We start from the raw sequence: 115343 nt of genomic DNA on the forward strand, positions 1-115343 counted from the left end.
ACAATAATTACAGGCCGCACTTATCTTTGAAAATGAAAACACCGCAAAGTGTTTATAAACAAAAATCCCAGCTACTCTTGTAACTGGGACTATCGTAAAATCTGTCAACTTATATCAGGACGATTCATATTTTGAATTATACCTTAGATATTTTCAACCTCATGCCGGGCTGCAGAGCATTCTTTTTAAGGCCATTCAGTTGTTTGATGCTATCTGTAGTAGATTCAAACTTTTCAGCGAGGGCACCCAGGGTATCGCCTTTTTTAACTTTGTAGGTCAGGTATCTTGGCGTTTCCTTTTCGGCGACCACCTTTTTAGTGGCCACTATATTCTGGCTAAGCTTAAGTTTTTTACCGGCCAATACTTTGGCGGTCTTCAAACCATTCCAGGCGCGTAGGTCCTGTACCTCTACGCCGTAGCGGTCGGCTATATCTTCAAGCGTCTCTTTCTTTTTAACGATGTGGAAGGCCGGGCGCTCAGCCGGGCGATGATCGGCGGCATTCACGGCCATGTAAGTTGCAGACGGTAACGCTGCCGGGGCAACAACACCATCGGTATTTAAAAAGTCGTACAGGGCGCTGTATTTAGCGGCGGGTAACTGCGGGATGATCAGCCTGCGCGGAACGGTCGGTGTGCCATGCACCACGCCGCGTTTGTAAGCCGGGTTAAGTATGGCCAGCTCTTTAATATCTACCTGCAATTGCGTAGCCAGGCTATTCAGCGATACCATTTTGTTCACCATCACCGTATCGGTATTAATGCCAAAGGCACAAGCCTGCTCTACAATGTTGTGGTTATTAAAATAGGTCATCACGTATGATGCTGCTATAAATTTAGGTACGTAGCCACGGGTCTCGGCCGGAAGGAAGCCACGGATCGCCCAAAAATCGGCCGCGCCTCCGGCTTTGTCTATAGCGCGTTCTACACTGCTGGTGCCGCAATTGTAAGCGGCAATGGCCAGTAGCCAGTCGCCAAATTCCTGATAAGCATTTTTAATGTAGGCGGCAGCGGCATAGCTGGCCTGTATCGGGTCTTTACGCTCGTCTATATAATCGTCAACATGCAGTCCGTAGCCTTTACCGGTAGCATACATAAACTGCCACGGGCCGGTGGCGCCAACGCGCGATACGGCATGCGGATTAAGTTCTGATTCTACGATCGACAAAAACTTGATCTCTTCAGGGATACCGGCCTCGCGGAAGGCTTTCTCGTAAATTGGGAAGTAGTATTTTGACAGACCCAACAGGCGACCGATATCAGCCTTGCGGTTCGTATAGCTGTCGATGTAGGCTTGCACATACTCATTATAATCCAGCGGGATATCTTTTTGGATAGAGTCCAAACGTACTTTAAACATGCGCTGGTAAGCGGTAAAAGCCAGATCTACCTGTTCTTTTACAATGGTGTCCTTAGCAAAACTAAAGTTGAAGGTGCGGGCGGCGAGGAGGGTGTGTGATAATGTAAGGAAAGTTACAAGCGTAAGTAGTCTCTTCATTACAAGTAATTTTGTTTACACGATGTTATAATGTGCTGTTTACGAAGCTACTAAGGTAGCTTAATTTGTAGTTAAGTTCAAAAAATATTCAGAAAATTCCAGCAGCTCTTTCTCGGCGTACTGTTTGGTCAGCAGTTGTAACCCTAACGGCAGGCCCTGGCTATTATTGCCCGCCGGTAACGAAATAGCCGGCACACCCGCCAAAGATGCCTGTACGGTAAAAATATCGTGCAGGTAACTTACCACCGGGTCCTTTTCTTCTTTGCCTATGGCAAAAGCCGGTTCGGGCGCGGTCGGCACCATGATCAAGTCGTATTGCTGCAATATTTCGTTGGTTTTATCGCGGATCAGTCGGCGTACTTTTTGGGCTTTGGCGTAGTAGGCATCGTAATAACCCGCGCTTAACACGAAAGTGCCCAGCATAATGCGGCGCTTAACCTCCTTACCAAAACCTTCGGACCGCGACAGTTTGTAAGTGCTTTGCAGGTCGGTAGCGTTGGGGCTGCGGTAACCGTAGTGCACACCATCGTAACGCTGCAGGTTGCTTGATGCTTCGGCTGTGGCTAATACGTAGTAAGTAGGCACCAGATAGTCCAGATATTCAAAAGACACCGGCTCTACGGTGTGGCCTTCGGCTTTTAGTTTGGCTATGTTGTCGGTCAGCATTTGCTTCACTTCGGGGTCGGTACCCTCACTATCCAATGCTTCTTGCAGATAAGCTATTTTTTTTGCCCCTGTAGATGGCTTTAGTTCGCCCTGGGGTTGATATGGTTGTTGGATAGCGGTCCCATCATAATTATCCGGACCGGCCATTACATCTAATAACAAAGCCGCATCGCTCACCGAATTGGTGATCGGCCCTACCTGATCGAACGATGACGCGTAAGCGATAATGCCATGGCGAGATATGCGCCCGTAAGTTGGCTTAAGACCGATAGCCCCGCAAAATGCAGCAGGCTGACGAACAGAACCACCGGTATCGGTACCGATAGCCGCGTGGCACATACCTGCCTGTACAGCGACCGCCGAACCACCTGATGAGCCACCCGAAACACGGGTCTCGTCAGCAAAGTTCTTCACAGGACCGAAATACGAATTTTCGTTAGCGCCGCCCATGGCAAACTCGTCGCAATTGCAACGGCCTATGATCACGGCGTCCTCGGCCAGTAAACGTTCTACAATAGTTGAGGAGAAGATGGCGGTAAAGCCATCGAGTATTTTGGATGAGGCGGATACTTTGTGCCCCTTATAGCTGATGTTATCTTTAATGCCAATAACCATGCCCGCCAGTTTACCGGCGGTGCCGGCATGCAGTTTAGCATCTACGGCTTTGGCTTGCTCCAAGGCTTCGGCTGCAAATACCTCGTTAAAGGCATTCAGGTGGGCAAACTGATCTATACGGTTAAGGTAACCGTTAACTAAACTTTCAACCGTAACATCGCCGTTGGTGATCGCGGCGCGAATATCGACCAAAGAGGTATAGTTTTTTACCATAGCCGCTAAAATAAAAAAACTTATCCGTTGACAAAGGAAATTATCAACGGATAAGTCAAAATACGTTCACAGCACCATGTAAATGCTGCGTAAATATCAATGTCGCCTAAAGCAACAACGCGCTACTTAATTACTCGGCTTTGTTAGAGCTTGATGTAGTAGTAGTGTTGTCGGTACTTTGCGCGTCTTTAAATTCTTTTACGCCTTTGCCCAGGCCACGCATTAATTCAGGAATTTTTTTACCGCCGAACAGTAATAAAATTACAATGATGATCAAAATGATCTCTTGTGCGCCAAATCCACCCATGGTTTCTACTTTTTATGTTTAATTAATATTTTATTACTCTTTTGCGAGGTTTATCTTCTGCGGCTCTGCCTCTTCGGTCTCTTCTGCCCTGCCTTCGCCGGTCTTTTCTTCCATCATCGCTACCAGGTGCCCGTTCTCGTCATAATGCATGGGCGTACCATCGCTATCATAAGTAAGCGGGGTCTCGCTAAAGGTCATGGCACCCGCTACAGGCGAGGTATCTATTAACGGTTTACTTTCGTCGTTATTATCTGCCTTATGTTCGGGCAATTCGGCCGGTTTTTCGGCTACGGTCTCTTTCTTTTCGTCGTAGTTGTTGATCTGGTTATTGATCTCGCGCTTCACATCGTCTGATGCATCTTTAAAATCGCGGATACCCTTACCCAGGGTCTTAGCTAAACCGGGCAATTTATCGCCGCCAAAAAGCAGCAGCGCAACAAACATGATCAATACCAGTTCACCACCACCCATATTCAAAAATCCGAAGATCGCGCCTAACATATTGATCAGAATTAATTTACAAATATAAACATTTTAAAAGCACCGCGGCTAATTTTTAATTCGCCAGCCAAGGTGCCGGGTTAATAGGCGTACCGCCTTTCCAAATACCAAAGTTGATGATGGCTAAACCTGTAGAGTTATCGGTATCTACAGTACCTATCGATTGCTTGGTGGTCACCTTTTGCCCCACCGACACACTTACCGATCTTAAGTTTTGGTAACAGCTAAAATACTCACCATGCTTAATGATCACCAGGAAACTGCTCCCGATCGGTGATACGGTGCGCACTTCGCCATTGAAAACAGCCCGCACCCCGGCACCCGGACTGGTCTTTATTTCTAAGCCGCTATTTTCGCTATGGATACCAGCCTCTACATACGGGCCAAATCCGCGGATGATACCACCGCTGTTGGCTATCGGCCATGGCAAGTTACCTTTACTACCTAAAAAGTCGCTTGATAAACGGGCCGATTCTGGTGTGGCATTCAATACCTCGGACGTGCTCGACGACTTGGTGATCTTTTTCACAGTAGACGGTTCTACCGCACGGCCTTCGGCTTTAGCTTTAGCAGCCTCGGCAGCGGCACGGCGGCGCTCTTCCTCTTCGGCTTTGCGGCGGGCCTCTTCTATCTCGCGCCTGATGGTACGCTCTATCAGGGCGTTCATGGCGCGTAGGTTACGTTGTTTTTCTTGTTGCTGTTGTTTTAACTGGCCTTGTTGTTTGGACAGTTGGGATATCACCTGCACCTCGTTATTACGATCCTTATTCAGGGTGGTGCGTTCTTTCTCCTGGTCTTTCAGCAGATCGCTTTTATCTTTTTTAGTGCGGTCAAGCTCGTTTATCTTCACATGCAATTCATCCTGCGTACCACGGATCGATGCCGCCTGGCGTTCGCGATAGGTGCCGAACTGCTGCAAATAGGTCATGCGCTTATAGGCCTGATTAAAATTCTCGGCCGAGAAGATGAATGATAGCTTGTTATAGGAACTTTGGTTGTGGTACGCGAACAAAATCATCGAAGCATACTCCTTCTTCAGCTGATCCAGCTGGCCCTGCAAAGTTTTTACCGAATGGTTGTTCTGCTGTATCTGGTTATCCAGCGCGCCTATCTCCGAACTGATGGTCTTGATCTTGCTCTCACGCAAACTGATCTGCGCCTTGATCAGGCTTAATTGCTTTAGGTTGGCCTTTTTATTGGCCATGGTCTCTTCCAGTTCGCGATTCAATTTTTCCAGTTCCTGGTTCAATTGATCGCGCTTGCGCTTTAGCTCCCCGCTCGATTGGCCGAACGCCGTAGCTGCCGCTATCAAAAAGCAAATTGTAAAAAGGCCTGTTTTAAAAAACTTCATTAAGTCAAATATTTTCAGTTGGCAGCTTTGTAGCTGTCGGGTATGCTAAATGGTGTATCGATCGGTTTATCAAATTCGGCGTTGGTGTAACGCATGTTGATCTTGATATTCTTTTTATCCGCCGTCGATGTGATATCTATCTGCGACGGGATCACCCGGCCATCAGCCTGAATGAACGCACCGTTAATCACCTGCAAAGTTAAGGCAGCTAAGTTATTGGTCAAATTACTTTGGCTCACTTTATAATCGGCCCCGATATTTAATTTGTAGCCGATATCTCCCAACTGACCGTTGAGTAAAGTATTAGCGCCATCTTCGCTCATAGATACGCCATCATGCAAAAGCTCTGGCATAGCATTTCCTATCAGTAAGGCCTGTAACGTTTTAAAGTTCACCTGCTTGCCGCCGTATTGATGCACATAGCTGAATGGCTTTTTCATGTACAGGCCTTGCAGTTTATTCAGCACAATAATGCTATCCGGGGTGATCAGCGCGCGGGCAACCTCAATGTTCACCAGGATCTGCGTCACTACCGATACCCATATCTTTTTGTCCCTGTCTATACGGATGGTGAGCGTAACATCGTTATCGTCGCCGTCAATATCTAAACGGGCTTTAGCCTTGCCGTTAAACGTATTAAAGTTTACCTGCCGCTCGCGTATGGCTATCAATTTGGCATTGGTGCTTGGCGCGGCTTTCACCGTCACCGGTTCTTTTACCGCTTCGCGGTTCACCAATACTTGTTTTTTGGCTTTACAACCCGCAAGGGCTACAAAGCTGCAAAATATGATCGTTGTTATCTTATTCAATGTACTTCCTCTCGTTGATCTTGCGGTCCAAAACCGGCGATGTTGCGCCACCTTGTTTCGCTTTTTTCCAATTATCCACCGCGGCATTGGTATCGCCCAGATGGAACATGATGTCGCCAAAGTGCTCTACCTGGGTAGCGCTATCCTTGTTGTGCGATATAGCCTTCAATATCCAAACCTTTGCCTCAGCATACTTTTTTTGCTTGAACAAGATCCAGGCATAAGTATCCTCGAACGATGCCGTGTTGGGCTGTAACTCGGTCGATCGTTTCGACATGGTCGCTGCCTTATCCAAACGCTCGCCGCGCAGGCTTAAATAATAAGCGTAGTTATTTAACGTATAAGAGTTGTCGGGATTGTGCAGTAGAGACTTATCATACGACTCATCCGACTTAGCATGGTCGCCTTGAGCATGGTAGGCATCGCCCAAAGCCGAAAAAGCTTGCGACAGCAATTCCTTATCCTGAAACTCTAACGTAGTGGCATTTTTAGCATAGCTGATGGCCTTGGGGTAGTTCTTTTTTTGCAGATAGGCTACGCCAACCAAATAGTTCATCCAGGCTTGATTAGGGAATAGGGACAAAGCATTCTGCCCGTCTTTAATGGCTGCGTCAAGATCATTCTCGCCAAGGTCTAATCTTACTAACTGTTCCTGTACGGCGTACGACTGGTCATCTAACTGGATAGATTTTTGGAAAGATGCCCTCGCCTCTTTCAGCTTGTTGCTTTGCGCCAGCATATCGCCATAAATGGCAAATGACTTTGGGTTGCTTGGGTGAGCGATGGTCAGCAAGCGGCTTAATTCCAATGCACTCGCCTTAGCATCCGGATCTGGGAACTTGGGCAGATAACCCATAATGATCCTCAGCTTTTGATCGATATCCAGGTCCTGAACAGCGAATGCTTTTTCCAGGTGCTGATAACTTAGTTCGGCATTCTTTTTATCACGGTAGACATCCGCCAAGGCTAAATGGACCATCCCGTTGTTAGGATCCACTTTTTCGGCCTTTTGTAATATGGCCAAGCCTTTATCTTTATAATTGTTAGTGTTGTAAATCTCGCCCAGCAACAGGTAATATTTGATCTGGCCGGGGTTAGCGGCTATCATCGCCTCTATCTCCTCGGCCGACTTATCTACCTTGTTTTGCTTCAGGTATATCTTAGAACGTTGGCCTAACAGGTCATCAGTAGGGCCGGTAATGCTCTCTATTTTTTTGTAGACGGCCAAAGCTTCGTCATACCTTTTTTGAATAAAGTAGGCGTTGGCTTTATCAAAGTAATAATCGGGTTTATCGGGCGCGATACGTATCAGCTGGTTAAAAACATTTTCCAGTTTTACCAGGTCATTGGTCTTTTCGTAGCTGTCGGCCAGCGCTATCCAGTACCACTCGTTGTCTTTATTAATGGCAGTGGCACGTTCCAGCAGGCGGGTGGCCTCGGCATTATCCTTCTGCATCTTTTTAAGATTGGCCAGCTCGTACATGGCCGCATCGTTATTGGCATCGGTCTCTAAAACCTTACTGAACAACTGGGTAGCCAGCGGGAAATTCTCTACCACTTTCTCGTGCAGGGCCGAGTAAAAGATGCTCTTCACCATCACGCTGTCTAACGACTTCATGGGTTTGCCGGTCGCAGCGGCATCTTTAGCCGGCTTTTGTGCCAGGGCCAGTGCCGGTGATAATACCAAACCAAAAAGTACAGCGCGTTTAAACATTATTATTAGTTTATTATCCGGTAACGTGACGGGAGCCATTAAAGACTATCGTTTAAGAAAGATAGCCTTTAATTGTTTGCCTTCCAGCCACAAAGTGCCGCCCGCAAATAGTATCAGCAGGGCATTACCCACAAATATATTACGATCGAACACATAGAACGATAAAATAACGAGGATAATTGATGTAACAATATAAGCGAGGTTCGTTTTTACATTATATGGGATAGGGTAATTTTTTTGCCCCCAGATGTAGGATAAGATCATCATGGTGGAATAGGCCAACAGAGATACGTAAGCTGATGCCATGTAGCTGTATTCGGGGATGAAGATATAGTTAAGGACCACCGTTAAAACAGCGCCGATGCCGGATATGTAAAGGCCATATTTTGTCTGATCTGAAAGTTTATACCAAACTGAAAGATTCATGTAAATACCGAGGCTTAGATAACCGAACAGCAGCGGTGGCACCACTCCTAAACCGGCCCAATAGGGATTAGCGACCATGACGCCGGCTTTATTTCGGATCATCTCTTTATCGACAATGATAGTTGCCAGGATATCGATATTAGCCACAAGACCTACGCAGATCACCGATATCATGATGACAAAGTAGGTCATGATGCGGGAGTAAGTATCGCCGGCATTTTTATTTTTTGCCTGACTGAAAAAGAAAGGCTCGGCACCCAAACGAAACGCCTGTACAAAAATACTTAGGAACAACGCTATCTTGGCGCACATTCCGTAAACTCCCGCCTGCTGATCACTGATTCCGGGCGGAAGGAGTTGTTTCAGCATGGCCTTATCTAAAGTCTCGTTAATGATGAAAGATATGTTGGCGATCAATACCGGCCAGCTATATAAGAACATCTCCTTAAATAGCTTATTGTCGAAACGGATCGTAATCTTCAGGATCTCTGGCAGCAGCAGCAAAACAGTGAACACGCTGGCGATTGCGTTAGACAGAAAAGCGTAACCTACCCACATAGGCGTGTACCAGTCTTTGAACCAATCGGCACCGATCCATTGATGCGCGATGATACGCGGGATAACGAACAGGAAAAAAACGTTGCATAAAACAACAATACCGATGTTAAGACATTTGATCACACTATACTTCATCGGTCGCCCGTCTGCACGGAGCTTGGCAAATGGGATGACACAGATCGCATCGGCTATCAATATCACCAGCAAGCATTTAAAATAGAATTTGTAATTGACGATGTCGCTTTCTACCCCGGCCGTCATCGCCCTCACTAATTCATCGAAAAACAAGGTCGCGAAGGTCAAAAAAACAACGGACATGGCTATCACCGCGCCAAACGTATTGTTGTAAACTATTTGCTTATCATCTTCACGTTTTTGCAGATACCTAAAGAAGGTGGTCTCCATACCAAATGCCAGCACCGCGTTAATGATGGCTGCGTAGCTATACACTACGGTGAAAACCCCGTTGGCCGTGGCAGGTAACACCCGTGCATAGAACGGTGTCATTACAAAACCGATCATACGGGATATGATGGTAGTAAGCCCGTAGATGGCCGTTTGCCCGGCAAATTTTTTAGCGGTAGACAATGCTGATAATATTGATGTGGAACTCGATACTCCTCCCTTTAGGGAGGCCGGGAGGGTTTTTACAAACCTCTCCTCAATATCTCAAAATTACGATAGTTTTTTACTTCGCCCTCATGGCTTTCCAACGATTCGATTTGGGCATAGTCTGGGCCTTCATTAAAAAAGTCAAGGAAAAGTTCCAATATCGCCCCGTCGGCTTCGGCCTCAATGGCTACGCTGCCGTCTTTTTGGTTTTTGACAGTACCCATCACGCTGAGTTGGTTGGCCACCATTTTAGTGGCTTGCCTGAAGCCAACGCCTTGCACCTTGCCGGTTATGACGATATCAAGATGTTTGATCATATGGCAAATGTAGGGATTAATGTGGCTACGGTGAGCTATCTTTTTGCTTTTGCAGGGTACATCATGCTATACAGATAGTCGGCCGTGAACTGTGCCGATTCCAGCCAGCGTTTTTTAGCATGCGGACCTTCAAAAAGTGGATTGAAACTCTTCTGTAACTCGTGCGAGTAGCCCTCGTACACCTTTAGGGTGTTAGGGATCTTCAGCTTCTCGGCACGGTCATAAATATCCAGGCTGCCGTGCAGAGGCGCATCTTTATGACGGATAGGCACCAAACCATCTTCGCTACCATGGACGGCTATGATGGGTGTTTTAGCATTGCTAAGCCAATCTAAATTAAATATGGCACCCCAATAATTGATCACTGCAAAGATCGGTTGGTTGGGCATCCCTACGCGCTGGATCTCTTGGTCGGACAGATGCGCCATCCTGCCCAACTCGTTGTTTTTAGTGTAGGCAGCGTGCAAAGCCATCATCCCACCAGCAGAGTTGCCGCCGAGGACGATCTTATCAGGATCGATACCGTACTTAGCAGCGTTGTTACGGAAGTAGGCTATAGCCCGCTTGGCATCTTGCGTTGCGTAAAAGGTAGCTTTCATCAACGTATCAAAGTTAAAGAGCGGATTATGCTTGCTTAAGCGATAATTGATGGATACACAAACATAGCCGCGCTTAGCAAAGTCATCGGCCCAAACTTTTACACCTTTTGATGTTTTTGACCCAAACTTAAACCCGCCACCATGCATCCAGATCATCAGCGGGCGTTTTTTGGCAGTATCAACATTCGGTGTGTACAGATCGAACAGGTACGACTTTTTGTCGGCTTTCGGCGCACCTACAAAATACGTCAGGTCCTTTGTTACCGAGATATCGTTAAATATATGGTCCTTGTAACGATGCGTCACCTGAGCCGTTGCCGTATGTGCTATCGATATCGCAAAAAAGATCAGAAAAAGCTGTTTTAACATAACTGATATACGGTACAAGCGAGGGGGTGAGATGTTTGGTTTTTGGGTTATTCTTGTTATAGCCTTCGCAGTGGTTCAAGTCTTGCTTTCCCGATCGAGCGCAATGTCATTAAGTTAAGAAATAAAAGCTATCCGCCCCGTCGCCTGTGTCCCCACAGGCGACTATAGCTACCATCACGATCGGTCGTTTTTGGGGACACAAACGACGGGGCGAAAGTTTACAAAGGTTTACATTTTTCAAAATTCTCTTTTTTCAAATATCTGACTGTTAGGTATTTGCAAAAAGAGGAATATTTACATACGACGTTCTTAGTTACTGATCATTTTGCTCGTAAAATAATTAAATGACAACAAAAAAAGGCGCTCGATCTGAGCGCCTTAAAATTTATATCATCGGGTAAAAACCTTTCGCCTTTTACCTTTCAGCTTTAACCTGAATAATTACAACTTGCGTTTAACTTCTACGTTCTCGTAAGCTTCTACAATGTCGCCTACTTCAATGTTGTTGAAGTTCTGTATGTTCAGACCGCACTCGTAACCTGCGTTAACTTCTTTCACGTCGTCTTTATAACGTTTTAACGAAGCCAGTTCGCCGGTGTAAACAACTACACCATCACGTACGATACGGATCTTGCTGTTACGGGTGATCTTACCATCTAACACCATACAACCTGCAATGGTACCAACCTTAGTGATCTTGAAGGTCTCGCGGATCTCCACGTTAGCCACGATCTTCTCTTCGAACGTTGGTGCAAGCATGCCTTCCATCGCGTCGCGGATCTCGTTGATCGCGTCGTAAATGATCGAGTACAAGCGGATATCGATCTGCTCTTGCTCGGCCAGTTTACGCGCACCTCCCGAAGGACGTACCTGGAAACCGATGATGATCGCGTCTGATGCCGAAGCTAACAATACGTCCGACTCCGAGATCTGACCTACCGCTTTGGATATTACATTCACCTGGATCTGATCTGTTGACAGCTTCAGTAACGAATCTGACAAGGCCTCAATAGAACCATCCACGTCGCCCTTAACAATAATGTTAAGCTCCTTAAAGTTACCGATAGCCAAACGACGACCGATCTCATCCAGCGTAATGTGTTTCTGTGTACGTAAGCCCTGCTCGCGTTGTAATTGCAAACGCTTATTGGCTATCTCACGTGCTTCGACCTCATTCTCCAACGAGTTAAATTTATCACCTGCAGTTGGCGCACCCTGCATACCCAATACCTGTACCGGTATTGATGGGCCAACAGAGTTAACACGTTGTCCGCGGGCATCGGTAAGGGCCTTAACACGGCCGCTGTAACAACCTGCCAATATCGGGTCACCTACACTTAATGTACCTGCCTGTACCAGGATAGTAGTAACGATACCACGGCCTTTATCTAAAGCAGCCTCTATAACTGTACCAACGGCACGTTTATCAGGGTTAGCTTTAAGGTCAAGTATCTCGGCTTCAAGCAATACTTTTTCTAACAACAGATCGATATTCAAACCTTGTTTGGCTGATATCTCTTGTGTTTGGTATTTACCACCCCACTCTTCAACCAAAATATTCATGGCTGATAATTGCTCACGGATCTTATCCGCATTAGCACCCGGGCGATCCATTTTGTTAAAGGCGAAGATGATAGGGGCACCTGCAGCCTGCGCGTGGTTTATAGCCTCGCGGGTTTGCGGCATCACGCTGTCGTCAGCAGCGATAACGATAATAACAACGTCGGTAACCTGCGCACCACGTGCACGCATAGCTGTGAACGCCTCGTGACCCGGTGTATCCAGGAAGGTGATCTTACGATTTCCTGATACGGTCACGTCATAAGCACCAATGTGCTGGGTGATACCACCCGCCTCACCGGCAGTTACGTTGGTTTTACGGATAAAGTCCAACAATGAGGTTTTACCGTGATCGACGTGACCCATGATCGTAACGATCGGTGCACGAGCGACCAAAGATTCCGGAGCATCCGGCTCATCTAAGCTGGCTTCCTCATCTTGTGGTTTAACAAACTCTATTTCGTAACCGAACTCGTCGGCCACAATGGTCAGGGTCTCTGCATCCAAACGTTGATTGATGGATACGAACATGCCCAAACTCATACAAGTTGAGATAACCTGGGTAACCTGTACGTCCATCATCGACGCTAACTCGTTAGCGGTAACAAACTCGGTCACTTTCAGTACCCTCGACTGTAATTCTCTTTCTAATGCATCCTCTTCGGCCGATGCAGCTACGTCATCACGTTTTTGACGACGGAACTTGGCACGCTGAGCAAATTTACCCGACTTACCGGCACCGCTCAGGCGGGCCAATGTAGCCTTAATTTGATCTTGGATGTCTTTTTCTGTAGGTTCTTCCCTTGGCCCACCGCTTGGCGCGTTGGTTATCGGGGTACGGGTCCTAAAGTCAGGACGGCCCGGTGTATTAGTAGTTGGCCTGATGCCACCACCACCTTGACGGTTGCCTTGTCCGCCACCTTGGGGCCCACCTCCCTGGTTCCCGCCTTGCCCACCGCCACCTTGTTGGCCTGGTTGATTAGGGCCACCGCCTTCCTTACGCTTGCGTTTGCGTTTAGCATCCGCGCTGTTAGGGTTTGATGATGACGCTACCGGGTTGTTGCCACGGCGTTGCGGATCTACAGGTAATTGTATCTTACCAATAATGGTCGGTCCGCTCAGGCGTTGTGCCTGCGCGCGGATTACTTCATTGTCTTCTGCCGGTGCTTCCTCTACCGGTGCAGATGGTGCAGGAGCGGCTGGCGCAACTACAGCCTCAGGGGCTTTTGGTGCTTCAACAACCGGTGCAGGAGCCGGCTCAGGCGCTTTTGGCGCTTCAGCAACGGGCTCGGGTGCTTTTGGTGCTTCAACAACCGGTGCAGGAGTTGGCTCAGGCGCTTTTGGCGTTTCGGCTACAGGCTCCGATGCTTTTGGTGCCTCCACAACAGGCTCGGGCACTTTTGGCGCTATCGGCTCTGGTTTTGGTGTTTCAACAACAGCAGGTTTTTCTTCGACAGGTTTTTTACCAAGGTTATCCAGATCTATCTTACCTACAACGGTAACACCCGGTAAAGAAGCTTCTACCTTTGGCTCGGGCGCTTTAGGGCGCGGCGGCGGAGGTGTGCTTAAGCTTGCATTTTTGATCAGGATCTCGTCGTTATCATGATCACGGCCACGGTCGTTACCGAACGTTTTTGCCGGAGCAGGTTCAGCAGGAGCGTCCTCACGACGGATCTTGCCAATAACGATTTGCTTAGCTTCTTCCTTAATAATTTTGTCGGCAGCAAACTCCTTTAACAGGGCGGTGTACATGTCACTATCCAGCTTAGCCATCGGTTGCTTCTCAACCTTATAGCCTTTTCCAGCCAGAAAATCGACAATGGTACCCATACCAATGTTCAATTCCTTTACTGCTTTAATTAATTTTATTGACTTGTCTTCTGACATTTAATAGTTTTTGTCGTCTGTATTTTTGCAAAAATACGAAATTTTAGGCGCAACGGTTATTATTATTCAAACTCGGCCTGAAGTACAGATAACACATCCTTGATGGTCTCTTCTTCCAGGTCGGTCCGTTTAACTAATTCGCCAACGCTAAGGGCCAATACAGACTTAGCTGTATCCAAACCAATGCGTTTGAATTCGTCGATAACCCATCCTTCGATCTCGTCTGAAAACTCTTCGATATCCACGTCTTCCTCGTTCTCATCAGCCTCGCGGTAAACATCTATCTCATAACCGGTCAACTTACCGGCCAGTTTGATATTGTGACCACCACGACCTATGGCCAGTGATACCTGGTCAGGCTTTAGATAAACCGCCGCGGTCTTTTTGTCATCATCTAATTTAATAGAGGTGATCTTGGCCGGCGACAGGGCACGCTGGATATATAACTGAATATTGTTAGTAAAGTTTATCACATCGATATTCTCGTTCTTCAACTCGCGAACGATACCGTGGATACGTGAACCTTTCATACCTACGCAGGCACCTACCGGATCGATACGATCATCGTATGATTCTACGGCAACCTTTGCACGCTCGCCCGGCTCGCGAACGATCTTTTTAATGGTGATCAAACCATCAAATATCTCCGGAACTTCCTGCTCGAATAAACGCTGTAAGAACTCAGGCGCGGTACGCGAAATGATGATCTTAGGGTTGGTATTCATCATATCAACCTTGTGTACCACTGCTTTAACGTGATCGCCTTTTTTAAAGTAATCGGCCGGGATCTGCTCGGTCTTAGGTAAAAGCAACTCGTTACCTTCATCGTCAAGGATCAGGGTCTCTTTTTTCCAAACCTGATAAACCTCGCCGCTAACAACCTCGCCAACACGGTCTTTATATTTTTTAAATATCTCGTCTTTCTCTAATTCTAAAATTTTAGATACCAGGGTTTGGCGGGCAGCCAAAATAGCACGACGGCCAAAACTTTCTAAAGTGATCAGCTCTACATACTCGTCACCAACTTCCAGATCAGCATCCAGTGTTTTAGCTTCTGCTAATTCTATCTCCAGGTCATCGTCCTCGCTAAAGCCATCTTCCATAACAACGCGTGTGCGCCAGATCTCTAAGTCACCATTGTCGGTGTTCACGATCACGTCGCAATTTTCGTCGGTACCATATTTCTTTTTGATCATGCTCCTGAAAACGTCTTCAAGCACGCTCATCATGGTCGGGCGGTCGATGTTCTTAAAGTCTTTAAACTCCTGAAAAGACTCTATCAGATTGATACTGCTCATTTTATTTGAATGATATTAAAACTTTTATTTCACTTATCTGGTCCATCGGGATGGCTGTTTCTATCTCGGTAGCCTTTTTCCCTTTTTCTTTCAACGTTTCTACGATCACAATATCGCCGGGGTTCACTGCCGATAGTTTTCCTTCTTTTTTAGCACCGTCGGCCAATTTAACAGCAACCGTACGGCCAATGTTTTTGGTGTACTGGCGCACCAGCATCAGCGGTGTATCAATGCCGGGGGTAGATACTTCCAGGTTGTACGCCTCTTCTATCACGTTCTCCTCTTCCAGCTTAAAACCAACGTAGCGGCTTACCTGCGCGCACTCGTCAATACCGGCCCCGCGGTCGCCATCCAACAGCACAATGGCTTTGTTGCCGACCGGATTAAACTTTACATCCACCACAAAAATATCGGGGCGTTGTATCTCGGCTATCTTCTCTTCGGCCAGTTCTCTTATTCTTTTTTCGATATCCATAGTACTACCGCAAAAATTGTTCGGTAAATAAAAGAGGGGGCTATCAGCCCCCTCTCCCTCGTTGTATTATTTGCAAATATAATACGATCTGTTAAAAAAACCAAATGTTTAGATGATTTAGCTATGGTTAATACTTGAAGACCAACTCGGTATAAGGGGTTTTATTGGGTCTGCGGCCATCGGTCAGCGCGTTAACGCTCGTTAGCCCGTCATCAAAACGATAGAAGCGGGCAAAATAAATCGTGCCTTTAACAAAAGGGGTATCCGGCTTAAAACTGATACCGTTGCCAACCAATCGGTACTTCCCCGGTTGCAATGGCGCGGCCGACCGCAGCTCGGTATCGGCCGGCATTTTACATACCATCAACAGCGTTTGCCATGCTTGGGTACTTATGCTGTCGCTTTTTAGGCCGTAATTAGCTGCTTCAGGCAGGCCGGTGACGGTGATCTGCTGCTGTTGACGGTCCACACCAATGCTGACCTGGCTTTTATTGGCAGAATGACAAGCAGAAAAAAGGACAGTCGCGATCAACAAAAAGCGTTTCATTAACTAAAGGTATATAAAAATAACTTACAACATGGGTGGCCGACCCATTTTGCAATTAGGTGAACCAATACAAAACAATATCACCTTTTTGGCATTTACTTTGTGTTCAATATAACAGACACAAAAATAACTATGAAAACGATAAGACTTAAAGCAGCGACATTTGGTATCGCTATAGCAACCACTGCCTTGTTAGGCATGGGCTGTAACTCATTTACAAAAACACAAAAAGGCGCGGCAATTGGCGCAGGGGCTGGCGGCGTTGTCGGTGCATTTGTTGGTAAAGCCGCGGGTAACACCGCGTTAGGCGCAATTATAGGCGGCGCAGTAGGCGGTACAGCGGGTGCGCTGATCGGTAAAAATATGGATAAGCAAGCCGCCGAGATCAAAAACACGGTTCCGGGTGCTACAGTAATTCGCCAGGGCGAAGGTATTTTGGTGAAATTCGACTCGGGTATATTGTTCGACGTGGATAAGACCGGTTTAAAGGACGCGGCGAAAAGCAATTTGCAAAATCTGGCAAAATCTTTAGAGGCTAACCCACAGACCAACATTACGATCGTTGGCCATACGGACGACACCGGCAGCGACAGCCACAATATGGACCTGTCTATCCGCCGTGCCGAGGCTGTTAAAGCTTACATTGTTAGCGGCGGCGTTGCCACTTCACGTTTAACCACTAACGGTAAAGGCGAAAGCGAGCCAATTGCTGACAACACTACTGCAGATGGCCGTGTGCAGAACCGCCGTGTAGAGATAGCCATTGTAGCCAACGATCAAATGAAATCGACAGCTAAGGCGAGCGGCAACTAATACTTAGTGTATCCACATAAAATAGGGCGGGAGTTTATCACTTCCGCCTTTTTTGTGCCCAATTGTAAAAACCTATACATTACCCCTTGTCATCGCTGGTGCTTTAGCAGGGTTCATGGTCTTCCCCTAAAATCAGGGGAAAGCAACGTCAGTGCAACTTGCAATAGCTTTAATAAGGGGAATTGCAGCCGTTGCATTCCATCCCAATTGTAACTAAACCTATACAATTGCTGCTTAAACTATCGCCCCGCACACATTGTCATACCTGCAAATTAACAAGGATACGACCATGAAAAAGATCATATTAGGAGCCGCCTTAGTGTTAAGCGCCTTCGCCATAAAACCAGCCAATGCACAGGTAAACTTTAACCTGAATTTGAATATCGGTAGCCAGCCCGAGTGGGGCCCTGTAGGTTACGACCATGTAGAGTATTACTATATGCCCGACATTGATGCTTACTACTACGTGCCAACCCATCAATACGTTTATTTTCAGAATAACGCCTGGATGCGCAGCACCCGCCTGCCCGATAGATACCGCAACTTTAACTTGTATAACAGTTATAAAGTGGTGATCAACGAGCGTGAACCATGGCGCCGTGCCGATGTGTATCGTAATAAGTATGCCGGTTACCGCGGCCGCCAAAACCAGGTGATCATTCGCGATAGCCGAGATGCCCGTTACCGTAACCATTGGAAAGATGACCGCCGCGACGACCGCGAGTGGAGAAGCAACAACCGCCGCAGCGACCGTGGCCGCCCCGAGGTTGACTACCGTAACAACAATAGCCGCCCGGAAAGGGGCCGCAGATAATTGCTCCGTATCCCCGTAAATGGGGTCTATATAAAGTGTGTGTATATGTGTGTGTAGGGTCGGCAGTTTGCTGCCGGCCCTTTTTATTATACATACTAACTGTTAAAACAAATTGATGCCCGCAGGCATTAATGCTACATCAAAACTATACTGAATATGAAAAAGATACTTTTTGCAGCCCTGCTAAGCATTGGTTGTATGATCGTTAAAAAAGCCGATGCCCAGGTGGGTTTGAACGTTAATATCAATATTGGTAGCCAGCCCGATTGGGGACCTGTGGGTTATGACAGGGCGGACTACTATTACATGCCCGATATTGATGCTTATTATGATGTCCCCGCGCATCGTTATGTGTATTATGAGAACAACGTTTGGGTGCGCCGAACCGTGTTACCTGCTCGCTATAGTAACTATAATGTTTATAATGGCTACAAAGTGGTAGTGAACAAACCCCGCCCGTGGACCAATGCGAATTATTACCGCACTACTTACGCTACATATAAAGGCCGCGGTGGCCAGCCGGTGATCCGCGATAGCCGCGATGTAAAATATAAAGATCATTGGAAGGGCGGCCCCGCCCGACCAAAAAAGATCAAAGTGAAACACGATAACGGCAACCATTGGGGCGAGGGTGGTGGCCCCGGCAAACATGGCGGCAAACCAGGCAAAGGCCCTAAGGGCGACCGGGGTAATGGTAAAGGTCATGGCAAGCATTAAGTTTCCTTTAACGAGGAATCAGAGAACCCTGTTTTAAAGCACAAAGCGGGATCAGCCGATAGATCTGGCTGGTCCCGCTTTGTATTTGTGCCGGTGCCATAACGGGCCCGAACCACATAAGGAATTGGGAATAGCCGTTTTTGCGTTTGGTGCTAATACTGTATTTTTGCCGACTATGCCCGATCGCCATAAAATATACTTCGCATCCGATTTTCATTTGGGTACGCCCAGCTTTATTGGCAGCCGCGAGCGGGAGTTGCGTGTGGTGCAATGGCTGGACACGATAAAAGCCGATGCTGCCGAAGTTTTTTTGGTAGGCGATGTGTTCGATTTTTGGTTCGAATATAAGACCGTGGTGCCCAAAGGCTATACCCGTTTCCTGGGTAAACTGGCCGAATTGGCCGATATGGGCATCAAGCTTTACTTTTTTAAAGGCAACCACGATATGTGGATGTTCGATTACCTGGTGCAGGAACTGGGCGCAACTATCATCAGTGACGAAATGGTGATAGAACGCGGCGGAAAAAAAATTTACATCCATCACGGCGATGGCCTTGGCCCGGGTGATACCAAATACAAATTCCTTAAAAAGATATTCCGTAGCAAACTTTGCCAATGGCTGTTCGCCCGCTTGCACCCTAATTTAGGTATCGGGATAGCTACCGGTTGGTCGCAACATAGCAGGGCTGCCAACATGAAAGAGGAAATAGCCAAACCCGGCGAGCAGGAATGGTTGGTTAAATTTTGTAACGATACTATTCAAGCCGAATATTACGACTATTTGATCTTTGGCCACCGTCACATTCCTTTGGATATTGTGCTGAAGAACCAGCGTAGCCGATATGTAAACCTGGGCGAGTGGTTCAACTACAGCTACTCGTATGCGGTTTTTGATGGCGTGGAGCTGACCTTGCATTTTGATAAGAAGCCCCGCTAAAAACATGACACCCGGCAAACCCAACCTTATAACAGGTTGTTGTTTATTTGCTTACCTTTGTACACTTTTTACCATAGCTGTGCGTAATAACAAGTGTTTCTCAACAGCATCTGTAAAATATCTTCTGAAATAATACCATGTTAGATAAATTAGAACTGATACACCAACGCTGGAAAGATGTGGAAGGTGAACTAAGCAGCCCGGACGCGATGGCTGATATGAAGCGCTTTGCTAATCTTAACCGCGAATATAAGGACCTGGGCAAGATCGTTGACGAGTATTTGATCTACCGCAACATCATGTCCAACATTGATACCAGCAAAGAGATACTGGCTACCGAAAAGGACCAGGAGTTTCGCGAGATGGCTCAGATAGAGCTGGACGAATTGCTGGGTCAGCAAGAGGTGAAAGAAGAGGAGATCCGCTTAATGCTGATCCCTAAAGACCCTGAGGATGCCAAAAACGCCATTGTGGAGATACGTGGCGGTACCGGTGGTGACGAGGCTGCCCTTTTTGCCGGCGACCTTTACCGCATGTACATGCGCTATTGCGAAAAACGCGGCTGGCGTACCGAATTGGTTGATTATACCGAGGGTACCAGCGGTGGCTATAAAGAGATCGTGTTCAACGTGAATGCCGAAGATGCTTATGGCACCTTGAAATACGAATCGGGTGTACACCGTGTACAGCGTGTTCCGGATACGGAGACCGCGGGCCGTGTGCATACATCAGCTGCTACGGTGGTTGTATTGCCTGAGGTTGATGAATTCGATATCGACCTGCATGTGAGCGACATCCGTAAGGATCTGTTCTGCGCATCGGGCCCGGGTGGCCAGTCGGTGAATACGACTTATTCTGCCGTACGTTTAACACACATCCCTACGGGTATCGTAGCCCAATGTCAGGATCAGAAATCGCAGTTGAAAAACTACGATAAGGCCCTGCAAGTACTGCGTTCTCGGGTATACGAAATGGAACTGCAAAAACACCTGGAAGAGGTTTCTAAGAAACGTAAAACGATGGTATCTACCGGTGACCGTTCGGCTAAGGTGCGTACTTATAACTACCCACAAGGCCGTGTTACCGAGCACCGCATTGGTTTAACCATCTACAATTTACCCAACGTAATGAACGGCGACCTGCAAGAGATCATGGAATCCCTGCAATTTGCCGAGAACGCGGAAAGATTAAAGGAAGGAACGGTAGCGTAAGGCTATTCGTTTTTAAGATATATGAGCGCTTCGGGTTATCCCGAGGCGCTTTTTTTGTGGTTAAAGAACAGGCCTGGGGATGATTATTGACAATAAAATAACACCAGATCCCATTTTCGGCGTTATAACTAATACCAACAACATCGAATATGAAAGCATTACACATCATATCAGCCGCGTTCACAGCTATCCTGATGAGTGCCGGCTTGCGAAGCAAAGCACAGACCTTATCTCCCGCGCCCGGCGATACGCTCAATTTGGTCATCTTTAATAACGACACCAATTTTGATGCTAAACGTACCCGGATCTTTTCGGACAAGAACACGGTCGATTCGTTGGCGACGATCTTAGCTGCCGACAGTAGCAAACACTACCGCATTGTTTACCGTAAGCAAGGCGTTAAAGGCCGGGTGGTATCGCACAAAGATTTTCGCAAACTGGATCGCTCGGGTATCTTCAGTATCATGGTCGCTTACAATAAAAAAGGCTTGCCCGAGGATGATGCACCTATCTACATCGTAACATCAAAGTAGATCGCAACAAAAAAATATCGCTTTAAACAAATAACGGCGCTAACTCAAAAAGTCAGCGCCGTTATTTGTTTATATTAAGATGGTAAGCTTATTGCGTAATGCTTACCACCACTTTACGGATCACGTTGTTATTTTGGTCGGCTACGTAAACGTTGCCTGCCGCATCTGTAGTAATGCCTGTAGGCGCAGCAAATGAGGCTGCTGTGCCCCGGTCGTTAACAAAGCCTGTCTTGTTCAGTTCGCCGGCAATGCTGTAGATCGCTTTTTTAGCGGCCACCATCTCAAATATACGGCCCGATTCGTCGCTGATGAACAAGTTGCCAGTTTTATCAAATGCCAATCCAACTGGTAAGCTCAGCAATTCGGTACGGTTGCCTGGGTTACCGGCCACGGTGTAAACCACGCCGGCAGCAGTGATGTATCTTAAAGCATTATTGGTCTTATCTGCCACATATACATTATTCTGCGCATCAATAGCTACGGCGGTAGGGTTATTAAAGCGGCAAGCCAAAGCTTCACCATCGTTAAAACCTCCGCTTGCCTGGCCTGCGTAGGTAGATACCACGCCTGTGGGAGTGATCTTGCGGATACGGTTATTACTACGATCGGCTACGAACATGTTGCCCGATCCATCAAAGGCCATACCGGCCGGGTTGTAAAACCTAACAGTGCTGCCGCTGCCATCGGCAAAGCCGGGTTTACCGTTGCCTGCAAAGGTGCTCACTACGCCTGCCGGGGTGATCTTGCGGATCACGTTATTACCCACATCAGACACGTAGATATTGCCTGTAGCATCGATAGCCAGATTTTGCGGACTGTAAAAACGGGCTGCAGTGCCTGTTCCCTCGGTATAACCCGGGGCAGTGCTGCCTGCAAAAATAGTGACCTGACCGCCCGTGCTGATCTTACGGATCTGGTTATTGAATGAGTCGGAAACGTAGAGGTTTCCTTGCGCATCGGCTACCATGCCTTGCGGGGCGCTAAAGGTAGCGGTAGTTAAAGTACCATCAGCAGATCCGGCGGTGCCTGTACCCGCGTAGGTGGTCACATCGCCCACTGCCGAGTAAGTTGATGTTGATGTTTTAAATTGCATCACATCGCTGTAATACGTACCTGTTTCGGTAGTGGCGTAATTACGGGCGTAGTAAGTTGTATTGGGTTGCAGGCCGGTAAGTACATCGTAAAAATGCAGCACGTTAGCCCGGGTTTGTATAGTGCGTGTATCGGCAATGGTAGGGGTTTGGTTAGATGTGCTATAGCAAACACCGTAAGCCGATATACTACCGGTAACAAAGTTAACTACATAACCGGTGGTCTGTACCGAGTTTTGGGTCAGGCCGGTGACTACCGGACTAATATATAGCGTAGCGGTAAGCGGTAGTTGAGTCCCGGGCGATGATTTGGTACAACCCGAAAGAAGAAATGTCGCCGAAGCTAACAGTATCAGAAAAAAACGTGAGTCTTGTAATAGTGATCTCATTTGCAATTATATATAAAACCTTAAAATAACGGCTTTGGGGGCAAAGATAACCACACAGGCCGACATTTTAACACAATTTAACAATAGGCTTTCAACGCCTGCCAAACCATTTTAACGCAAAAGTGGTTCTATGTGGTATAAAGGAGCCTTTTTAGATCATGAGAACTTATTTAACCTGCTTTTTACTGCTCTTATCGCTCGGTACATTCGCACAAAAACTGCCGCACGGTACCGTGTATGGCCGTAAACCCAACACTGTGGGCCTGATACAGGCAGATAAACTGGATAAATTTATGGGCAAACGCCCACGCGTCAGCATTACCATTGCGGGCCGGGTGTCCCTGGTCACCAAAACTAAAGGTGGCTGGTTTGATGTGGATGCAGGGAATGGCAACATTATTACCGCCCACTTTGCCAAGACCGGTATCAACATTCCGCGCGAGCTGAAGAACCGCTACGTGATCATAGAAGGTATAGCCCAAAAAAAGATGACCCCTTTAGCTAAGAAAGGCGAAAAGCCTGAAGGCAATTCTAAACAGACCTTGTTTTTTGAGGTGAGGGGTTTGATGGTGGATAAATAACCCCGGCTTTTTATATTTGCGTATTGGGGGTGTTACAAGCGCCCGCTGCAAAACCATTATGAGCAAATATCTTTTTGTTTTATTTTATCTTTTCACCAGCATGGCGCAGGCGCAACAAGTAACCCAACAGAAGGTAGAACCTACCGGCGTTTACAAGACCATCGATACCAGGAAAGCTGCGGATATCATTAAAAAGCTGGCATCGAAAGACAGTAAAGAGGTCGCTGCTGCTAAAAAACTGGTACTGGCAGATCCTAATGCCCATATACCCCCCGTGCTTTACGCGCTGTCAAACACGCTTTATCTGGAAAAGAAATTTGACGATGCCGCCTTTTGGTTTTACGTGGCACAACTAAGGGCACGGTACGATGTTAACCGCTGTGCCGACCGCACCGCTACCTCGCTACAATATAACCAGGCTTACGGCGCACAGATCAATAAATACGCTACTAAAGATATCCCCAAACTACGCAAAACAGTAGCCCGGGTGATCCAATTTGTAAAGACCAACAACGAGCAATACGACCAGCGCTGGATAAACCTGACCGGTATGGATGCCATGCAACAGTCCCTGGGCGATAAAGCCAAACCGGCCGAACTAAGCGTGCCAAAAAAGCAATGGCCTGCAATTAAAACCCGGACCATAAAAGAATATCTTGATGGCTTTAACCAGGCTACTGCCGATAAGATAAAGGGGAAGTAGATAAGCTCGTTTATACTTGCCGTCAAAACCGCCGTAAAAGATCTGGCGATGTAGCGGGCATTTTTATTTTGTAACGGTACATACCCCCAAAGGCATCTTCTTCTTTTAAAAACTCGTGGTCTTTTTTGCTGATCCAAAAGGTTTGGGTGTAGGCCGATCCGTCGGGTGCTTTACCTTCGGTCTGTAACTTCCAGCAGTCGGTTTTTATATTATCCAGCAGGGATATAACCTCGCTGCCGACCACTTTATATAACACATATTTAGGTTCGCCCAGGCCGGCATCGTAAAAGTTGATAGCGAAGGTCTTTCCCGCGGCCAGTGGCAACTGCTCAAAGGTCTCGATGTCTAAATTCCAGTTGAGGACAGGCTTGGCAAGATCAAGCTTAAAATTTCGATGCGTGTTATTGGCCACAGTGTCGGCACCGGTGATATTCGTTTTTGTCCAATTGAATGCTTTTAATTTCCCTCCAATATTCTCGGCATGGTACACAGGCGAAAAATCTTTAGCGCTATTTATCGAATACACGGTGCGGTACCCCAACGTATCGCTGCCGTACCAGTGCTGGCTGGTGATAAAGACCGGTTGCGCATTGTGTGTACCCTTCCTCACCTCACGCACCCATAGCGACAAGCGCAACGCCTTTTTTTGTTTGGGTTGCTGAAAGTACACTATGTATTGTTTTAGCCCGGGTTTTAAATTGACAGTTTGCAGTTGCCGGCCTTTTTCAAAACCAATAGTGTCGACCTGGGCATAAGATGCCGTTCCCCATAAAACTGTAGCAAAAAAGAGTGCGGCGCGTAAGTGTTTGTGCATGGCGAGGTGTTTTGTTTATTAGATAGCCAATGTCCACCCATTGTTACGATCTGCTGTTAAGTTACTTAACCGTTGTTGGTCTGTTGGATAGCAAAGGGCTTGGCTCGATTTTGGCATCATCTAAAAAACAGCGTTGCCCTAACAGCTTTTAATGTATCAGAGATTTTACATAATGGGCATTAATGATTATATTGTGGCCTTGTCTTGACAATTTTTAAGGCAAAGCCCCTATTTTATAACTATTACTACATGCAGGCTAAGGCTAAAGGCTTTTTATTCATCTTGGGGAAATTGTTCCCCCTTCTGTGCTTTGTCCTCACTTTTTGTCCGTGTGCCCGTGCGCAATCGGTAAAAACTTATACCGGCAAGATCACCGATGCCGAGACCGGCGAACCTTTGCCTTACGTGACTATTTACGTTAAATTACCCAACAACACCACTAAAGGCACCACTACCGATTTTTCGGGCGTGTACCGCTTAGTTACCCCGCTGGCTACAGGCGATAGCATATATGCTACTTACGTCGGCTACATACTAACCAAAAAGCCACTGCCTGCAGGCCGCACCGGTACGGTCGATTTTCAAATGAAGACCAATACTGAGTTGTTGAAAACGGTGACCATCACCCCCAAAAAATACATCAACCCCGCCTGGGCGATATTAGACGGTGTAGTGCAACACAAGGACGAAAATAATCTGGATAAGCTAAAAAGTTACGAATATCAAAGCTATAACCGCCTTGGCCTGTCGCTGACCAACATTAGCGATAAGATGAAACAGCGCAAGGTGATGAAACAGATCTTGCCGCTGATGGATAGCCTGCAAAAAATTGCCGGCGACGACGGTACCCCAAACTTACCGGTGTTTGTAAGCGAAACGGTGACCGACTTTTATCATCAGCATAACCCAGATCTGAAAACCGAAAAGATACAGCGTACCCGCACCAGCGGTATAGGCATTGAGGATGAAACACTGGTATCGCAGATAGTAGGAAGCGCCTTTCAGCAATATAATTTTTATAAAAACTATGTACGCCTTGCCGGTAAGGACTTTATATCGCCTATTACAGATAGCTGGAAAATGTTCTATAATTACGAATTGGTCGACTCGCAAGATAAGATCCATGGGGTTGAGCTTTACCGCATAGAATTTAAACCTAAGCGATCGCATGATCTGGCTTTTGTGGGCACCATGTGGATCACGCAGGACACTTATGCGCTTTACCGTCTGGATGTATCGGTAACGCCTGATGCCAACCTTGATTTTTTAGATAAAATAAAGATACAGCAAGAGATGGTGCAACCCGCAGGCTCTACCGCCTGGTTGCCAGAGAAGACGCGCATCATTGTTAATATCTCCAACATCGCTAAAAGTTGGTCGGGTTTTATCGGTAATTTTTATGTAGCCAACAAAAACTTTAAGATAAACCAGACCTATCCGCGCGAGTTGTTCAAAGAGCCGATGACGATGAACGACAGCATCTCGGTAAAGAATGAAGACTACTGGGTACAGAACCGCCCCGAGCCTTTGACCGCAACCGATAAGCGCGTGTATCAGATCATAGATACGGTGAAAAGCCTGCCTATTGTAAAGTCCTACACCGATATATTGGGTATGTTAATTAACGGGTACTACAGGGTTGGTAAATTTGGCTTTGGGCCTTACCTGTACACATTTAGTTATAACGATGTACAGGGCCCGGTGCTTAGGGCAGGCGGGCAAACCAACAAATACTTTAGCGACCGCTGGATACTGGGCGGCTATGTAAGCTACGGGTTTACCGACCAACGGTGGAATTATAATGGCTCGGTAGAATACATTACATCGCGCAAGCCATGGTCGCAGGTGGGGGTGTCGTATACGCATGACCTTAATCAAACGGGTTATCAATTCGAGAATTTTAATAATGTCAATAACGTTTTCAGGGCATCGGCCCGTAATGGGCGGGTGATGCGCCGCGGGCCATTTATTCAAAGCGACCTGAAATTTTACGGACAAACGGATATTTGGCCCAATTGGCGACTAAGGCTTACCGGCGACCATCGGACCTTTGAACCGCTTTACCCGTTCAACTACCATAGTCCGATCAACGGAAAAGAATATACCACTTACCAGGTAGCCGAATTGCAAACAGAACTGCAATGGACCCCAGGGAAGCGCGTATTGCAGTCGGCCAAGATCAACAAGCGCATAGCTTTGGGTAATGGCGAAGATAATCCTGTGGTTACTTTCCGTTACACCCGCGGGTTTAAGATCTTCGATGGTGATTTTGAGTATCACAGGTTTGCTGCCAACATACGCCAAAAAGTACACATGGGCATTTGGGGCAAGGGCGAATACATGTTTACCGGGGTGTACCTGCCATCTATATTGCCAAACCCGTTGTTAGAGAACCACCGTTTTAACTTTAACACTATGCGCTTTCTGGAATACTCCAGCGATCGCTACCTGGCCTTTAACTACCAGCAGCATATGGAAGGTTTGTTAACCAACAGTATCCCCTTGCTAAAAACGCTCAATCTACGTACCGTGGCCGACCTTAACGTGCTGTGGGGTAGTTTGCGCGAAGAGAACAATGCCGGCTTTAGGGGTGCATCTTCCGGTTTCCCCAACCGCCCTTCACGGAGTTTAAATGGTATACCGTATGTGGAATTGGGTTACGGGCTGGAAAACATCTTTAAGTTTTTTAGGGTCGACCTGTTATATCGAGTTACCCATCGGAACCACCCGGATGAGTTTGGCGATCAGCCGCGATCAATGGCCGTAAGGTTTGGTGTGCAGTTCAGGTTGTAGTGCTGCTCCGCTGCGGCGTTTGCTGAAATTAAAACTACCTTTTATCCACAAACTTCACAGCCTTCCTCCCCGCCTCGGGGAATTGGATCTTCACCATTTCTTCGGCAGTAAGGTATTTGATCATCGGGCTAACCCTTAACCTGGCTTGCAGGTAAGCGCGGATACGGTGGTCGCATTCGTCGCTGTTATCCGCAGGTACCAGATACAATTGCACCTGATCCAGGCCAATCTCGTCCGAATAGATCTCGATCACAAAGTCCAGTATTTCTTCGCGCTCGTTCAGCAGGTCGAACAATGCCGGTGGGTATAACGTCGTCCCTTTAAATTTGATCATTTGTTTTTTACGGCCGATCAATGGCGATAAGCGCAAACTATCCCTTCCGCAAGCGCAAGGCTCGTCCATGTAGGTACAAATATCGCCTGTTTTGTAACGTAACAACGGCATGGCCTCTACACCCAAAGTTGTAATGGTTACCTCGCCGGGGGTATTTGGCGGGACAGGTTGGTCGTCCTCACCCAATAATTCTACAATAACCAGTTCGGGTTGGTGGTGCCCACCTTTACCTGCGACGCATTCCGTAAAAGCGGTCTGCATTTCAGTTGACGCATAAGTGCTGAAGAGTTGGATATCCCACTCTTCAGTTATCTTTTTGCCCAGCATATTCAGCGACAGATCGGTATTGCGGATATTCTCGCCAATGCAGATCGCTTTTTTTACCGAGGTGCTGTTCATGTTGATGCCGTTGGCCTTGGCAAAAGCGATCAGCTTTAAAATAAAAGACGGTACAGCAACGATAGCCGTTGGTTTCAACCTTTTTATGGTCTCCCATTGCAGCGATGGAACCCCCGGGCCAAGCCTGATAATACTTGCCCCCATTTTGCGGATGCCCGAATAGTAGGCGATGCCGGCCATAAATTGCCTGTCTAAGGTCAGCATTAACTGATAGACATCGTTAGGGCGGCCATCAGCTATGCGGAAAGAATTATGTTCATTCTCGGCCAGGCGCAGCAGGTCGTTCTCGGTCAACGGTACAGTTACCGGGCTGCCTAAAGTACCTGAGGTAGATGTGTATTCGATGATCTTACCGCGTGGTACGCAAAGGAAATCATCGTTGCGGTTTTGCAGGTCGTCTTTTTCGGTGGTAGGTAGTTTGATTAGGTCGGCCAGTGTTCTTACCGACGAGATGTCGATCGCCTGTTTATCGAACATTTCGCGATAGTAGGGCGAGTTTTGCGATAGATAGACCAACAGTTCCCGCAGTTTTTGTTCCTGCAGTTGGATAGTGCTTTGGGATAATGCCATTTACTTTTCGATAACGACCACTGCCGACGCCAATTCCTTCAGGTGGGTTAATGACACCTGGATATTTTTTAGCTTCAGTTTTTTGATGGTCTCGGCGGTTAAACCAATAAATGATATCTCCGGTTTGCCGTTAGGCGCATTTAATATTTGCACCTCGTTAAAAGCGGTACCATCCAGCCAGCCAGTACCGATGGCTTTAAAAAAAGCTTCCTTAGCGGCGTACCGTGCGGCATAGTGCTCAAAGCGGTTGGTCTTAGGCTGACAATAAGCTATCTCTGACTGAGAGAAGACCAGTTCCCTAAAGCCGCTTTCTTTTTTCATGCTCTCCTTTAAACGGGGCACTTCTATCATATCTATACCTACGCCTGATACCATTTTGTGTTACGGGTTAAAGTCCAAATCTAACAAAAACGACGGAAACTGAGGGTACACGCGCCAGTAGCTTGCCTTTATGCTGAACTATTAATTATATTTGTATATGGACGCATTGATAGTTTATCCGGAAAACAATGAGCAAATGGCCGCATTAAAAAATGTTATCGATACCATGCATATTGCTTATCAGCAACAGGAGGAGATTTATCCCGACTATGTGATCGAGGGAGTAAAACGCTCTTTAGAAGAAGCAAAAAAAGGTCACTATAAACCATATACCGGAATAAAAGATATGTTAAAAGGCTGATGGCTTTAGAGGTAGTCTATTCGGACAGAGCGCAAGAAACGCTACGTCTAACCTATAACCTTATCAGCTTTAAATTTGGGATTAAGGCAGCAAATGATTTCTCTAATAAAGCGGAAAGAACGATCCGCCTGATAGCGTTTCAACCGTATATGTATAAGGCATCGACCATAGATGCAGATGTCCGCATTGCTACTATCACTCGCCAAACGTCATTGTTCTATTTTGTTGCTGATACCAAGGTCATCCTTTTATTTTTCTTCGATAACAGACAAGAACCTCTCTAAGTTCTTCCATGTTTGATAGATCATATAACAAAAGCGCCCGATTTCCCGGGCGCTTTTTATTTATTTCTTCTCGGTATGCTTCTTAACTTCCGATTTATCGATCACCACATAAATGGTATCCACCACCCGGCCTGCACGGCCCTGCTCGTGGAATAAGCTGGTCAAGGCGGTGTCCAGCACCTCTACCTTGGTAACAAAGTGGCTGGTCTCGCCACGGTTATTAAACCAATTCTTGCCACGGGTTTGGTGGTAGACCAATTTTACCTTCCAGCCTTTTTCGGCAGCGGCCTGTAATTGTTTGATCACGGCCGGATCCTCGTTATTATTATCCACCGAAAAATCGAACGGTACACTACTGTTCATCCCGGTTTGGGTCACGTTCAGGTGCCCCTCCCATGATTTCCATTTAACACCCGTGTATGATAGCTGAGTGATCACGCCAATACGTTCGCCGTTAGAGTAGTTTTCGGTGCAGGAGGCAAGTCCGGTCAATATCAATGCTGCAAGTAATAGTTTTTTCATATCCCTAAATATAGTTTTTAATTAGAGATATAGGGATGGCATTTGTTACAGGATGCTTTAGTAGCCTACAGGCTTATCACGACAGATACCGTATAATTCGTGTCCTGATATTAAAGTTCGGGGTAAGGCTAATACTACCCCTTCATCTCCCGTTTCTTCCTAAAAAACCCCTTCACCAATTCCGAACATTCGTTTTCGCGGATGCCGCCGGTGATCAGGGTTTTAGGGTGGGTGATCTTTTGGTTCAGCCTGCCAAAGCCCATGCGGACATCGTACGCCCCAAAAACGATTCTCCCAACCTGGAACCAATAACTCGCCCCTGCGCACATTACGCAGGGTTCCATGGTTACGTACAGGGTACAATCCTTTAAATATTTACCGCCTATATAGTTGGTTGCCGCCGTGAGGGCCTGCATCTCGGCATGGGCCGACACATCGTTCAACCGCTCGGTAAGGTTATGGCCACGGCCAATGATCTTTCCCTGGCAAACCACAATGGCGCCAATGGGTATCTCGTCCTCCGCTAAGGCGTAGTGGGCCTCGCGCAAGGCTTCGGCCATAAAAAAGTCATCGGGCGATATGGTGGCCTCGCCTTCAAAGTTGATATACCTCATTCTGTATCTATCCCAAATTTCTCTTTCAAATGGCGCTCGGTCCTGTTCCGCATTGTCATGCCGCCAACCAAGGCAGCAGCCATATTGCCAAACATACCTATCTGTGTCCACATCGCATTAAGCGGGGTGATATAACGGACCGCCGTCATGATGATCAAGCCTGCCAAAATTATCCCCAGCCCCATCCTGATCATCACGACGGGGGCGTAACGGTTAGCCTCGGCCCAAACTTCAGGCGAGCTTTCGGTAGCCGGACTACTGTAGCCGTAATAGCCATTCACTTTTTTGGGTGGCCATGTGCGCTGGATAAAACCGAACAGTAGGAATACCATCCCTATGGTTTGCGGGCCGTACAGCCAGTTTATTACTTCTTTCATGTGTTTAAATGTTTTGGTGCTCGTTATTCCGTATGTTGTTTTTGTCGCTAAACGTCTTTTCCAGGTGCCGTTCTGTTTTGGTCAGCAGCACTGCCACACTGGCAAAACAGCTACCCAGGATAGAAATTAAAGTAATAGCAGCAAAAACCTCTTCGGACGTTGGGATGAAGTACAGACCGGCGGCGGTAATAACCCCTATCGCGATCAGCACCCAGCCTAAATTGATCATTAGGTTGGCCGAGTAGCGGTTGGCCTCGTCCCAGGCCTGCTGGTTTTGCATGGACGCCGTTGTGCGGTAGCCGTACAGGCTATTGATCTTTTTAGGCTGCCACTTTTTTTGCAAAGAAGCGGCTATCACAAATATGATCCCGATGAGGTGCGGTCCTACAAAAAGTCCGGCTAATTCTTTATCCGTCATATCAGATCAGTTTGCTGCCGTTAGGCACGGGTTTGTCAACGGCCGATAGTACAATATCGCCGTTCTCGTCGGCCAAACCCGTCACCAAAAACTCCGACATAAAGTTAGCTATCTGCTTTTTAGGGAAGTTGGTGACGCCTATGATCTGGCGACCGATCAATTCGTCCTTAGTGTAATGCTTAGTGATCTGCGCGCTGGACCAGCGGATGCCGTATTCGCCAAAATCTACCTGTAATTTATAGGCCGGTTTACGCGCCTCGGGGAAATCCAGTACCTGCAACACGGTGCCTGCTCTTAACTCTACTTTCTCAAAATCGTGCCATGAGATGGTTTCCATAGCGCAAGATAGCTATTTTCCGCCCTTGGCTATAAATGCTTTTATGGCTTTTTGCGCATCAGGCGATGCCATATTGTAAACCACTTTGTCGTAAGCCTTAAAGTCGACACACCAGGGATAAAGGAATTTGGCGCAGGCCAACTTATACTCGTCGGTCGCGAATTGATTCAACAGTTTTAATTCCTGGGCTACGGTAATGCCATCTGCATTGTTCTGTACGCCACCTTTCACAACGTCCAGTTTACGGTAGTCGCCGTTCTGATTCTTCATGGACATTAAGATGCTTTCTATAGCCATATCGCTCATGGCCAGGGTAGGGCGCTTTTTAGGCGGCCTGGCAAAGGTAAATGCCGAAAAAGTGAACAGGGCGATAATAGCGATCAGAGGTTTCATATCCGCAATAGTTTGATATACTAATATCGCTTATTTTCTGATAGTTATGGCATGTATATCTTTAACCTCGATGATCGTGCTTTGATAACCATGCAAAGTAACCTGTATCATCGCATCAGCCACTTGTTGCAAGGTGGAAATACTGTTAGGGAACAGCACTTTAATGATCGGCACCATCCATGATAGCCACCAATATAATTTGTTGACATTCTTAGCACCTTTGGTAGGTGTCATCACTCCCGGGCGAAAGTTGAACACTTGTTTAAAAGGAAGTTTGGCTATATCATTTTCGGTCTTGCCTTTAACACGCGCCCAGCGGGTCTTGCCCTGTTCGGTGCTATCGGTGCCGGCGCCTGATACGTAGCAAAAGGTCATCTCCGGATTACGTTTGGCCAATGTTTCGGCTACATGCATGGTGAGCGTATAGGTCATGCGGTAATAAGTATCCGCATCAACCCCTACTGACGATATCCCCAGGCAAAAATAGCAAGCATCGTAGCCCGTCAATTGCTTTTCGATGGGTGATATGTCGAAGAAATCAGCATGAATGATCTCTTTCAACTTAGGGTGACTGAACCCGCTCGGTTTCCGGTTAACGATCAGCACTTCAGCCACCTCATCGCGAAGCAAACACTCTTGCAACACACCTTCGCCTACCATGCCGGTAGCGCCTGTAATGATCACCTTTAGTTTTTTCATATTGCCACGTTAAGCTATATTATCACGATAGGCGCATGCGGTTCGGACGAATGATCTAATAGTTCACATACCGTTCCTCAAAACTGCCATCGGCGTACAGATCTAACAATCCGTAAACGGGAGCGGTCTCGCGGCGGTTACCTTCCCACCAGGCACCGCTTACCGCACCGTCACAAATATAGGTAACGTTATTATAAACCAATTTCTCGCGCAGGTGGATATGCCCGCTCAGGCATAACTTTACGTTAGGGTGTTTATAAAACAGGCTGATGATCTTAGTCGTATCGGTGTGCATATCGCCGCCGTACATGGTCCAACGGTTGATGATGTTGTCTTCGATGAGGTTAGTAGCGGTTAGAATTGGGATGTGTGACATCACCAATATTGGCATGTTCTTATCCGTCTGCTCCAATTCTTTTTGCAACCAGTTAAATTGCTCGTCACCTAATTTGCCGATATACCAGGTATTGTCAACATCTAAATGGACACTATCTAAGATAATGAACTTCCAGCCGCCTTTGATCATGCTGGAATACGACTTGGTTAATTGCAGTTGATCTAAAGAATATTGCTTGCCGTAAACTGCTTGCCCTTTATTATTCTCGTTCCACCAGATGTCATGATTGCCCAAACAATAATGTACCGGCAGGTTACAATCGGCTTTAAGGGTATCCTTCATCAGCTTCCATTGCGCGTTGATGACATCAATATTCTCCTTATTCATATCGAACACGATATCACCGCCATTCAAAATAAAGTCAACCTTGGGCGACTGCTTTTGTACATGGTGCAGGCAATTTACAAAACGCTTCGGCGCATCAAATTTATTCTTTAGGTGAATGTCGGTAAGGTGAGCCACTCTTAATACTGGTTTCTTTGTCGCGTTGATGTCACTACCTAAGGTTAGCGAGGGTGCTAACAGTAAGCCCCCAAGATTTTTTAGTGCCGATCTTCTTTCCATCTTTTGAATTTGGTGGAGCGAAGGTAGTAGCGGGATGTTTGGTTTGTGTTTTGGTTTTGTGAAGTTATTGGGAGGCAAAAGTTTGAGCAGTGCGATAGATCTAACTTTGCGTGATAAGCCCGAGTCTCCCCGCTTGAGCGAGGATGCGCTGAACGATGATGAAGCAGAACCATTCATAGGGGTGTGTCCTTTCGCCGACTGTGCAACTGAAGGACACACCCCTGACCCCGCTCAAGCGGGGAAGCGAGACTTAAAAGCAAAGAAAAAGCCCGACTCGTCGAGCCGGGCTTAAAGTGAATATGCTAACTCCCCTTTAGGGGGCCGGAGGGCTAAACGCCCAACAATAATCTTGCAGGATCTTCCAACAGTTGCTTAACGCGTACCAGGAAGCTTACCGACTCGCGACCGTCGATGATGCGGTGATCATATGATAATGCTAAGTACATCATCGGGCGGATCACTACCTGACCGTTCACTGCTACCGGGCGCTCAATGATATTGTGCATCCCTAAGATAGCCGATTGCGGCGAGTTGATGATCGGGGTCGACATCATCGAACCGAACACACCACCGTTAGTAATGGTGAAAGTACCGCCGGTCATTTCTTCGATAGTCAGTTTACTTTCGCGGGCTTTACCTGCTAATACTACGATCGCTTTTTCGATCTCGGCCAAGCTCATCGCGTCAGCGTTACGGATAACCGGAACTACCAGACCTTTAGGGGCCGATACCGCGATAGAGATATCTGCAAAGTTGCTGTAAACAACCTCTTCGCCTTCTATACGTGCACCAACGGCAGGCCATTCTTTTAGGGCCTCGGTAACGGCTTTGGTGAAGAAGGACATAAAGCCCAGGCCAACACCGTGTTTCTCTTTAAATTTATCTTTGTACTTACCGCGCAACTCCATGATCGGTTGCATATCAACCTCGTTAAAGGTGGTCAGCATGGCGGTCTCGTTCTTAACCGCAACTAAGCGGCGGGCAACGGTCTTGCGCAGATTCGACATTTTTTCGCGTTTCTCGCCACGGGCATCAGCCTTAGCAGGAGCGCTTGGCGCAGCTGCAGGAGCAGCCGGTTTAGCGGCAGGAACTTCAGCAGGTTTCTGTGCGCCGATAGCATCACCTTTAGTGATACGGCCACCAACACCCGATCCGCTTACGCTTTCAGGAGCGATGCCTTTTTCGGCTAATATTTTACCGGCAGCTGGTGATGGTGTACCCGCAGCGTATCCGCTACCACCGGCAGCAGGAGTTGCAGCAGGCGCGGCACTTGCCACAGGAGCAGGTGCGCTGGTTGCAGCAGCCGAAGCAGCGCCACCGGCAGATATCGAACAAACCACAGCACCTATCGGTAACACATCACCTTCTTTAGCGATGGTCTTCAACGTGCCTGTTTGTTCGGCAGTTAATTCAAAAGTTGCTTTGTCTGATTCCAGTTCGGCAATGGCTTCGTCCATGGCTACTGTATCGCCGTCTTTTTTGATCCAGCGTGATAGGGTAACCTCGGTGATCGACTCACCAACGGCTGGTACTTTTACTTCTATCGCGGCGGCAGGTGCAGCAGCAGGAGCTTTTGGGGCCGGAGTTGCGGCAGGTGCAGCCTCAGCTACCGGTGCAGGAGCAGCTTCAGCGGCCGGAGCGGCAGCAGGTGCGCCCGCGCCTTCATCGATCTTAGCTACAGCAGTACCAATAGCGATGGTTTCGCCTTCAGCAACTAAGGTGGTCAACGTGCCTGCTTTTTCGGCGGTCAATTCAAAAGTAGCTTTGTCTGATTCCAGTTCGGCTATTACTTCGTCCATGGCTACAACATCGCCGGTCTTTTTCTTCCAGCTTGATAGGGTAACTTCGGTGATAGATTCGCCAACGGCAGGAACTTTGATCTCTAAACTCATAGTGTTGTGAATAGTTGATTGTGTGATCAGTGAGTGGTTGACGAAGTAGTGAACTACTCACCAACCACCCACGTATAATTTAGTCGGCTACTACCTTGTTCATTTTTTCGGTAGTCGCTTTTATTTTTTCTTTAGCCTCGTTGCTTACCGGCGATTCAAAAGCTTTGCTGATGATATAAGCCTGTTGCGACGCGTGTTGTTTAGCGTAACCTGTAGCGGTACTCGCACTCTCTTTACGCGATATCACATCCAACTGCAATTCGCTCTTGCGGAATTTGCGCAGCATATATGGCCATGCACCCATGTTCTCAGGCTCTTCCTGCACCCAAATAAAATCGGTAGCGTTGCTGTATTTCGACTTCATTTTTTGCATCGCGATAACCGGTGTAGGGTACAATTGCTCTACACGAACGATCGCTACGTCTTTACGTTTATCGGCTTGCTGTTTATCCAACAATTCGTAATACAGTTTACCTGACACGAACAATACGCGTTTCACTTTCTTATTGTCTACGTAGCTATCGTCAATGATCTCGCAGAATTTACCTTCAGTAAAATCTTTTAACGGGGATACACAAGCCGGGTGGCGCAATAAACTCTTAGGCGAGAAAATGATCAGCGGCTTACGGAAATCACGCTTCAACTGCCGACGCATGATGTGGAAGAAGTTGGCTGGGGTGGTCACGTTCGCCACTTGGATATTGTTATCAGCGCAAAGCTCCATAAAGCGTTCGATACGGGCAGATGAGTGCTCCGGACCTTGCCCTTCAAAACCGTGCGGCAACAACATCACCAAACCATTACCACGCTGCCATTTAGTTTCAGAACTGGCAATGTACTGATCGATGATGATCTGCGCACCGTTCACAAAGTCGCCAAATTGGGCTTCCCAAATGGTCAGCGCGTTAGGGTTAGCCAAGGCATAACCATAATCGAAACCAAGGACACCGTATTCAGATAACAATGAGTTATAGATATAAAAAGGTGCAGCACCTTCAATAGTTGCTAACGGAGAATACTCTTCTTCGGATTCAGCCAAAGTCAACACCGCGTGACGGTGAGAGAAAGTACCACGTTTAACGTCCTCGCCGCTTAAACGTACCGGGTGGCCTTCTTTTAGTAGTGTACCGTAGGCCAATAACTCGCCCATGGCCCAATCAAAGATTTGGGTCTGCTCCACCATTTTCTTACGGTCGTCAAACAGCTTCTCTATCTTTTTAAAGAATTGCTTTTCCTTAGGTAAATTGGTGATGGTTTTACCGATAGCTAATAATTCAGCTTCAGGCACGGCGGTATCTTGCGATGCTGCAACCTCTTTATCGGTAGCCAGGTGAAAACCTTGCCATGCGCCTAAGAACATCGGGCGGCTTTCTATCACCTTATCCTCTGCCTTGCTTGCGTCAAGGTCGGCCTGTAAAATGGCGCGGAAATCACTTTCTATCTTTTTGGCAGCGGCATCGTCAATAACGCCTTCGGCCAATAGTTTTTGTTTGTAGATCTCTAACGGATTAGCATGCGCCTCTATCGCCTTATATAATAAAGGCTGAGTGAACTTAGGCTCGTCCGACTCGTTATGGCCGTATCTGCGGTAGCACAAGATATCGATGAACACATCACCGTTAAATGCCTGGCGATATTCCATAGCCAGGTTGATCGCATAAGCCAAAGCCTCAGCATCATCACCATTAACGTGGAAAACGGGCGCTAAAACGGTCTTGGCAACATCGGTACAGTAGGTACTGCTCCGGGCGTCTTTATAGTTGGTGGTAAAACCGATCTGGTTATTGATCACCACGTGGATGGTACCACCGGTACGGTAACCTTCCAGGCTTTCCATCTGCAACACCTCATATACGATACCCTGACCGGCAACCGAAGCGTCGCCATGGATCAGTATAGGGGCTATCTTGTTATGATCACCGTTGTATTTAAAGTCGATTTTAGAGCGCGTTAAACCTTCAACCACCGGGTCAACCGTTTCCAGGTGCGATGGGTTAGGGCAAAGGCTCAGGTGAACTTTTTTGCCGTTAGTTTGGATATCCGTAGAGTATCCTAAGTGATACTTCACGTCGCCACCATGCGGAGAATCGGCATCGTAGTTCTTACCCTGGAATTCGGCAAAGATCTCTTTGTACGATTTTTCCATGATGTTGGCCAATACGTTTAAACGGCCGCGGTGAGCCATACCGATGGTAAACTCTTCAATACCCAACTCAGCACCTTTAACAATGATCGAGTTAAGGGCCGGGATAAGCGCCTCGCCACCTTCTAACGAGAAACGTTTTTGACCAAGGAACTTGGTACCTAAAAAGTTCTCGAAACCAACCGCCTGATTCAGCTTACCAAAGATCTGTTTCTTTTCGTCGGCAGTAAAGTTCGGCGTGTTGCGTTTGCTTTCCATGCGCTCCTCAAACCACTTGGTCTTGATGGGGTTACGCAGGTATTTATATTCGGCACCGATAGGTCCGCAGTAGGTCTGCTCCAAAACGGCACGGATATCTTTTAATTTAGCGGGACCGATCCCCAGCTCGATACCGGCATTAAATACGGTATCCAGATCAGCATCGCTCAAGCCGAACACTTCCAGTTCTTTACCAGGAAAGTGCTGACGGCGTTCGCGCACCGGGTTAGTTTTGCTGAACAGGTGACCGCGCTGGCGGTACCCGTGTATCATATTCAACGCGTTGATCTCTTTCAGCGCGTGCTCAGAGTTTGGTACAGGCGCGTCGGCGGCTGTAACACCATCCCCTCCGCTTTGTCCAAATTCAAATCCTTCAAAAAATTTTTGCCACCCAAAGTCGACTGACTCAGGGTCTTGTTGGTAAGCGTCGTAGAGGCCGCTGATATAGTCGGCATTGGCGCTGTTAATATAATTTAAGCGATCCATGTAAAATTGATCTGTAAAGACCCTGCAAAACTAAAACAATAAACCCGAACGCTGAAAAATAATATTGGAGAAAAAACACCAATATGTCTGCAAACTGACTGTTTTTCAAGCGGGACGTAAAAAAATATACCGATTGGTCTTTTAATTCGATACACTATCTCCTTTTAAACGGATTTTGGGAGGAAATGATTGCGGGGATGGGAGATTTATTTTTAGTTGGGATCAATCGCCACCGGATGCCAGTTGTGCCCGCAATGGCGGCACTGTTTTGCATGTGGCGTGCGGGCTAACTTTTTGCAGATCGGGCATAAATTAAATAATACATCATTAGGACGCTCGGTTAATATACGCTCCGCACAGGTTAGCATAAATTGGATATAACCTTCACTCAAATAATTCAATACGATGGGGTCATCCGTTAACCAGCCCACCTTCATATACATACGCCTGAGCGGGGTATTGCCTTGGTCTTCTAACTTTAAGGTAGAATGATAATGCTTGAGGGCCTTTTTCTCGGTTAAAGAAAGCAAGTTTGAATAGTGTACAAAGATATATTCTGCTTTTTCGAGGGTGATATCAGGCATAGCGGTTTAAAGATAATGGTTTATTGGCGACATTGCAAAGGTCCTGCCTCGGCGTAGACTCACCCCGGCGACGCTGCGGTGGCCGTTGCCCTTTCTTCGCCCTCGGCGGAAAGAGGGCGGGGAGGCTGTTAATTATTGTTTGATATATATCGCAGATCCACAAGTTGACTGCTATGCCCCAAGGAGGGAGGTGTTCTTTATGCCCTTTGCATTGAGATCGCTCTTAACCCTCCCAATATGAAGAATGCATGAATTCGCCTCACGGTCAAAACTATTAGTCAAAATTTACCGTTCCGTTTTTACGTAACTTAGTAATACATTTTCCTGTTGGCGTTATGAGATCCATTAAAAGCATTTGGGGTTTGGCCGGTCTGGTGTGCGCTGTAGCGTTGCTGGCCTTTATTCGTGCGGACGACGATCCCATCAAAAAGATAGTTACCCAGCTAAGTAAATGGGCCGACGAGCAGCCACAGGAAAAAGTGTACCTGCATCTGGATAAACCTTTTTATGCCACCGGCGAGGATATCTGGTTCAAGGCTTACGTTACCGTCGGCGATAAGCACCAGCTATCGGCCCTGAGCAAGATCCTCTATGTCGACCTTATTAACGACCGCGACTCGATCAAACAAAGTCTTAAGCTAATGGTGAGTAATGGCATAGCCTGGGGTGACTTTTCGCTTGCAGATACCTTAAGGGCGGGCAACTATCGCGTACGCGCCTACACCAATTACATGCGCAATGCCGGCGGCGACTATTTTTTTGACAAGACGTTGGTGATCGGGAACGTGGCCGGCAATGCCGTCTACACCAAAACTAATTTTACTTACGTCAACGCTAACGGCAAACCGCAAGTGAATGCCACCATCACTTATGCCGACCTGAACGGTAAACCTTACGCCAATAAAGAGGTCAGCTACGAGGTGCAAGGCACCAACGCCAACATCGCCAAAGGCAAGGGCACAACCGATGCTGCCGGGGCGCTCCGGGTCAGCTTTAGTGGTCAGGCCGAACAACGGTCGGCACGTATAGTAACCACTATAAAGTATGCCGATAAAAAGAGCGATGTGCAGGTAGTGCCGGTGAAGGCATTGTCTAACACGGTCGATGTGCAATTCTTCCCAGAAGGAGGCACTATGGTTGCCGGATCGCGCACCAAGGTCGCTTTTAAAGCAACCGGAGCGGATGGCCTGGGTGTCGACGTAACCGGGACGATCAAAGACAATAACAATGCCGACGTTGCCGCCCTTGGCCGATCGCACTACGGGATGGGTTTTGCTATGCTGACACCCGAAACAGGTAAAACCTACAAGGCTGTAGTTAAACTGCCGGATGGTTCGGAGCAGACGATCAACCTGCCTGCCGCCGCGGCTACGGGCTACAATATGGGCGTGTTCGAAACCGATAAAGAGAATATCCTGCTGCGGATAGGTGCAAGCAAGCAATTGGCCGATGCAGGCAATACCTCCATTAGCGTGGTGGCGCAGCAGAATGGCCATATTTATTACGCGGCCAATACGCTGATCAATAAAGCCAGCCTGACGGCAAGCATTCCCAAAAACCGTTTCCCGACAGGGATCGTGCAATTCACCATGTTCTCGTCGGCCGGCGAGCCGTTGGCTGAGCGTTTGCTTTTTGTAAGGAATGATGACCTGATGAAACTGAGCATCGGTACGGATAAGCAGACCTATGCACCACGCCAAAAGGTGAACTTAACAGTGGGGGCAAATACCCCGGGTGGTCAACCGTCGGTAGGGACGTTCTCGGTAGTGGTGATAGACGAAAGTAAGGTGCAGGTTGACGAAGATGACGAAACCACCATCCTCAACAACATCCTGCTGACCAGCGACCTGAAAGGTTATATAGAAAAGCCCAACTACTATTTTAACAAACCTACCGAGCAAACCAACGCCGATCTGGACGCGTTGATGCTGACCCAAGGCTATCGCCGCTTTGCCTGGAAACAGATCCTGAGCGATGTGTTCCCGCCGATAGCGTTTAAGGCCGAGCAAGAGATCACGATATCGGGCACCGTAAAAAGTGGTAAACAGCCTGCCCCGGGCGCAAAAGTAACGCTTTTCACTACGGCCAGTGGTCCGTTCATTTTAGATACCGTGGCCGATGCGGATGGCCGTTTCGTTTTCAAGGATATGATCTTTAAGGACAGTATCCGCTTTGTGATACAGGCACGTACCGCGAAAGGGGGCAAAAATGTGGAGATAGAAATGGATGACATAGCTGCCCCGGCTACCGGCGCCAACCGTAACGCGCCCGATCTTGTGGTGGGCCAAAGCGATGTGCTGAGTACTTATCTGTTGAACAGCAAGAACCAGTATCTGCAGGATATTAAATACGGTTTGGGCAACCACGTAACGGTATTGAAGGAAGTGGTGATAGCCGAAAAGAAAAAGACGATGCAAAACTCGGCCAATTTAAATGGCGGGGGCAATGCCAACCAGATCCTTAAAGCCGATGACCTTTCCACCTGCCCAACGCTGGACATGTGCCTGAACGGCAGGCTTAACTTTGTGATGTTCCGCGGCGGGATACCTTACTCTACCCGTACGCCTAATGTGCCCATGACCATTGTGCTCGACGGTATGCCCATGGGCAGTAATTTTGGTTTGGATAACATTGTGACGCAGGACGTAGAGACCATTGAGGTGCTGCGTACCCCGCAATACACCAATATTTACGGTACACAGGGGAATGGCGGTCTGCTGGTGATCACCAGTAAACGCGGAGGTTCGTCGGCCAATAGTGCCAATTACCGGTACGCCCCCGGACTGATCACCTATGCGCCAAAAGGCTATAATACGGTGCGCGAGTTCTACGCACCAAAGTATGATGCGCCAAACAATGGCCCGGCCATGGCCGACTACCGCTCTACCATTTTCTGGGCGCCAAACCTGGTGACAGGCAAGGATGGTAAAGCTACGACAAGCTATTTCAATGCCGACGGCAAGGGCAGCTACCGAGTGGTGGTTGAAGGCATTGATGCCGATGGCAACCTTGGGCGACAAGTGTTGCGGTATAAGGTGGAGTAGGGTTGCTTCAGTGAGCAGTGATCGGTGACAAGTGACCAGGTATGTTAGTGAAGAATACATGGGATCTAAGAAATGTCGATCCAGCTACTGCTCACTGATCACAAATTAACTGGTTAACTGATCACCTAAAAACCCTAACTTTGTACTAATTATGCCGACCGAAGTTCAGGAAGAAACATTTACACTTGAAGAGATATTGGCGGGGCTGAAAGAGATGCACCGCCTGATCCTGTGGAACGATGACCACAACACCTTCGACCATGTGATCCATTGCATGATGAAATACCTCGACTATAACGAATCTCAAGCCGAAAAGATAGCCTGGAAAGTGCATAACGAGGGCAAGTGCGCCGTGCTGGAAGGCTCGTTCACCGAGATGGAGATCTACCGCAAGATCCTTCAGCAGGAGGGTTTGACGGTATCGGTGGATTGATGATCGTGTGGCTTCTGTTTTTCGTATCTTGAATATAAATTGAGAGGGGCGGTGTCACTCTAAGCCTGCCGAAGGGCGACGTGCGCTGGGTATGACCGATGTGCATGGTCACTACTTGCATAGTGTCAAGCCCACCGCACCATGGTTCGACAAGTTCACCATGACGCTCTCCAAAAGCATAACTATTCCGCATTCAACTCATCCCAGTACTCCACCGCGCGGCGGTAGTGCGGGATCACGATCGAGCCACCCACCAGGTTGGCTATCATAAATACTTCGTTCATTTCGTCGTGGTTCACGCCGGCTTCGTGGCATTTGCCAAGGTGATATTTAATGCAGTCATCGCAGCGGAGCACCATTGAGGCTACTAATCCTAATAGTTCCTTGGTCTTTACGTCCAGCGCGCCATCGGCATAAGTGGTGGTGTCCAGCGCGAAAAAGCGTTTGATATTGGTATTGGCCGACTCCATAATGCGGTCGTTCATCCGCGTGCGGTAGCTTTCAAATTCGTTGATCAGTTGTCCCATATTAATGAGTGGTTGATTGAATGTTCCTTGATCGGATACATCGCCGCCACAATGTTCGCTAAAAGAACGGGAAACTTAACAAAGGTTAACGTAATTTATTTACTAATATTTTTGGTAATTTGAAATTGATCTTGTATCTTTGATAGACCCAAACAACCGAAATAACAATTCACTCAACCACTCATTCAATAATTCATTACCCATGCTATCTCTATCTCCCAACATTTTTACTAACGATATTAACGGCACTGTCGCTTTTTATCAGCAATTAGGTTTCACTACCACCATGTCTGTGCCCGAAGAAGGCGAAGATCTGGTGTGGGCCATGATGACCAACGGCGCTGTTAACATCATGTTCCAAAGCTTTGAAAGTTTGGGTGAAAGCCTGCCTGATATATCGCGCGGTAACGGTGGTTCACTGTTATTTTATATCAAGGTGAACCAAGTGGTCGAATTTTTTGGAGAGATCAAAGACAAAGTGACCGTGTTGCAAGGGCTGGAAAAGACCTTTTATGGCGCGACGGAGTTCTCTATCAAAGATAATAACGGCTATGTACTGACCTTTGCCGAACACGAGGATTAAGTCTTAAGTCGGGAGTCTAAAGTCTTAAGTCAAAAGTTTGATGAAAAAGCTAAACCATGGGGACATTTAGAGAACTTACAGCTTATCGCAAAGCATTTTCTCTTTCGATGGAGATATTTGAACTGACTAAGAACTTTCCGAAAGAGGAAACTTACAGTTTGATCGATCAGATCAGGCGTTCTTCCCGTTCCGTATTTAGCTCTATCGCGGAGGCTTACAAGAAAAGACGCTATCCGAACCACTTCATTAGCAAACTAACTGACTCCGATATGGAAAACGGTGAAACGCAAGCTTGGCTGGACGCATCTTTAGCTTGCTGCTATATTTCGCGAGAGCAATACGACGACTTAAATAAGAAAAGCGAAGAGGTAAGTTACCTTTTGATCTACATGATCAACAACCCTGAAAAGTTCAAATAAACACAGATAATATGACTTCGGACTCAAGACTTAAGACTTCTGACTTGAAGCGCTGTACCTGGTGCGGAACCGACCCGCTCTACATGAAGTATCATGATGAGGAATGGGGTAAACCCGTGCAGGATGATGAAACACTTTTCGAGTTCCTGATCTTGGAATCGGCACAGGCGGGATTAAGCTGGATAACCATTTTGCGTCGGCGCGAAAATTACCGCAAAGCGTACGCTGGATTTGATGTGAAAAAAGTTGCCGCGTTTGACGAGGCAGATGTCGAAAGATTGATGGCCGATGAAGGCATTATCCGCAATAAGTTAAAAGTGCGGTCGAGTATTAGGAATGCGCAACTGTTCATTGATATCCAAGAGGAGTTTGGCTCGTTCAATGATTATTTATACGGCTTTATGCCGGGTGGAAGACCTATCGACAATGCGCCCCGGTCGGGTGGCATCCCGGTGTCTACTGATGTTTCGGACGCTATCGCTAAGGATATGAAAAAGCGGGGTTTCAAATTCTTTGGTACTACTATTTGCTACGCTTTTATGCAGGCCACAGGTATGGTGAATGATCATTTGGCAAATTGTGATTTTAGATAAGAGCATCTGTTGCGATCATCAGTACTAACGGGATGGGAGCCACATTCAAGATTGTCCAAAGACTATCCCAAAGCGTTGCTTTCCTGTTGTATATAGCATAGATCTCGTGTCGGTATCTATGCGACGTAAATATGGGATATACACCAGTGATCAACTTAATGATCAGCATAGCAGTCCATATATAAACGTATACGATCATTGGCACATATAAATGCCTCACTTCTCTATTGCCATAGAGTAAACGGACGTGGGCGAAGCCGAACTCTAATAGATACGCGCTGATGGCCAACAAAGCACATATGCAAGACAATGCTATATTGATCTTAGTAATGGTTATTCTGTTAAAGTATTGGGTGCAGATCAACATAGACAAGCCTATGCTTAATATGTTAAAACTTAGATGCTGCTCTTCAATGTTGTTAGTGAAAATACCGATAAGCAGCAATGTTACCGGGACGATAACAATAAACGCATCCCAAAATGTAACGCGAAGGCTTTTTGATTCGCGTTTTCCGTTCTTTAATTTCCGGGTGCCTTTTTTACGATAATCGTCAATGATCAACTCGATTGGTAAAGCCATGAAGAATAAAGCAAGGCTTATCACTCCAAATATTGATAGTGCTGACATGCGATAGGATGCGCTTGTTTACTTCCTAACCAAACTCGGCAAAACCCCTCTGGCAAAGATATTGGGGTGTTTTTTAATGGCAGCTTCATAATCATCCAGCATGGAGTTGAAGGCTTTGGCCTTCGGGTTGGGTTGCCCCTCTACCTGGTATTGGAAACTGTAGCCCATAAAAGAGCGGATCAGGAAAGCCTTTAGGTCAAGGTCCACGCCGGTATCGTTAAACAAAGCGCCGATGTAGCTTTTATCTAACAGGTAGTCTATCCCAACGTTGGATGATAATTGGTTCACTATTTTAAAGCTAAGGACTTTGGCGGCGGCATCGCCATATTTATCAGCGGTGGCGTTATACCCTCTTATCATTTGCACGATCGGGGCCAGCTCGCCCACCAATTGTTCTTTAGCGTAAAATTTAAAACCTTTAGGCGCATAAACCGGGCCTGTTTTATACATATCTGCATAAAGTGTAAGCGTATCGGTAGTGCCGGGTTTGGTCACTTTAAATAGGTCGTAATTAACGGCGTCTATCATCACGGTCTTGCGTTGGGTAAAGACCGGTACGGTGCCGTCCTCATACAGATACGTTTTTAGGAAACACTCTATCTGGGCCGCTATCTTTTTCTGATCGCTCATGTCGGCCTCGTACGCGCCGATCAGTATCGGGTGTGCCGGGGTGGTGCCGTAACCTGCGGGTGCGTCGCCGGCTGCATGTGGTAAAACAAAGTGATGGAAAAGTTCATCAGATATGGGCCCGGCAACGTCAAGTTTAGTCGGCTCGGCTTGGGTTGCAGCGGGCTGCTTTTGTGGCTCGGTGGCAGTTTGTTTAGCTTTGCTTGCAGGTTTGGTTTGCGCCGACGCGGTAATAGCCAGCAGCATTAGGGGAATCAATAGTCTCAGTTTTTTCATCGTTACAATAAACGGTTCAATCTGCGCATAATTATCAACCTATACAAATAATACCGGGGCATCCTGTTAATTTTGACACACTTTTATTCTATAATTGTAAAGGTCGCCGTAAACAGTGGCCAAAGATCCGATCTGGTTATGAAGAAATTATTCCTGCTTGATGGTATGGCCCTGATCTACCGGGCACACTTTGCTTTAAGTAAATCCCCGCGCTTTACATCGGGCGGATTAAATACATCGGCCGTGATGGGCTTTACCAACACGCTGCTGGATGTGCTGAAAAAAGAAAAGCCAACGCACATGGCCGTGGTGTTCGACACCGACGCGCCGACCGAACGCCATACCGAATTTGCCGATTACAAAGGGCACCGCGAGGCCATGCCCGAGGATCTGAGCAAAGCCCTCCCTTATATCTTTAAAGTGGTGTTAGGCTTCAATATCCCGCTGATCACATCCGACGGTTACGAGGCCGACGACATTATCGGTACCCTGGCCAAAAAGGCCGAGAAGGAAGGTTATCAGGTTTATTGTATGACGCCTGACAAGGATTTTGCCCAGTTGGTGTCCGACAATATCTTCATTTACAAACCTGCCCGTATGGGTAACGATATGGAGATATTGGGCGTGAAAGAGGTATTGGCCAAATGGGAGATCGAAAAGGTAGAACAGGTGATCGATATCCTTGGCCTTTGGGGCGACGCGGTGGATAATATCCCCGGCATCCCGGGCATTGGTGAGAAGACCGCCAAATCGCTGATCAAAACTTATGGGTCGATGGAGAACATCATTGCCAACAGTCATGAATTAAAAGGCAAACAACGAGAAAACGTAGAGAACTTTGCCGAACAAGGCCTGCTATCGAAACGCTTAGCCACCATCAACCTAAATGTTCCTGTAGAACTGGATGAGGCCGGACTGGAAATGTGCGCGCCAAGTAAAGAACTGTTAGAGCCGCTTTTTGCAGAGTTAGAATTCAGGACTTTAGGTCGACGTGTTTTTGGCGATGATTTTAGCGTTACCCAGATCAATGCCGTTGGCGGTACGCAGATAGATATGTTCGGCGCCCCGGTAGCCGAGGGCCGGACTACCATGCAAGTAGAGGTGAAGGACATTGCCGAAGCGCCGCAGAAACCTGCTAAAAATATCCATAATACGGAGCACACTTACCATTTGGTGGATACGCCCGAAAAACGCGCGGAACTGATCGCATTGTTGAGCCAGCAAAGTAGTTTCTGTTTCGATACCGAGACCACGGGCACGGACGCTAATAATTGCGATATGGTAGGATTATCATTCGCAATTAAACCGGGCGAGGGTTGGTACGTGCCTGTAGAGGCCGTACGGGAGGATTGCCAAAAAGTGGTGGATGAATTTAAAGCCGTATTAGAGAACCCTGCCATTGCCAAGATCGGTCAGAACGTGAAATATGACGTGATGGTATTGAAATGGTACGGCGTTGAGGTGAAGGGCGACATTTTTGATACCATGATGGCGCATTACATTATAGATCCGGATACCCGCCATGGCATGGATGTACTATCTGAAAATTACCTGGGCTATACCCCGGTATCGATCACCGAACTGATCGGTCCGAAAGGGAAGAATCAGGGCAGTATGCGCGATGTGGAACTGGAAAAGATCAAAGAATATGCTGCCGAAGATGCTGACATCACCCTGCAACTGAAGAATGTTTTTGAGCCTAAAATAAAAGAAGCTGGGGGCGAAAAGCTGATACACGAGGTGGAACACCCGCTGATCTATGTATTAGCCGATATGGAATATGAAGGTGTCAGGATAGACGAAGGCGCGCTGAAAGAGTTCTCGAGAACCTTAGAGACAGACATTATAGGTCTTGAAAAAACTGTATACGAAAAGGCCGGTGTACGCTTCAACATCGCGTCGCCAAAGCAATTGGGCGAGGTGCTGTTCGAGAAACTGATGCTTGATCCAAAAGCAAAAAAAACCAAGACCGGCCAATACCAGACCGGCGAGGATGTGTTGATGGGCTTGGCCAATAAAAGTGATATCGTTAGAGATATTTTAGATTTCCGTCAGTTGCAAAAATTAAAGTCGACCTATGTTGATGCTTTGCCGCTGATGATCAATAAAAAGACCGGTCGTGTGCATACCTCCTACAACCAGGCGGTGGCTGCTACGGGCAGATTAAGTTCCAACAACCCTAACCTGCAAAATATCCCCATCCGTACCGAACGTGGCCGCGAGGTACGTAAGGCTTTCATCCCAAGGGACGAGAACCACATCCTGGTATCAGCGGATTATTCGCAGATCGAGCTCCGCATTATTGCCGAGATAAGCCGGGATGTGAACATGCGCCAGGCATTTATCGATAACCTGGATATCCACACTGCCACTGCTGCCAATGTTTACGGTGTTGCGCTGGATGAGGTAGATAGCACCATGCGCCGCAACGCCAAGGCGGTTAACTTCGGTATCATTTACGGGCAGTCAGCCTTTGGTTTATCGCAAAGTTTGGGCATCCCGCGTAAGGAGGCTGCCGATATTATTGAGCAGTATTTTATCCAGTTCCCGGGCATCAAGAACTACATGGCGGATACCATGAATTTTGCCCGCGAGAACGGTTATGTGACCACGCTGATGGGCCGCCGCCGTTATTTGCGCGATATCAATTCGGCTAACCAGACCGTACGTGGTTTTGCGGAACGAAATGCGATAAACGCCCCGATCCAAGGTTCGGCCGCGGATATGATCAAGATCGCCATGATCAACATCCAGCGCGAAATAAAAGCACAAGGACTACGCTCAAAAATGACCATGCAGGTACATGATGAGTTGGTTTTTGATGTAGTACGCGACGAGCTGGCCCTGATCAAACCTATCATTGAACACAACATGAAGACCGCCATTAAGACCGAGGTGCCTATTGTAGTAGAAATAGGTACAGGGGAGAATTGGCTGGAGGCGCATTAAGCGAGAAGGAATTCGAAAGGCGGAATGTGAAATGCGAAATGACGTTAATGCAGCGTAGGATTTCCGGCCTATGCATACAAAAAAAGCTTTAAAGTCTCGCTTCCCCGCTTGAGCGGGGTCAGGGGTGTGTCCTTCGTTTGCACGGTCGGCGAAAGGACACACCCCTATTAAAGGTCCTGCCGGATGTTCGTCCGGTGTTTCCCCGCTCAAGCGCTATCGTGTGGACACATCTTTTTAGATGAGAAAATTTCCTTGTCCCAACGGCCTCGGAGAGGCTACCCTTATTCCAATTGCATGTCCGATCTGCGTAGCGCAGAAGGGTAGCACCTACGGCGCATTACTTATTGTCCGGTTCTTTCTACAAACAGGTAGCCCTTACAGGGCAAGAAAAAAATGTGTCCACACGATAGGCTCAAGCGGGGAGACTCAGGCTTGTTCTTCATCGTCAACGGTTGGACCCCATATATAACAGCATCATCTCATCAGACAGCCCATGACAGTTTTACCCCCGGAAGATCGCAGCTTTGGGTAAACCAATTCATTACCAACCTATGGGCATCCATATCTATCGTGCAATGCTGTGCATCTTTTGTGGGGTGCTGATCAACAGCTACGCATCAGCGCAAACCGCTAAAACAACACCGCCCCGCAAATACGACATCGCTGCGTTCCTTTATCCGGCTTACGTAGCCGACGACCCACGCCTGCGCCCGTTCTGGCCTAAAGGTATCGGGGAATGGGAAACGGTCACCAGCGTTCAGGACAGGTTCCCGGGATTTTATTGGGATAGGAAACCGACCTGGGGCACCATCAATGAGGCTGATCCGTCGGTAATGGCGATGGAGATAAACGAGGCTACCAAGCATGGGGTCAACGTTTTTATTTTTGATTGGTATTGGTACGATGGTCGCCCGTTCATGGAGACCACCCTCAACAATGGTTTCCTGAAGGCCGACAATAAGGATAAGATGAAGTTTTACCTGATGTGGGCCAATCACGATGTGGTGAATACCTGGGATGTGCGCTTGAACAAATACAACGAGGATAACGTGATCTGGCAGGGCAAGGTTAGCCGCGATGAGTTCGAGAAGATCTGCAAACGCAACATCGAGAAATATTTTAAGCAACCTAACTATTATAAAATAGACGGCAAGCCGGTGTTCATGATCTACGATATCCCTCAGCTGATATCAGGCCTGGGTGGTATCGAGCAGACTGCGGCGGCGTTGAAGTGGTTTAAAGAAGAGACCATCCGCGCGGGCTTCCCCGGGCTTGACCTGCAGCTGACCATGTGGGGCATCAACCTAAATTATAGCGGCTTTGATGGCAGCAAGACCGAAAAACCGCAGAATGCCTTTGTGAAAAAGTTGGGCTTCACCAGCGCTACACATTATCAATTCGCCCATTTTACCAACGTAAACGAGGATTACCTGAAGATAATGGAGAGCGTAAAGAAAGAATGGGATAACATTGACAAGAATTTTGAACTGAAATATTACCCGCATGTAAGTGTGGGTTGGGATAATAGTCCGCGTACCGGGAGAAGCGCGGTAGTAAAGAACAACACCCCCGCCAACTTTGCCAAAGCCCTGCGCGATGCCAAAGCCTTTGCCGACGCCCACCCCAAGCAAGTGCCGCTCATTACCATCAATAGCTGGAACGAATGGACCGAGACCAGTTACCTGCAACCAGACAATGTTTATGGCTACGGATATCTGAAAGCTATTAAGGAAATTTTTGTTGATCAGAAGTAGACCTTTTGCTATTGTGTAGTCGCCACCGGCGGCTGATACTCAAAAGGCACCTGATCGCCCATTCGTTTGCGGCCCCAATAACCTTGTATCAAAAAGCTGCGGAAGTTGACATAGCTGCCGCGGCTATCGATCACCGCCTCGGGCAGGTACAGATTGATCACCGTACCGTCGTTCGCTAACTGCAGGCGCTTAGCGGTTGAATCAGCTTGAGGGTTGACGGTATAATTGGCCGCTTTTTTAGGGTCGTGCCTAACCATCCACGAGGTAAATTTCATGGAGATGAACGATGTATCGATCACATTAACTATCGTATCAAAGTTTAACGGACGGGGGTCAACAGCAAGCACCCGGCTAATGCCAACCGGTTGCATATAAAGCTGATGTGCCAAAAAACCTTCCTGTTGCACGGTATTATAATACACCGACCGCAAAAAATGTCTTAAAGATCCGGTATATGTTTCCTTTCGGTTCTTTGCCCAAAACTGCTTTTGCTCTTCGGGGCCGTCCAGTTCTTCAAAGCTGGCTTCGCCGTCGTAATTAGCCCGTTTGTTGTTGGTGTTGTATTCGAAATATTTAAGCAGGTAACGAATACGATAACCTAAACGTTTATTCTCAATGATCATAAACTCGTCGGCATCTGCTTTAAGATAGTTCTTTTGCGTACTGAAATTAATGACCCGCGGATTTAGGATGGTGCAACCCTTGCCGTTATCAGACATACCCAAGAATGCTTCTTGAAATATCTTAAAATACTCATCGAAGCGGTCGCCCTTGCCAATTTTTACTTCGTTAAGCATTACGGGCTTCAACTTCATATTTACGGTAACCTCCACCGGTTTTGCATGGATAAGCACGTTTTGACTGTAAGGCGCATAGCCTAACGACTGTACCGACAACTGGTAAGTCCCTGGCTCCAGATAATTAAAGCTGAACTCGCCCGCCTCGTTACTGCCGGTGATACGTTTGGTGCCGCCGATAAATACCGTAGCCGAGTGGAGCGGGTGCCCTTTATCATCCAGCACTTTCCCCGAAAGTGTATAGGTACCCTGGCCAATGGCAAGGTTGGTAATTAAAACAAAAACGACGAAAAGCAGGCGTTGCAGGTTAGGTCTCATAAATAGGTTGATGAAGGGAAACAGGTTAAAGGTAGTACGTTATAAGGTATTTAACAAAAAGTAGCTCAAGAGGTTTAACAACATTATTCAATAGCTGCTGCCTATCATCTGCACATTTTTCATTTGCATATCAAAGATCGTCCGTTTACTGATCCGCAGCGGCCATATACTGTTTGTGCATTGCCGCCCCGGTGCCTAATTGGCAGCTTTACATCAGCAAAACAAATATTAACTTAACACCGATCAGATCATGAAGAAAATTAGCAGACTTATAACATTATTGATCTTAGTTGCCGGGCTTACCGGGCGCGGCGTATATGCCCAGGGCAATAAACAGAAAGAGTATAGCGACACCGTAACAGTTGATACTACAGCTTCCCGTAAAGCGCATAAACTTATCGAGTACAGAAGAGGTGAGCAGATCAATGCTTTGAGAAAAGACCATTATTTTCAACATTCTCTCTTTGATGAAATTTTGGGTGTCCGTTATAATGGCGGTGTGCGTTCGGCCGATTTTGAGGTTTACGAAGGGACTACCATCGGCCGAAGTGTGATCATAAGCGGAGTTTGCCCTGTAGAGTTTTCGGCGCTGGGCATTACACCGCAAACCGCCGCCGACTTTCTTTACCACGTGGTATTAGACGACCGCAAAGAACTGGTAGGTTGGACCAAACCTTCGGTATTTAAAAACACACCCGATGGAACGGCTTATGCCTACTTGGGAAAATTTAGTTATCCTGGGCATTTATTGAAGATAGAGATACAAAGCGTAAAAAATTATGCCCGCCGAGGCCAGTTTACCGTAGACTGGCGAAAAATTTCAGCGCCCAAAGTTAGTGGTACCATTCAATATATCTCGCGACGGTTCCCGATACCGGATAACGAGTTGATCGGCAGAAGCTTGACCGAGCTTAAACAAGTAACGGTCCCGATCGCTAAGACATGGGTGAACAGTAAATGGAGAATAGATAAAGAGAAGACCGTTGTGACCGATTTTTTAGCGACCACCGACAAGAACGACCCGAAACTTCGCCTGGCCGATTCAATTAAAAAATTACTATTCCTGATCAATAATTCGTGGCGGCCATATTATTATAAAGTGAGTTTGAAACGTACGGTGGATGGCATTACCGACAGCATTAACCTTGGCCAGACAACTTATGGGTTTGAATTATATAAAGAGTTTTGGGACAGACCGGGGGAATACCGGATCTACTTCACCCCCAAACTGGTCAAACCGGGCGGTAACCCGATCATCCTCCGGCGGGATCTGGCTACCAGTATTAAATTCACTGTTCTGCCCGCACTCTCGCACACTTATACTTTGCCTTTAAAAACGGTAGCCTACATTGTGCTTATCATTGTAACTACCGGGGCATTCATGTTCGTAATGTACCGCTCAGGGCAAAAACGTAAGCTGGCGGCCGAGGCAAAAGATAAGCAAGTGGCTATGCTGCAGCTGGCATCGGTGCGCTCGCAACTGAACCCGCATTTTATATTCAATGCCCTGGCGGGGATACAGAACCTGATGAACAAGAATGAGGTTGAGAACGCTAACAAGTACTTGAGCCGCTTTGCCCGCCTCACCCGCAATATTTTGGATGATGGAAATAAAGAACTAACATCGATAGAAAAAGAGACCGCCTTGCTCACCGATTATCTGCAAATGGAGCAGACCCGCTTTGGTTTTAGTTTCAGTATAGATGTAGATGCGAATGTAGACCAGCTGACCGAAATACCCGCCATGCTGTTACAACCCTTTGCCGAGAATGCGGTAAAACACGGGGTTTCGGCACTAAAAGATAAAGGCATTATCAAAATAAGTATCACTAAACAAGGCCCTGATCTGCTGCTGACCGTACAGGATAACGGCAGTGGTTTTGCAAACGACCAGGCCGATGGCATGGGCTTTAAACTATGCCGCGAGCGTATTGCTCTGCTGAACACCATTTACAAAAAGAGCAGTATCTTGCTTAAACAAACCAGCGGCAACGCGGGTACGTTGATCAGTATTGAATTGAGGGGTTGGGTGTAATTCCTGTATCAAGTTTATTTTACCACAAACGTCACAAAGGTTTTCACAGAACACAATGCTGTTTATGCGATAGAAGGCCTTTGTGACCTTTTTGGTTAAATTCAACAACGCAAGACAAAAAATGAGATCCATCATCATAGACGACGAAATATCCAATCAGGAAAACCTGCAGCAATTACTGCAAACCTATGCTCCTGATGTGCAGGTTTGTGCCTTAGCCGATGATGTTGATAGTGGTCTGAAAGCGATCCGCCAACACGGGCCGGATCTGCTGTTTTTGGATATTCAGTTGCATGCGCGATCCGGCTTTGATCTGCTGAAGGAACTGGCGGATGCGGACATGGAAGTGATCTTTGTGACGGCCTATGACCAGTACGGCATCCAAGCGGTCAAGTTCGCCGCATTGGATTATCTGCTAAAACCTATCGATATAGACGAACTAAAAGCGGCCGTTGCCAAAGCCCGTGAAGCTATCCAGAAAAAGCGTAAGAACGACCGGCTGGAATATCTGTTAGACTATCTGCGCGATGACAACAAAAACCAACCGCGCATTGCCCTGCCGCTATTTGGCGAGACCCGTTATGTGAACATTGCCGACATCATGCGTTGCGAGGCGGATAATACCTATACCCGTTTTGTACTGCAAAGCGGCGAACAGGTGATCGTATCTAAAACCCTTAAGGAGTATGCCGATATGCTCGGCAGGCACAATTTCCTCAGACCGCATCAGTCGCACCTTGTTAACGCGGCCTTTATTAAAAGCTGGCTGAAAGAGGATGGGGGCAGTTTACTGCTGACCGACGGCACCAAGATCCCGGTATCTAAACTGAACCGGGATAAAATGCGGGAGGCCTTGGCGGGCGTGTTTAAACTGTAACGGACGGCTAAGGAACGATCGTAATGTCATATATTGCCGATGGGGTGCTCGTGTTCAATGTGGGTGAACCATTCTTCCAAATTTCGGCATAGATGTTGGCTGCGTCCCCAGCTTTTTTATAATACCCTCCCACATAAACATTGTCGCCTTGTACTGCGATACATGTAGCGTTAGCACTGTTAGGGATCACCGTACTTATCCCGTTCTTCCAATACAGGCCGGTAGCCCCACCGTATGAAAGGCCCGATACGTAAACGTCGCTCCCTTGAACAACCACATGCGAGGTAACTGTATTAAGCAATGTAGTATTAAGCTTAGTTAAAACACCGTTCTTCCATATTACCGGCTCGGCAGAGAACGGCGGAGAAACAGCTGTAGCTGCACCCGAAACGCACCCAATAATATAAACGTCGGTGCCACTCACGGCCAACTCGGTAGCAACAGCCGTGTACGCATCATGGGGCAAAGCATGGAAAACCCCGTTCTTCCAATAACAGGGTGCCTGCTTTGGGAGCACCAAATTATAATAGCCGCTTATATAAACATCGTCGCCTATTAAGGCTACACCTGTTGCAGTGGCATCGCGGCCGTTAGCGTCAAGCTTGGTCATCACACCGTTCTTCCAGTAAACGGCATCGCCGAACAAATTAATACCCCTTTGCGTATAGCCGACAACATATATATCATTACCTTTTACAGCAATGTCGGTGGCTGCTGTCGGGTAAGTATGCGTGTCGCTCAGTACTGTCAAACCGCCATTTCTCCAATAGCATGCTGCCCCATACAAACCTTTGCTGTTGATCCCGCTAACGTACATTACTGTATCTTGTATCACTACATCTTCTGCACTAACAAATTGAGATCTTAAAGACATTTGGGTGTCCTTCCATATCGCCGTCTGTTTGGTTTGTATCCCCATTACTGTTGCCGGTACCTCGCCAACGGCATACACGCCTGAGGGTAACTTAGGCGGGGTAACCACCGGCGGGGTGACAGGAGGAGTTACCCCGTCACTGTCACCATTCTTTTTACAGGAAAAGCATATGGAAATAATGGTGATCAGCGTCAAGGTCTTTAAAGTATGCTCTATTTTGTACATCATAAGGGTTGCATAGATGAATATACCAAATTTCTGCGCCATCGCAAAATTGTCGTATGGAAGGTACTATTTTATCACAAGTATATCAAATATCCGTGAGCGATCTGTCCCTGAGTTGTGGCTGAATAACTGTAGGCCGTTCTTCCAGTAAGTGGCAAAGTTCTCGCCAACGTTAACGTTGGTCCGCAAAGCGCCGCCAATAAATACGTCAGGGCCATCTAAGGCTATAGCCATACCATATTCGCTATTGGTGATAGCGGTCATTGTGCCATTTTTCCAATATAGGGCCAGATCAGAGGTGCCGGTCGCCGTGCCTGCAACATAAATATCGTTGCCGCTGACAGTAATAACATATGCCACACCGCTGTGGTACGTACCTATATCCAACATATTTAGCTTACCACCGTTCCACACCGCGGGTTTGCGCACCGGGAATGGAAATAAAGAGGGTGTAGATGTACCTGCCAAATGTACCACACCGTTGGCTACAGGTATTGCACGGGCCGCCGACTCGTAAGTGTTATCACTAAAAGTATTCAATACTTTGTTTTTCCAGTAACAGGCGGCATATCTGTCTTTCGCTATCCGGTAGGCACCGCATACATAAACATCATTGCCCGATACGGTTATGCCATAAGCGTTGGCATAACCATCGCCCGTAGCGCCTTTGGCAGGCAGATCTACGGCTACGCCGTTCTTCCAATAGATCGGTGTCGGCTCGTCCCAGGTGGTTTTGCAGTACCAGCCACTAATGTAAACATCGTTACCACTGATGCACAATCCTGTGGCAAATGATTGCTTAGCAGAGGCATCCCCAAGGTTATAGAAAGTGCCATTCTTCCAATAACCAGCCATATCTGTGGTTCCGTTGTCTTCATATCCGGCCACATACACGTCAGGCCCTAATACACCAATAGCCTTTCTTCAGAAAGTCGGGTAGATAATTTGATAGCCACACCGTCTTTCCAATAGGATGCCCGCACGTACGACCCATAAAGATCCGTAGCGATATTACCTGCCGCGTAAATGCCGGTCGCGTTAGGCACTTGAGGCGTAATTGGCGTGGTGATCACTGACGGTGTTTTTAGGGTTGGGTTGGTATTAACGATATCGTCCTTTTTGCAGGATGTGAAAGTGGCGCCGACAAGTGCGGCCAATAATTAGATATTGCGGATGGTGCTCATTTTTTTGTTCAAAGGTTTGGTTCAAGAATAGTAAAAATATTGTAGTTGGGCAGTTGTTACCACAAGCATTTTACAAAATTCAAGGCTGATATTCGAAGGGCAACTGGTCGCCAACACGCTTATCGGCCATCGCTCCTTGAATATAAAATGTCTTGTAATCGGCGTGGCTGCCGCGTCGGTCTATCACGGCCTCCTTGGCTATCAGGCGCATAACGGTGCCTTTGTCGTCTATCTTCAGGATCTTGTCGCGGTCTATTTCAGGATCCTTGGTTATTTTAGCCGCTTTTGACGGGTCGTACATCAGGTAAAAATTCTTGAACCTTAAGGTAACGAACGAGGTATCATTAGGCATCACAAGTCTACTGAAATCGGCCGGATAAGGATCGGCCTGTAAAACTTCGGCTTTGGTTTGCGGGTCGATACCTTGAAAAATGTTGTAGGCTATAAAGCCGTCCTTTAAAGGGTTTTGCTTATATACGGATCGCAAAAAATGCATCATCGATCCGTGGTAGGTTTCCGAGCGATTCTTTAACCATTTCTTTTTGTCGGATGCTTTACCGGGTAGCTCTTCAAAATTGGTCTCGCCATCATAAAGGGCAATGCCGCTCTTCAGATCAAAGTTAAAATCTTTGATCAGGTACTTGATGCGGTAACCCAGGCGTTTGTTCTCGATCATTAAAAAATCGTCGGCATCGGCGGTCAGCATACGTTCCTTTTTGTCGAATTTGAAGCTTACCACTTCAGGGTTCAATATGGTGCAGCTCTTCGCGTTCTCTGTCATCCCTAAAAATGCATTCCTGAACAGCGCATAGTTCCTTGCCCGTTCGGCAGGGTTTATCACCACCTCTTTCAGGTCAGTGGTCTTTATCTTTAATATGATGTTTGCCGTAACCGATGAATCCCTGATCACCACGCTTTTGGAATACGGCTCGAACCCCACCATGCTGGCCGACAACTGATAAGTGCCGGGAGACATTTGCGGAAAACTGAATTTACCTTGAAGGTCGGTAGGGCTAACGCGTGTAGTGCCACTTAAAAATACAGTGGCGGAAGGCAGCGTGACGCCTTTATCGTCGGTAACTGTGCCGGATAACGTAAACGTTTGCTGGGCTGATGCCCTGTAGCCTAGGACAATTATCAACGCAAAGATTAAGGTTTTGGCAAGATCTTTCATATCGGGATGCAACACAGATGTTAGCTAAATATAGCGAACCTTTTTAAAACACGATAGTTTCGGAGCGCTAAGGTTGATACTCGAAAGGCAGCCTGTCGCCCACTTGTTTATCAGCTATTCCGCCTTGAATAAAAAAGGTTTTAAAGTTGGCGTAACTACCGCGGCGGTCAATTACTGCTTCGGTGGCCATCAGTTCTATAATGGTGCCTTTGTTATTATAATCAAGCATGTGATTCCTGAGCGAAAGTGCGGCGTCTTTTTTTGCCGCTTTAGACGGGGCATGCATGATATACAGTTTGTTGAATTTGAACGACACGAAAGAAGTATCCAACACGGTCACAAATTTTGACGGATCTGATGATTCCGGTTCTGCGTCGATCACCACCCGGCCCGTCAGGTCTGGATGTGTAGAGTTGACCACATAAACCACAAAACCTTCTGCCACCGAGTTGCCGGCATAAACCGAGCGCAGGAAATGCATCATCGAATATTTATAAGTTTCGGCACGATGCTCGGCCCAGCGTTTTTTGTCCTTTTCGTTGCCGTCCAGATCCTCAAAACTTGGTTCGCCATGGTATAGGATGCGGTTTGCCCGCATATCGTAAGCAAAGTATTTAAGCAGATATTTAATGCGGTAACCCAAATTTTTGTTCTCTACCAATACAATATCGCTGGCTTCGGCCCTGAGTATCGCTTCCTTTTTGTCGAAAGTAAAACTAAGTACATCGGGGTTAATAATGGTGCAACTGCGGCCGTTCTCGGTGGTCCCTAAGAATGCATTCCTAAATAAAGCCAGGTGTGTACGGCGTTCGGTAGGGTCGGTCACGCGGATCGTTACCTCATTCAACTGATTGGTCTTAACCCGCATAACAACGTTGGCAATTACCGACGAGGCTTTAACTACTACGGTCTGCGCATATGGCTCAAAGCCTACCATACTTACCGAAACCTCGTAAGTACCTGGTGCTAACTGGCCGATGTTGAATTTACCTTCGGTACTGGTGGCCGTCATTTTTTTGGTGCCACTTAAAAACACGGTAGCGCCGGGTAAGGTTACGCCCTTTTCATCGGCAACGGTGCCGGATATAGCGAAGCTGCCCTGGGCAAAAGTTCGGGTGCCCAAGGTTATGAACAGAAAAAAAAACAGGTATTTAACTAATAGCTTCATTATCAATTATTGTAAAAGGCCGATGCAATAAATATAACGAACTTGGTAAAACTTTGTTATAAGGGCTCTAATTGGTTTCTTAAACTTATCAAACAATGCATTAAACATTTTGTCGTTACCATAGTCAAACCCATTGACCAATTAGTAATAAGCACGATGAAAGCACTACATAAATATTGGGGAATGGTTATACTGGCATTCGCGTTAATGCTGGCAGCTCCCCAACAGTCTAAAGCCCAATATGGCAACGATATTACCTTCCAGGTATTTTACGATGAATTGGCCCCTTACGGCACTTGGATATACGACCGCCAGTATGGCGACGTATGGTTACCGGATGTTCCGGCCGATTTCCGTCCGTACAGCACCGATGGCTATTGGGCCATGACGAGCTATGGCAATACCTGGGTATCCGACTACGACTGGGGTTGGGCACCTTTCCACTACGGTCGCTGGCAGTTTGACGGTTATTATGGCTGGATGTGGATCCCCGGTTACGAATGGGGACCGGCATGGGTTAACTGGCGTGTAGGCGGTGGTTACTATGGTTGGGCACCATTGGGCCCGGGCGTAGGTATAGATATGACCTTTGCCAACAGCTATTACATCCCTTACGATTATTGGAGCTTTGCGCCTTATGCCTATATCAACAGCCCATACGTATCAAGCTATTACGCGCCGTACAGCACCGTGAACGTGATCTACCGCAATACCCGTGTGATCAGCAATACTTATGCATATAATAACTATAGATATATAACCGGTCCGCGCCCTAACGAGATACAGCGTTACACCCGCAGCCGCCCTGTAGTTTACAACATCCGTAACGCTAACCGCCCGGGTATTGCCAGGATAAGCGACCGTAGCATCAATATCTATCGCCCAACCGTGCAACGTGCCGATAACGTTCGTCCAACCCGCGTGGTAGATGCAACAGCTTACCGTAATGCTAACCCTAACCAAAGGATAGCCATTGGCGAGAACAGTGGCCGTATAAACCGCGATAATGCTTCAAGGCTGATCAATTACGCACGGACCGCCCCTGCTGATAACCGCATAGTTCGCGAGACCAGGGGGGGCAACAATAATAGCGGTAACAATACATCGCCAAATAGCCGCCCAAGCAATAGTGACAGGGGCTTGGTGCGCGGCGGAAACAATGGTAATACCGGGATAGTACCTAATGTGCCGCTAAACCCGTCGGATCCGGCATATAATCCTAATAATAACCGGCCAAGCGTGCCTCGTACCGATGGTCAGCCAACGCCGGTAGTGCGTCCGGGTCAGCCGGTGTTGAATAATCAGCAAGTTCAGCCGCAGCGTGGTAGCCGCCCTGATGTCCAACCGCAGCAAGTCGTGCCGCAGGTGCAGCAGCAAAATAACGATGCGGTAAGGCAACAGCAACAGCAACAACAGGATATACAGCGCCGTCAGCAGGAGCAGATACAACAGCAGCAGCGCAACGTTGACAGGGATGCATCACGCAGTGATATGCAGGACCGTTTTCAACGCCAGCAACGCGAAAGGCCAAGCCGTGAGGCCGCCGATCAGGCAGCCCGCCAACAGCAGGAGCAAGTAAGGCAGCAACAGGCCGTGCAACAACGTCAGCAGCAAGAAGCAGCCCAGCGCCAGCAGCAGGAAGCGCAACAGCGCCAACAGCAAGATCAGGCACGCCAACAACAAGAGGCTCAACAGCGTCAACAACAACAGGAAGCTCAGCAGCGCCAACAACAAGAGGCACAACGCCAGCAACAAGAGCGTGCGCAACGCCAACAGCAGGAGCAACAACAGCAACAACAGCGTCAGCAGCAAGAGCAACAACGTCAACAACAAGAGCAACAAAGGCAACAGCAGGAGCAGCAACAGCGTCAACAACAAGAGCAACAACGCCAGCAACAAGAGCAGGCGCGTCAGCAACAGCAACGCCAGCAGCAGGAGCAGCAACAACGCCAACAACAAGAGCAACAGCGTCAGCAAGGCTCAAGGCCGACCCGCCAGCCGCCAATGTAAGCTGGTCGGGAAATATATTGATGGACCGCATCCCCAAAAGGTGCGGTCTTTTTATTTGAGTGCGGGTTAGTTTGGCTGACCTATGGTCGACCTTAATGAAAATGGCTCTAATGAAATGTGATAAAAAATCTGTGGAATCAATTACGAAGATCTGTGGAATCAAGATAAAAAAAGGCCGGAACACTCTCGCAGTATTACGGCCTCTACATCTACCTATGAAAAACAGCCCTTTGGTTGGGCATATAGTATAACTCAATTGCTGTGCCGATCAGTAAAATGGCCTTATTTATAGTAAAAAGCAATGTTTTAACCAATGTAGCCTCAATTTAACTGGGAGCGGCTTACTCATATTGGGTATTTCTTTGCAAGATGGGGAATTAAACGTTGAGCTTGAATGGTTACCGCATTTCGCACGATCAGTAATGGAGTCGGATCGGAAGTATCATTAAACGCTCTGCGGATAACATCAGCGTCATCATCGAATTTGAAAAAGATCTGTGAGATCTTCCCAGGATCTGTGGAATCAATTACGAAGATCTGTGAAATCAAGATAAAAAAAGGCCGGAACACTCTCGCAGTATTACGGCCTCTACATCTACCTATGAAAAACAGCCCTTTGGTTGGGCATATAGGGTAATTCAATTGTTGTGCCAGTTAACAAAAAGACTTTATTTATAGCAAAAAGCAATGTTTTAACCCATTGTGAGTGATATTAACCGGGAATAGCTTACTCATTTTGGGTATTTTTCATCTCAGTGGACTTCCACAGTGAGTACTTTATTTTAAGATCTCATCCAAAGAGGGCCGTTTTTAGTGCGATATTGTTGAATTGCCCCTTCGGATAGCAGGTCGTTAAGTAGACTTTCGGCATTGTTCAATTCCATATCGCTTAACTCGGCAAACTCGCGGTTGGTAAGGGTAGGATACTTACCAAACAGATCACTCCAATTCTTTAGATAAGGCTGTTTCAGAATATCCGGGTGCGTTTTCCCGATCGCGTCCTCATAAACGTTGTAGGGTTTATAACCATAAACTTTTTCGGTCGTTCCTGATCGGCCCGTAATAAAGATAGTAGGGAAGCCGCGCACGCCCATCATTTTAGCCAGATCAAGATCCTGATAGAATAAGGTGCGTCCCATGCCGGCCATGTCGGTCTGTAGTTGCTCCGGATCTAATCCTGCTGAGGTTGCCGCAACACTGATATGCACCCATTTGGTGATGTTCTTTTTCTGTAAGAAAACCATCTCGCGCAAGTGACGCAGAAAATTCAAAGCCTTTACCTTGCTTTGTATCTGTGCCGCTTTGAAAGCGATAGATGGGGGATATGATGAATCCAGCGGATCTTCCAGCCAAACATCGCCATCGATAGGCATGTTGTAGTAGGCACTTACCTCATCCCAGTGATGGGCCACATCGGATGGTTTGCTGATGCCGCCGCTGTTGTAACTCCAATCGGGCAATAGGCCGCCCATATGGTAGTTTATTCGGGTATCGTGACCGTACTCCAGTTTTAATTTACGCAATTGCGGTTCGATACCCCAGCACGTAGAACATATCGGGTCGGTAAAGTAAATGATCTTAACGGGCTTGTTGCCGGTCTGCAGTTCGGCAGTATCAGTTGTAGTTGCCTGGCCGGGCAGTTCGCACATGCCGGTCTCTACGTCGCAAAGCAAGGGGTTATTATTTGTTTCCATACAATGTCTATCTTGCACAAAGTTCGGCAATGCCCCGGCGGGTATCAATAAGTCAGAAAAATATGACCACCAACAGTAATAGTGCTACCGATGAAATATGCCCCGCCCATGCGTTGCTTAAAACCTTCTCGGGCAAATGGAAGCCGGAGCTATTCCGATCTGCTGTGAGCGCACCCTTGCGCTTTAATTCGCTGTTGAAGCAATTGCCCGGTGCCAACAAACAATCTTTATCAGTTGCCTTAAAAGAATTGGAGGAAGCAGGTATTTTATCAAAGCTGACCGTGAAACTGAAACCGCTCCACATCGAATATCATCTGACCGACAAAGGCCAACAACTGATCCCCATATTTGAGCAACTGGAGTTGTTGCAACACAAAAGGTAACAAAGGAGCGGTCAGCGGATAGAAACTAAGGATCAAAAGATTTTCGTTGGACAAAAAAATCAGTGTAATCCTCCCCAAATCTGTGGAATCAAGCTAACATCTGTGGAATCAAGAAACTAAAAAGGCCGGGACACTCTCGCAGTATCTTCCGGCCTCTACATCTACCTATGAAAAACAGCCCTTTGGTTGGGCATAAAGGATAATTCAAACCCTGTGCCAGTTAATATTTATACTGATTTTATAGCAAAAAGCAATGTTTTAATGTGGAGTTACGGAAACACTGCGGAAATTGCTTGCCCGGATCGGGGATTTTTTAACTCAGCGTTGTAGCGTTAATGCCAAAATAACGGTAAGTAAACTCGGCAATACGGATAACCGTATTATATTTACAATATCAAACACCTTAAATGAAAAGCATTTATTTCTTTTTGGCAGCACTACTGCTCACCGTAACATCGTGTAATAACCGTTTTTATGCCCCGGCCTTGTATCAGAACGATGTTTCGTACCTGCCCAAGCCGTCAACTTTCGATAGCTCAAAAAGCGCTACCTATATTTCAATTGGCGGCGGTTTTAATCAGACAGTCAATTCCAGCAACTCCGTATCTTTTGGCGAATTGAACATCTCCGAAGGACATAATTTCGGTACAGCCAACCTGTCGTACGGCATGTTCGGATCCTTAGGGGCGATCGACAACAGCAATCATGATAATGAGAAAAGCGACCCCAACAGTTTTGCCTCTAAAAATTTCGGGGCATTAGGCGGCCGCGCGGCTTTTAATTTTAATAAGGCAATGGATAACGTCAACTTCCGGTTCTTTGGTGTTGAGGCGGCTTACAGTCGCGAGTTTGGCGATTTTGCGGCTTACCGCCGGCAGGTTGCGTTGCTACCCAACTATAACGCCATTACCCGTACCGAGATGCTTACCCTTGGTGCTACCAGCGAGATACTTTGGCATAGCCCTAATAATAAGAACACCCAACATGCGCTACGCGGTTTCATTGGTAAAACCTTTGGCGATTTTAGTCAGGTACGCTCCAATCTATCCGAATACACACCAAACATCCCGCTTTATTTAACGGTAAGCTACTACGCCAAATTCGATCAGTTTTGGGGTGCCGCCGAGTTGACCAAGAACGATGTTTCTATCCCTGGTTTCAGGATAAAAATGGGATACAGATTTTAAGGACTTAATACAACAACGCCCGGTCTTGCCGGGCGTTGTTGTATTATAAAAATTATCATTTCGCAATTGGCTCACGATAACTATCGGGGCCGCCTTAGCATTCCTCAGCTACGGTCTTTGCACTTTATAGCCCAGGCCAATATTCACGTTCACAAATACCGCGCTCTGTTTGTTGTTAGGGCCGTTGGCAAGGTCATAGTTGCTATCTGTCTTCCAATTACTGTCAGACGTTTGTAGGTAATAACCAAACCTTACACCCAGCGGGATAGCGCGGTGGATAGTGTAATTATCCACTTGTTTATCTTTAACGCCGATCAGGTAATCAAACCCGCCACCGAATTCCAGACCGAAGCGCGGGTTCCACAAGGTTTTGCTGGCGCTTTGGTTCAGTAACTGGTTACTGAAATTAGGCTGACTTTGCACTCTGTTATCATCACGGATGCGCAACATCCCTTGTGAAAAATTGACACCCACAAATGGGAACGCCCGCATTTTAGGATTATTGGCAATATCATACCCAAACCGGCCGAACACCTGGAACTGGTTGTACTTAGCCTTGATCCCGTTGACAGTGTTAGCTTCAGACGTAGAAGTAAAGCTGGCGCCGATACCGTCCTCGAACACGAACTTTTTATAAATACGGTTCATAGAGAGGTTAAGCCAGTAATTATTTTCGGGCAGAGACGGGATACTGTTGGCATTCAGGATACCGTTCAATTGGCCCAACTTACTCGGACGGAACATCCCCTGTACCTGCACAGTACCGGCGAACTCCTTTTTTTGAGCATCAGCCGATAATGCAATGGCCGAGACCCCGGCAAAGATCAGCAGCGTTCTGGTTATTTTTTTCATAGTAAAGCGTTATGTGGTTTATAATGTATAATTAACCTGAACGGCATTTTGTTTGGATCAGTACGTTTTGAGGTGAACTTCTGCTATCTGGATAGGCGACTGGTTAATAAGCATAGCCGATCCAATCCTGATGATGAGACAAAGAAACAGGTATGCGAGCATCGGCTGTATTTAACCAGGGAGTACCGACATCATCTTTGATAACTTCGGCTTGTGAGCGCTCTTTCAAAAGCTTTCTTACGGCTTTGGATTGGCTGTCCGGATCGATGGCCGAGGTCTTATTTATGCCCCAATTTACCTTGGAAAGAATTGGATCAGGCGATACGATGCTGTTGATCAGCTCGTTGCCGTAAATGATCGACCGCGCGTAAAGGGTATGAGAATTGATAGATAAGATGATCTGGTAGCAACCTGGTTCATCAATACCTGTTTGAGGTATACCTGTAGGAATTTTATCAATTAAAACTGTAGGTGGATCAATAGATGTTATAACGGTCCTTGTTGGAGAGAACACCAGATCGGGCTGGATGCGTTTAAGGCATTTATAAGCCGCCTCTTTAACCGACCAGGCCAGCCACACGAACTGATAAAAAGGAATGCCGGGACAATTGCTTTGATAAAAAGGCAATTCGGTCCCGGCTAATATCTTGTTGTAGAATTGGGGGGTAATGGTACGCTCGGCATTAACGGCTTTAAGGGCTACGATATCGTTGCCGATGCTGTACAAAACTATTGTGCTTTTAAGCGCGATTCGATCACATCGATGCAGCTGCCTACTACGATCATTTTCTCGGCGTCATCGTAATCGATCTCTACATTATACTTTTCTTCGGCGTCGATAATGATATCTACCAAATTAGCCGAGTTTATCTTCAGGTCCCTGATCAGGTCGGTCTCTTCGTTAACGGCCGCCAATTGTTCTTTGTCAAGGGTGTAAGGAGCAAGTATTTTCTTTAACTCGTCTAATATCTCTGTTCTGTTCATTTGTTGTTAAATTTTGAGAATATCAAGCAGGTGTTGACGTCCCCAAATCCAAAATTAGCCTTTGCTAATATATTAATATCTTTTTTAACCGCCGTTAGCGGGATGCAACCTTCGTCTATCAATTCCAGTATCCCCGGGTTAGGGTCTTCTATATTGATATTTGGGTGCGCAAAGTTATGATTTATCTGCAAGATAGCCGCAACCGATTCAATAGAGCCTGCAGCGCTTAAACAATGCCCGATCATGCTCTTTAACGAATTGATGAGCGGGAAGTTTTTACCACTTCTATTTAGTGCTTTTGTCCAATTCTGTATCTCGTACTTATCGGCCATAGTCGCGGTTAAATGCCCGCTGATCAGATCGATCTGGTCGGGGTCGATGCCTGCCGCCGTCACCGCGTCGGTAACGCTTTTCATTACACCGGCAGGGTTGGGCGCTGTCATGGATCCGCCGCCACGTTGCCCGCCCGAGTTGCTGGATGCGCCTAAGATCTCGGCGTATATCCTTGCACCACGGTCCAAAGCATAGTCAAGATCTTCTAAGATCAAAGCGGCGGCACCCGATCCGGGAACAAAACCGCCTGCAGTAGCGCTCATTGGTCGCGATGCTCTTTCAGGCTGATCATTGAACTTGCGGGATAATACACGCATACTGTCAAAAGCCCCGTAAACGTAAGGATCTACATATTCGCTGCTACCTACCAGCATCCTTTTTGATGCTCCCCATTTGATCTGGTCGTAACCCATCATAATGGCTTGCGTTCCAGTTGCACAGGCCGACGAATTGGTGGTGATCATGCCCCCCAAACCTAAACGGCCCGAGATATAACTGGTCACACCGCTATTCATCGCTTGCTCCACCACACGCGACCCCAATTTACGAACCTCTTTGTTATCCACCTTGGTGATCACGTTCTTCATGGCCTCGGTATCGGCCACGCTATTTCCGAAGATACAGCCTGTGTCCCAGCGTGGCTCGTCGGTATCGTACTCAAATCCGGCATCGGCCCAGGCATCCATCGCAGCTGTGATGCCGTAACCGATGTTGGTACCTTTTAAGCCATGGAATGTTACCTCAGAGATATACTTTTTCAGGTCCTCCCAAATAAAATCGGGCTTACCCGCTACCCGGCAACTAAAGTTAAGCTCCTCATAAAGCGGCATAAATTTTATGCCCGAAGTGCCGTTCTGTATCGCATCTAAGAACGCGGGGACGCCCACGCCGTTTGGCGATACCACCCCTATGCCAGTAACTACTACGCGCCTGCTCATTTATTTAATGCCTTCGATATTTTTAATGATGCCGCTGAACATACCCCGGGCTACCATTTCGCCGTGGTCGTCCAGCATTTCTACATAACATTTCAGTTTCCCAAAACGGAAGTATTGTTTTTTTGATGTTACCGTGACCTTTTGCCCCGGCAGAACCATTTTAAAGAACGAAACATCGGTAGATGTTAACAAGGGGAACATATCCTGATCGTTGTCCAAATTCATTGGCGATTCTTTCAGGATCAAAAATATACCCATCACCACCAAACCTATTTGTGCCATGATCTCTGTGATGATCACCCCCGGTGTGATTGGGTTTCCCGCAAAGTGGTCCTCGTAAAAAAAAGCGTCTTCCTTCAGCGTAAAATCACCTATCACCTCGTCTTCGGTCAGCCGGGATATATTATCCACAAAACGGAAAGACGATTTATAAGGCAGATGGTTTAATATATGGTGTTTCATTTGGTATCTTCTTTTTACCCCTTGTTAACGTCCTCGCACATTGCAAGGGCAGTAGTGTTCCCCTTTTAAAGGGGAAAGCAAAGGCAGTGCTAATGCAGTTGCTTTCATAAGGGGTATATTCGGGTAGTTGCTTTTCATCGTAAAAACTATCGACAGTGCTCTCCACCATCAACATGCAAGAGCGCGCCGTTTATCCAGGCGGCCTCGTCGGTACATAATAAATAAATAACGTTGGCTACATCGCCCGGTACGGTCATGCGTTGTAACGGGTTGCGGGTCTCGGCTATCTCCACCAATTTATCACTGCCTGGGATGCGCTGCAAAGCGGCAGTATTGGTGATGCCCGCTTGGATCAGGTTGGTGCGCAAACCATAAGGCGCAAACTCCACCGCCATGTAAGTGGTCAGGCTTTGTAATGATGCTTTAGCTATGGATACTGCCGCGTATGCATCCCAATATTTGTCAGCCCCTTCGCTGGTCAACCCAATAATGCGACTGTCCTGATGGAACAATCCGGCATTTAAAATATCACGAGTCCAATCCAGCAGACTATTGCCCATCGCGTAGCTGGTCATCTGGATATCCTCTACCGTTAATAACGAATGCTGACCTGTCTCACCCTTCGGTTCAACCAATGGCTTTAAATTACCACGCGCAACGGAGTGCATCAGCAATTTAACTTTACCTAACCTGTCCGGGATACCGAACTCATCTATAAAACTGATGCGGGACGAATTGTCGAGTACGTTGAGATTGTATGAAAGTATCTCGACATTATTTTCGGCAGCTATTTCGGCTAAAGCCTCGGTAGCCTTCTTAGCCGGACCGGATGGCTCGCGGAATAGCACAGCCAAATTCATACCTTTCGACGCCAATTTTTCGGCCGTAGCAAAGCCAAAGCCGCTTGATCCGCCTAATATGATCGCCCATAAACCTGCAAAAGGTAGTTCTGTATTCACCCGGTAGTGTATTAAACTTTATGGATCAACGCGTGTCCTATCCTACAACGCATTGAAACAAAATGACCTCAAAATAAATAAAATTAATCGATGTGTGGGGCACGATGTTGTAACAAGTATATTATCCGGCTATTAAATCAAATATCCGGCGTTATTGTTTTTGAAAACCGGGGCTTTACTTAATGTTGAGTTTAGCACCTGATTTTTTTTAATTATGTTTGATAGATTATGAAACTTAGGACAGCCTGTAAAACCTTTGCTTTATCCATCCTGATCGGTTGCTTTGCGTGCCTGAGCCCCGCTATGGCCCAAAAGCTGGATAAAGCTACTTTTTACCAACTGATGAAGTCGGGCAATAAGGATGATATCGACAAAGGATTAGCAGACCTGAAAGACAACCAGCAAGGTTATGCCGGCGCATTGATCATCCGAAAAGCAGGATTACCAAAGGCTAAAGATCGCCTAAAGACCTTCAAAGAAGGCCGTAATAAACTGGATGCCGCCATTGATGCCGACCCGGACAATACGGAATTACGTTTCATCCGCTTATCGATACAAGAGAGATCACCCAAAATAGTTGGTTACAAAAAAGACATACAAGCCGACAAAGCTTTTGTGATCAAACACTTTGCGCAACTATCGCCGGTGGTTCAGGATGCTGTGAAGGATTTTGCCGCTAAGGAATCGAAAGTTTTAAAGACATCAGAATTGTAATTTTGCATCAAATGACCAAAAAGGTATTAGCCATATACTACACCCAATCGGGACAGATGACCGATATCATCACGCAGTTTACCTCGCCCTTGGTAGAGAGTGGCGCTGATGTGGACATCGTATCGGTCAAACCTGTGGTGGATTATAATTTCCCATGGACCGGCAGCCGCTTTTTTAGCGTAATGCCGGATTGCCAATTGGGCGTACCTACCGAGCTGCATGATTTTCAGCTAAAGCATGACAGTTATGATCTGGTCATTTTGGCTTATCAACCCTGGTTCCTATCGCCGAGCATACCTTCAAATTCTATTATCCAGCACCCAAAATTCAGAGCGGTGGTAAAGGATACACCCGTAGTGACCATATCCGCCGGGCGAAATATGTGGCTGAATGCCTTTGATAAGATCAAGCTGTTACTGGCCGATGCAGGCGCTAATTTTATCGGTAACGTGGCATTGGTGGATACAAATCCTAACTTTGTCAGCTTTGTCACTATCTTTTATTGGATGCTGACCGGAAAAAAAGAACGTTATCTAAACATATTCCCTAAGCCCGGTGTTTCTGACGAGGATATAGCACGGACATCGGTCTATGGAGGGATCCTTGCTGAGCGTTTGGCCCAGAATAATTGGGATGGGTTACAGCAAGAGCTGGTTGATGCCGGTGCCGTGAAGATCAAATATCCGCTGATGGTGATCGAGGGTAAAGCCGGGATCATTTTTAAAGTTTGGGCAAACTTTATAGCTAAGCGGAAGAATAAAATGCCCTGGATAACAGCTTTTAAATATTACTTGTTCATTGCGCTATTTTTAGGGGCGCCGATACTACTTACTTTAGATGCCATATTTTTGCGTCCGTTCACTCAAAAGGGTATACGTGCAAAAAAACAGCACTACTTATTATTGAACTAAAACACGTCTATGTCTAACCAGGTCTATATTACCAATACCGCTGCTTTTTTCCCGAACAGCCCCGTCGCTAACGATGAGATGGAAGAGTATTTGGGCTACATCAACGGCAAACCGTCCAAATCAAAAAAGATCGTTCTGCGCAACAATGGTATCACCAATCGTTATTACGCTTTAGAAAAAGGTGGCAAAAGCACCCATACCAACGCGCAAATGACCGCCCTTGCCGTGCGCGAATTATTTGGTAATGACCCCGACCGGTTAAAAGAGATGGAGTTGTTAAGCTGCGGTACTTCATCACCGGATCAGATGATGCCAAGCCATGGTGTAATGACCCACGGTTGGTTGCCTGAAGCGGGCGGTATCGAAGTGGTATCACCTTCGGGTGTATGCTGCGCGGGTATGCATGCTTTAAAGTATGCTTACTTAGCGATCAAAGCCGGTGAAGCAAAAACAGCGGTAGCCACAGGTTCGGAGCGATTCTCGGGCCTGTTGGTATCCGACGTATTCAACGAAGAGGCCCATCACCTGGAAGCTCTGAATGAGAATCCGTATATCGCTTTTTCTAAAGAATTTTTACGCTGGATGTTATCCGACGGTGCGTCGGCGTTCTTACTGTCAGACACGCCAAACCCGGAAGGTTTAAGCCTGCGTATCGATTGGATAGAAGGTGTATCGTATGCTAACGAGATGGATGCCTGCATGTACATGGGGTCTGAAAAAGAACCCGATGGCACCCTGAAAGGCTTTATGGATTTCACGCCCGAAGAGATCATGAACAAGTCTATCTTCAGCGTGAAACAAGATATCTCCCTGTTGAGCGATAACATCGTACCGCTGGGTGGCCGCAAGATCAAAGAGATCATCGAGAAAAAGGGCCTCACCGCTAAAGATATCGACCACTTTTTGCCGCACATCTCCAGCAACTTCTTCCGCAGCAAGATAGCTGATATGGTAGAACAGTACGGCGGCGGTATCCCCGACGAAAAATGGTTCATCAACCTGTACACCGTAGGTAATGTTGGCGCTGCATCGATCTACCTGATGATCAACGAGATGTTCCAAACCGGTAAATTAAAAAAAGGAGAGACCTTATTATTATTAGTGCCCGAAAGCTCGCGCTTTAGTTATATGTACGCGATGCTGACGGTGGTGTGACCCCTCCTAAATCCTCCCCGAAGGGAAGGACTTTAAAAGGAAAGCTTACCAATAGGGGTATAATAAAAAATATAATAGAACCCTCTCCTTAGGAGAGGGCAGGGAGATGTGATGAAAAAAGAACACGTACCACAAGACCTTAGCGCCTTAGGCAAACTCACCAAAGAGGTGTGTTATGCTACCGACGAGAACGGCCGGTACGTTACAGAATTGAGTAGCGGCTGGCACGTAAAAGCCAGCGCACTTGATGCTACCTGGGATGATATCAAAGAGCGGGTTGCAGTTGCCCGTCAGCAGGTTTTGGACGGGAAGGCCAGTCCGGTGCTTTTTTTTATGGAACACCGCTTAATGAACCTTAAATTAGTGGCCGATTATACGGGCTTTTGGCAATGGCAGATCAAACGCCACTTGAAGCCCGATGTGTTTAACCAGCTATCTGAAACGAAATTGCAAAAATACGCCGACGCTTTCAACACAACTATAGCCGATCTGAAAACCCTGACCGTGCATGAAAATTGACCTCGAACACCGTCAGTCTGCCCATTGCGAATCGGGCGTTACCAGTAACTTATTGTGGAAGGCCAGCGGCGGTAAAATAACCGAACCACTTGCCTTTGGTATAGGTGCGGGCCTGTTCTACGCGCACTTACCCATCCTAAAATTTAACGGCGGACCGGCCATTGCGTTCCGCACTATGCCGGGTTGGATCTTTAAACGCACCTGCCGTTCTTTGGGTATCCCGGTCATCCGCAAAAAATTCAGTTCCCGCGAAAAGGCGAAAGAGTTTTTAGATGAACAGTTAGCATCAGGACAGCCCGTGGGCTGCCAGGTCGGGGTTTATTATCTGTCTTATTTCCCCAAAGAGTACCGCTTTCATTTTAACGGCCATAACCTGATCGTTTATGGAAAAGATGGCGATAACTATCTGATCAGCGATCCGATTATGGAAACATCTACCATGCTCACCAGCTACGAGCTGGAGCGTGTACGCTTTGCCAAGGGGCCATTAGCACCTAACGGGCAAATTTACTATACTCAGTTCAGCGGCGAGATCAGTGACGACCGCATCCGCGAGTCGATCAAAAGCGGCATCAAGCATAATGTATTTAATATGCTCAACATCCCCGGGCCATTTGCCGGGGTGAGTGCGATAGCTTTTTCCGGCAAGCGCATTAAAAAATGGCTGAGCAAATTGGGCATAGATAAAGCCAAATTATACCTAGCACAACTGGTACGCATGCAAGAGGAGATAGGCACAGGTGGTGGTGGTTTCCGCTATATCTATGCGGCATTTTTGCAGGAAGCTTATGCTTACTTGCCTCAACCCGAATTATTGGAAATATCTAAGATGTTCACCAGGTCGGGAGACCTATGGCGCGAGGCGGCTATCCAGGCCTCAGCTATTTATAAAGGACGTTTGGGTAGTCAGGCCGATTTTGACAAGATGGGTGACTATTTGTTTGAGATAGCTGAATTAGAAAAAGAGGCGTTCTTAGCTTTAAAGAATATCAAATGGAAAGCGTAGTGAGTGCCGTCCATATCTCCAATCTAACGTTCCGCTACCCCGGTAACGACGCGGCCTCATTCACCGACATGAATTTGCAGGTGAACAAAGGCGACCGCTTCGGGCTGTTCGGGCCGAACGGTGCGGGCAAGACCACACTCATGAATATCATGACCGGACTGATCAAAGCTGACGGAGGTACAGTGGCACTCAACGGCGTTAAGGTAGACGGACATAAATTCCGCGTTAACCATATGTTCGGCTTCGTGCCTCAAGATTTTTCTTTGTATCAGGAGCTAAGTCCGAAGGAGAACCTGGAGTTTTTTGGTGCCTGGTATGGTTTGGATAGGCAGACCATTAAACAACGTACCGACGAATTGCTGACCGTAATGGACCTGCAAGACGTGCGTAATAAACAAGTACAGCTATTCTCGGGCGGTATGAAACGCCGGGTTAACTTGGCTATCGGTGTGATACACAATCCAAGCATCATCTTTTTAGATGAGCCGACCGTTGGTGTAGACGTGCAGACACGCCATGCCATCGTCAATTATCTGTTAGAACTCAACTCAAAAGGCACTACGCTGATCTACACCTCGCATCAACTAAGCGAAGCGCAAGATCTGTGTAATCAGGTAGCCATGATGGATCAGGGGAAGATCGTTGCGCATGATAGTTTAGATAACCTGCTACACGCACATGAGCAGGAAGATCTGGAAGCATTGTTCCTTAATTTAACAGGTAAAAAATTCAGGGATGATGTTTAAACTTTGGTATACCATTATAAAAGATGTGCGGATCCTGCTTCGCGACAAGGTAGGCATCCTGATGGCGATCATTATGCCGGTGATATTGGTGGTAGTAGTTACCAGCATCCAGAATAGCACCTTTGAGTTGATGAACAAGAACAAGCTGGTGTTATTGGTGGCCAATCAGGATACTGGTAAGTTAAGTCCGCAGTTGATCCAGTCGATAGATAAGATCGGTATGTTCCGTGTAAAGGAGTTAGCAAAAGGTTCGGACGCGAATGCGCTTAAAACCAAATTACAAGCTAAAGAGGCCGAGTTAGCAGTGCTGATCCCTAAAGATTTTACCGCCCGCGTAAGCGAACGCGCACAGGCATCGGCTAATAAAGCCCTAAAAAGCTTCGGGATGGAAGGTGACTCCTTAAAAGCCGCTAAGGGCAGCACCGACCCGATCAATATGTATTACAACCCGGTATTGCAGGAACAAATTCGACTATCTGTCGACGGGGCATTACGCAGCGCCTTACAGTTAGTAGAAAGCCGGGAGACCTTACGTGACCTTTATTTAGCCATTAACGATAAACCCCTGCCCGATACTTTAGAGCGCGAAATGCTGAGCAGCAAAACGCAGATCAAACAAGTATCCACATCACGCAGCGGCGATAGATTGATACCTAACGCAAGCCAACATAACGTACCTGCCTGGACCATCTTTGCCATGTTCTTTATCGTAATGAGTTTAGGCGGCAGCGTAGTGCGTGAGAAAGTGAGCGGTAGCTTTATCCGTTTAAAAACCATGCCTACCAACTTTATTGTCGGGCTGATATCTAAACAGATCGTTTATTTAGGGGTGACGATGTTCCAGGCGCTGGTGATATTTTCTTTAGGCGTATGGCTATTCCCGGTGATGGGTTTGCCGGCACTGAATATCCCGTCTGACATTTTAGGATTGATCCTGGTGACCATCCTTACCGGTTGGTGCGCGGTGAGTTATGCTATCTGCGTAGGTGTATTCTCTAAAACGCAGGAACAAGCCAACGGCTTCGGCGCGGTATCTATTGTGATCTTAGCGGCTATTGGTGGCCTGATGGTACCGAGCTACGTGGTATCCGGGCCGATGAAATTATTGGTTAATTTTTCGCCTTTGCACTGGTGTATAGAGGCTTACTATAACTTATTTTTAGAAGGCGGCCGCTTTGCCGACGTCATCTCAAACATTATCCCACTTATCGGCATTACCCTACTGCTGCAAGCCGTAACGGTCATCGCCTTAAAAAGAAAGAATTTAATATAATTGCACTATGGAAAGAGAAGCACTGAAGCAACAACTAAAAGCTCAGATCATAAAATTTTTAAATCTGACCGAACTGACCCCGGAAGATATCAAGGATGACGAACCGCTGTTCGGCGATGGTTTAGGTTTGGATTCTATCGACTCGTTAGAACTGATCGTACTGCTAAAAAAAGAATACGGCATCACTATTCAAGATCCTAAGGCCGGCCGTAAGATCTTCCATAACGTAAACTCTATGGTAGATTATGTTTTGGCTAATGGGGTTATCAAATAATTAGGCCCTAACACGCCAATGGCGTGCGCATAACAAAAAGCCCCGGCCTCCTTTATGGAGAAGCCGGGGCTTTTAAGGTATATGTAGGGCTGATGTTAGTTTAAAACTTATGCACGTCGCCGCTGCCGCTGGTTACGGCAGATACGTTCTTAGCGCCGCCGGTATAACGGATATCGCCCGAGCCGGAAACTTTAGCGTCAACTTTTTCGGATGCGTTAACGGTAGCGTCGCCCGATCCTGAAATGCGTACTGTGGTTGTAGCTGTAACTAAGCTACGGCCGTCGTAATCGCCTGAACCGTTGATGCCAACAGTTGATGTGCCAGCACTGCCGGTCAGCTTAATATCGCCAGATCCGCTGATGCTGGCATTTAGCGTTTTAACTTCCAATTTGCCGGTCACGTCGCCAGATCCGCTGATCTTCAGGTCAAAATTATCGCCACGCAAACCATCTTTAAAGAAAACATCGGCCGAACCGGAAATGGTGATCGCGTGGATGTCTTTAACAGCCACATAAATGGTGATCTTTTTACGGCCGTTGTTGAACCATCTACCCCAATCGAATTTGTTGTCTTTGGTGGTCACGGTCAATACATCGCCTTTAACTTCGGTAACGATCTTGTCTAATACATCGGCAGGGGCATCTACTTTAACAGACTCGGTACTGCCCTGGGTAACGTAAACATCAAATGAAGCAGCAACGTGTACCGCATGGAAACCGCTCAGTTTACGGTCGTCGGTCTCGGCAAAAGCCGGTATAGTGCTGGCCAATAATAGCGCGGCGCAAAATAGCTTAGTAATTGTTCTCATGGTTTTTTGTTTTGTTGTACCGATAAGACGAGGACCGATACCGAATGGTTACAAATTTTTTTCGTTTTCTTTGCGACAATATCATTTCCCATGACCGATCTGCCCGCTTACACCCGCTCGCAATTAGCCCTCCGCAACGGGCAGGATAAACCGCAGATATGGGTAGCCTTTAAAGGCCTAATCTACGACGTGACCGAAAGCCGCCTTTGGCGCAATGGCAAACATTACGAACATTGGGCCGGGCAGGATCTTACCCCCGAATTAGCCGATGCCCCGCATACCGAAACCGTTTTTGAAAAGTTTGAGGTAGTGGGGGTATTGAAGTAATACGCTCGATCTTGACGACTATACTCTTGCTCTTAAATTAAGCAAAGGGAAATATCTTAACTCAGTAGGTGTATACGGTGCGAGTGTACAATTTTAAAAGTGCATTGAATATCAGTAAGTTAACTAAAAATAGGAAAGGCTTATTTTGCAATATTCTGCAATTCAATTAGTTAGATATTTTTAAAATGAACGGTAGTGTATACACTTGGCGGCCGATAGCCCCGTCATGCGCTCATACGCCTTCAGGCCTTAGGCTCAGGGCCGGTATCCGCTTCTGCCGGGTTTAGGTTGAACGGTCATCGCACAGAAAAGCTGCTTGTCGGTATTTAACCATCCAAGGGGGATCACGTTACTTAAGATCTTTTGTATTTGTTGCGTTACGGGTCGCGTGAGGGGGCCCGGATAATTATCTGACGCTACAGTTCAAAACCAAAATCCTATAAAATAAGCAAGGCCACCTGATGGGCAGGCGGCCTTTACTAACCAATTATAAACCTAAATTATGAGAAGAGCTGTTGGGGAAGGGTTCGAACCTTCACAGAGTGGTTAGCCCGCTTCGGGTTTTCCATGATCTCCGCCACCGGGACAAGGAGGTGTGTCTGCCAAAAATTTCACCACCCAACATTGTTTTTTCTTAGAACGAACGAATGTTTTTTCCCATTCGCTTGATACAAAGTAAGGGCATTTTGGCTTTTCTTGCAAATATTTCAATGAAATAATTTTATTTTTATTCAAATTTTAATTAAACTTGTATTTCAATAGCAGTATTCAAATTTATGCCTCACAAGAAACCTCAAAATTTAGAAATTGATAATCTGGATATCCAGATCCTATCGATCTTGATGAAGAATGCAACTACGCCTTACACCGAAATAGCTAAGGAATTGATCGTTTCGGGCGGTACCATACACGTGAGGATGAAAAAGCTGGAGGAGATGGGGGTGATCAGAGGTGCCAGCTTAGAAGTGAATCCGCAGAAACTGGGGTATGATATTACCGCGTTCCTGGGTATCTTTTTAGAGAAAGGATCACAATATAACGATGCCGTAAAGCAACTGGCAGCCGTACCCGAAATTGTGGAAATGCACTACACAACCGGTAGCTATAGCATTTTTGCCAAAATAGTTTGCCACGATACCAACCACCTGCGCGAGGTATTGAACGAGCAGATCCAAAGCGTAAAAGGCATACAACGCACCGAAACTTTTATCTCGCTGGAAGAAAGTATCCGCCGTCAGATCAGCCTGGACTAAACAGGTTGTCTTCATCTTATTACAACAAAGCCACTATCCGGTGAGGTAGTGGCTTTGTTGCGTTACAGCCTTGTGGCTGTTAATAAAAGAACTTATTGGCGTTAAGCGTAGCCTTGTCTGAGTCGTTAAGGATGCAGTTAGGATACAGCGTGTAACCCGTCCACATCAGCGCGTTAGGGTCCTGATTGGCCGGGTGCGGCAATCCAAAGGCGTGGCCTATCTCGTGCCCTGCACCACCTACCCAACGTGCCCAAGGCTGGGGCATTTGGTTGGTGAGGCCCAGAAGGTCGTTCTCGGGCATGGCTGTAAAACCAATAGCGCCGGCCCCTGTCGTTCCCGCGGCATCTACATAAACCATGTAAATGTATTTACTCTCATCGTACCCGCTGCCTAATATGGCCCTCACATCGTTACGGGCATTGGTGTAAAAATAGAATTGTGCATCGGTGCCGCTATTGCCATTATTAGCATTGAACCAGGCGGCAGCATGCGTGCTTTGGATGGTCTCAGTTATCTTGGTGTTGAGGTGAAATGTTTTGTTACCACCCAATGCGGACTTGTACCAGGTGGCCAGACGGCTCGAGCTTACGCCAACGGCATCAGTATAGGCTTGGTTCAGTTTTCGGTCCGATGGTACAAGGTAGATAACCCTGATGGTCAGGTTAGCTGCTGTGGTGCTTGGTCCCGTAAAAACAGGCGCAGTTGTTGAAGGTGGCGACGTTACCGGTACTACCGGTTCTGGCGTGTTTTCGGTGGTGCTGGTGCTTTTTTTGCAAGATGCCAGGCCAAACAAAATACTGGTCGCCAACAAAAAGCTTAGGATAGGTTTTCTTCCCATAGTAAATGATGTTAAGTGGAACAGGAAATGGTTAATTATAATTGGTGATCAATAATAACAAAAATTTTACAATTATCTCCATAACGCAAAAACGCCGGTCTGCTTTTGGCAAACCGGCGTTCTGTTTTATAGCTAAATTATATTACAATAATTTAAAGCCTACACCCAAGGCCCATAAGGTAGGGCGCTGTCCGTAGCTATCGTTAACCTTGGTCAGGTTGCCCTCATAACGAAGGTCGACGGTGATGGCACCGATATCTACACCGGCACCGGCCTGGTAACCTAAGGTGCTTTTTTTGTAGTTGCCAAAATCGGCAAAGGCACCTGCCAGGTTACCGCTGATGCTTTGGTCTTTACTTAAATTGTACGAGAAGATAGGTCCGGCCATTACCCTCAGGTTCAGCGCGTCCGAACCGATCACACGTCCGCCTACTAATAAAGGTACGTTAAGGGTGGTGAAGGTAACATCGCTGCTAAAACTATTGTCGTCAGTAGATACTTTACCACCGCGACTGCCCAGGTAAAGCTCGGGCTGTAAATAAACCTCGCTGCCTAAACGGCCAAAGACACCTACCTGGTAACCGGCTTTGGTAGATTCTTTTAAATTATCGGTATTGATCTTGTGAAAATTGACACCGCCTTTGATCCCGAAGGTGTTCTGTGCTTTAGCGCCTACAGCTACTGCTGCCAAAAGTGCTATACTTAATAAGTACTTTTTCATAACGTAATTGATGTATTTGGTTTAAAACTGTGTTTTGTGACCGTTAAAATGGCAAATGGTTTATTTGCCGTTCAGTGGTTTGTAATTAGTTTGATACATTGTTGACAAATTACAAGGCTAACAACGCTCTGCAAAAGATCTTGTTTTAATACCTGATAGGTCATTTTAGTAAAGTGCCATTCCTGACCTGCAGATCAGCTATTTTTTATATTTTTGGGGACAAATAATTTTATGGCAGAGATCAGTATCAGCAATAAAGACTGGCCGCGCGTCAAGATCAAACTTCAGCGCAAATACAATCACCTTACCGATGCACAACTGCAATACTCGGAAGGCCAGGAAGAAGCCCTTATAACCAAGCTTGAGGACTTGGTTAACCGCAACCGCTCTTACGTGGTATTCACCCTTAAAAAGGCGTTGGTGAATATTGATAACAACCGTTTGTAAGTTTTAGGCTATACAGCTAAAACTAATTGCTTTTTTGTAACTTTATCTTCACGGATAATATCTAAAAAGCATGAGCATATTTTTTGGTAGCAAAAGCAGCCTCCGCACCATCGGGTTATCGGCAGGTTTAGTGGGTTTGGGTTTGGGTGTTTTGAGCTTTAACGATGATCTGTTCCAGATATCGAAGAACCTTGACGTATTCGCTTCGCTTTATAAAGAGGTAAATCTTAACTACGTTGATGACGTAAACCCCGCCAAAATGATCAAGAGCGGCGCCGACGCTATGTTGGACAATCTGGATCCCTACACCGAATTCGTCCCTGAATCGGAAATTGAAGATTACAAGCTGCGTTACGTGAGTACCCAATACGGGGGCATTGGTGCCGGCGTGTTCTTACGCGAGGGTAAAGTGCTTATCTCTGATGTATTTGAAGGTTTCCCTGCACAAAAGGCCGACATCCGCCCGGGCGACGAGTTGCTGAAAATAAACGACGTTGACCTGAAAGGTAAAAACAACGATCAGGTAAGCCAGTTTTTAAAAGGCGCTAAAGGCACTACCATTAAATTGGTGATCAAACGCGGCGACGCGGCCCCGGCCGAAAAGAGCCTTGTCCGCGACGAGATCAAACAGCCTAACGTAAGCTATTACGGTATGGTTGAAGGCAACATGGGCTACATTAAGCTGGATAAGTTTTTAGAGAACTCGGCCGATGAGGTGACGTCCGCATTGGTTGCTGTTAAAAAGAATAACCCAAGCGGCATTATTTTAGATCTGCGTAACAATGGCGGCGGTATTTTGCAGGAGGCTGTAAAGATCGTTAACCTGTTTGTATCGCGTGATGTGGAAGTGGTATCGCAAAAGGGAAAGATCAAAGAAAAAAATTACAGCTACCGTACCGTGGTTGACCCTATTGAGGGTAATCTGCCGTTAGTGGTATTGGTTAACGGGCACTCAGCTTCGGCATCCGAGATCGTTGCCGGTGCTTTGCAAGATCTGGATCGGGGTGTAGTGATCGGTCAGCGCAGCTATGGTAAAGGCCTGGTACAGCAAACCTTTAACCTGCCTTACAATAGCATGGTTAAGGTGACCATCGCCAAATATTTTATCCCATCAGGACGTTGCGTGCAGGAGGTTGACTATGCGCACCGTAAAGATGACGGCAGCCTATCTAAAGTAGCCGACTCGGTAATGAAAGAATTTAAGACCCGCGCTGGTCGGTCGGTTTACGATGGCAGCGGTGTATTTCCTGACCTGCCTGTTAAACAAGAGAAATTTGCCGAGGTTACCCAAACATTGATCGGTAAACTGCTGGTTTTTGAATACGCCAATAAATATCGCAACAGTCACCCGCAGATCAATCCGGTTAAAAACTATTCGTTCACCGATGCTGATTATGCCGACTTTGTGAAATACCTGGGTGATAAGAATTATTCGTACAGCACCACATCCGAAAAAGTGCTGAGTAGCTTTAAGACCGAAGCCACCAAAGATAAAGCCTTTACCGAGGTTCAGGCTGAGTTTGAGGCCCTGAAAAATAAAATGGCCGCCAGCAAAAAGAACGACCTGCAACAACATAAAGAGGAGATACGCCAGGTATTAGAGAACGAAATAGTAGCCCGTTACTACTACGACAAAGGCCGCTACGAGACCAGCTTTAAATACGACAAAGAACTTGCCCAGGGTATCAAAACCATGCAAGACAAAAACCTGATGGCATCCATCCTAAAAGGCGACGGCGCTTATAAGGTGATCGGCAAACCTCAACTGGCCATGGTAGGTAAGAAGGACGCGGATAACGCGAATTGAGATATCCTAATAGACGGAAGGTAAATTGATAAGCCGGAGTTTCCCCTCTGGAGAGGGGACGCACTAAATAAGCATAAAGCACAAACTTTAATAGGGGTGTGTCCCTTTGTGGACCCTGTAAGTGAAGGACACACCCCTGACCCCGCTCAAGCGGGGAAGCGAGACTTTAATATCTTAGTGATCCATTCCCCACTAACTTACTATACTTTATTCCTGATATATCTTAAAAAATTCTCATCTTTGAGGTTCAATAATTTATCTGTTTTATTATATAATTTAAAAAATGAAAGTCGCAGTAGTAGGTGCTACCGGTTTGGTAGGCACTAAAATGTTGCAGGTTCTGGCAGAACGCAACTTCCCGGTAACAGAATTAATTCCGGTTGCATCCGAAAGAAGTGTAGGTAAAGAGATCACTTTTAAGGGTAAGCAATTTAAGATAGTTTCTGTAGCTGATGCGATAAAACAGAAGCCCGATGTGGCCATCTTCTCGGCCGGGGGCAGCACATCTTTAGAGCAGGCACCATTGTTTGCAGCGGCCGGTACGACCGTTATCGATAACTCATCGGCCTGGCGTATGGACCCTACCAAAAAATTGGTAGTGCCCGAGGTTAACGCCGACGTATTGACCGCCGACGACAAGATTATTGCTAACCCAAATTGCAGCACCATACAAATGGTTGTGGCCTTAAAACCACTGCACGATAAATACAAGGTTAAACGTATCGTTGTATCTACTTACCAATCGGTAACAGGTACCGGTGTTAAAGCGGTAGATCAATTGTTCAACGAGCGTGCCGGTATAGAAGGCGCTATGGCTTACCCATACAAGATAGATCTTAACGTATTACCTCAGATAGACGTGTTCACCGATAACGGTTACACTAAAGAGGAAATAAAGATGATCAAAGAGACCCAAAAGATCATGGGCGATGATAGCATCAAAGTAACTGCTACCACCGTGCGTATCCCGGTAATGGGTGGCCACTCAGAATCATTGAACATCGAGTTCGTAAACGATTTTGATCTGACCGAAGTACGCGAGTTATTAAGCAACGCCCCGGGCGTGATCGTTACCGACGACATCGCTAACCTGAAATACCCAATGCCGCTTGACGCGCACGATAAAGACGAAGTATTCGTCGGCCGTATCCGCCGCGACGAAAGTCAGGCCAATACCCTTAATTGCTGGGTAGTTGCCGACAACCTGCGCAAAGGTGCCGCTACCAACGCGGTACAGATCGCTGAGTATCTGGCATCGAAGAATCTGATCGGTCAGGCGGTCGAGGCGTAAGCTTTTCCCCTTATCTAATATAAAACGGGCTTTGTGAGATGATCACAAAGCCCGTTTTTTTCAGATTTGTCGTTCCTCGCAATGACAAAAAGAGCATACAGCTAACCACTAACTCTTCTTCCCCTTCTCCTCCTCCTCCTTCAACGCCCCTTCAATTTCCGGGTGCTGCGCAGGTAGTACTTTTCTGTCTTCCTCTACCTCGGTTTGTTTAACGTGAACAGCGTATTCGGCGGGCTTGATATCGCTGCCGCTGGCCTCGGCATAGGCCTGGGTAAACTCAGCGCCAATGTAGAGGATAGCGGCTGTGTAATAGATCCAGACCAATATTACGATGATGGATCCCGCGGCTCCGTATGCAGAACCCTGCGCTGTGTACTCGATGTATAAGCCAATAACATATTTACCTATCAAGAATAAAATGGCTGTAAATATTGCTCCGGAACGTACATCCCGCCATTTAATATTTACATCGGGCAAGAACTTAAAGATAATACCGAATAAGGTTGATATCACTACGAAGGCTATCGCAACGTTTATACCGTTAAATACCCATACCGTAACGTCGGGAAGATACTTAAGAAGTTGTTTACTAAATGCATTCACAGCCACGTTAAGTAACAGGGAGACCAGCAACAAAAATCCTAAAGAGATGATCATAGAGAAGGACAGGAAACGGTTCTTCAACATCTTTACCCATCCACGTTTGGGTTTGGCCTTTACCCGCCATATCATGTTGATAGAATCCTGTATCTCTAAAAACATACTGGTAGCGCCCAAGATCAGGGTAATTACACCTGATATCAACGCTATACCGGATTTGCCCGATAGCGTTAAAGCTTTTACCATGTTTTGTATCTGCATGGCGGCATCGCTACCTACATAACCTATAATTTCAGGGTAGATCTGATTTTTAAAAGCGTCTTCTCTGAACACGATACCGATGATCGAAAGGATCATGATCAGCAATGGCGCAAGCGAGAACACGGTGTAGTACGCCAGCGACGCGCTCAGCTTTAAACCATTATCATCACTAAAGCCGCTAAAAGATGCGATAAGCACCTTCCATATTTTCTTCCAAAAGTCTTTACTTAGTATCCTCATACAAAATTATAAACCAGATCAACTCCAATTATGTTTATATTTAGTTCAGAAACAACATTATGATAATATTACGGTTAAAAAATGTTCTGTTCAGCGCATTGCTGATCGGGCTGATATGTATAGGTCTTAACGCCTCGGCACAAAAGACAACGATCTTCATTGTGCGCCATGCCGAAAAGGCCGCCGCCATGGCATCCGACCCGGACTTGACCGCGGTGGGCGCTCTCCGTGCGACCGAGTTATTGAAGGCTCTAAAAAAAGAACGCGTTACCGTTATTTATACTACCGATACCAAGCGCACCCGGCAAACCATTAAACCCGTTGCCGACCGCTTCGTGATCGCCCCTGAAGTTTACGATCCATCTAATTTAAAAGCACTTGCCGACAAAGTGCTTTTAAATAATAAAGGAAAGAACGTGCTGATCGTTGGGCATTCGAATACCATCCTGCCAACGCTTGCCGCTTTTGGCTCCGAACAACCTTTTAGCGCAATGACCGACGATGACTATGACATGCTATTTAAACTGGTGATCAAAGACGGAAAGACCGAACTGACCATCAGCCGCTACGGCGCCGAGCATCATACCACACAGATCCCCGACGCGTTCTCGGGCTTCACAACTGAACGTATGATCAGGCCACCGAGTAGGTTTTAATTGGATCGAACTATAATTTCTCAAAAGGCACATTCAGCAACTCAAAAGCCTTCCATCCTTTAAAGTCGAAATGCCACCACTCACTGGGTAATTGCATAAAGCCATGTTTCTCCATTACGGATCTCAATAAAGCGCGGTTCTGGATCTGGATGGCCGGGAGTTTGGCGTACAATGCTCCTGCTTTGCGGCTAAAGCAATCGTAAGGGGTAGGCATCTCCAGTTCTTTACCGGTCTTTAGGTCGATGATGGTAAGGTCGACCGCACAGCCGCGGTTATGTTTGGAGCCGTATTTAGGGTTAGCTACAAAGTTGGTATCCTTAGCGAATTTAAAAAAGTCGACAGTTACGGCATACGGACGATAGCCGTCAAATATTTTGAGGCCGAGGCCTTTTAAAGCTAATTCGGTTTGGATCTTCTTTAATGCCTCAGCCACGGGAGCACGGGCAAAAGCACGGGCTTGTTTGTACATCACCCTACCCATAAAATTATTTTTGGTGGCGTAGCGGACGTCCAGCTTGATGGAAGGGATGGCTTTGGTTATCTCAACTAATTTCTTTTCGGGGTGGGTTTTGATCTGTTGTGCATAAGCTGACGCTGATAATACGTACGGATATTGCTGAGCTGACGATATAAATACGCAGCAACACGCCAACAGTATGAACAGGCTCTTTTTCATTGCTTTATAACTTCTACTATTGTTGCGGTAGCTATTTTTTTTCCGTATCCAAGTAGATAAAAAGTATTTCCGGAATAATATTCTCCAATAAAATGATCAACAGCTGCAATATGTATCTCAAGCTTGACCGCAACATCAATACTGATCGGCTTGGTAACCTGCACCTCTGACGGCGCAGAGTACCTTGGTTCGGCAAAATAAACAGACGCTCTGACAATGTTCTCTATCGGGAACCGAAAGCAAGCCGCCGCATCAGGGTTAAATGTTAATTGAACCAATAATCTAACCGGAGGTTTATGGGGCATAACCTTAATGCTTCGATACGATCAACAGGTCCAGATCTTTGCAGGGCAGGTTAAAGCGTTCGCCAATGTGTTTGTTGGTCAGCTGACCTTGATACAGATATGTCGCGCTACGTACGCCGGCCGTTTTCCAGATCACGTTCTTGATACCGCCTTGTTCGCCAATGTCTAACAGGATAGGGGTAAAGATATTAGTGAGCGCGTAAGTAGCGGTGCGGGCCACGCGCGAAGCGATATTAGGCACACAGTAATGGATCACATCATATTTGCGGAAGACCGGGTGTGTATGGTTGGTCACCTCAGAGGTTTCAAAACAACCACCCTGATCAATGCTCACATCGATCAATACTGAGTTGGGTTTCATCTTGCTGACGGTCTCTTCGCTCACTATGCACGGGCTACGGCCATCTTCGGCGCGCAAAGCGCCGATAACTACATCGCAAGAGGTGATCGCTTTCTCCAACACCATCGGCTGCACTACCGAAGTAAATACCCGGCTGCCGATGTTATTTTGCAATCGACGTAGTTTATAGATCGATGGGTCAAAAACCTTTACTTGTGCACCCAGCGCTATGGCTGTACGGGTAGCATATTCGCCTACGGTACCAGCGCCCAAGATCACGATCTCGGTAGGTGGAACACCGGTGATACCGCCCAGCATCAAGCCTTTGCCTTCAAAAACGTTACTCAGATATTCTGCCGCGATCAGGATAGACGTAGCGCCCACGATCTCGCTCATGGCACGGATCACGGTCAACGAGCCGCCTTCATCCTGTAAATGCTCATAGCTGAGGGCGGTGATATTCTTTTTCATCATCGCCTGCAGGCATTCGGCTTTCAGTGTGCTCATTTGCAGTGTCGAGATCAGGATCTGGTTCATCTTCATCAGTTCGATCTCGGCCATAGTCGGCGGAGCCACTTTCATGATGATGTCTGATGCTTCATAAAGCTGTTTATGATCGTACACGATGCGTGCGCCCTGTTCGCTGTAATCCTTATCGTGAAAGTTGGCGGCTTTGCCGGCGTTGCTTTCTAAGATCACCTCGTGACCGTTGTTGATCAACAAAGCGACCGATAACGGTGTCAACGGGATACGGTTCTCCTGAAAAGAGGTTTCTTTAGGGATGCCGATGTATAGCTTGTTTTTGCGGGTCTTCACCTCCAGCATTGATTCCTGTGGCTGCATCATGGCCTGTTTGGCCAGGTCAGAAAAACCGCTGTATTTGCCTGCGCTCATGCGTTGTAGTTCAAATTAGTGTAGACGTAAACTTAACCATTATTACGATCAAATGTTCACTAAAGTTATTTGGCGGGTGCCATCGTCCTTTGCTTCGATATGTATCTCGGTATAGTTAGCCGGTAGCAGATCAGGGATACGCTCGGGCCATTCGATAAAGCAATAATTGCCCGAGTAAAAGTATTCCTCGTAACCCATGTCCAAAGCTTCAGTCTGGTCTTTTAGGCGATAAAAATCAAAATGGTATATTGGGCCTTTGTCGGTCACATACTCGTTCACGATAGAAAATGTGGGGCTGTTAGCTTGGCCTTCGGCACCCAAAGCATCGCACAAGGATTTGATAAAGGTGGTTTTGCCTGCACCCATTTCTCCGTAGAGGACGAAGATCTTGTTTGGCGATGCGGCGTCTAAAACTTGTGAAGCAGCAGCTGGGATATCGTTTAAAGAAAAATTGAATTGCATATTATTAGATTCACGGCCTGATAGTTTTGATAAGACGAGATAGCTCGTCATCGCTTATTATTTCGCGTTGGCTTTTGTCATAGATGGTTAACAGGTAAATAACTCCTTCTTGCACAGTAGCCACTAAGTGCGTGATCACCCTTGCGCCACCACTCTTTCCCTTGCTTTTGCTTGCGATAGCCAATCGAACTTTATAGGTGTTTTTATAGATCTTGTCTTCTTGTGTAGGATTTAGCAGTAAACTATCGCGTAATACCTGAAGGTCTGTTTTTAAAGATGGATATTTTTTAGCGAGGTCCTTGATGTTACGACTAAAGTCACCAGCCGCCTCGATCTTATAATTCATTGATCAGATCGTCCAAAGACTGTAGTTTGATCTTACCTTGTTGGTGAAGTTCCACTTCCTCCAAACCCTTTTTTATCGAGTTGAGTATCCGCTGTTTCTCCTTATTTACCTTTTGTTTAGATACAGTAACTCCTAAAGACTTTAAAGCCTTCATTACCTCTTTCTCTTTTTCAGGCGGAAAATCGATCTGCAACGTCATACTCAAATTTACTAAAAATAAAATGAGACTTACAAAGCACTAACGCTCTACAAGTCTCATTTGATATATCGTCATCTGCACATTCAACTCCTACTTCGGTCCGTAAGTGATCACTGGGATGATCATCTCTTCTAACGAGATACCGCCATGCTGGAAGGTCTCATTGTAAAAGTTAACGAACTGGTTATAGTTGTTCGGGTATACAAAGTAGGTGTCACTCTTGGCGAATACAAAGCTGCTGCTTACATGCAATTTAGGTAGCATAGCATCATGCGGGTTCTTTACGTGGAAAACATCTTTGGCATTAAAATTCAAATTTTTGCCTTGTTTGTAACGCAGGTTGGTGTTGGTATTCCTATCGCCGATGATCTTGCTCGGGTTTTTTACCTTGATGGTACCGTGGTCGGTGCTGATCACTACACGCACCTGTTTAGAGGCTAAGAATTTCAATAACTCAAACAATGGCGAGTGCTCGAACCATGATAGCGTTAACGAGCGGTAAGCCGCGTCATCACTTGCCAACTCACGGATCATTTGCATATCAGTACGGGCATGGCTCAGCATATCCACAAAGTTGTAAACCACTACGTTCAGGTCATTACCCATCAGGTTATTTACCGACTCGTTCAGTGAGCGGCCTTCGTCGATATTCAGGATCTTATGGTAGCTGAACTTGCAATCCTTACGTAACACGCGTTTGATCTGGTCAGCGATGAAATCTTTCTCGAACAGGTTTTTACCACCTTCGTCCTCGTCGTTCTGCCACATTTCCGGGAAGCGTTTTTCCATATCCAGCGGGGTAAGACCGGCAAAGATGGCGTTACGGGCATATTGGGTAGCAGTAGGCAAGATGCTATAATAAGTATCCTCTTCTTCTAAACGGAAGTATTCAGAAATGATCGGGTTGATGATCTTGAACTGATCGTAACGTAAATTATCGATCAGAATAAAGAACACCGGGCCATTGCCATCAAGTTTAGGGAACACCTTTTTCTTGAACAGATCATGTGATAATGTAGGGCCATTGCCTTTGTCTTTGATCCAATCCAGATAGTTGCGCTCAACAAACTTGCAGAACTGTGTGTTGGCTTCGGCTTTTTGCAAGGTCAATATCTCGTGCATGCCGTTGTCCTCCAGGCTTTCCAGTTCCAGTTCCCAGTAGATCAGTTTTTTGTAAACGTCAACCCATTCCTGAAAACTCAGGTTATCATTCAGCGTCATTCCCAACTGGCGGAAATCCTGCTGATAACTCATGGCCGTTTTAGCGCCAACCAATTTCTTGTTCTCGGTCAGTTTTTTGATGGTCAGCAAGATCTGCTTAGGGTTTACCGGTTTGATCAGGTAATCATCTATCTTGGATCCGATGGCATCCTCCATCAGGTACTCTTCCTCGCTTTTGGTGATCAGCACCACCGGAACGTCGCTGTTGATGGTCTTGATCTCGGATAAGGTTTCCAGTCCGGTAAGGCCCGGCATGTTCTCGTCCAAAAATACCAGATCAAAGTAACCGGCTTTAAAAGCGTCCAAAGCATCACGACCATTGGTGGCGGTGGTCACTTTATAGCCTTTTTCGTTCAAAAAAAGTATGTGGGGCTTTAACAGGTCGATCTCGTCGTCGGCCCAAAGTATGGTAGTATCTTGCATAGTATTCTATTTCAATAGCTGTATAAACCACAAAGCAGGGGATTTGTTACTGTGTGGAATAAGGTTTAACAAAAATTAACGATCTGAACCGCTGATTTTAATGATTACGTTGATTTCGCTGATTGACGTTAAGGTTTGTTGTACTTGGTTAATGGTTGGTGGGGTATGCTGTGCTAAGTTAGAAATTTTACCCCCATTCTACCCCGTTCACGTTTTAATTTGACACTTTTGCAACCAATACTTTCGCTTTGAATAAAAAGAAGATCATAAACGACCCGGTCTACGGATTTATCACCATTCCGTCGGCTTTGGTGTTCGACCTCATAGAGCATCCTTACTTTCAGCGCCTGCGTTATATTAAGCAAGGTGGGATGACACATCTGGTATATCCGGGCGCGTTACACACCCGTTTTCATCACGCTTTAGGTGCTATGCACTTGATGCGCACCGCTATCGAAACGCTTTGTAATAAGGATGTGGACATTAGCCTTGAAGAGCAGGAAGCCGTTACCATCGCCATCCTATTGCACGACATCGGTCACGGACCATTTTCGCACGCCTTAGAGCAGTCTATCGTACAAGGTATCTCGCACGAGGATATCTCTGCCGCCATGATGTCGCGGTTGAACCGTGATTTTGACGGCCAATTGCAAATGGCCATAGATATTTTTAATGATACCTACCCCAAGCGTTTCCTGCATCAGCTGGTATCGAGCCAATTGGATGTGGATCGTATGGATTACCTTAACCGCGATAGCTTTTTTACCGGCGTATCCGAAGGGGTGATCAGTTCGGAAAGGATCATCAAAATGCTGACCGTAGTTGACGACCATATCGTGGTAGAAGAAAAAGGTGTCTATTCCATCGAGAATTTCCTGATATCGCGCCGTTTAATGTATTGGCAAGTATACCTGCACAAGACCGGCATAGCGGCCGAACAGCTATTGGGCAAAATATTAAAACGCGCCCGCGAATTGGCGCTTTCGGGCGTTCCTTTATTCGCCACGCCATCGTTGAATCATTTCCTGGTCAACCAGATCAATAAAGAGGCCTTCATGACCGACGAGACCCATCTGGATATTTTTGCCAAGTTGGACGATAGCGATATTATGTCGGCCATTAAAGTGTGGACAGATAGTTCGGATAAGATATTGTCCCTTTTATGCCGTAATCTGATCAACCGCAAATTATACAAGGTAGATATCAGCGATAAACCTGTATCCCAAAACAAACTGAACGAACTGACCAAAGCCGCCATAGATCAATTAGGCATCAGCAAGGAGGAAGCGCATTATTTTGTCTTCACCGACACCATTGCCAATAACGCTTATAAAGTTGGCGACGGTAATATCCGCGTGCTGATGAAGGATGGCTCGATCAGGGATATCACCACTGCGAGTGATGATAATAACCTTACTGCTTTGACAAAGACGGTGAAGAAGCATATTACTTGTTATATTAAAGGATTATAACGCATCGGACATGGGCGAGGAAAAAAAGCATAAGCCGGCTTTGTTGAAAATGTTGGAAGAAACCGAACAGAATATTATAAAATATGGCGTGCAGGTTTATGATATTTTCGGTACAGACTATTCTCCTCCGTTCGCCTACAGTATCGGCTTGTTCGAGACCTATGGTCATCCTGAGATCATCTGCTTTGGGTTGCCCGAAAAGCTGTGTGGGCAGATCGTTCATGATGTTGCGAAACTGATCAAAGACGGGAAACGCTTTCACGCGGGTGATATCACATTAGAGATATTTAAAAACTCTGAGGCGGTTTTCTTAGCCGTTGACGAGAGGAATATTGGTGATTATTTACTGCACGCTACAGCTTATTACGGCGATGAGAAATTTAATGCGTTACAATTAGTTTGGGCTGATAGAAACGATAAATTCCCTTGAGAAGAAGGATTTGAAGAAGAGATCAAGTATGACCAACCCCTCTTAGATAGGAATGCTGATTTTAAATTTAGAGAAGAGAAAAATGTTGCGACGATAACTACCCGACAGTTTATCGAACAAGGTATGCCGGTATTGACTGTTGCTCACAGCGCCGACGGAACTTGGCAGTTTTTAGCTGCTAATCCATCAACAGATAACGCAACGGTAGTAACCTTAGAACACATCATACAAAGAGATAATACGTTAAACCAAGTGTTTGATCTGGAATATGGCGAAATGGCGAGAAGGGAGCACATCGGCGGCCCATGGACCCGCGAGAAGTTTGAAGAGGAAGACGAAGAAGAGGACGATGAAATATGACCAACATCAACCCACCCACCGATTTTTAACTCCTTTTAACAACTTTAACTATATCGCCCCCTATAACAACTTTAACTATTTTAATTTAACTTTGCAGGATGCAATTTAAAGCCAGCGATATCAGTTTGCTGCTCAACGGTACTGTTGAGGGTGATCCGTCTGTGGTGGTTAGCCGGCTGGCTAAGATTGAAGAGGGTACCGCGGGAAGCTTATCTTTCCTTGCAAATCCTAAATACGAACACTTTTTGTACACTACCGATTCATCGGTTGTGATCGTTAATAACGAGCAGGTTTTGACCGCCCCTGTTAAGGCTACGCTGATCAGGGTAGAGAATGCTTACAGTGCATTTACCGCTCTGCTTAACCAGTATAGCGCTATCCGTTTGAATAAAAGCGGCGTAGAGCAGCCAAGCTTTGTGCACGAGTCGGCTACGATCGGTAAGAATGCTTATATCGGTGCCTTTGCCTATATCGGCCAGGGTGTTACCATGGGCGATAATTGCAAGATCTACCCTAATGCTTACATTGCCGATAACGTTACGCTGGGAAATAATGTCACACTTTTCCCCGGCGTTGCTATCTATTTCGATTGCGTGTTGGGTAATAATGTAACCATACATTCGGGTACGATAATTGGTGCTGATGGTTTTGGTTTTGCGCCAAATCCGGATGGTAGTTATACCAAGATCGCGCAGATCGGTAACGTGGTCATTGAGGATGATGTAGAGATAGGTTCTAACACAACTGTCGACCGTGCTACCATGGGTTCGACCGTCATCCGTAAGGGTGTTAAGCTGGATAACCTGATCCAGATCGCGCATAATGTGGAGATAGGTGCTAATACTGTAATCGCTGCGCAAAGCGGGATATCGGGTAGCACTAAGATCGGTGAGCGTGTATTAATGGGCGGCCAGGTCGGGGTGGTCGGGCACATCACAGTTGCTAACGGCACGCAGGTGCAAGCGCAATCGGGAGTGAACAAAACGCTGACCGAAGAAGGTAAAAAATGGATGGGTTCGCCCGTAATGAAATATGCCGATCACATGCGATCGGTAGTAGTGACCCATCGCCTGCCTGAGTTGGAACGCAAGGTGCAGGAACTGGAAAAGCTAATTAAGGAACTAACGGCTAATAAAGAAGCCTAATAAAAACAACTATCAGACTTGTCGGGCGACCGGCAGGGTGAGGTGAATATGAACGTAAAACAAAGAACTATCAAAGCTCCGGTATCCGTATCGGGCACAGGTTTGCACACAGGCGAGAAGGTTGTCATGACCTTTAACCCTGCCCCGGATAACCATGGTTACAAATTCAGACGTGTTGACGTAGCGGGGCAACCCATTATTGATGCCGACTGCGATAACGTGACCGATACTTCACGCGGTACCACCATAACTCAAAATGGTGCAAGCGTGAGCACTGTAGAGCACGTGTTAGCTGCCTTGGTTGGTCTGGAGATAGATAATGTGCTGATCGACATAGACGGACCGGAGACACCGATCATGGATGGTAGTTCGATACAATTTGTTGATGTGCTGTTAGAGGCGGGTACTGTTGACCAGAATGCCGACCGTGAATATTACCATATCCCTTACAATATCCACTATACCGAAGCTGACCGTAAGGTAGAGATGGTTGCCATGCCGTTAGACGATTATCGTTTCACTTGTATGGTGGATTATAATTCGCAAGTGTTGGGTAGTCAGCACGCCAGTATCTCTACCATTGGCGAGTTCAAAAAAGAGATCGCGAGCTGCCGTACCTTCTGCTTTTTGCACGAGTTAGAGATGCTGTTAAAGCATAACCTGATCAAAGGTGGCGATATCAACAACGCGATCGTAGTAGTTGATAAACCGGTAAGCCCCGAAGAACTTAGCCACTTAGCTAAAATATTTAACCGCGAAGAGATACAGGTTGCCCCTCAGGGAATCCTGAACAATATAGAATTACGCCATCAAAATGAACCGGCACGCCACAAGTTGCTGGACATGATCGGCGACTTAGCCTTAGTTGGTGTTCCGTTGCGTGGCCATATTATGGCGGCACGCCCGGGTCACGCGGCTAACGTAGCGTTCGCAAAGAAAATTAAAGCGCTCATCAAAAAAGAACGCAGCCGTAAACACGTAAAAGTTTACGACCCTAACATGACGCCGGTATACGATACCGTGCAGATCATGAAGATATTGCCTCACCGTCAGCCAATGCTGTTGGTAGATAAGATCCTCGAATTATCTAAGAGCCATGTAGTTGGTTTAAAGAACGTGACCATGAACGAGGACCTGTTTATGGGCCACTTCCCGGGTACACCTTTATTCCCGGGTGTGTTACAGATAGAGGCTATGGCGCAAACAGGCGGCATCCTGGTATTGAACACCGTTCCGGATCCTGAAAATTATATTACCTTGTTCCTTAAAATAGAGAACGCCCGCTTTAAAGATAAAGTGGTTCCCGGCGACACCCTGATATTCCATTGCAATTTGTTAGCGCCTATCCGCCGTGGTATAGCGCAAATGAAAGGCGTGGGCATGGTAGGCTCGCGCGTGGTAGTAGAGGCCGAACTGATGGCACAAATTGTAAAGAAAGATAAATCAGCTGAATAATGATCCAACCCTTAGCATATATCCACCCACAGGCACGTATTGCCGAAAACGTAGTGATAGACCCTTTTGTGACCATCCATAAGGATGTTGAAATTGGTGAAGGGACCTGGATCGGATCTAACGTAACCATTATGGATGGTGCCCGTATCGGTAAAAATTGCCGTATTTTCCCGGGTGCTGTTATATCGGCCAATCCGCAAGATCTTAAGTATAAAGGCGAGAACACGCAGGTGATCATTGGCGATAACACTACCATCCGCGAATGTGTGACCATTAACCGTGGTACTAACGACCGGTTCAAGACCGAAGTTGGCAGCAACTGCCTGATCATGGCTTATTGCCACATCGCGCATGATTGTTTGGTGGGTAATAACTGTATCTTCAGTAATAACACTACGCTTGCAGGTCACATCACTGTTGGTGATAACGTGGTATTGGCGGGCATGGTGGCTATACACCAATTTGTTAAGGTAGGTTCGCATGCTTTTGTTACCGGTGGTTCATTGGTACGTAAGGATGTCCCTCCTTATGTTAAAGCAGCCCGCGAGCCGCTTTCGTACGCCGGCATTAACTCGGTAGGTTTGCGCCGCCGCGGTTTCAGCGAAGATAAGATCAACGAGATACAGGATATCTACCGTACCCTGTTCGTTAAAAACAATAACGTGACCAAGGCTATCGATATCATCGAGGCCGATTTCCGTCCAACGCAAGAACGCGACGAGATCCTGAACTTTATCCAAAGCTCGCAACGCGGTATCATGAAGGGGTTCGGGAATAACTAATTAGTCGATAGTCCATAGACCATAGTCCATAGTAATACTATTGGCTTCAGTTCATGGACTATGGACCATGGACCATGGACCAAAAGATCAGCATATCTCTTCAAGGCGTCGGCCGCCGCTTCAACCGCGAGTGGATATTTCGCGGGGTGGAGCAGACGTTCGTTAGCGGCGAGAGTTATGCTATCCTCGGGCCTAACGGATCTGGGAAATCTACATTACTGCAAGTGCTTAACGCGAGTTTGGCACCATCGGCAGGTACCATCAGCTTTACACTTAACGATGATAAATTAGAGGCTGAGTATGTGTTCAAACACATCGCTTTGGCTGCTCCGTATATGGAGGTGATAGAGGAGTTCACCCTGTCCGAGATGATCGACTTCCACTTTAAATTCAAGAACTATCTATCCGGTATCGGTCGCGCCGAGGTGATCGCTTTGTTGGGAATGGAAACATCTAAAGATAAACTGATCCGCTACTTCTCATCGGGGATGAAACAGCGTTTAAAATTGGCGCTTGCCTTTTTTGCTGATACGCCTATCCTGATGCTGGACGAACCGACATCTAATTTGGATAATCAAGGGATTGATTGGTATCTGAGTTTGATCCAACGTTACGCTGCCGGTCGCTTGTTGATCGTTTGCTCCAACCAGGAGCATGAGTACAGCTTCTGCCATCATCAGTTGCGGATATCGGACTATAAGCAAAGCTGATTATACGGACGCAGTCGTGCTTTTATAGTATTTTCATCAAATTCAGGGCTCTTCGGTCGTCGTAACTCCTGGTAACTCTTTGCATTTCGGCAGGTCATTTTCAAATGTTGAGACATCTATTACTTTGATCTCTTCCTGCACTTGACCATTAACTACTGATAGCGTTATTTTTGAATATTTGTACCCGCTGCCTTCAATAAGATCTTTTTGCAACCATATTACCTGGTCTGCATTTCCCGGTAGACATTTCCCATAGAACATCCGTGACTCGAATACAGTACTTCCATTTACAATATCGGTCATCCCGCCTGGATAACTATATCTAACCTGCTCTGCTTCGCCTTTCATCGGTCCGTCATCGGGTGACCACACGTATATTGATATATTTGCGTCGCACTCTTTACATTGACGTCCTGCCAATATCAAAAAAGGTGCTTTTGTACCGGCACTAAGCTGACCAATGTACTCCAGATCATACAGGTTGGTTGTGAAGCTCTTATTGTTTTTGAAATAGACCTTTTGATCAGCTATGTTTTTAAATATCCATTGGTCGTTTGTAGCGAGAGGTCTTCCAACACTATCAGTGATAGTATCAGGTTTTTGCTGATTAGTATTATTAGACCGTTGCCTGCAGGCGCTCAAGGTCAATGGCAAAGCCATAAATAATAATTGATATAGCGTTACCTTTTTCATTTCAACAACTGGAATATAAAAGATACATAGTTAGCGTAAACAGTCCTTTTTCTAAAACGCGGTAATTCTTATCGCTTCTTAAAGTGAAGAGTCTGTTTCGATCGCGACTTTTGCTTCACACCGTTCACATCTATTTCAAAGGTCAGATCATGGTGTAGTATCAGGTCCGTTTCGGTCAACATTTTGATAGGCTCTTCGAGCGAGTACGCGTCAGCGACTGTAACACCATTATTTGTAACGGCCGGGAAATGCAACGTAAGGCTCTTACTATCTATACCGTAAGTGATCTTAGCCTGCAGTGTAGTGCCAAAATATTGCGATGCTGAACCGTCCGCGCTAAATTCATAAAATTCATCAGTTGGGCCTGTTTGCGAATCTTCCACAACCACTCCGTTCGAAGTTAATAAGGTGGTATCTGCAAACATTTGCCACCTGCCTACGATCAGTTTGCGGTATTTATCGCCGGTAAGGTCGGTGTTTTTTGGGTTGCCTTTGCTACAGCCTAAAATATTCAGGCCGATCAACGCGCAGCAAGCAATAAAGAATAGGTTTTTCATATCATCAACTTTACTGCAAAAGTAACACATTGTTCTTTAATTATATAAGCAGGGCTAAGCCATTTATTCTACTTTTCTGCAACTGGATCTGATCTGTCGGACAAATTTGCTATCTTTCCCATTCTGATACATTACTAAACCTATAATGAAAAAAATAACACTCGCCTCACTGGCGATCCTTACCACTACCTTATCATTCGGACAAGCCAAACTGATCGAAAAGGTCACCAAAAAAGGCGGCGAACTGATTATCCCTTACGAGAAATATGTACTGCCCAACGGTCTAACGGTGATCCTACACGAGGACCATTCAGATCCTGTCGTCCACGTAGATGTTACCTATCATGTTGGTTCCGCGCGCGAGCAGATCAACAAGTCGGGCTTTGCGCATTTTTTTGAGCATATGATGTTCGAGGGGTCGGATCATGCACTAAAAGGTACGCACGATAAGATCACCATCGGGAATGGCGGCACCAACAACGGCACAACCAACCGCGACCGCACCAATTACTACGAGACAGAACCGAAGAACGTTTTAGAGCAGACCCTGTGGCTGGAAGCCGACCGGATGGGTTTCCTGCTGGGGCAGGTAACTCAGGAACGTTTTGAGGTACAACGCGCAACGGTAAAGAACGAGCGCGGACAAAAGGTAGACAACCGTCCTTACGGTTTAACAAGCGAGTACACTTATAAAAACCTGTATCCATACGGTCACCCGTACTCGTGGCTCACGATAGGATACATGGAAGATCTGGACCGCGCCAATGTGAACGATCTTAAGAATTTCTTTTTACGATGGTACGGTCCTAATAATGCTACCTTAAGCATCGGCGGTGACATTAACCCGGCAGCTACCGTAAAGATGGTAGAGAAGTATTTTGGCGCCATACCCCGTGGCCCGGCGGTAACACCGGTAAAAGTGCCTGCCGTGTCGCTGGCCGGTAACCGATATGTGTCTTATACAGATAATTACGCCCGTGTGCCTTTACTGTCTATCATGTACCCTACTGTGCCTAATTACGATAAAGATATGGTGGCGTTAATGTGCCTTGCGCAGGTGTTAGGCAAAGGTAAAAACTCGGTACTATATCAAAACCTGGTGAAGAAACAACTGGCTTTGGATGCCACTGTCGATAATATCTTTGCCGAACTATCGGGCGAGCTTAGTGTGATGCTGTTCCCCTTGGGAAATAAGACCTTAGCCGAAATGGAGGAACTTTACAACCAGGCTTTGACCGAGTTTGAAAAACGCGGCATCACCGATGACGACCTGGAGAAATTTAAAGGCAGCGCCGTAAGCGATCTGGTGTCTGACCTGCAGAACGTCTCGGGCAAAGTATCAAGGCTGGCTCAATACCAAACCTTTACAGGTAACCCTAACAAGATCAAAGGTATTTTAGAAATGTACAACTCGCTTACCAAGGCCGATGTGATGCGGGCATATCATACCTACATTAAAGGCAAAGGAGCGGTGATCGTAAGCGTACTGCCCAAAGCCGGCAATATAGCCCCGGCCAAGCCCGATAATTTTACTATTGACCAAACTAAATACACCGCGCCCGATTATGGCTACGATAAACTAACTTATAAAAAAGCGTCAGACAACTTTGATCGCCGGGTTACGCCGCCGTTGCAGGCCGTACCGGTAGTTAAGGCACCGGTGGTTTGGCAAAAACAGATCAGCGGCGCTAAAGTGATCGGCATTAACAATGCCGAGGTGCCGATGGTGAATATATCTGTCACCATCCCCGGCGGGCGTTTGTCTGATGCTAAAGATCTGTCCAAAGCAGGCGTTGCGGCCGTATTTGCTTCGATGATGCGCGAGGATACCAAAAATTACACGGCAGAACAAATGGCTGTGGAATTGCAAAAATTGGGCAGTACGTTAACTATAGTAAGTGGGGTTGACGGTACGCAATTCTCTATCTGGTCCTTAAAGAAGAACCTGAGTAAGACCATGGCTTTGGTGCAGGAGCGTTTGCTCAACCCTAAATTTACTCAGGAAGCTTTCGACAGGCAAAAGCAACAAAGGCTGGGCGCGTTCAAACAACAAAAAGGCGAGCCTTCGGCTATTGCCCCGGCGGTGTTCGATAAGATCAATTTTGGCGCCAATAATATCTTAGGTTTGCCTGCCGCCGGTACCGAAAAAACGGTCGCCAACATCACCCTGGCCGATATTGAGCAGCATTATAAAGACCATATCACCGCTGCCGGCGCCAGGATAATTGTAGTTGGCGATATTAACGAAACCGAAGCCGAAACCCAATTAGCGTTCTTAAATAAACTGCCTAAAACCAAAGTGGTAGTGGCAGCACCTGCACCGGCTATCCCGGTAACTAAAACCAAGATCTATATGGTAGATGTACCCAAGGCAGCCCAAACGCAATTTTTGGTAGGTTATGCCAACGGTTTAACATTTAGTCCGGTAGGCGAATCTTATGCTATCGATCTGGCCGATTATCCTATGGGCGGTTCGTTCACCGGAAGATTAAATACCTATATGCGCGAAACCAAGGGCTGGACCTACGGGGCAAGCAGCGGTTTCGGTAACGACCTGTACAGTGGCAAGTATCAGTTCAACGCAGGCATCAGGGCGGCATCTACCGATAGCGCTTTAGTTGCCCTGATAGATCAATACCGCGAGTATAGTAAAACCGGACCAACTGCTGATGAACTGACCTTCCTTAAAAAGGCCATGGGGCAAAGCGAGGCGTTAAGGTACGAGGCCCTTTATCAAAAAGCTAATTTTGCATCGCAGATGTTAACTTACAACCTGCAACCTAATTATCTGGAGCAACAAGCCGCCCAATTAAAAGGAGCGACATCGGCACAGCTGAAGGCCATTGCCAACAAATACATGGATATTGATAAGATGAACATCTTGCTGGTCGGCGATAAAGCCCGCATACTGCCCGAGTTACAAAAGCACAATTACGAGATAGTAGAACTGGATGTTGACGGTAACCCGGCAAACTGATCCGCCATATTTTAAACCAACAAACCTTGCTTTCAACAGCAGGGTTTTGTTATTTTAGAGGGTATGAGACCGATAGCCTTGTTGTTTATACTGACCCTGTCATCATGCACGGTGACGAGGGAGAAGTTAGTAGGGAGGTATAGCTATTGTCCGGCGTTTGAGATCTGTGCCGATCTTCAGTTGCATAAGGATAGTACATTTGTTTACAATAGTGGGATAGGCGAGCTTGTTTTGGCCGAAGGATACTGGACTATCCAAAAAAAAGAGCTTTTGTTAATGAGTTCTTCTGAACCACTGGTCAGTTTTGAGAAGGTAAGTACTCCCGGGACGACTTTGCATGTGATAGCTGATCCCGACATGCCTTTGCCCGGGGCAATCATCAATTTTTATAAAAATGCTCAAGTGACGAAAGTTACCTCGGATATCAGGGGGATGGCACTTGCGCCGGTTTCAAACCCCGACAGCATCGTGGTTCAAAATTTGGGCTATCAGCGGGCGCTAATTATTCCTCCAACTGATGTAAATTGTATCGATGTAAAACTGAAATATGCTATGGTGATAGCCTTTGATAAAATGCTATGGAAGGTCCGTGGTAAAAAGTTGATCCCTCCCAGATCTAACAACGGAATGAAGTTACACTATTTAAAAAAACAGAGGTCAGGAGATCTTTAAAGAGCATCCCTCGTAAACTAAGTCCTTGATTATTTACCGATAACTAATTAAGTTTGCCCTTCAATAAAAATTATGGCTAAGGCATCAGATATCAAGAACGGAAATATCCTGCGCTTTAACGGCGAGTTGGTTCAGGTAGAAGAATTTATACACCGTACACCGGGTAACTTGCGCGCATTTTATTCGGCACGTATGCGTAACGTTAAAACCGGCAAACTGGTAGAGTACCGTTTCCGTACCGACGAAGAGGTGAGCATTGCCCGCGTAGAGACCGGCGACTACCAATACCTGTACGAGGATGGTAACGACCTGGTAGTAATGAATAACGAAACCTACGAGCAATACAACGTGCCTAAATCTTTATTTGGTAACGGCATCAAATTCCTGAAAGAAGGTATGAATGTGATCGTTGCTTTCGAAAGCGATGAGCCGATCATGGGTTCGACACCTAACTCGGCCGAGTTGGAGGTTACCTACACCGAGCCAGCTGTAAAAGGCGATACATCAAGCGGTGCCATGAAAAAAGCGACTGTGGAGACCGGCGCCGAGATCAACGTGCCATTGTTCATCAACCAGGGCGATAAGATCAAGGTTGATACCGCAACCGGCGCTTATGTAGAGCGTGTAAAAGCTTAATTCAAGTTTGTAATGATATAAGAAAGGCTTCTCAATGTTTGGGAAGCCTTTCTTGTTAACTAACTTTACCTAACCACACCGTCATTGCTTCGTTCCTCGCAATGACGTGCGTGTTTATTGCTGCTTTATGACCAAATCTCAACTCCGAATCGAATACCTCGCCAAACGCCGTCAACTAACAGGCGATGAATACGCATTGCTCAACAATGGCCTACTTAAACAATTCCAGCAATTAGATCTGACAGAGGTCAACACCATCCATCTTTTCCTCCCGATCATCGAGAATAATGAGCCGAACACTCACCTTATTCGTAACAGTTTAAAAGAAACCCAGCCGCATATCAAGGTCGTTTTCCCTAAAACGGATTTTGCTACTCTGAGGATGAAAAGCTATGCCGATGACACCGAGCTGATCATAGAAAAGAACAGCTACAATATCCCCGAACCGGTATCAGGCAACGAGGTCGGTATCTATCAAATAGACATGGTCATTCTACCCATGTTGGTATTTGATGAGCAGGGCTACCGCGTTGGTTACGGCAAAGGTTTTTACGACCGCTTTTGTGCGCAATGCAAACCAGGTATCAAATTTATAGGCTTGTCGCTGTTCGATGCGGTAAAGTGCATCCAAGACGTTAACCAATACGATGTACGGATGCACGCTTGCCTAACTCCGACAGGAAATTGGGACTGGAACAAGTAGTTTAAAGTTATAACGATAGTTAATATTTCTGGATAGCCGTTTTTTTAAGTAACTGATTATCAGATACTTGAAATATTGTCATTTCGAATTATGTTAACCTTTGTTAACCTTCGGCGGGCTCCAGGATCACAGATCCTTTATTCCCCCTTTAGGGGGTTAGGGGGCTACAGGATACAATTCCAACAATACCGGGCAATGATCCGAATGCCTGGCCTCGGGCAGTATCGCCGCGCGTTTAATGCGTGGTTCCAGTTCCTTACTGGCCATGGTATAATCTATCCGCCAGCCCAAATTCTTAGCGCGGGCATTGGCACGGAAACTCCACCAAGTGTAGTTATGCGGTTCTTTATTCAAATGACGGAAAGTATCGATAAAACCCGACTCGATGAATTGCTCCATCCACTCGCGCTCCTCGGGTAGAAAGCCTGATGAGTTGGCGTTGGATTTTGGGTTATGTATATCGATAGCGCGGTGGCAAATATTGTAATCACCGCAGATCACCAAATTGGGGTGTGTCACTTTTAGCAAGGTTAGGTATTTGCCAAACTCATCTAAAAAGCGGTACTTAAATACCTGACGCTCGTCGCCGCTAGATCCTGATGGGAAGTAGACACTCATGACGGACACATCCTCAAAATCGACACGGATATTGCGGCCTTCGCGGTCAAAATCGGCAATGCCGCAGCCGTATTCTACGTGCTTAGGTGTTTGTTTACACAGGATAGCGGTACCGCTGTAACCTTTCTTTTCGGCCGGGAACCAGTAATGTTGATAGCCCAGGGCTTCGACCAAATGCAGGTCGGTCAGTACATCCGGGCTGGCTTTGATCTCTTGCAGGCATACCACATCGGCATCCGTTGCCTGTAGCCAGGCTAACCAGTTCTTATTTATTGCGGATCGTATCCCGTTAACGTTATAAGTAATTATTTTCATTTGCCCCCTAACCCCCTAAAGGGTTTTTTTTTTGTTTTAGTTCCTTTAATTTTCTCTTCGCAATGTAGCTGCTTCCCCTTTAAGGGGGCTGGGGGGCTATATCCCCAGCAACTTATCCATTTGCTTGCATTCGCTCTTTTTCAACAACTCCACGGTCATGCGCACATCTTCCACCGGTCGGTCGGCTTTGGCGGTCTTTACACCGGCTATGCGGTCGACCATTTCAATACCTGAAACTACCTCGCCGTAAACGGTGTAGCCATGGTCTAGTTGAGCGGTACCACCTACCGTGCGGTACCAGGCCCGTTGCGATTCGGGTATCTTAAATCCTTTCAAACGACCTTGCTCTAATACATTCATGGCCGAATCTGTCAATCGTTTACCCTGAACGATGTAGAATTGTGTCGAGCTTGATGCTTTCTCAGGATTATTATCCCTTGCGGCTGCCAGTACACCTTTTTTATGGAACAGTGAGTCGTTGAACTCGGCCGGGACGGTGTATTTCAATCCCCCCTCGCCTAAAGCCTCGCCGGGTTTGGCGTTCTTAGAGTCGGGGTCGCCGCCTTGTATCATGAAATTTTGTATCACACGATGGAAGAGTGTTTGGTTCAGCACACCGTCCTTGGTCAGCTTGATGAAGTTATCGCGGTGCTTGGGTGTTTCGTTATACAAGCGGATAATGCACTGCCCGTAGGTGGTCTTGATGCGCACATATTGGTTCTTGGGCGGCTTGGCGAAGGCCGTTGCAGTGCCGATAAAAAGGATAAATGACAGGGTAAAAAGTCTCTTCATATTATGGGTATCAGTTCGATATTTAATTATTCGGTAAAATAAGTTGTTTTTGCCAATAGGATCATCTAAATTTAAAATTCTCAAACTCATCTTATTATGGAATTAAAACACCTGATCCTTGCTGCCCCGTTAGCTATAGCTATGCCGGCATTGGCGCAAACCACAAGCCACCTTACTGTTACGCCCGCAGCCGCGCGCCCGGGACAGACCGTTGAGCTTACTTACGACCCTACCGGTACCAAATTAGACAAACAGACCGACATTAAGGGCATCGCTTATTTCTTTAACGCCAAACGCGCTTACGCTGCCGATGATGTAGATCTTAAAAAATCGGGCAATGTATGGAAGGCTAAACTGACCATCCCTGATACCGTTGTGTTAGCAGGCATACGCCTGAGCAGCGAAAAGGCCGAAGCCAGCGATAATAACGACGATAAAGGTTACATCATCTCTGTAGTTGATGCTGCGGGCAAACCGGTAAAAGGCACTCAACTGGCCGAAGGTTTCCTTAACCAGTCTTACGGAGGCATGATTGGCATGAAACAAAATGTAGCGGCAGCATTAAAATTGTACGATGCCGAATTGGCCACTTTCCCTGAAAGCATCAGCGGTTTCCAAAGCTTCTACAACAGTGCCCTTCTGCAAACAAAAGCGACCGAAAGATCAGCTACGTTTAAAAAGCAGATACTGGCCGATTTTAGCAAACCTACCACTACCGAGGCCGATCAGGTAGCTATTGCAAGCGTTTTTGCTGCTAACAAAGCTGTCTCTGATTCGCTAACCAAGATCGCGGTTGCCAAATATCCAAAAGGCACTATGGCGGCAAACAGCGCCACAACACCGATCCTGCGCGAGGCTGATCCTGCTAAAAAAGAGGAACTGTTCAAAACAGCTAAGATCAGCACTGCTTTCACTCCTGCACAGGCCGATAACATCCTGCTTAATATCGCTTACACCTATATTAATAAGAAAGACTATGCAAGCTTTCAACGAGTTATCGATCAGGTTACTGACAAACGCTTGACCCCGGTTTACCTCAACATTGCCGCTAAAGGCGTGCTCGAATCAGGCACCGACCTTGCCCTTGCCGAAAAAATGACCAAGCAAGCTATAGATGTGGTCGAGTCGTTTAAAACTAACCCTCCGGCTTACATCACTCAGGCCGCCCCGTCACAAAGGGCCGACCAGTTGAAAACCAATTTTGTAAGCTATGCTGATACCTATGCACAGATCTTATTTAAGCAAGGTAAAGTAGCCGAGGCGCTTGAATACCAGCAAAAAGTTGCTGATGTGCGCAAAGGCGCTATGCCTGATGCTAACGAGCACCTGGTAACCTACCTTGCTGCTAATGGCAAACACAAAGAGGCCCTGCAAAAAGCCGAAGGCTTTATTAAAGATGGCAAATCGACCGCTAAAATGAAGGAAGAGGTTAAAGCCATCTACACTAAAGTTAAAGGCAGCGATGCAGGTTACACTGCTTACCTGAGCGGCTTAGAGGCCGTAGCTTACACAACTGCTAAAGCCGACATCTCTAAAAAGATGATCAACCTGAAAGGCGCTGGCTTTGCTTTGAAAGATCTGGAAGGCAAAGAAGTTAGCCTGGCCTCGTTAAAAGGTAAAGTAGTAGTGGTTGATTTTTGGGCTACCTGGTGCGGTCCTTGCAAGGCATCTTTCCCTGGTATGCAAAAAATGGTGACCAAGTATAAAGAAGACCCGAACGTAAAATTTGTATTTATCGACACTTGGGAGACCGACGCTAAGAAAGAAGAATTGGTGACCAAATTTATAGCCGATAACAAATACACTTTCCACGTATTGTACGATACCGAAAAGAAAGATGCTAAAGGCAAATACGATGTGGTAGATGCTTACGGTGTGGAAGGTATCCCAACCAAATTCGTGCTGGATAAAGAAGGTAACATCCGCTTTAAGTCGGTAGGCTACGGCGGTAACGACGAAGCTTTGGTTACCGAGATGAGCATCATGATCGATCTTGCCGGCAATCCGGGACAAGTGACCGCCAGCTTAAAAGAATAGCAGATCAGTTAATCACTTATAAACCTCAACCTAAAAGGCCCCGCGTATTGCGGGGCCTTTTGCTTATGCGTACATTTCTTCGAGGTAGGCTATGATGAGCGACTTGATCGTCATCTCCTGCTCCAGCAGGGTATAATTGGGGATGGGGTTAACCAGTTTCCAGTGCGGCCAGCCGTCCTGATCCTGTCCTTCCAATTCGTAAAAACCCATCATACTGAATAGTTTGCAGTTGGCAATATGCATCAGCTCTTCCTTTTGGCGCTTGCTGAATTTGCCCGGCCCCTTACCCAGTTCCTGTACGCCGATGAGGAATAGCATCACCTTGATATCGGGTGTATCCGAATCAAAGTCCTCCGCAATGCGGCCTTGCCATTCCTTCCATTTGGTGTTTATTTCGGCAGGTGTCATGGCGTAAAGATAGGAGGTTTATTAAGGAAGTCGAAATGCGGAAGTTCAAATGCGAAATGAAGGAAATGTGAAAATGGCATTCCAGCAAATTGGCATTATTGCCCACTCATGTTCATGCGTGAACACGAGGTACCCAAAAATGTAACTTGCTGACCATCATCACTAAAAATCAAACCCGTGAACAAAGTCAGGATGAACATAAATGTAAAATGCTGATTATCAGTGCTAAATTTTGACCCCTAAAAATTGCCGTGAACATGCCCGTGAACAACAATTTGCCTTCCTCACATCTGTTTTTAACAAAAAGCCTACGCCAGATCAACACAGCCTTGATAATTTCTTATGATATTTGACCCATTGACCACAGAGGAACAAAATTTATGAGCATACAAAAGATCGGCTGGATAGGCTTGGGCAATATGGGCAACCCCATGGTGAAAAACCTGGTAAAGGCCGGGTTTGAGGTAACCGTTTATAACCGCACCAAAGCAAAGGCCGAAGCCCTGCAAAAAGAGGTCAATATCGAGGTCGCTAACTCTATCACCGAGTTACTGATCGACAGTGATGCCATCATCACCATGCTTACTGACGATAACGCCTTGACCGAAGTTTATACCGGTGACCAGGGTATTTTAGCCAACCTCACCGATAAAAAATTCCTGGCGATAGATATGAGCACCGTATCGCCGGAAACGACTAAAAAGCTTTCTCGATCAGCTGCCGATAAAGGCATCAGTTATATAGATGCCCCGGTATCCGGCTCCGTGAAACCGGCTGAGGACGCCCAGCTGATCATTATGGCAGGCGGAGAAAAAGCCGACTTCGAGGCGGCGCAGCCGATCTTTGGCGCTTTAGGTAAATTGAGTTTACACTTAGGGGCGAATGGAGCGGGCAACAATGCCAAGCTTGCGATCAACCTATTCCTGGCCATCACTATTCAGGGGTTAAGCGAGGCGCTGGTTTTCGCGCAGGATAATGGCATCGACCCAACAAAATTTTTAGATATCGTGAACAACGGCGCGGTGGGCAGCGGCATCACCAAGATCAAATCGCCTATGATATTGAACGATGACTTTAAAGCCGCCTTCGCGCTGAAACTGTTAGCCAAAGACCTGCGGTTGGCTGCCGCAGCAGGTATGAAACACCCTGCCGGGATAGCCGTTGCCGAAAGCTTTGACCAAGCCGAAACCGCGGGGCTGGGCGATCTGGATATGATGGCTATCATTAAACATTTGGGTTACCAAAACTGATCACAACCCTGAGTTTTGTTACTCATTTAAGTAACATTTTTCTTGTTGACTTTTGCTTAAAAATCAATAGTTTTAAACGGGAACTTAAAACACTGAACGCTGGTAAAACTTACCGGAATAAAACGTAATGGGGCTATATCATCTATTTAAGCAGCAGGTAGTTCAAGATCCTGACGCCGCTGCCCTAATTTATAAGGATAGTAAAACTACTTATCAGGAACTGAGCAATAGTGTAGATGCACTCGCCGACACCATCATCGCCAACACCCCTAAGGCCGATGTAGTGGGCATCAGCGCGTCGCGGTCGGCGCATACCATTATTGGTATCATGGCTTTAATCAAGGCCGGCAAAACTTATTTGCCGCTGGATGCCTCGTACCCTGCCGACAGGTTAAAAAACATCATCGAAGATTCCGGTATCGACACCGTGCTGGCCGCCGAAGACGAGCAGGATCTTTTCAGCGAGTTAGGTTTAGAGGTGATCGCCACGGATATGGAGTATGGCGACGAGGAGTTTGAGGACTTCCCCGCCACCGGCGATCCGGGTTATGTGCTGTACACCTCCGGCTCCACAGGCAAGCCAAAAGGCGTTCGCATGGGCGGCACGGCTTTGGTCAATTTGCTCAACTGGCAAAAAAAGCATTCTGCATCTGCTCCGGGTTTCAATACCCTGCAATATGCCCCGCTTACATTCGACGTTTCTTTTCAGGAAATATTCGCTACGCTGACCACCGGCGGCACCTTGTTTTTAATAGCTGACGAAGCGAGGTTAGACCCATCGGAACTGATCCGATTTATTGATACGCATTCCATCAACCGCATCTTCCTGCCATTTGTTGCTTTGCAATATCTGGCCGAAGCTGCCGATAGCTATACTTTTGCCAACGCGAGTTTACAGGAAGTGATGACCGCGGGCGAGCAACTGAAGATCACCCCGCAGATCGTTAAGCTGTTCCAAAGCTTGCCGCAATGCAAGCTCTTTAACCAATACGGTCCAACGGAAAGCCATGTGGTGACCCAACTGGAATTGACCGGCGATCCGCAAAGCTGGCCTGCCCTGCCTTCCATAGGTAAACCAATAGACAATACCGGGATACTGATCTTGAACGAGCAATTGCAACCCGTTGCCGATGGCGAAACGGGCGAGCTGTTCATCAGCGGGATCTGCCTGGCCGATGGCTATCTGAATAACCCCGACCTGACCGCCGAACGTTTCTTTGTGGCCGATATTAATGGCGATGCTAAACGCGTTTACAAAAGCGGCGACATTGCTCGCGTACTGCCCGATGGCAACATCGATTATTTAGGCAGGACCGATACCCAGGTAAAGATCCGCGGTAACCGTGTAGAGCCTGCCGAGATAGAGGTGTTGCTGAACCAAGCCCCCGGCATTCAACAGGCTGTTGTAGTTGCCAAAGCCTACCATGGCGATAGCAAACGCCTGATCGCTTACCTGATCAGCGACGGAGGTGAGGATACCGCCGCCATTAAACATTACATTGCCGATAAAGTACCTGATTACATGGTGCCATCGGCATTTATTTGGGTGCAGGACTTTCCTCAAACCAGCAGTGGTAAGATAGACCGTAATGCCCTCCCTAACCCTGTACTGCAAAGACCTGACGGTGCTGTGCTTTACAGCGCACCAGCAACCCTGACCCAAAAACGACTGGCCGAAATATGGGCGGACATGCTCCTGATCGACCGCATCGGCATCGACGATAACTTTTTTGATCTGGGTGGCAACTCCTTGCTGGCGATCAATACAGCTACCCGCTTACGGTCGCAATATGGCATTGCGTTACCGGTGACGAAGATCTATCAATATCCTACCATCGCGGGCATCGCCTCAGCTATAGATGGTTCAGATCAGCCCGGTATCGCTGTCAGCAACAAGAAAGAAAAACATAGCAATGGCAATATCGCCATCATTGGCATGGCCGGTAAATGGCCGGGTGCCGAGACGGTTGCCGAGTTTTGGGATAACCTGAAGAACGGCATTGAGACCACCAGCTTTTTCAGCAAAGATGAACTGGATCTCAACATCCCCGACAAGATCAAGAATGATCCGGCCTATGTAAAAGCACGCGGCGTGTTGAAAGATCCCGGCGCTTTTGATGCAGGGTTCTTTAGTATCGTTCCGCGTTTGGCGCAACTGATGGATCCGCAGCAGCGGGTGTTTTTAGAGATAGCTTACGAGGCTTTAGAGTCTGCCGGGCATCTGCCGCAACATTTTAAAGGACTGGTAGGCGTTTACGCGGGCACTAACAACAATACATATTACTACAATAATGTCCTCACCAATTCCGATCAGGTCAGCTCGGCCGGGGCTTTCCAGGTGATGACATTGAACGAGAAAGATTACGTAGCTACCCGCACTGCCTACGAGCTGAACCTGAAAGGCCCGGCGGTGAGCGTTTACTCGGCTTGCTCTACATCTTTATTGGCAGTAGCACAGGCGGTAGATGCTTTACGCGATGGGCAATGTGATGTGGCTTTGGCTGGTGGTGTGACTATATCATCGCCTGTAAAAAGCGGTCACCTTTACCAGGAAGACGCGATGTTAAGCAAGGACGGGCACACCCGCACCTTTGACGCGCAAGCGACCGGAACGGTATTTAGTGATGGGGCAGGCGTAGTCCTTTTAAAACCTTTAGCCGCTGCCGAGGCAGATGGCGATACCATCTATGCCGTCATCAAGGGCAAGGGTGTTAATAACGATGGCCATAGCAAAGGCAGCTTCAGCGCGCCAAGTGTGAGCGGACAAGCAGGAGCGATCCGTTCGGCCATCCAGGATGCGGGTGTTGAACCGTCGGACATCAGCTATATCGAGGCACATGGCACCGCTACACCACTCGGCGACCCGATAGAAATAGACGGTCTTAAAATGGCCTTCGGCAAAACGGAGGAGAAGCAATATTGCGCCATCGGTTCGGTAAAAAGCAACTTCGGTCACCTTACGGCTGCCGCCGGTGTAACCGGGCTGATCAAGACATCACTGTCGTTATACAACAAACAACTGATCCCGACGCTGAACTTCAGCGAACCAAATCCGGCTATCGACTTTGTTGATTCGCCGTTCTATGTTAATACCGAATTAAAGGATTGGGATAGCAAGGGTACCCGCACCGCCGGCATCAGTTCTTTTGGCGTTGGTGGCACTAACGTGCATGTGGTACTGCAAAGTCACGAGCATGAGGCGCAACCATCGGGTCCGTCACATCCTGCGCAATTGTTCACCTTTTCGGCCCGTACCAAAACCAGTTTAGATAATTACGCGCTTAAGCTGGCCGCGCATCCGATAGGTGATCTGGCCGATGCGGCTTACAGCCTGCAAACTACCCGTGGCCTGTTCAACGAGCGCCGTTTTGAGGTGGCTACTGACAGGGCAGATCTTCAAAATAAACTACGGGATCCAAAGTCGCTCCGCCAAAAAACTTTACGCGAGAAGGCTACCGAAGTGGTATTCTTGTTCCCGGGGCAAGGTTCGCAATTCGCGGGTATGGGTAAGACTTTTTACGATGCCGAACCTGTGTTTAGAGATGCGGTCGACGAATGTGCCGAGATCATCAGGAAACATGTGGGGATCGACATTGTAGACGTACTCTACGGCGAGGACAGCAAGGAATTGCTGAGCATCGCCCTGTATATCCAGCCGGCCATCTTTGTGATAGAATATGCCACCGCTAAACTGTGGATGAGCTGGGGCATTAAACCTGCCGCTTTCCTTGGCCATAGTTTGGGCGAGTTCGCATCAGCGCACCTGTCGGGGATCATGAGCCTGGAGGATACGCTGATGTTGCTGACCGCCCGTGCGCAAATGATCCATGATCTGCCGCATGGCAAAATGCTGGCCGTAAGGCTGACCGCCGATGAACTGAAAGAAGTGCTGCCTGAGAACCTTTCTATAGCCGCGCACAACAGTCCAAAATTAAATGTGGTATCGGGTCAGACCGAACTGGTTGAGGCTTTTGCAGACCTATTGGCAGAAGAGGGCATCGCCTCGATGGCTTTAAATACCAGCCATGCCATGCACTCGGCTATGGTGGATCCGATCGTTGGGCCTTTCCGCGATCTGGTAGCGACCGTTAAATTATCACCGCCAAGGATCCCGGTCATCTCATCAATGACGGGTAAATGGCTAAGCGAGGCCGACGCGCTGGACCCCAACTACTGGGCTACCCAAATGCGTGAGCCCGTGGCCTTTGTTGGGGCTTTGCAGACCGCCAACGATGAGCCGAACCGTTTAATGTTAGAGTGCGGACCGGGGAATATTTTGTCCAATTTGGCCAAGGGGCAGGTAGACCGTACCAAAGAACAATTGATTCTTCCGGGTTTAACTGACAACGTAGAGTTGTCATACATCACTATTTTGAATAGTTTGGGATACCTTTGGCTGTATGGCATCGAGTTTGCACCTGCATTGTTATATGCAGGTCAGCAACGCCGCAGGATCCCCCTTCCCTCATACGCGTTCGACCATCAAAACTATTGGATAGCTCCGGGCAAACTGACCTCCTCCCCGGCAGCCGAAATTGTGGAAACACCGACTGAAACTAAAGAAACACCAACTCCTGCTCCATTAATGAGAACAGTATTATTGTCCCAAAAGATAAAAGAGATATTTGAAGACGCGTCCGGCATTGCAATGGACACCGTGCCCGACAATATGACGTTCGCCGAAGCCGGTTTCGACTCGCTTTTACTGACGCAGATAGCGCTTCAACTTAAAAAAGAATTTAGTGTGCCGGTAACTTTTCGCCGTATGTACGAGGAGTACAACACGGTGGAACTATTGGCTCAGCATCTGGATGCGGCCCTGCCTGCAGGTGCTTATGCGTCGGCGCCGGCGGTTGCTCCGGTGGTTACGGCAGCGATACCATCGGTAGGTCAAAGTCCGCTGGATCTGATCACGCAGCAAATGCAGGCACTGGCGCAACAGGTTGCTATGTTGCAGAACGCTAACACAGCCGCTGCCCCGGTAGCCGTCCCTGCTCCGCAGCCAGGCATCACGTTAAGACCAGAAGCTGACCTATCGCCCGAAGAGCAGATCGAGGTTAAAAAACCTTTCGGCGCTACGGCAAGGATAGAAAGACAAGGTACAGACCTGAGCGATGAGCAAAAAGCTTTCATCAGCAACCTGACCATTACTTATAATTCGCGCACCAAAAGTAGTAAGGCCTACACCCAAAAACACCGCGACGGCATGGCCGACCCGCGTGTGGTAAGCGGTTTCCGCCCGCAGACCAAGGAGTTGGTTTACCCGTTAGTGGTAGATCGCTCGCAAGGCAGCCGCGTTTGGGACATAGATGGTAACGAATACGTGGACGCGCTGAATGGTTTTGGCTCTAACTTTTTAGGCTATAACCCGCCGTTCCTGAAACAGATATTCCTGGATCAGATAGAGCGTGGTTACGAGATAGGTCCGCAGCACATTTTAGCGGGCGAGGTTTCTGAACTGATCAATGAGTTTACCGGATTTGAGCGTTCAGCCTTGTGTAATACAGGATCGGAAGCAGTGCTTGGCGCGATGCGTATGGCACGTACGGTAAGCGGTCGCTCGCTGATCGTGGCTTTTGCCGGATCTTACCATGGTATCATCGATGAGGTGATCATCCGCGGAAGCAAAAAATTAAGGTCGATACCGGCCGCGCCGGGCATATTGCCTGAGGCGGTTCAAAACATGCTGATCCTGGATTACGGTACGGATGAGTCATTGGCGATCATTAAACAACGCGCGCATGAGATCGCGGCCGTAATGGTAGAGCCGGTGCAAAGCCGTCGCCCGGAGTTCCAACCTGTAGAGTTCCTGAAACAATTACGTCAGGTAACTAAGGATGCCGATGTGGCCCTGATCTTTGATGAGGTGATCACCGGGTTCCGTATGCACCCGGGTGGCGCGCAGGCCTTATTCGGTATCAAAGCTGATATCGGCACCTATGGTAAAGTGATCGGCGGTGGTATGCCAATAGGCGTGATCGCCGGCATACCGCAATACATGGATGCTTTAGATGGCGGCACCTGGCAATATGGCGATGCTTCTGTTCCGGAGGCCGGGGTTACCTATTTCGCGGGCACGTTCGTCCGTCACCCATTGGCATTGGCCGGCGCTAAAGCCGTGCTGACGCATCTAAAAGAGCAAGGCCCCGAACTGCAACAGAACATCAACACCTTAGCCAAAACGTTGGCCGATAGCCTGAACGAGATCTGCGAGCGTTATGAGTTGCCGGTCTACATCGCGCAGTTCGGTTCGTTATGGAAGATCAAGTTCAAATACGAGATGCCTTACGGCGAGCTACTGTTCACGCTGATGCGCCATAAAGGTATCCATATTTGGGATATCTTCCCATGCTTCCTGACTGCGGCACACACCATTGATGATGTGGAAATGATCATCGAGAAATTTGAGGAAAGTGTGACCGATATGATGGTGGGCGGATTTTTTGCAGCACCAACAAGTAAAAATGATACACCTGCAAAACCTGTAGTGACCGATCAGGCTCCTGCCCCCGAGGCAAGGCTTGGCCGAGACAGGGACGGCAACCCGGCCTGGTTCATCCCTGATAAGGATAACCCGGGTAAATATTTGCAGATACAAAAATAGACCGTGTGGATACAACTGAACTAAAAGATCAGCAATTCGTCCCCGTCGATTTCGACCCC

The 115343-nt window shown here is 47.0% G+C and carries 113 protein-coding genes and 1 tRNA gene (1 of these 114 running past the window's edge); 52 read left to right on the forward strand and 62 right to left on the reverse strand.

All coding sequences use genetic code 11. The annotated features are described in order from the left end of the window. Positions 1-136 precede the first annotated feature (136 nt). From IRJ16_RS15365 to IRJ16_RS15430, 14 genes are all read right to left on the reverse strand, one after another. Positions 137-1495, reverse strand: coding sequence for a lytic transglycosylase domain-containing protein (locus IRJ16_RS15365; protein WP_194112506.1), 1359 nt, complete (start codon positions 1493-1495; stop codon positions 137-139). Between the two features lie 60 nt (positions 1496-1555). Continuing rightward, complete coding sequence (gene gatA / locus IRJ16_RS15370) at positions 1556-2989, reverse strand: Asp-tRNA(Asn)/Glu-tRNA(Gln) amidotransferase subunit GatA (protein WP_194112507.1); 1434 nt, start codon at positions 2987-2989, stop codon at positions 1556-1558. A 130-nt stretch (positions 2990-3119) separates the two neighbouring features. Further along, the gene (tatA, locus tag IRJ16_RS15375; protein WP_194112508.1) at positions 3120-3296 is read right to left on the reverse strand and encodes a twin-arginine translocase TatA/TatE family subunit; all 177 of its coding nucleotides are present in this window, start codon (positions 3294-3296) and stop codon (positions 3120-3122) included. A gap of 33 nt (positions 3297-3329) precedes the next feature. Beyond that, positions 3330-3797: a Sec-independent protein translocase subunit TatA/TatB gene (locus IRJ16_RS15380; protein ID WP_228080218.1), complete on the reverse strand. Its 468-nt coding sequence runs from the start codon at positions 3795-3797 to the stop codon at positions 3330-3332. 55 nt (positions 3798-3852) lie between these two features. Then, positions 3853-5148, reverse strand: a complete 1296-nt coding sequence (locus IRJ16_RS15385; RefSeq protein WP_194112509.1) for a murein hydrolase activator EnvC family protein — start codon at positions 5146-5148, stop codon at positions 3853-3855. A 14-nt stretch (positions 5149-5162) separates the two neighbouring features. Then, positions 5163-5957: a DUF4292 domain-containing protein gene (locus IRJ16_RS15390; protein ID WP_194112510.1), complete on the reverse strand. Its 795-nt coding sequence runs from the start codon at positions 5955-5957 to the stop codon at positions 5163-5165. Then, a complete protein-coding gene (locus tag IRJ16_RS15395) occupies positions 5950-7671 on the reverse strand; it encodes a tetratricopeptide repeat protein (RefSeq protein ID WP_194112511.1) in 1722 nt (573 codons plus the stop codon). Before IRJ16_RS15395 ends, IRJ16_RS15390 begins: the two co-directional genes overlap by 8 nt. A gap of 45 nt (positions 7672-7716) precedes the next feature. Beyond that, a complete protein-coding gene (locus IRJ16_RS15400; RefSeq protein WP_194112512.1) occupies positions 7717-9243 on the reverse strand; it encodes an oligosaccharide flippase family protein in 1527 nt (508 codons plus the stop codon). 59 nt (positions 9244-9302) lie between these two features. After that, on the reverse strand, positions 9303-9584 hold the full coding sequence (locus IRJ16_RS15405; protein ID WP_228080220.1) for an acylphosphatase: 282 nt from the start codon (positions 9582-9584) through the stop codon (positions 9303-9305). A 35-nt stretch (positions 9585-9619) separates the two neighbouring features. Then, positions 9620-10552 (reverse strand): alpha/beta hydrolase, encoded by a 933-nt coding sequence (locus tag IRJ16_RS15410; RefSeq protein ID WP_194112513.1) that lies wholly within the window; start codon positions 10550-10552, stop codon positions 9620-9622. Positions 10553-10993: 441 nt separating this feature from the next. After that, positions 10994-13999 carry a translation initiation factor IF-2 gene (gene infB, locus IRJ16_RS15415; RefSeq protein ID WP_194112514.1) on the reverse strand — a complete coding sequence of 1002 codons (3006 nt, stop codon included), beginning with the start codon at positions 13997-13999 and terminating at the stop codon, positions 10994-10996. A 62-nt stretch (positions 14000-14061) separates the two neighbouring features. Continuing rightward, positions 14062-15297: a transcription termination factor NusA gene (nusA, locus tag IRJ16_RS15420; RefSeq protein WP_194112515.1), complete on the reverse strand. Its 1236-nt coding sequence runs from the start codon at positions 15295-15297 to the stop codon at positions 14062-14064. 1 nt (position 15298) lies between these two features. Then, a complete protein-coding gene (locus IRJ16_RS15425) occupies positions 15299-15772 on the reverse strand; it encodes a ribosome maturation factor RimP (RefSeq protein ID WP_194112516.1) in 474 nt (157 codons plus the stop codon). Between the two features lie 127 nt (positions 15773-15899). Beyond that, positions 15900-16319: a hypothetical protein gene (locus tag IRJ16_RS15430; RefSeq protein ID WP_194112517.1), complete on the reverse strand. Its 420-nt coding sequence runs from the start codon at positions 16317-16319 to the stop codon at positions 15900-15902. Positions 16320-16451: 132 nt separating this feature from the next. Here IRJ16_RS15430 and IRJ16_RS15435 point away from each other — a divergent pair, with 132 nt between their 5' ends. The 6 genes from IRJ16_RS15435 to IRJ16_RS15460 all read left to right on the forward strand — a co-directional run bounded on the left by IRJ16_RS15435 (position 16452) and on the right by IRJ16_RS15460 (position 21344). Next, positions 16452-17132 (forward strand): OmpA family protein, encoded by a 681-nt coding sequence (locus IRJ16_RS15435; protein ID WP_194112518.1) that lies wholly within the window; start codon positions 16452-16454, stop codon positions 17130-17132. 289 nt (positions 17133-17421) lie between these two features. Further along, positions 17422-17946 (forward strand): hypothetical protein, encoded by a 525-nt coding sequence (locus IRJ16_RS15440; protein ID WP_194112519.1) that lies wholly within the window; start codon positions 17422-17424, stop codon positions 17944-17946. Positions 17947-18102: 156 nt separating this feature from the next. Further along, positions 18103-18663 (forward strand): hypothetical protein, encoded by a 561-nt coding sequence (locus IRJ16_RS15445; protein WP_194112520.1) that lies wholly within the window; start codon positions 18103-18105, stop codon positions 18661-18663. Between the two features lie 175 nt (positions 18664-18838). Continuing rightward, the gene (locus IRJ16_RS15450) at positions 18839-19600 is read left to right on the forward strand and encodes a UDP-2,3-diacylglucosamine diphosphatase (protein ID WP_194112521.1); all 762 of its coding nucleotides are present in this window, start codon (positions 18839-18841) and stop codon (positions 19598-19600) included. 137 nt (positions 19601-19737) lie between these two features. Then, a complete protein-coding gene (gene prfA, locus IRJ16_RS15455; protein WP_194112522.1) occupies positions 19738-20811 on the forward strand; it encodes a peptide chain release factor 1 in 1074 nt (357 codons plus the stop codon). Between the two features lie 149 nt (positions 20812-20960). Further along, a complete protein-coding gene (locus IRJ16_RS15460; protein WP_194112523.1) occupies positions 20961-21344 on the forward strand; it encodes a hypothetical protein in 384 nt (127 codons plus the stop codon). Positions 21345-21432: 88 nt separating this feature from the next. On the opposite strand, the gene IRJ16_RS15465 is transcribed toward IRJ16_RS15460, so the two are convergent. Next, positions 21433-22824, reverse strand: a complete 1392-nt coding sequence (locus IRJ16_RS15465; protein ID WP_194112524.1) for an NHL repeat-containing protein — start codon at positions 22822-22824, stop codon at positions 21433-21435. Positions 22825-22982: 158 nt separating this feature from the next. Between IRJ16_RS15465 and IRJ16_RS15470 the strand changes: the two genes are divergently transcribed. Beyond that, on the forward strand, positions 22983-23405 hold the full coding sequence (locus IRJ16_RS15470) for a DUF4920 domain-containing protein (protein WP_194112525.1): 423 nt from the start codon (positions 22983-22985) through the stop codon (positions 23403-23405). Positions 23406-23463: 58 nt separating this feature from the next. Then, positions 23464-24108, forward strand: a complete 645-nt coding sequence (locus IRJ16_RS15475; protein ID WP_194112526.1) for a hypothetical protein — start codon at positions 23464-23466, stop codon at positions 24106-24108. A gap of 22 nt (positions 24109-24130) precedes the next feature. Here the strand turns inward: IRJ16_RS15475 and IRJ16_RS15480 are convergent, their stop codons facing one another. Continuing rightward, positions 24131-24922: a DUF3108 domain-containing protein gene (locus IRJ16_RS15480; RefSeq protein WP_194112527.1), complete on the reverse strand. Its 792-nt coding sequence runs from the start codon at positions 24920-24922 to the stop codon at positions 24131-24133. 249 nt (positions 24923-25171) lie between these two features. On the opposite strand from IRJ16_RS15480, the gene IRJ16_RS15485 reads away from it, so the two are divergent. Then, positions 25172-27715 (forward strand): DUF5686 and carboxypeptidase-like regulatory domain-containing protein, encoded by a 2544-nt coding sequence (locus IRJ16_RS15485; RefSeq protein WP_194112528.1) that lies wholly within the window; start codon positions 25172-25174, stop codon positions 27713-27715. Between the two features lie 34 nt (positions 27716-27749). Here IRJ16_RS15485 and IRJ16_RS15490 read toward each other — a convergent pair whose 3' ends face one another. Both IRJ16_RS15490 and acpS read right to left on the reverse strand, forming a co-directional pair. Further along, positions 27750-29018, reverse strand: a complete 1269-nt coding sequence (locus IRJ16_RS15490; protein WP_194112529.1) for a phenylacetate--CoA ligase family protein — start codon at positions 29016-29018, stop codon at positions 27750-27752. Then, complete coding sequence (gene acpS / locus IRJ16_RS15495; protein WP_194112530.1) at positions 29019-29393, reverse strand: holo-ACP synthase; 375 nt, start codon at positions 29391-29393, stop codon at positions 29019-29021. It abuts the gene before it with no gap. A 103-nt stretch (positions 29394-29496) separates the two neighbouring features. Here acpS and IRJ16_RS15500 point away from each other — a divergent pair, with 103 nt between their 5' ends. Both IRJ16_RS15500 and IRJ16_RS15505 read left to right on the forward strand, forming a co-directional pair. Then, on the forward strand, positions 29497-29700 hold the full coding sequence (locus tag IRJ16_RS15500) for a DUF2683 family protein (protein ID WP_194112531.1): 204 nt from the start codon (positions 29497-29499) through the stop codon (positions 29698-29700). Then, on the forward strand, positions 29700-29984 hold the full coding sequence (locus IRJ16_RS15505) for a type II toxin-antitoxin system RelE/ParE family toxin (protein ID WP_194112532.1): 285 nt from the start codon (positions 29700-29702) through the stop codon (positions 29982-29984). The genes IRJ16_RS15500 and IRJ16_RS15505 overlap by 1 nt, the downstream gene beginning before the upstream one ends. A 60-nt stretch (positions 29985-30044) precedes the next feature. On the opposite strand, the gene IRJ16_RS15510 is transcribed toward IRJ16_RS15505, so the two are convergent. The 11 genes from IRJ16_RS15510 to IRJ16_RS15560 all read right to left on the reverse strand — a co-directional run bounded on the left by IRJ16_RS15510 (position 30045) and on the right by IRJ16_RS15560 (position 39668). Continuing rightward, positions 30045-30506, reverse strand: coding sequence for a hypothetical protein (locus IRJ16_RS15510; RefSeq protein ID WP_194112533.1), 462 nt, complete (start codon positions 30504-30506; stop codon positions 30045-30047). 134 nt (positions 30507-30640) lie between these two features. Further along, positions 30641-31120 (reverse strand): nucleoside deaminase, encoded by a 480-nt coding sequence (locus IRJ16_RS15515; protein WP_194112534.1) that lies wholly within the window; start codon positions 31118-31120, stop codon positions 30641-30643. Continuing rightward, complete coding sequence (locus IRJ16_RS15520; protein ID WP_194112535.1) at positions 31117-31497, reverse strand: SdpI family protein; 381 nt, start codon at positions 31495-31497, stop codon at positions 31117-31119. The genes IRJ16_RS15515 and IRJ16_RS15520 overlap by 4 nt, the downstream gene beginning before the upstream one ends. A gap of 4 nt (positions 31498-31501) precedes the next feature. After that, entirely contained in the window at positions 31502-31915 is a 414-nt protein-coding gene (locus IRJ16_RS15525; protein WP_194112536.1) for an SdpI family protein, read from the reverse strand. Between the two features lies 1 nt (position 31916). Further along, a complete protein-coding gene (locus IRJ16_RS15530) occupies positions 31917-32252 on the reverse strand; it encodes a tRNA-binding protein (RefSeq protein ID WP_194112537.1) in 336 nt (111 codons plus the stop codon). Positions 32253-32264: 12 nt separating this feature from the next. Next, entirely contained in the window at positions 32265-32645 is a 381-nt protein-coding gene (locus IRJ16_RS15535) for a DUF4476 domain-containing protein (protein ID WP_194112538.1), read from the reverse strand. A 30-nt stretch (positions 32646-32675) separates the two neighbouring features. Continuing rightward, entirely contained in the window at positions 32676-33344 is a 669-nt protein-coding gene (locus IRJ16_RS15540) for an NAD-dependent epimerase/dehydratase family protein (RefSeq protein ID WP_194112539.1), read from the reverse strand. Between the two features lie 55 nt (positions 33345-33399). Continuing rightward, complete coding sequence (locus IRJ16_RS15545) at positions 33400-34305, reverse strand: metallophosphoesterase family protein (protein WP_194112540.1); 906 nt, start codon at positions 34303-34305, stop codon at positions 33400-33402. 329 nt (positions 34306-34634) lie between these two features. Then, the gene (gene odhB, locus IRJ16_RS15550; RefSeq protein WP_194112541.1) at positions 34635-36197 is read right to left on the reverse strand and encodes a 2-oxoglutarate dehydrogenase complex dihydrolipoyllysine-residue succinyltransferase; all 1563 of its coding nucleotides are present in this window, start codon (positions 36195-36197) and stop codon (positions 34635-34637) included. Positions 36198-36276: 79 nt separating this feature from the next. After that, a complete protein-coding gene (locus tag IRJ16_RS15555; protein ID WP_194112542.1) occupies positions 36277-39084 on the reverse strand; it encodes a 2-oxoglutarate dehydrogenase E1 component in 2808 nt (935 codons plus the stop codon). A gap of 212 nt (positions 39085-39296) precedes the next feature. Further along, positions 39297-39668, reverse strand: a complete 372-nt coding sequence (locus IRJ16_RS15560; RefSeq protein ID WP_228080222.1) for a hypothetical protein — start codon at positions 39666-39668, stop codon at positions 39297-39299. Between the two features lie 335 nt (positions 39669-40003). Between IRJ16_RS15560 and IRJ16_RS15565 the strand changes: the two genes are divergently transcribed. Together IRJ16_RS15565 and IRJ16_RS15570 are read left to right on the forward strand one after the other, a co-directional pair. Further along, on the forward strand, positions 40004-42712 hold the full coding sequence (locus tag IRJ16_RS15565; RefSeq protein ID WP_194112543.1) for a TonB-dependent receptor: 2709 nt from the start codon (positions 40004-40006) through the stop codon (positions 42710-42712). 151 nt (positions 42713-42863) lie between these two features. Then, the gene (locus tag IRJ16_RS15570; protein WP_194112544.1) at positions 42864-43145 is read left to right on the forward strand and encodes an ATP-dependent Clp protease adaptor ClpS; all 282 of its coding nucleotides are present in this window, start codon (positions 42864-42866) and stop codon (positions 43143-43145) included. A 182-nt stretch (positions 43146-43327) separates the two neighbouring features. On the opposite strand, the gene IRJ16_RS15575 is transcribed toward IRJ16_RS15570, so the two are convergent. Next, positions 43328-43672, reverse strand: coding sequence for a carboxymuconolactone decarboxylase family protein (locus IRJ16_RS15575; protein WP_194112545.1), 345 nt, complete (start codon positions 43670-43672; stop codon positions 43328-43330). 202 nt (positions 43673-43874) lie between these two features. Between IRJ16_RS15575 and IRJ16_RS15580 the strand changes: the two genes are divergently transcribed. Genes IRJ16_RS15580 through IRJ16_RS15590 form a run of 3 tightly spaced genes read left to right on the forward strand, consistent with a single transcriptional unit; the run spans position 43875 to position 45267 of the window. Further along, positions 43875-44255: a VOC family protein gene (locus tag IRJ16_RS15580; RefSeq protein WP_194112546.1), complete on the forward strand. Its 381-nt coding sequence runs from the start codon at positions 43875-43877 to the stop codon at positions 44253-44255. Between the two features lie 56 nt (positions 44256-44311). Continuing rightward, positions 44312-44674, forward strand: a complete 363-nt coding sequence (locus IRJ16_RS15585; RefSeq protein ID WP_194112547.1) for a four helix bundle protein — start codon at positions 44312-44314, stop codon at positions 44672-44674. Positions 44675-44685: 11 nt separating this feature from the next. Then, the gene (locus tag IRJ16_RS15590) at positions 44686-45267 is read left to right on the forward strand and encodes a DNA-3-methyladenine glycosylase I (RefSeq protein WP_194112548.1); all 582 of its coding nucleotides are present in this window, start codon (positions 44686-44688) and stop codon (positions 45265-45267) included. Here IRJ16_RS15590 and IRJ16_RS15595 read toward each other — a convergent pair. Continuing rightward, positions 45260-45847 carry a hypothetical protein gene (locus tag IRJ16_RS15595; protein ID WP_194112549.1) on the reverse strand — a complete coding sequence of 196 codons (588 nt, stop codon included), beginning with the start codon at positions 45845-45847 and terminating at the stop codon, positions 45260-45262. The two genes, IRJ16_RS15590 and IRJ16_RS15595, sit on opposite strands and share 8 nt — an antisense overlap. A gap of 66 nt (positions 45848-45913) precedes the next feature. Next, a complete protein-coding gene (locus IRJ16_RS15600; protein ID WP_194112550.1) occupies positions 45914-46798 on the reverse strand; it encodes a hypothetical protein in 885 nt (294 codons plus the stop codon). A gap of 138 nt (positions 46799-46936) precedes the next feature. Between IRJ16_RS15600 and polA the strand changes: the two genes are divergently transcribed. Both polA and IRJ16_RS15610 read left to right on the forward strand, forming a co-directional pair. Beyond that, on the forward strand, positions 46937-49747 hold the full coding sequence (gene polA, locus IRJ16_RS15605; protein ID WP_194112551.1) for a DNA polymerase I: 2811 nt from the start codon (positions 46937-46939) through the stop codon (positions 49745-49747). A gap of 551 nt (positions 49748-50298) precedes the next feature. Further along, entirely contained in the window at positions 50299-51501 is a 1203-nt protein-coding gene (locus IRJ16_RS15610; protein WP_194112552.1) for a glycosyltransferase WbsX family protein, read from the forward strand. A gap of 8 nt (positions 51502-51509) precedes the next feature. On the opposite strand, the gene IRJ16_RS15615 is transcribed toward IRJ16_RS15610, so the two are convergent. Then, entirely contained in the window at positions 51510-52616 is a 1107-nt protein-coding gene (locus IRJ16_RS15615; RefSeq protein ID WP_194112553.1) for a carboxypeptidase-like regulatory domain-containing protein, read from the reverse strand. A gap of 250 nt (positions 52617-52866) precedes the next feature. Here IRJ16_RS15615 and IRJ16_RS22920 point away from each other — a divergent pair, with 250 nt between their 5' ends. Further along, positions 52867-54651 carry a sensor histidine kinase gene (locus IRJ16_RS22920; RefSeq protein ID WP_228080225.1) on the forward strand — a complete coding sequence of 595 codons (1785 nt, stop codon included), beginning with the start codon at positions 52867-52869 and terminating at the stop codon, positions 54649-54651. A 121-nt stretch (positions 54652-54772) separates the two neighbouring features. After that, a complete protein-coding gene (locus IRJ16_RS15625) occupies positions 54773-55528 on the forward strand; it encodes a LytR/AlgR family response regulator transcription factor (protein ID WP_194112554.1) in 756 nt (251 codons plus the stop codon). A gap of 7 nt (positions 55529-55535) precedes the next feature. On the opposite strand, the gene IRJ16_RS15630 is transcribed toward IRJ16_RS15625, so the two are convergent. From IRJ16_RS15630 to IRJ16_RS15650, 5 genes are all read right to left on the reverse strand, one after another. After that, positions 55536-56630: a hypothetical protein gene (locus IRJ16_RS15630; protein ID WP_194112555.1), complete on the reverse strand. Its 1095-nt coding sequence runs from the start codon at positions 56628-56630 to the stop codon at positions 55536-55538. Between the two features lie 63 nt (positions 56631-56693). Further along, a complete protein-coding gene (locus tag IRJ16_RS15635) occupies positions 56694-57482 on the reverse strand; it encodes a hypothetical protein (RefSeq protein ID WP_194112556.1) in 789 nt (262 codons plus the stop codon). A 47-nt stretch (positions 57483-57529) separates the two neighbouring features. Continuing rightward, the gene (locus IRJ16_RS15640) at positions 57530-57784 is read right to left on the reverse strand and encodes a hypothetical protein (RefSeq protein WP_194112557.1); all 255 of its coding nucleotides are present in this window, start codon (positions 57782-57784) and stop codon (positions 57530-57532) included. 106 nt (positions 57785-57890) lie between these two features. Next, positions 57891-58952 (reverse strand): carboxypeptidase-like regulatory domain-containing protein, encoded by a 1062-nt coding sequence (locus IRJ16_RS15645; protein WP_194112558.1) that lies wholly within the window; start codon positions 58950-58952, stop codon positions 57891-57893. 100 nt (positions 58953-59052) lie between these two features. Then, complete coding sequence (locus IRJ16_RS15650; protein WP_194112559.1) at positions 59053-60153, reverse strand: carboxypeptidase-like regulatory domain-containing protein; 1101 nt, start codon at positions 60151-60153, stop codon at positions 59053-59055. Positions 60154-60309: 156 nt separating this feature from the next. Here IRJ16_RS15650 and IRJ16_RS15655 point away from each other — a divergent pair, with 156 nt between their 5' ends. After that, positions 60310-62163: a DUF6600 domain-containing protein gene (locus IRJ16_RS15655; RefSeq protein ID WP_194112560.1), complete on the forward strand. Its 1854-nt coding sequence runs from the start codon at positions 60310-60312 to the stop codon at positions 62161-62163. Positions 62164-62945: 782 nt separating this feature from the next. Here IRJ16_RS15655 and IRJ16_RS15660 read toward each other — a convergent pair. Beyond that, on the reverse strand, positions 62946-63857 hold the full coding sequence (locus IRJ16_RS15660; protein ID WP_194112561.1) for a DsbA family protein: 912 nt from the start codon (positions 63855-63857) through the stop codon (positions 62946-62948). A 62-nt stretch (positions 63858-63919) separates the two neighbouring features. Between IRJ16_RS15660 and IRJ16_RS15665 the strand changes: the two genes are divergently transcribed. Beyond that, the gene (locus IRJ16_RS15665; RefSeq protein ID WP_194112562.1) at positions 63920-64240 is read left to right on the forward strand and encodes a winged helix-turn-helix transcriptional regulator; all 321 of its coding nucleotides are present in this window, start codon (positions 63920-63922) and stop codon (positions 64238-64240) included. A gap of 407 nt (positions 64241-64647) precedes the next feature. Further along, positions 64648-65427 (forward strand): hypothetical protein, encoded by a 780-nt coding sequence (locus IRJ16_RS15670; protein ID WP_194112563.1) that lies wholly within the window; start codon positions 64648-64650, stop codon positions 65425-65427. 108 nt (positions 65428-65535) lie between these two features. Here IRJ16_RS15670 and IRJ16_RS15675 read toward each other — a convergent pair whose 3' ends face one another. The 6 genes from IRJ16_RS15675 to IRJ16_RS15700 form a co-directional block, all read right to left on the reverse strand. Continuing rightward, on the reverse strand, positions 65536-66279 hold the full coding sequence (locus tag IRJ16_RS15675; RefSeq protein ID WP_194112564.1) for a hypothetical protein: 744 nt from the start codon (positions 66277-66279) through the stop codon (positions 65536-65538). 103 nt (positions 66280-66382) lie between these two features. Then, a complete protein-coding gene (locus IRJ16_RS15680) occupies positions 66383-67006 on the reverse strand; it encodes a 4'-phosphopantetheinyl transferase family protein (RefSeq protein ID WP_194112565.1) in 624 nt (207 codons plus the stop codon). A gap of 2 nt (positions 67007-67008) precedes the next feature. Continuing rightward, positions 67009-67263: an acyl carrier protein gene (locus IRJ16_RS15685; RefSeq protein WP_194112566.1), complete on the reverse strand. Its 255-nt coding sequence runs from the start codon at positions 67261-67263 to the stop codon at positions 67009-67011. Continuing rightward, complete coding sequence (locus IRJ16_RS15690; RefSeq protein ID WP_194112567.1) at positions 67260-68534, reverse strand: beta-ketoacyl-[acyl-carrier-protein] synthase family protein; 1275 nt, start codon at positions 68532-68534, stop codon at positions 67260-67262. Before IRJ16_RS15690 ends, IRJ16_RS15685 begins: the two co-directional genes overlap by 4 nt. Then, positions 68535-68996 (reverse strand): 3-hydroxyacyl-ACP dehydratase FabZ family protein, encoded by a 462-nt coding sequence (locus IRJ16_RS15695; RefSeq protein WP_194112568.1) that lies wholly within the window; start codon positions 68994-68996, stop codon positions 68535-68537. Positions 68997-69142: 146 nt separating this feature from the next. Further along, the gene (locus IRJ16_RS15700; protein WP_194112569.1) at positions 69143-69955 is read right to left on the reverse strand and encodes an SDR family oxidoreductase; all 813 of its coding nucleotides are present in this window, start codon (positions 69953-69955) and stop codon (positions 69143-69145) included. Positions 69956-70183: 228 nt separating this feature from the next. Between IRJ16_RS15700 and IRJ16_RS15705 the strand changes: the two genes are divergently transcribed. The 8 genes from IRJ16_RS15705 to IRJ16_RS15740 all read left to right on the forward strand — a co-directional run bounded on the left by IRJ16_RS15705 (position 70184) and on the right by IRJ16_RS15740 (position 76553). Then, entirely contained in the window at positions 70184-70669 is a 486-nt protein-coding gene (locus IRJ16_RS15705) for a hypothetical protein (protein WP_194112570.1), read from the forward strand. 11 nt (positions 70670-70680) lie between these two features. Next, positions 70681-71580, forward strand: a complete 900-nt coding sequence (locus IRJ16_RS15710; RefSeq protein WP_194112571.1) for a hypothetical protein — start codon at positions 70681-70683, stop codon at positions 71578-71580. A 9-nt stretch (positions 71581-71589) separates the two neighbouring features. Beyond that, positions 71590-72735 carry a beta-ketoacyl-ACP synthase III gene (locus tag IRJ16_RS15715; RefSeq protein ID WP_194112572.1) on the forward strand — a complete coding sequence of 382 codons (1146 nt, stop codon included), beginning with the start codon at positions 71590-71592 and terminating at the stop codon, positions 72733-72735. Positions 72736-72846: 111 nt separating this feature from the next. Continuing rightward, entirely contained in the window at positions 72847-73254 is a 408-nt protein-coding gene (locus IRJ16_RS15720) for a hypothetical protein (protein ID WP_194112573.1), read from the forward strand. Then, complete coding sequence (locus tag IRJ16_RS15725) at positions 73244-74260, forward strand: BtrH N-terminal domain-containing protein (RefSeq protein ID WP_194112574.1); 1017 nt, start codon at positions 73244-73246, stop codon at positions 74258-74260. The genes IRJ16_RS15720 and IRJ16_RS15725 overlap by 11 nt, the downstream gene beginning before the upstream one ends. Next, a complete protein-coding gene (locus IRJ16_RS15730; RefSeq protein ID WP_194112575.1) occupies positions 74248-75006 on the forward strand; it encodes an ABC transporter ATP-binding protein in 759 nt (252 codons plus the stop codon). Before IRJ16_RS15725 ends, IRJ16_RS15730 begins: the two co-directional genes overlap by 13 nt. Beyond that, positions 74996-76279 carry an ABC transporter permease gene (locus IRJ16_RS15735; RefSeq protein ID WP_228080227.1) on the forward strand — a complete coding sequence of 428 codons (1284 nt, stop codon included), beginning with the start codon at positions 74996-74998 and terminating at the stop codon, positions 76277-76279. The genes IRJ16_RS15730 and IRJ16_RS15735 overlap by 11 nt, the downstream gene beginning before the upstream one ends. A 7-nt stretch (positions 76280-76286) precedes the next feature. Further along, entirely contained in the window at positions 76287-76553 is a 267-nt protein-coding gene (locus tag IRJ16_RS15740) for a phosphopantetheine-binding protein (RefSeq protein ID WP_194112576.1), read from the forward strand. Positions 76554-76653: 100 nt separating this feature from the next. Here IRJ16_RS15740 and IRJ16_RS15745 read toward each other — a convergent pair whose 3' ends face one another. Further along, positions 76654-77361 (reverse strand): head GIN domain-containing protein, encoded by a 708-nt coding sequence (locus tag IRJ16_RS15745; protein ID WP_194112577.1) that lies wholly within the window; start codon positions 77359-77361, stop codon positions 76654-76656. Positions 77362-77451: 90 nt separating this feature from the next. Between IRJ16_RS15745 and IRJ16_RS15750 the strand changes: the two genes are divergently transcribed. Further along, a complete protein-coding gene (locus tag IRJ16_RS15750) occupies positions 77452-77688 on the forward strand; it encodes a cytochrome b5 domain-containing protein (protein ID WP_194112578.1) in 237 nt (78 codons plus the stop codon). Between the two features lie 512 nt (positions 77689-78200). Here IRJ16_RS15750 and IRJ16_RS15755 read toward each other — a convergent pair. Continuing rightward, positions 78201-78312: transfer RNA gene (locus IRJ16_RS15755), tRNA-Asp, on the reverse strand. Positions 78313-78464: 152 nt separating this feature from the next. Between IRJ16_RS15755 and IRJ16_RS15760 the strand changes: the two genes are divergently transcribed. Further along, positions 78465-78941 (forward strand): Lrp/AsnC ligand binding domain-containing protein, encoded by a 477-nt coding sequence (locus IRJ16_RS15760; RefSeq protein ID WP_194112579.1) that lies wholly within the window; start codon positions 78465-78467, stop codon positions 78939-78941. Between the two features lie 79 nt (positions 78942-79020). Here the strand turns inward: IRJ16_RS15760 and IRJ16_RS15765 are convergent, their stop codons facing one another. Together IRJ16_RS15765 and IRJ16_RS15770 are read right to left on the reverse strand one after the other, a co-directional pair. Next, positions 79021-79779, reverse strand: coding sequence for a zinc metalloprotease (locus IRJ16_RS15765; RefSeq protein ID WP_194112580.1), 759 nt, complete (start codon positions 79777-79779; stop codon positions 79021-79023). Between the two features lie 142 nt (positions 79780-79921). Then, positions 79922-80500: a porin family protein gene (locus tag IRJ16_RS15770; RefSeq protein WP_194112581.1), complete on the reverse strand. Its 579-nt coding sequence runs from the start codon at positions 80498-80500 to the stop codon at positions 79922-79924. A gap of 231 nt (positions 80501-80731) precedes the next feature. Here IRJ16_RS15770 and IRJ16_RS15775 point away from each other — a divergent pair, with 231 nt between their 5' ends. The 3 genes from IRJ16_RS15775 to IRJ16_RS15785 all read left to right on the forward strand — a co-directional run bounded on the left by IRJ16_RS15775 (position 80732) and on the right by IRJ16_RS15785 (position 84045). After that, positions 80732-80947 (forward strand): hypothetical protein, encoded by a 216-nt coding sequence (locus IRJ16_RS15775; RefSeq protein WP_194112582.1) that lies wholly within the window; start codon positions 80732-80734, stop codon positions 80945-80947. 70 nt (positions 80948-81017) lie between these two features. Then, positions 81018-82754, forward strand: coding sequence for a S41 family peptidase (locus IRJ16_RS15780; RefSeq protein WP_194112583.1), 1737 nt, complete (start codon positions 81018-81020; stop codon positions 82752-82754). 283 nt (positions 82755-83037) lie between these two features. After that, positions 83038-84045, forward strand: a complete 1008-nt coding sequence (locus IRJ16_RS15785; RefSeq protein WP_194112584.1) for an aspartate-semialdehyde dehydrogenase — start codon at positions 83038-83040, stop codon at positions 84043-84045. 108 nt (positions 84046-84153) lie between these two features. Here IRJ16_RS15785 and IRJ16_RS15790 read toward each other — a convergent pair whose 3' ends face one another. Next, positions 84154-85146, reverse strand: a complete 993-nt coding sequence (locus tag IRJ16_RS15790) for a YihY/virulence factor BrkB family protein (RefSeq protein ID WP_194112585.1) — start codon at positions 85144-85146, stop codon at positions 84154-84156. A 59-nt stretch (positions 85147-85205) separates the two neighbouring features. Between IRJ16_RS15790 and IRJ16_RS15795 the strand changes: the two genes are divergently transcribed. Beyond that, positions 85206-85802 carry a phosphoglycerate mutase family protein gene (locus IRJ16_RS15795; protein ID WP_194112586.1) on the forward strand — a complete coding sequence of 199 codons (597 nt, stop codon included), beginning with the start codon at positions 85206-85208 and terminating at the stop codon, positions 85800-85802. A gap of 10 nt (positions 85803-85812) precedes the next feature. On the opposite strand, the gene IRJ16_RS15800 is transcribed toward IRJ16_RS15795, so the two are convergent. The 7 genes from IRJ16_RS15800 to porX all read right to left on the reverse strand — a co-directional run bounded on the left by IRJ16_RS15800 (position 85813) and on the right by porX (position 90668). Beyond that, complete coding sequence (locus tag IRJ16_RS15800; RefSeq protein ID WP_194112587.1) at positions 85813-86478, reverse strand: M15 family metallopeptidase; 666 nt, start codon at positions 86476-86478, stop codon at positions 85813-85815. Continuing rightward, positions 86475-86783 carry a hypothetical protein gene (locus IRJ16_RS15805; RefSeq protein ID WP_194112588.1) on the reverse strand — a complete coding sequence of 103 codons (309 nt, stop codon included), beginning with the start codon at positions 86781-86783 and terminating at the stop codon, positions 86475-86477. Before IRJ16_RS15805 ends, IRJ16_RS15800 begins: the two co-directional genes overlap by 4 nt. Before the next feature lie 4 nt (positions 86784-86787). Further along, positions 86788-88017, reverse strand: a complete 1230-nt coding sequence (locus IRJ16_RS15810; RefSeq protein ID WP_194112589.1) for an alanine dehydrogenase — start codon at positions 88015-88017, stop codon at positions 86788-86790. A gap of 48 nt (positions 88018-88065) precedes the next feature. Further along, the gene (tsaE, locus tag IRJ16_RS15815; RefSeq protein WP_194112590.1) at positions 88066-88479 is read right to left on the reverse strand and encodes a tRNA (adenosine(37)-N6)-threonylcarbamoyltransferase complex ATPase subunit type 1 TsaE; all 414 of its coding nucleotides are present in this window, start codon (positions 88477-88479) and stop codon (positions 88066-88068) included. Positions 88480-88489: 10 nt separating this feature from the next. Further along, on the reverse strand, positions 88490-88825 hold the full coding sequence (locus IRJ16_RS15820) for a type II toxin-antitoxin system RelE/ParE family toxin (protein ID WP_194112591.1): 336 nt from the start codon (positions 88823-88825) through the stop codon (positions 88490-88492). Next, entirely contained in the window at positions 88815-89024 is a 210-nt protein-coding gene (locus IRJ16_RS15825) for a hypothetical protein (protein ID WP_194112592.1), read from the reverse strand. Before IRJ16_RS15825 ends, IRJ16_RS15820 begins: the two co-directional genes overlap by 11 nt. A 90-nt stretch (positions 89025-89114) precedes the next feature. Further along, positions 89115-90668 (reverse strand): T9SS response regulator signal transducer PorX, encoded by a 1554-nt coding sequence (gene porX, locus IRJ16_RS15830; RefSeq protein ID WP_194112593.1) that lies wholly within the window; start codon positions 90666-90668, stop codon positions 89115-89117. Positions 90669-90916: 248 nt separating this feature from the next. Between porX and IRJ16_RS15835 the strand changes: the two genes are divergently transcribed. From IRJ16_RS15835 to IRJ16_RS15860, 7 genes are all read left to right on the forward strand, one after another. Further along, complete coding sequence (locus IRJ16_RS15835) at positions 90917-92140, forward strand: HD domain-containing protein (RefSeq protein ID WP_194112594.1); 1224 nt, start codon at positions 90917-90919, stop codon at positions 92138-92140. A gap of 10 nt (positions 92141-92150) precedes the next feature. After that, positions 92151-92570, forward strand: a complete 420-nt coding sequence (locus IRJ16_RS22925) for a DUF4262 domain-containing protein (RefSeq protein WP_228080235.1) — start codon at positions 92151-92153, stop codon at positions 92568-92570. 123 nt (positions 92571-92693) lie between these two features. Then, positions 92694-92930 carry a hypothetical protein gene (locus tag IRJ16_RS22930; protein WP_228080237.1) on the forward strand — a complete coding sequence of 79 codons (237 nt, stop codon included), beginning with the start codon at positions 92694-92696 and terminating at the stop codon, positions 92928-92930. Positions 92931-93028: 98 nt separating this feature from the next. After that, positions 93029-94075, forward strand: a complete 1047-nt coding sequence (gene lpxD, locus IRJ16_RS15845) for a UDP-3-O-(3-hydroxymyristoyl)glucosamine N-acyltransferase (protein WP_194112595.1) — start codon at positions 93029-93031, stop codon at positions 94073-94075. Positions 94076-94123: 48 nt separating this feature from the next. Beyond that, positions 94124-95530, forward strand: coding sequence for a bifunctional UDP-3-O-[3-hydroxymyristoyl] N-acetylglucosamine deacetylase/3-hydroxyacyl-ACP dehydratase (locus tag IRJ16_RS15850; protein ID WP_194112596.1), 1407 nt, complete (start codon positions 94124-94126; stop codon positions 95528-95530). Then, entirely contained in the window at positions 95530-96312 is a 783-nt protein-coding gene (gene lpxA / locus IRJ16_RS15855; protein WP_194112597.1) for an acyl-ACP--UDP-N-acetylglucosamine O-acyltransferase, read from the forward strand. The genes IRJ16_RS15850 and lpxA overlap by 1 nt, the downstream gene beginning before the upstream one ends. Positions 96313-96365: 53 nt before the next feature. Next, on the forward strand, positions 96366-97022 hold the full coding sequence (locus tag IRJ16_RS15860) for an ABC transporter ATP-binding protein (RefSeq protein ID WP_228080238.1): 657 nt from the start codon (positions 96366-96368) through the stop codon (positions 97020-97022). 42 nt (positions 97023-97064) lie between these two features. Here the strand turns inward: IRJ16_RS15860 and IRJ16_RS15865 are convergent, their stop codons facing one another. Both IRJ16_RS15865 and IRJ16_RS15870 read right to left on the reverse strand, forming a co-directional pair. Further along, positions 97065-97715 carry a hypothetical protein gene (locus tag IRJ16_RS15865; protein WP_194112598.1) on the reverse strand — a complete coding sequence of 217 codons (651 nt, stop codon included), beginning with the start codon at positions 97713-97715 and terminating at the stop codon, positions 97065-97067. A gap of 68 nt (positions 97716-97783) precedes the next feature. Next, positions 97784-98272, reverse strand: a complete 489-nt coding sequence (locus IRJ16_RS15870) for a hypothetical protein (protein ID WP_194112599.1) — start codon at positions 98270-98272, stop codon at positions 97784-97786. A gap of 145 nt (positions 98273-98417) precedes the next feature. On the opposite strand from IRJ16_RS15870, the gene IRJ16_RS15875 reads away from it, so the two are divergent. The 4 genes from IRJ16_RS15875 (at position 98418) to IRJ16_RS15890 (ending at position 103260) form a co-directional block, all read left to right on the forward strand. Next, a complete protein-coding gene (locus tag IRJ16_RS15875; RefSeq protein WP_194112600.1) occupies positions 98418-101249 on the forward strand; it encodes a M16 family metallopeptidase in 2832 nt (943 codons plus the stop codon). A 63-nt stretch (positions 101250-101312) separates the two neighbouring features. After that, positions 101313-101921, forward strand: coding sequence for a hypothetical protein (locus IRJ16_RS15880; protein WP_194112601.1), 609 nt, complete (start codon positions 101313-101315; stop codon positions 101919-101921). A 72-nt stretch (positions 101922-101993) separates the two neighbouring features. After that, the gene (gene efp / locus IRJ16_RS15885; RefSeq protein WP_194112602.1) at positions 101994-102557 is read left to right on the forward strand and encodes an elongation factor P; all 564 of its coding nucleotides are present in this window, start codon (positions 101994-101996) and stop codon (positions 102555-102557) included. Positions 102558-102684: 127 nt separating this feature from the next. After that, positions 102685-103260, forward strand: coding sequence for a 5-formyltetrahydrofolate cyclo-ligase (locus IRJ16_RS15890; RefSeq protein ID WP_194112603.1), 576 nt, complete (start codon positions 102685-102687; stop codon positions 103258-103260). A 156-nt stretch (positions 103261-103416) separates the two neighbouring features. Here the strand turns inward: IRJ16_RS15890 and IRJ16_RS15895 are convergent, their stop codons facing one another. Both IRJ16_RS15895 and IRJ16_RS15900 read right to left on the reverse strand, forming a co-directional pair. Further along, entirely contained in the window at positions 103417-104193 is a 777-nt protein-coding gene (locus IRJ16_RS15895) for an exodeoxyribonuclease III (RefSeq protein WP_194112604.1), read from the reverse strand. A 96-nt stretch (positions 104194-104289) separates the two neighbouring features. Then, positions 104290-104985 (reverse strand): peptidylprolyl isomerase, encoded by a 696-nt coding sequence (locus IRJ16_RS15900; protein WP_194112605.1) that lies wholly within the window; start codon positions 104983-104985, stop codon positions 104290-104292. 96 nt (positions 104986-105081) lie between these two features. Here IRJ16_RS15900 and IRJ16_RS15905 point away from each other — a divergent pair, with 96 nt between their 5' ends. Further along, positions 105082-107022 carry a TlpA family protein disulfide reductase gene (locus IRJ16_RS15905; RefSeq protein WP_194112606.1) on the forward strand — a complete coding sequence of 647 codons (1941 nt, stop codon included), beginning with the start codon at positions 105082-105084 and terminating at the stop codon, positions 107020-107022. A 63-nt stretch (positions 107023-107085) separates the two neighbouring features. Here the strand turns inward: IRJ16_RS15905 and IRJ16_RS15910 are convergent, their stop codons facing one another. Further along, entirely contained in the window at positions 107086-107430 is a 345-nt protein-coding gene (locus IRJ16_RS15910) for a hypothetical protein (RefSeq protein WP_194112607.1), read from the reverse strand. Positions 107431-107810: 380 nt separating this feature from the next. Here IRJ16_RS15910 and IRJ16_RS15915 point away from each other — a divergent pair, with 380 nt between their 5' ends. From IRJ16_RS15915 to IRJ16_RS15925, 3 genes are all read left to right on the forward strand, one after another. Beyond that, positions 107811-108680 (forward strand): NAD(P)-dependent oxidoreductase, encoded by an 870-nt coding sequence (locus IRJ16_RS15915; protein ID WP_194112608.1) that lies wholly within the window; start codon positions 107811-107813, stop codon positions 108678-108680. A gap of 127 nt (positions 108681-108807) precedes the next feature. Next, positions 108808-115284, forward strand: coding sequence for a polyketide synthase (locus tag IRJ16_RS15920; protein ID WP_194112609.1), 6477 nt, complete (start codon positions 108808-108810; stop codon positions 115282-115284). A 5-nt stretch (positions 115285-115289) separates the two neighbouring features. After that, a protein-coding gene (locus IRJ16_RS15925; protein ID WP_194112610.1) for a non-ribosomal peptide synthetase crosses the window boundary here: on the forward strand, positions 115290-115343 show its 5' portion. 3975 nt of this gene lie beyond the right edge of the window; only the first 54 of its 4029 coding nucleotides appear in the window; the start codon lies at positions 115290-115292; its stop codon lies off the right edge, out of view.

This window comes from Mucilaginibacter myungsuensis (genome assembly GCF_015222005.1).
Lineage (GTDB): Bacteria > Bacteroidota > Bacteroidia > Sphingobacteriales > Sphingobacteriaceae > Mucilaginibacter > Mucilaginibacter myungsuensis.

Coding starts and splice junctions, on each gene's coding strand:
- prfA (WP_194112522.1), top strand. CDS start 19,738: ATGTTAGATAAATTAGAACTGATACACCAACGCTGGAAAGATGTGGAA.
- IRJ16_RS15785 (WP_194112584.1), top strand. CDS start 83,038: ATGAAAGTCGCAGTAGTAGGTGCTACCGGTTTGGTAGGCACTAAAATG.
- IRJ16_RS15615 (WP_194112553.1), bottom strand. CDS start 52,616: ATGAGACCTAACCTGCAACGCCTGCTTTTCGTCGTTTTTGTTTTAATT.
- IRJ16_RS15730 (WP_194112575.1), top strand. CDS start 74,248: ATGGAAAGCGTAGTGAGTGCCGTCCATATCTCCAATCTAACGTTCCGC.
- IRJ16_RS15630 (WP_194112555.1), bottom strand. CDS start 56,630: ATGATGTACAAAATAGAGCATACTTTAAAGACCTTGACGCTGATCACC.
- IRJ16_RS15405 (WP_228080220.1), bottom strand. CDS start 9,584: ATGATCAAACATCTTGATATCGTCATAACCGGCAAGGTGCAAGGCGTT.
- IRJ16_RS15515 (WP_194112534.1), bottom strand. CDS start 31,120: ATGAGGTATATCAACTTTGAAGGCGAGGCCACCATATCGCCCGATGAC.
- IRJ16_RS22930 (WP_228080237.1), top strand. CDS start 92,694: ATGCCGGTATTGACTGTTGCTCACAGCGCCGACGGAACTTGGCAGTTT.
- IRJ16_RS15655 (WP_194112560.1), top strand. CDS start 60,310: ATGAAAGCACTACATAAATATTGGGGAATGGTTATACTGGCATTCGCG.
- IRJ16_RS15570 (WP_194112544.1), top strand. CDS start 42,864: ATGCCGACCGAAGTTCAGGAAGAAACATTTACACTTGAAGAGATATTG.
- IRJ16_RS15695 (WP_194112568.1), bottom strand. CDS start 68,996: ATGAAACACCATATATTAAACCATCTGCCTTATAAATCGTCTTTCCGT.
- IRJ16_RS15880 (WP_194112601.1), top strand. CDS start 101,313: ATGAGACCGATAGCCTTGTTGTTTATACTGACCCTGTCATCATGCACG.
- IRJ16_RS15625 (WP_194112554.1), top strand. CDS start 54,773: ATGAGATCCATCATCATAGACGACGAAATATCCAATCAGGAAAACCTG.
- IRJ16_RS15470 (WP_194112525.1), top strand. CDS start 22,983: ATGAGAACTTATTTAACCTGCTTTTTACTGCTCTTATCGCTCGGTACA.
- efp (WP_194112602.1), top strand. CDS start 101,994: ATGGCTAAGGCATCAGATATCAAGAACGGAAATATCCTGCGCTTTAAC.
- IRJ16_RS15590 (WP_194112548.1), top strand. CDS start 44,686: ATGACTTCGGACTCAAGACTTAAGACTTCTGACTTGAAGCGCTGTACC.
- porX (WP_194112593.1), bottom strand. CDS start 90,668: ATGCAAGATACTACCATACTTTGGGCCGACGACGAGATCGACCTGTTA.
- IRJ16_RS15560 (WP_228080222.1), bottom strand. CDS start 39,668: ATGCCTGATATCACCCTCGAAAAAGCAGAATATATCTTTGTACACTAT.
- IRJ16_RS15600 (WP_194112550.1), bottom strand. CDS start 46,798: ATGAAAAAACTGAGACTATTGATTCCCCTAATGCTGCTGGCTATTACC.
- IRJ16_RS15460 (WP_194112523.1), top strand. CDS start 20,961: ATGAAAGCATTACACATCATATCAGCCGCGTTCACAGCTATCCTGATG.
- IRJ16_RS15665 (WP_194112562.1), top strand. CDS start 63,920: ATGACCACCAACAGTAATAGTGCTACCGATGAAATATGCCCCGCCCAT.
- IRJ16_RS15585 (WP_194112547.1), top strand. CDS start 44,312: ATGGGGACATTTAGAGAACTTACAGCTTATCGCAAAGCATTTTCTCTT.
- IRJ16_RS15820 (WP_194112591.1), bottom strand. CDS start 88,825: ATGAATTATAAGATCGAGGCGGCTGGTGACTTTAGTCGTAACATCAAG.
- IRJ16_RS15690 (WP_194112567.1), bottom strand. CDS start 68,534: ATGAGCAGGCGCGTAGTAGTTACTGGCATAGGGGTGGTATCGCCAAAC.
- IRJ16_RS15670 (WP_194112563.1), top strand. CDS start 64,648: ATGAAAAGCATTTATTTCTTTTTGGCAGCACTACTGCTCACCGTAACA.
- IRJ16_RS15580 (WP_194112546.1), top strand. CDS start 43,875: ATGCTATCTCTATCTCCCAACATTTTTACTAACGATATTAACGGCACT.
- IRJ16_RS15790 (WP_194112585.1), bottom strand. CDS start 85,146: ATGAGGATACTAAGTAAAGACTTTTGGAAGAAAATATGGAAGGTGCTT.
- IRJ16_RS15475 (WP_194112526.1), top strand. CDS start 23,464: ATGAGCAAATATCTTTTTGTTTTATTTTATCTTTTCACCAGCATGGCG.
- IRJ16_RS15735 (WP_228080227.1), top strand. CDS start 74,996: ATGATGTTTAAACTTTGGTATACCATTATAAAAGATGTGCGGATCCTG.
- IRJ16_RS15650 (WP_194112559.1), bottom strand. CDS start 60,153: ATGAAGCTATTAGTTAAATACCTGTTTTTTTTTCTGTTCATAACCTTG.
- IRJ16_RS15500 (WP_194112531.1), top strand. CDS start 29,497: ATGGACGCATTGATAGTTTATCCGGAAAACAATGAGCAAATGGCCGCA.
- IRJ16_RS15810 (WP_194112589.1), bottom strand. CDS start 88,017: ATGAGCGCAGGCAAATACAGCGGTTTTTCTGACCTGGCCAAACAGGCC.
- IRJ16_RS15875 (WP_194112600.1), top strand. CDS start 98,418: ATGAAAAAAATAACACTCGCCTCACTGGCGATCCTTACCACTACCTTA.
- IRJ16_RS15890 (WP_194112603.1), top strand. CDS start 102,685: ATGACCAAATCTCAACTCCGAATCGAATACCTCGCCAAACGCCGTCAA.
- tatA (WP_194112508.1), bottom strand. CDS start 3,296: ATGGGTGGATTTGGCGCACAAGAGATCATTTTGATCATCATTGTAATT.
- IRJ16_RS15920 (WP_194112609.1), top strand. CDS start 108,808: ATGGGGCTATATCATCTATTTAAGCAGCAGGTAGTTCAAGATCCTGAC.
- IRJ16_RS15545 (WP_194112540.1), bottom strand. CDS start 34,305: ATGGAAAGAAGATCGGCACTAAAAAATCTTGGGGGCTTACTGTTAGCA.
- IRJ16_RS15490 (WP_194112529.1), bottom strand. CDS start 29,018: ATGGCATTATCCCAAAGCACTATCCAACTGCAGGAACAAAAACTGCGG.
- IRJ16_RS15705 (WP_194112570.1), top strand. CDS start 70,184: ATGAAACTTAGGACAGCCTGTAAAACCTTTGCTTTATCCATCCTGATC.
- IRJ16_RS15765 (WP_194112580.1), bottom strand. CDS start 79,779: ATGGGAAGAAAACCTATCCTAAGCTTTTTGTTGGCGACCAGTATTTTG.
- IRJ16_RS15595 (WP_194112549.1), bottom strand. CDS start 45,847: ATGGCTTTACCAATCGAGTTGATCATTGACGATTATCGTAAAAAAGGC.
- polA (WP_194112551.1), top strand. CDS start 46,937: ATGAAGAAATTATTCCTGCTTGATGGTATGGCCCTGATCTACCGGGCA.
- IRJ16_RS15380 (WP_228080218.1), bottom strand. CDS start 3,797: ATGTTAGGCGCGATCTTCGGATTTTTGAATATGGGTGGTGGTGAACTG.
- IRJ16_RS15485 (WP_194112528.1), top strand. CDS start 25,172: ATGCAGGCTAAGGCTAAAGGCTTTTTATTCATCTTGGGGAAATTGTTC.
- IRJ16_RS15795 (WP_194112586.1), top strand. CDS start 85,206: ATGATAATATTACGGTTAAAAAATGTTCTGTTCAGCGCATTGCTGATC.
- IRJ16_RS15715 (WP_194112572.1), top strand. CDS start 71,590: ATGTCTAACCAGGTCTATATTACCAATACCGCTGCTTTTTTCCCGAAC.
- IRJ16_RS15435 (WP_194112518.1), top strand. CDS start 16,452: ATGAAAACGATAAGACTTAAAGCAGCGACATTTGGTATCGCTATAGCA.
- IRJ16_RS22925 (WP_228080235.1), top strand. CDS start 92,151: ATGGGCGAGGAAAAAAAGCATAAGCCGGCTTTGTTGAAAATGTTGGAA.
- IRJ16_RS15850 (WP_194112596.1), top strand. CDS start 94,124: ATGAACGTAAAACAAAGAACTATCAAAGCTCCGGTATCCGTATCGGGC.
- IRJ16_RS15450 (WP_194112521.1), top strand. CDS start 18,839: ATGCCCGATCGCCATAAAATATACTTCGCATCCGATTTTCATTTGGGT.
- IRJ16_RS15910 (WP_194112607.1), bottom strand. CDS start 107,430: ATGACACCTGCCGAAATAAACACCAAATGGAAGGAATGGCAAGGCCGC.
- IRJ16_RS15915 (WP_194112608.1), top strand. CDS start 107,811: ATGAGCATACAAAAGATCGGCTGGATAGGCTTGGGCAATATGGGCAAC.
- lpxA (WP_194112597.1), top strand. CDS start 95,530: ATGATCCAACCCTTAGCATATATCCACCCACAGGCACGTATTGCCGAA.
- IRJ16_RS15740 (WP_194112576.1), top strand. CDS start 76,287: ATGGAAAGAGAAGCACTGAAGCAACAACTAAAAGCTCAGATCATAAAA.
- IRJ16_RS15725 (WP_194112574.1), top strand. CDS start 73,244: ATGAAAATTGACCTCGAACACCGTCAGTCTGCCCATTGCGAATCGGGC.
- IRJ16_RS15760 (WP_194112579.1), top strand. CDS start 78,465: ATGCCTCACAAGAAACCTCAAAATTTAGAAATTGATAATCTGGATATC.
- IRJ16_RS15385 (WP_194112509.1), bottom strand. CDS start 5,148: ATGAAGTTTTTTAAAACAGGCCTTTTTACAATTTGCTTTTTGATAGCG.
- lpxD (WP_194112595.1), top strand. CDS start 93,029: ATGCAATTTAAAGCCAGCGATATCAGTTTGCTGCTCAACGGTACTGTT.
- IRJ16_RS15775 (WP_194112582.1), top strand. CDS start 80,732: ATGGCAGAGATCAGTATCAGCAATAAAGACTGGCCGCGCGTCAAGATC.
- IRJ16_RS15610 (WP_194112552.1), top strand. CDS start 50,299: ATGGGCATCCATATCTATCGTGCAATGCTGTGCATCTTTTGTGGGGTG.
- IRJ16_RS15900 (WP_194112605.1), bottom strand. CDS start 104,985: ATGAAGAGACTTTTTACCCTGTCATTTATCCTTTTTATCGGCACTGCA.
- IRJ16_RS15395 (WP_194112511.1), bottom strand. CDS start 7,671: ATGTTTAAACGCGCTGTACTTTTTGGTTTGGTATTATCACCGGCACTG.
- IRJ16_RS15365 (WP_194112506.1), bottom strand. CDS start 1,495: ATGAAGAGACTACTTACGCTTGTAACTTTCCTTACATTATCACACACC.
- IRJ16_RS15425 (WP_194112516.1), bottom strand. CDS start 15,772: ATGGATATCGAAAAAAGAATAAGAGAACTGGCCGAAGAGAAGATAGCC.
- IRJ16_RS15660 (WP_194112561.1), bottom strand. CDS start 63,857: ATGGAAACAAATAATAACCCCTTGCTTTGCGACGTAGAGACCGGCATG.
- IRJ16_RS15710 (WP_194112571.1), top strand. CDS start 70,681: ATGACCAAAAAGGTATTAGCCATATACTACACCCAATCGGGACAGATG.
- IRJ16_RS15905 (WP_194112606.1), top strand. CDS start 105,082: ATGGAATTAAAACACCTGATCCTTGCTGCCCCGTTAGCTATAGCTATG.
- IRJ16_RS15555 (WP_194112542.1), bottom strand. CDS start 39,084: ATGGATCGCTTAAATTATATTAACAGCGCCAATGCCGACTATATCAGC.
- IRJ16_RS15410 (WP_194112513.1), bottom strand. CDS start 10,552: ATGTTAAAACAGCTTTTTCTGATCTTTTTTGCGATATCGATAGCACAT.
- IRJ16_RS15445 (WP_194112520.1), top strand. CDS start 18,103: ATGAAAAAGATACTTTTTGCAGCCCTGCTAAGCATTGGTTGTATGATC.
- IRJ16_RS15430 (WP_194112517.1), bottom strand. CDS start 16,319: ATGAAACGCTTTTTGTTGATCGCGACTGTCCTTTTTTCTGCTTGTCAT.
- IRJ16_RS15770 (WP_194112581.1), bottom strand. CDS start 80,500: ATGAAAAAGTACTTATTAAGTATAGCACTTTTGGCAGCAGTAGCTGTA.
- IRJ16_RS15860 (WP_228080238.1), top strand. CDS start 96,366: ATGGACTATGGACCATGGACCATGGACCAAAAGATCAGCATATCTCTT.
- IRJ16_RS15635 (WP_194112556.1), bottom strand. CDS start 57,482: ATGGCTGGTTATTGGAAGAATGGCACTTTCTATAACCTTGGGGATGCC.
- IRJ16_RS15440 (WP_194112519.1), top strand. CDS start 17,422: ATGAAAAAGATCATATTAGGAGCCGCCTTAGTGTTAAGCGCCTTCGCC.
- acpS (WP_194112530.1), bottom strand. CDS start 29,393: ATGGTATCAGGCGTAGGTATAGATATGATAGAAGTGCCCCGTTTAAAG.
- IRJ16_RS15530 (WP_194112537.1), bottom strand. CDS start 32,252: ATGGAAACCATCTCATGGCACGATTTTGAGAAAGTAGAGTTAAGAGCA.
- IRJ16_RS15805 (WP_194112588.1), bottom strand. CDS start 86,783: ATGCCCCATAAACCTCCGGTTAGATTATTGGTTCAATTAACATTTAAC.
- IRJ16_RS15870 (WP_194112599.1), bottom strand. CDS start 98,272: ATGAAAAACCTATTCTTTATTGCTTGCTGCGCGTTGATCGGCCTGAAT.
- IRJ16_RS15685 (WP_194112566.1), bottom strand. CDS start 67,263: ATGAACAGAACAGAGATATTAGACGAGTTAAAGAAAATACTTGCTCCT.
- tsaE (WP_194112590.1), bottom strand. CDS start 88,479: ATGCAATTCAATTTTTCTTTAAACGATATCCCAGCTGCTGCTTCACAA.
- IRJ16_RS15745 (WP_194112577.1), bottom strand. CDS start 77,361: ATGAGAACAATTACTAAGCTATTTTGCGCCGCGCTATTATTGGCCAGC.
- IRJ16_RS15525 (WP_194112536.1), bottom strand. CDS start 31,915: ATGACGGATAAAGAATTAGCCGGACTTTTTGTAGGACCGCACCTCATC.
- IRJ16_RS15480 (WP_194112527.1), bottom strand. CDS start 24,922: ATGCACAAACACTTACGCGCCGCACTCTTTTTTGCTACAGTTTTATGG.
- IRJ16_RS15895 (WP_194112604.1), bottom strand. CDS start 104,193: ATGAAAATAATTACTTATAACGTTAACGGGATACGATCCGCAATAAAT.
- IRJ16_RS15520 (WP_194112535.1), bottom strand. CDS start 31,497: ATGAAAGAAGTAATAAACTGGCTGTACGGCCCGCAAACCATAGGGATG.
- IRJ16_RS15540 (WP_194112539.1), bottom strand. CDS start 33,344: ATGAAAAAACTAAAGGTGATCATTACAGGCGCTACCGGCATGGTAGGC.
- infB (WP_194112514.1), bottom strand. CDS start 13,999: ATGTCAGAAGACAAGTCAATAAAATTAATTAAAGCAGTAAAGGAATTG.
- IRJ16_RS15575 (WP_194112545.1), bottom strand. CDS start 43,672: ATGGGACAACTGATCAACGAATTTGAAAGCTACCGCACGCGGATGAAC.
- IRJ16_RS15720 (WP_194112573.1), top strand. CDS start 72,847: ATGAAAAAAGAACACGTACCACAAGACCTTAGCGCCTTAGGCAAACTC.
- IRJ16_RS15780 (WP_194112583.1), top strand. CDS start 81,018: ATGAGCATATTTTTTGGTAGCAAAAGCAGCCTCCGCACCATCGGGTTA.
- IRJ16_RS15465 (WP_194112524.1), bottom strand. CDS start 22,824: ATGAGATCACTATTACAAGACTCACGTTTTTTTCTGATACTGTTAGCT.
- IRJ16_RS15865 (WP_194112598.1), bottom strand. CDS start 97,715: ATGAAAAAGGTAACGCTATATCAATTATTATTTATGGCTTTGCCATTG.
- IRJ16_RS15505 (WP_194112532.1), top strand. CDS start 29,700: ATGGCTTTAGAGGTAGTCTATTCGGACAGAGCGCAAGAAACGCTACGT.
- IRJ16_RS15510 (WP_194112533.1), bottom strand. CDS start 30,506: ATGAAAAAACTATTACTTGCAGCATTGATATTGACCGGACTTGCCTCC.
- IRJ16_RS15565 (WP_194112543.1), top strand. CDS start 40,004: ATGAGATCCATTAAAAGCATTTGGGGTTTGGCCGGTCTGGTGTGCGCT.
- nusA (WP_194112515.1), bottom strand. CDS start 15,297: ATGAGCAGTATCAATCTGATAGAGTCTTTTCAGGAGTTTAAAGACTTT.
- IRJ16_RS15535 (WP_194112538.1), bottom strand. CDS start 32,645: ATGAAACCTCTGATCGCTATTATCGCCCTGTTCACTTTTTCGGCATTT.
- IRJ16_RS15750 (WP_194112578.1), top strand. CDS start 77,452: ATGACCGATCTGCCCGCTTACACCCGCTCGCAATTAGCCCTCCGCAAC.
- IRJ16_RS15825 (WP_194112592.1), bottom strand. CDS start 89,024: ATGACGTTGCAGATCGATTTTCCGCCTGAAAAAGAGAAAGAGGTAATG.
- IRJ16_RS15675 (WP_194112564.1), bottom strand. CDS start 66,279: ATGAAAAAAATAACCAGAACGCTGCTGATCTTTGCCGGGGTCTCGGCC.
- IRJ16_RS15800 (WP_194112587.1), bottom strand. CDS start 86,478: ATGAAAAAGAGCCTGTTCATACTGTTGGCGTGTTGCTGCGTATTTATA.
- IRJ16_RS22920 (WP_228080225.1), top strand. CDS start 52,867: ATGAAGAAAATTAGCAGACTTATAACATTATTGATCTTAGTTGCCGGG.
- odhB (WP_194112541.1), bottom strand. CDS start 36,197: ATGAGTTTAGAGATCAAAGTTCCTGCCGTTGGCGAATCTATCACCGAA.
- gatA (WP_194112507.1), bottom strand. CDS start 2,989: ATGGTAAAAAACTATACCTCTTTGGTCGATATTCGCGCCGCGATCACC.